Source organism: Pseudomonas sp. SJZ074, from assembly GCF_007828215.1.
Lineage (GTDB): Bacteria > Pseudomonadota > Gammaproteobacteria > Pseudomonadales > Pseudomonadaceae > Aquipseudomonas.
The window spans coordinates 1-115,343 of the sequence record NZ_VIUE01000016.1; the positions used below are offsets into that span (position 1 = coordinate 1).

Consider the following 115,343-nt stretch of genomic DNA (forward strand, 5'->3'; position numbering starts at 1 on the left):
ACTCTTGAATGACCTGGGCTTTGAAGGACTTGGAATAGGAACGGCGTGTTGGCTGCATGAAATACCCGCTTAAAAGGCTAGAACTGGTGTCCACTAATTTAAGTGCACACCATGTCTTGGCTTTGCGGGGCTTGGTAGGTGACTTGGCCGGACGGATACGCTGATGTCGCAGACTATCCGTGGTCGAGCTATCTAAGCCGGGCGGGTGATGAGCCTGATAGCTGCTGGTTAGATGCTGATCCATGCTTCGTTGCTTTGGGTGATACCGCGATGGAGCGGCGTCATCGGTACGAGGCGTTTGTACGCCAAGCCATTCCGACTGATCAGATTCGATTGATCCGCGATGCTTTGCAGCGAGGTCAACTGACGGGTACAAGCCGTTTCATCGATGAGGTAGAGCAGATCGTCGGGGTGCGGGTAGAACAGCGAGGGCAGGGCCGCCCAAGGGCAGCGTCGGGAAAATAAATCTGAGAATCATCTGGCCGGCCTCCCCACCTCACAGAGGTGGCGCAAAATTCAAGGTGCGAACTTAGACTTTTGCTGAGGAGGCCGTGATGAAATTCTGTGGCATAGATCTGCATTCGAACAACAGCGTTGTGGTGGTAACCGACGAAGCGGACAGAGTCCTGGTTAGCCGACGCTGTCCCAATGAGCTTAAGCCGATTCTCTCACTCCTCGAACCACACCGTGACGAGTTGGTTGGCGTGGTGGTTGAGTCAACGTACAACTGGTATTGGCTAGTTGACGGCCTTATGGTTGTGGGTTTGGACGTCAAATTGGCGAACCCGGTAGCAATGAAACGCTATGACGGTTTGAAGCATTCGGACGATAAAGATGATGCGGCATTCCTCGCGCATTTGCTGCGCCTAGGGATTCTGCCGACGGGCTATATTCATCCACCGCACGAACGAGCGCTACGAGATTTGGCGCGTAAGCGAATTCAGTTGGTACGTACAAGAACCCAGCACATCCTGGCCGTTGAAAACATTGCGGCGCGCCAGTTTGGGCATAGTTTTAGCTGTAATGAGGTCAAGGGCTTTTCGGCTACATCCGTTGACAGGCTGGGCCTGTCAACGGATGTAGCCTTGGCGATGAAGGCCAATGTTGCCGTTATCCAGGCGCTTGAGGTCCAGATCGCCAGCTTGGAGAGTCGATTGCTTCAACAGGTCAAATTACGACCTGAGTATTCCTTGCTGAAAACGATGCCGGGGGTAGGTGAAGTGCTCGCGACGGTGATCATGCTGGAAACGGGTGATATCGGACGCTTTGCGCAGGTAGGTAACTTTGCTTCCTATGCTCGGTGTGTGGAGAGTGCCCATTACTCCAACGGTAAAAAGAAAGGTGAAGGCAACGCTAAAAACGGCAACGCTTACCTGATTTGGAGCTTCATCGAAGCGGCCAATTTTGCCCGGCGATTCAGCGAAGATGCCAAACGATTTTTCGAGAAAAAGAAAGCCAAGACAAATGGTGTGGTGGCGACCAAAGCACTGGCTCACAAGCTGGCGCGTGCGAGTTACCACATCCTGAAGGAGAAACAGCCTTTCGACGCCAAACGCTGTTTCGCCTGAAGGCGAGTGGGGTGATGATCGGCCAACCAAAAAGGGACTGGGCATGAACCACGAAATCTGAGTGGCGTCCGATCATCACCGCCTGAGTGTGTTGTAACCGGGGCGTCTGCCAAGAGAGTCAACCGAGACTGGACGTGCGTATTGCGCACGAGCCACAGTTCTGTGACACGTTTTGGACACATTGGCGGCACCAACGTTTCTCTGGGGCAGTTTACTGCCAGGGCGGTGCAAGTTTTATCGCTACCGCTTGATCCATATGGGTGTCAGGCACGACTCGGTCGTAGCCATTGATGAGAAAACGGGTACGACGGGTTCAACCAGGCAGGTTGGGGCAAGGGGGAACCCAGCAGTTAAAAGCTGCAGGGCGAGTTGGCTTTTAGCCTTGACTTGAGACCGGCTAATGGGTGTCCCCTTTTTCTCCTCTTTTTCTCTTATTGAAGTGTCCAAAATCATTAGGCCAGTTCAGCCTGCCCGCGATAGCGGTGGGTCAGCTTGCATGTGCTCATGCTTTTTAGCAGGGGCCCTTTTCGTCTAGAAGGTTTCCAGGTCCACAGGGGAATTTTCGTACTTTTGTACAGGATACGTCTGATTTCAGGTAACCAGTTCCGACAATAGGATCGGGGAAAAGGGGTCCTGAGACTTGCTGCTTCCAGCATCTCCATTTTTTAGCTGGCAGCCGACGGTTATGACCGATTATCAAGGGCTGCACATTCATGCCGAGAAGGGTATTGTATGTACATAGGTAAATACAGGATGTCCCATGGGGTTTGAATGGGACGAAGCCAAGAACGAGGCCAACATCCGCAAGCACGGTATCGATTTCAACGATGTGCTGGATGTCTTCAACCACCCGATGCTGACCTTGCGCGATGACCGGGTGGGCTACGGCGAAGAACGCTGGATCAGCATTGGGTGGATCAAATCGTTGATTGGCGTGATCGTTTACACCGAGCAGCAGGGAGATGTGGTTCGCATCATCTCCGCCCGAAAAGCCACCAAAAAGGAGGCCAAATATTATGTCGAAAGCATCGAAGACTGACTGGGAACGCCTGGCCAAGATGGACGACCAGGACGTCGATACCAGCGATATTCCTGAGCTGAGTGAGGATTTCTTTCGCCGCGCCGAGTTGCGTGTGCCGGTCAAGAAGGCTGTGACTATCCGCCTCGATGCTGACGTATTGGAGTGGTTCAAGGGGCAGGGTGTGGGCTACCAGACGCGTATCAATCAGCTTTTGCGCCAATACATGCAGGCCCAGCAAAGTCATCGTAACTGAACAACTTAGCGCCATGAAGCGGGCGACTCCCTGAGTCGCCCGCTTTCATCATTCCGCCACTTGCGCCCGCAACCGCCTCCCAATCACATCCATCACATCACAACCATCGCGCAACGCAATCGTCAGCATTTTGCAAAAATCAGAAAGCACCACCGTATCCGAGCTGATTTCCGAGCGAAACGCAATATTCTCCAACACCTGGGTCACGCTACGAATACGGTAGTCGGCAGTTTCGAAGAGGACATCGAGCGGTGCTTCGGTGTCGATGAGCAGGGTTGCCGGCGTGCAGTCGACGCCGGTGATGGGCATGTATCTGGTCATATAAGAGCCTCAGTGAATGGATGACTCTCTGTAGTGCAGGTCGCCAAACCTGGCCGCACTTGGGCGACGAGAAAAATATAGACCTCCCCGCCAAAGCACTACAAGCCACCACTTTCCCACCTTCACGTAGGAATTTGGCCTGCTTGCCGGTGATGTTAGTTGATGTTGTGTAGGCCTCGGCAAAGCACACGACTGCTGCGCAGCCGAGCGGGAGCGAGCTAGCTCGCCACAGGGGGATCAGCGGTCTTGCATGGGTGTTGAATGTGCTGCCGCCATCGCGAGCAGGCTCGCTCCCACAGGGATTGGCGTCGTAGCCGATGCTGTGATCAGCCCGAGATCAGGGTGGGAGCGAGCCCCTGCTCGCGATAGCGGTATTCCAGCAGCTTCGGGCTCGCCCGCGCGGTTTGTGATCTATAGTTTCCAGCGAACCCATCGGCAATCTGCCGCGCACGGACGCCGCAAGCGGTTCCTGGCATCTCCTTGAGGCCAAAACCCGGCGGGGGTGCCCGCTAATCTGAAGTGCTGATACAACGCAGGGAGCACAGCATGCAGTTTCAACGGCCCCATGGATTGAGGTTGGTCACCGGTATCAACCCGTCGACGGACACCGCGTCGGGGGGCGTGGGGCGTGGGCTTCGACGGGGGCTGGCTCATGTCAAGGAAGCCTACGTCCTGTTTCCGTTACTCGCCGTCCTGCTATTGCTGGCGATCTGGATGACGACGTTCTACCTCATCAACAGTGAGTTGGCGCGTGCCCGGTACAACGCCGCCACGGTCAGCCAGGAAATCAGCGCGACCTACGAAGCGCAGATGTTGCGCGCGGTTCACGAAATCGACCAGACCCTCAAGCTCGTCAAATACACCTACGAGGCCGAGGGCAAGCGCAATCCATTGCCCCGCCTTAAGGAGCGGGCTTTGTTGCCGCCGGCCCTGTTGTTTGATGTGAGTGTGGTCAGTGCCGATGCAAAGCTTGTAGCCAGCACCCGGGCCAACGAAACGGGGGCGGTCAGCGACCCGGAGGAACTGCGAACGCTGCGCAACAACGATGCGCTGCTGATCAGCCCCCCCTGGAAAGACCCTTCGACGGATGAGTGGCGACTGCGTTTCAGTCGTCGTCTCGATGCGCCGGATGGATCGTTTTCGGGTGTTGCCAGGGTCGAGGTCGATGCGGCCTATTTCGCCAGCAGCTATGACACCTCGAAACTGGGGGAGCGGGGTGTGCTCGGGCTGCTGGGCACCGATGGGGTCTTCCGGGTATGGCGTACCGGGGAGTCGATCCAGGCCGGCGATGCGGTCGATTATGGGGCGCTGGTTCCGGACAGCGAGGACACCCAGGCGCAGCTGTTGACCAACAGTTGGGACGGGGTGCGGCGCTACACCAGTGTCCGCCAGCTCTATGACCTGCCCCTGGCGGTGATCGTCGGGTTATCCGAGGAGGAGCAACTGGCCGCCGTCACCGAGCTGGCCCACATCTATCAGTGGCGGGCCGCAGGAGGCAGCTTGTTGTTGGTGTTGCTGGTTGTTTTGTTGAGCCGAACGAGCTGGCAGCTGGCACAAAGCCGTTTGCGCACCGCCGAAGCCCAGACCCAATTGGTGGCTGTCGCCCGTCAGGCCGGCATGGCCGAGATCGCCACCAACGTCCTGCATAACGTGGGGAACGTGCTCAACAGCGTGAATGTTTCCGCCGAGGTCCTGACGCAGAAGCTACGCACCAGCAAAGCCTTGGGGCTAAGCAAAGCGATGCAGCTGATGAACCAGCATGCCGCGGACCTGGGCCAGTTTCTCTCTGAAGACGAGAAAGGCAAGTTGCTCCCGGGGTATCTGAATCAGGTGACGGAGGCGTTGGCTGCGGAACAGAAAAGTATGTCCGACGAGCTCGAACAGTTGGCCAAGAGCATCGATCATATCAAGGAGGTCGTCGCAGCCCAGCAGTCGTACTCAGGCGTGTCCAGTCTCTGTGAGAGCGTGCAGGTCGAGCACCTGCTGGAGGACGCGTTGCGCATGAACGCGGGCATTATCAAGGCCCGTCGGGTCACGGTGGCCAAGGAGTTTTCCGCAATGCCCCCCGTGCAGCTGGACAAGCATCGAGTGCTGATGATCATGGTCAACCTGATCAAGAATGCCAGCGGTGCGATGGTCGACATGTCGGATCGGCCGCCGCTGATTACCCTCCATGCCGAGCTGACGGCGGAGCAGAAGCTGATCATCCAGGTGATCGACAATGGCGAAGGGATCGCCGAGGAGAACCTGACGCGAATTTTTGCCCATGGTTTCACCACGCGTAAAGAGGGCCATGGTTTCGGTTTGCACAGCTGTGTCCTGGCAGCGATGGAAATGGGCGGTGTGCTAAGGGCCCAAAGCGACGGGCCGGGGCAGGGGGCTACGTTCACCCTGGAGCTGCCCATCAAGGGCTTGAGCCAGGCGGCCCTTGCATGATCCGGGCACGGGGATTTTTGTCGTCTACAATTCGCTCATGGTATTGAACCGACGTCATAAGGATTGGAACGAATGGTGGCAACTCCTTCAGGCAATCTCGAACAAGATCCCAGTACCACGGCCTGCCTGGATAGGTGGGTGCTCCTGTCGAGGCTGCACTGACTCCATGGCGCCTCGACTCAATCCGCTGGCCCTGGCCGTAGTGTCGCTTTATGCGTGCACGGCCAACGCCGTCGATGCCGACGGACCGACGTTTTCCGTGAGCAGCTTCGGCACGGTTGGTGTGGTTCATTCCAGCGAGAAGAAGGCCGACTTCACCTCCAGCATCTACAAGCCCAACGGCGCCGGACACGCGCGCAATTGGAGTGCCGATGTCGACAGCCTGATCGGTGCGCAAGTGACGGCACGTTTCACCCCGGAACTCTCGGCGGTGGTGCAGGTGATCTCTGAGCAGCGTTACGACAACAGCTACCGTCCCTACGTCGAATGGGCGAACTTCAAGTATCAGGTCACACCCGATTTCAGCCTGCGTATCGGCCGCACGGTGCAACCGGCCTTCCTGTTCTCCGATAGCCGCAAAGTCGGCTACACGCTTCCCTGGGTGCGCCCGCCGGGGGAGGTCTACAGCATGATTCCGGTCACGGCGACCGATGGCATGGACCTCAGCTACCGGCTGCACATGGGCGATATCATCAATACCGTGCAAGGCAACGTCGGGCAGAGCACGGTCCGGATGCCCAACGATACGGGCGAGACCCGGGCCAAGGGCTCATGGGGTGTTTCCAACCTGACCGAATACGGCGCCTTGACCACCCGCATTACCTATCAGCACACGCGCTTGACTTACGAGCCGTTCAATCCGCTCTTCGAGGGTTTCCGGCAGTTCGGCGAGGAAGGCAACGACATCGCCGACCGCTACGACACCAAGGGCAAGGACTTCAATTTCGTCGGCGTCGGGGCCATCTATGATCCCGGCGACTGGTTCGTCCTGGGCGAGTGGGGGCATTTCGACAGCCATGCGGTATTTGGTGAGGTGAGTGCCTGGTATGTCAGCGGTGGATACCGGATCGAGGCGTTCACGCCTTACATCACGTATGCGCGGTCAAAGACCCTGAGCGACACGTCCAGCGAAGGGTTGGACACCTCGACGTTGCCGCCGGGCCTGGCCGATGCCGCGGGGGAGCTCAACGGAACGCTCAATGCCATCCTGGGCGCCGGCAGCCGCCAGCAAACCCTGTCGCTGGGTGTCCGCTGGGATTTCACGAAAAACATGGACGCCAAATTGCAGTACGACCACACCCGGATGGATGGCATCACGACGGGGCCGTTGACCAACTTCCAGCCGGGTTTCGAGCCGGGTGGCTCGTTCAGCGTGCTCAGCCTCGCTGTCGATTTTGTTTTCTGATGAGGCCGATCATGCGGTTTCTCAAGGGCACGGGATGTACCGTGACGGTAATGGTCTTGTATGCGGCCAGCACGCTTGTAATGGCTGACGTGGTGGTGGTCGTCTCGACGGCCAGCCCGGTGAGAACGTTGGCGAGCAATCAGGTGGCGAATATTTTCCTGGGCAAGACCAGTCGTTTTCCCGAGGGCGGTCAGGCCATTCCAATCGACCAGCCTGAGGGCTCTGCTGCCCGCGATGAGTTCTACACCACATATACCGGCAAATCTGCCGCGCAACTCAAGACGCACTGGTCAAAAATCATATTTACCGGCCGGGGCCAGCCCCCGGAGACGGTTTCGAACAGCGCGGAAGTGAAGAAGCATGTCGCCGGCAATCCCGCTGCCATCGGCTATATCGATGCGCGCGAAGTGGATGACAGCGTCAGGGTAGTGCCGTCCGATCCGCAATGAGCGGCTATACGTCCGTGTTGGTACGCACCGTCTGCGCTTGCAGCAACAGCTTGAACTGATCGGCAGGTACCGGCTTGTTGAAGTAGAACCCCTGGAATTCGTCGCAGGCATTGTCCCGCAGGAACTCGGCTTGCTCTCTGGTTTCCACGCCCTGGGCAACCACGGTCAGGCTGAGGCTCCTGCCCATGGTGATGATGGCTTCGGTCAAGGCTCTGTCTTCTGCCTGGCTGGTGACGTCGCGGATGAACGAGCGGTCGATCTTGATCGAATCGAGTGGGAACTGCTTGAGTGCCGAGAGGGAGGAGTAACCAATACCGAAGTCATCGATGGCGATCCGGATATCCAACTCCTTGAGACCGGTCAGCACCTGCAGGGTCTTCCTGACGTCCTGCATGAGCAGGCTTTCGGTGATCTCCAGCTCCAACAGGCGGGCGTCCATGCCGGTGTCTGCCAGTATCGTCGCAAGGTCGCCCAAAAGATGTTCATCGACAAACTGACGGGCTGTCAGGTTCACGGCGATGCACAGGTGTGGCAGGCCCTGTTGTTGCCAGGCCACGTTTTGCTCGCAGACCGTCCTGAGCACCCACTTGCCAATAGGGACGATCAGGCCGGTTTCTTCGGCCACCGGAATGAACTGCATGGGGGCCACCAGCCCCAGGTCAGGATGCTCCCAGCGCAGGAGAGCTTCCATGCCGGTGATCTGGCCGCTGCGAATATCCCGCTTGGCTTGGTAATGCAATCGGAACTCGTTCCGTTCAAGCGCATGGCGCAGGCCGAGTTCCAGCGTCTGCCGTTCCAATGATTCCGCGTTCAATTTTTCAGAATAGAACTGGAAGGTGTTTTTTCCCTGTTGCTTGGCCTGGTACATCGCGATATCGGCGTTTTTCTTCAGGGTTTGTTCGTCCTGGCCATCCCGGGCAAAGAGACTGATCCCGATGCTGGCGGTGACCCGGAACTCTTTCCCTCGAAGATTGAAGGGCCGGGCAATGGCGGAAAGGATTTTCTGCGCGGTGGCCGCCGCATACTTTTCATCGGACAGTTGCGGCAGCAACACCACAAACTCGTCGCCGCCCAATCGGGCAACGATATCGCTTTCGCGCAGGCAACCCTTGAGGCGGTTCGCGACTTCTTGCAGCAACTGGTCGCCGGCATCGTGGCCGAGGGTGTCGTTGATTTGTTTGAAACGGTCCAGGTCGAGGAACAGCACGGCCATTTGTCGCTGATAACGATGGGCTTCGTGGATGTGCTGAATCAACAGCTTGCTGAACAGGCTACGATTGGGCAACGCCGTGAGGGCGTCGTGATAGGCAAGGTATTCGACGCGCTCGGCATAGGCCACCTTGGCTTCGGCGGCCTGCAGCCGGCTTTGCGCAAGCTGCCAGCTCATTCGACTCAACAGGCCGGCGAGCAGCACCAGCAACAGGCTGGCACCCGCTGCCCGCCGCAGATGGGTCTGGGCTTGTCGGTTCACGGCAACCAGCTGTTCTTCTTCGGATAAGCCGACGATCACCGCCAGGGGCAGGTCATAGAGTTGCCGGGCACTGGTGTAGCGCCGCACTCCGTCCCAGCTGTTGGTCAGCAACGATGTCTGGATGTCTTCGGTATCCGGCACCAACGCCTCATAATCGACCGTATCGCCGGCCCGGATCGATTCTCCGGTGCGCCATACCCGAAAGACGCTGTCGGTCCCCAGCAGCCCGAGCACACCTCGCTCACCGAGTTTCGCCGCGTCGTAACTGCTGGTGAAATACGCGGCATCCACGTCGACCCTGACGACACCCGAGAACACGCCATCCGGCGCATTGAGACGACGACTGAAGCGCAAGCGCCATTCCCCGGTCAGGGGATCCTTCCAGGGGCGGCTGATCAGCAGCGTATCGTTGTTACGCAATGTCCGCAGCTCATCCGGGTCGCTGGCAGGTCCCGTCTCGTTCGCCCGGGTGCTGGCGATCGGCTTGGCATCGGCGTTGACCACACTGACATCGAACAACAGGGCTGGCGGCAACAGCGCCCGCTCCTTGAGCCGCGGCAGCGGGTTGCGCTCGCCCTCGGCCTCGTAGGCGTATTTGACGAGCTTGAGGGTCTGGTCGATTTCACGCACCGCACGCAGTATCTGCGCTTCATACGTGGCGCCGATTTCCTGGCTGACCGTTGCTGCGTTGCGCTGGGCACGGGTCTGTTCGACCTTGATGAGGTAGAGGGTGGCGGACCAGAGGGTAAGCAAGAGCAGGGCGGACAGTAGCGGAAGCAGGATATAGGCTTCCCTGAGGTGGCCGAGCCGATCTCGGAAGACATGGCTCGGTGCCTTGGACGTGGAGTCTTCGGATGCCGTGATACCGGGAGCCAGTCTCAGTCCACTTGTCCGTTGGATCGACATGATGTGCTCCCTGAATGACACCTGCGCGTCCCTGCGAAAAATATCAGTTGCCTGAAGGGAAACTATAGACCAGATATTCTCCTTGCCCCGCACGAAACAGCGGGGCGGTGCGACGTTTCGCTAAATCCCCTCGCCACAATGAATCAAGCAAGCCTTAAGTGACAGCATTGCTCGCCAGGGGACTCAAGAGTTATCAATGCCGCCATGCCCCATCAACGCCGCCCAACCCGCGTACTCACATCCACCCACACCGCCAGCACCAGGATGCTGCCCTTGACGATCATCTGCCAGTAGCTGTCGACGTCGAGCATCGACATGCCGTTGTCCAGGCTGGTGATGACCAGCGCGCCGAGGAGGGCGCCGTAGACGGTGCCGGAGCCGCCGCGCATGGAGGTGCCACCGATGAAGCAGGCGGCGATGGCGTCGAGTTCGCCCATGTTGCCGGCCGAGGGTGAGCCGGCTGCCAGGCGTGCGGTGTTGACCAGGCCGGCGAGGGCGCACATCACGCCCATGATGCCGAAGATCCACAGTTTCACGGCCTGCACGTTGATGCCGGACAGCCGCGTGGCCTCCATGTTGCTGCCCACTGAATAGACACGGCGTCCGAACACGGTCTGACTGGTGACGTAGCTGAATACCCCCAACAGAATCAGCAGGAGCAGTACTGGAACCGGAATGCCGTCGTAGCTGTTGAGCGTATGGACGAACCCCGCCAGCACCGCGCCAATCGCCACCACGCGCAACACGTCACGCACCAGGGAATGTGCCGCCAGGCCATGGAGGGCGCGGTTGCGACGCTGTTTCCAGGTCAGGAAAACAGTAAGGGCGAACAGCAGTACGCCCAGCGCCACACCCACGGTTTGCGGCAAGTAACCCTGGCCAACGTAGACCAGCTCCGGTGAGACCGGGGCAATGGTGGTGCCGCCGGTAATGCCCAGCAGGATCCCGCGAAACGCCAGCATGCCGCCCAGCCCCACGATGAACGAAGGGATGCGCAGGTAGGCGGTCATGAAGCCATTGGCCAGGCCGATGACCAAGCCGCACAGGGCCACCAGGCTGAGGTTGGCCAGCAATGGTATGTGATAGACCACGTCGAGGATCGCCGCCAGACCGCCCAGCAATCCGAGCAATGAGCCCACCGACAGATCGATTTCCCCGCTGATGATCACCAGCACCATGCCGCAGGCGAGGATGCCGGTGATGGACATCTGCCGCAGCAGGTTGGACAGGTTGCGCGGGGTCAGGAAACCGCCGTCGGTCTGCCAGCTGAAGAACAGCCAGATGATCGCTACGGCGATCACCAGCGCGAGCATTTTGTAGCGGGTGAAGAGTTGTTTGACCTGATTCATCTACGCGGACTTCCGATCATTATTGTTATGGCCATCGGGGTGGCTGAGCGCGGCAGCGAGCACTTGTTCCTGGGTGAGTTCGTGGTTGATGAAGTTCCCGCGCAACTGACCTTCGCCGATCACCAGCACGCGGTCGGAAACCCCCAGCACTTCGGCGAGTTCCGAGGAAACCATGATGATCGACACGCCCTGGGCCGCCAGCGCGCCCATCAACTTGTAGATCTCGTACTTGGCGCCGACGTCCACGCCGCGGGTCGGTTCATCGAGAATCAGCACACGGGGCTGGGTCAGGAGCATCTTCGCCAGCACGGCTTTTTGCTGGTTGCCGCCGGAGAGGCTGGTGATCGGCAGGAATGGACTCGCCGTCTTGAGGTGCATGCGCGAGATTTCCCGGTCGATGCTGCCCAGTTCGGCTTCGGCGTCGATGCGGGTCAGCTTCGAGAAGTTCTCCAGCACCGCGAGGGTAATGTTCTGGCCCACCCCCAGGTCCGGAATGATCCCTTGGCGCTTGCGGTCCTCGGGGACCATGCACAGGCCGGCGCGGATCGATTTGAGGGGGGTACGGGTGTCGATCGCCTGGCCATCCAGCCACACCTCGCCTTCATGGCGTCCAGGGTAGGCACCGAACAGCGCCGACACCAGTTCCGTGCGACCGGCACCGACCAGCCCGGCGATGCCGAGGATTTCCCCGCGCTTGAGGCTGAACGAAATATCGTCGACCCGTTTGCGCCGGGGATTATCGACGTCGTAGCACGTGATGTGGCGCGCCTCGAAAATCACCTCACCGATGTCATGGGGTTCGGTGGGGTAAAGGTTGCTCATTTCCCGTCCGACCATCTGGGTGATGATCTGTGGGATGTCCATGTCGGCCATGGCGGTGGTCGCAATGTGTTTGCCGTCGCGGATCACCGAAATGGTGTCGCACACCGCCGCCACTTCATCGAGCTTGTGAGAGATGTAGACGCAGGCAACCCCCTTGGCCTTGAGGTCACGGATGATATCCAGCAGCACCTCGATTTCCGAGCGGGTCAGGGCCGATGAAGGTTCGTCGAGGATCAGCAGGCGCGCCTGTTTGTTCAGCGCCTTGGCGATCTCCACCAGTTGCTGGTAGCCACCGCCATACTGCGACACCGGGAGCGAGACGTTCATGTCCGGTACCTTGAGCTCACGCATCAGGGCTTCGGCGCGGTGGATCATCGCCGGGTAGTTCATGCGCCCGCCGGGCAGGGTCAGCTCATGACCCATGAAGATGTTCTCGGCCACCGAAAGATCGGGGACGAGGGTCAGCTCCTGGTGAATGATGACGATTCCGGCGGCTTCGGTTTCGCTGATGGACTGCGCCCTGAGCGGCTGGCCGTCCCAGAGGATTTCACCGTCCCAGGTACCATAGGGGTAGACCGCCGAAAGGACTTTCATCAAGGTGGATTTGCCGGCGCCGTTCTCGCCGCACAGGCCAACGCATTCCCCTGGCCGGACCTTGATGTCGATGCCATTCAGGGCTTTGACACCGTCGAAGGTTTTGACGATGCCGTTCATTTGCAGCAGGTAGTCGGACATGGCGAAGGCTCGAAGGAAAGGGCTTATAGCCGCAGAGTCAGTCTGGCGCAGTCCTGTGGGAGCGGGCTTGCTCGCGAAAGCGGTGTGTCTGCACCATCAATGCTGACTGTTTCACCGCCTTCGCGAGCAAGCCCGCTCCCACAGGTTAAATATCACTGCGTCCTGTCACTGCCCGGCGATCTGCGCCTTGGTGTAGAACCCATCCTTTTCCAGCAGGTCGATGTTGTCCTTGGTCAACGGGGTCGGGGTGAGCAGGATGGTGTCGACTTTCTTGCTGCCGTTGTCGTACTGCGAACTGAAGGACGGCTTCTCATTGCGCGCCAGTTGCACCGAGAGTTTGGCAGCTTCGGAGGCGATCAGCTTCAGAGGCTTGTAGACGGTCATGGTCTGGGTGCCGTCGATCACCCGCTTGACCGCTGCCAGGTCGGCGTCCTGGCCCGAGATCGGCACCTTGCCGGCCATTTTCTGCGCGGCCAGGGCCTGGATGGCGCCGCCTGCGGTAGCGTCGTTGGAGGCGACGATGCCGTCGATCTTGTTGTTGTTCCGCGTCAGGGCGTTTTCAACAATGCTCAAGGCTTCGGTGGGGTTCCATTCCTTCACCCACTGTTGGCCGACGATCTTGATATCGCCTTTGTCGATGGCCGGTTGCAGCACCTTCATCTGGCCTTCGCGCAGGACCTTGGCGTTGTTGTCGGTGGGAGCACCGCCGAGCAGGAAATAGTTGCCCTTGGGCGCGGCTTTCAGCACGCCGCTGGCCTGCATTTCGCCGACCTTTTCGTTATCGAAGGAAATGTAGGCGTCGATATCGGCGTTCAGAATCAGCCGGTCGTAGGACACCACCTTGATCCCGGCCTTCTTGGCTTCGGCGACGGCGTTGGTCAGCACGGTGGCGTTGAATGGAACGATGACGATCACATCGACGCCGCGGGAGATAAGGTTCTCGATCTGCGAAATCTGCTTCTGCTCGTTGGCATCGGCTGATTGCACGAAGACCTTGGCGTCCATTTTTTCCGCCGCCGCAACGAAGTAGTCGCGGTCCCGGGACCAGCGTTCCAGGCGCAGGTCGTCGATGGAGAAACCGATCTTCGGGTGCGCCGCATCGGCCATGACCGGAAGCGACAGCAGGGCCAGGGCGCTGGCGAGTAACGTGCGTTTTAGGTTTTTCATTGTGGTGCGTCCTTTTATTTTTGTTTGAAAGACACTGCCTGACGATGAGCGTGATGCCGGTAGAACTGTAGAGAGTCGCGTGGCGCTGCGGGCAGAGATTTGTCGTGAGAATGTAACAGCCTCGCTGCGCCAGCGATTTCTACGGGGTCAGGGATAGATGAACCGGTTGACGACGCTTTCGAGCATCTCCTGCCGGCCGCTGACTGCCTGAGGATTGAGCTCGTTGACGAAGGCATGCTCGGCCAGCGAGGCGAGGCTGAACTTGCCCGCCAGCACCGCCTGGCCGAACGGTTGTTGCCAGCCGGCGTAGCGTTGATCCTTGAAGTGCTGGAGCCGGTCGTTCTGCACCATGGCGGCTGCGCGCTCCAGGGCCAGTGCCAGGACGTCCATCGCCGCGACATGGCCGTGAAACAGGTCGAGCTCGTCCACGCTCTGGCGACGGACCTTGGCGTCGAAGTTGAACCCGCCATTCTTGAACCCGCCGGCCTTGAGGATCTCGTAGGTGGCGAGGGTCATCTCTTCGACGCTGTTGGGGAACTGGTCGGTATCCCAACCGTTCTGCGGATCGCCACGGTTGGCGTCGATGCTGCCGAAGATTCCCAGCGAGGTGGCGGTGGCGATTTCGTGATGGAAACTGTGCCCGGCCAGGGTCGCGTGGTTGGCCTCGATGTTGACCTTGATCTCGTTCTCCAGGCCGAATTGCTGCAGGAAGCCGAAGACCGTGGCACTGTCGTAATCGTATTGGTGTTTGGTTGGCTCCTGGGGCTTGGGCTCGATCAGCAGGTCGCCCTTGAAACCGATCTTGTGCTTGTGCTCGACCACCATGCCCATGAAGCGGCCCAGTTGCTCGCGCTCGCGTTTCAGGTCGGTATTGAGCAGGGTTTCGTAACCTTCACGACCACCCCACAAGACGTAGTTGGCGCCCTTGAGGCGCAGGGTGGCATTCATCGCGCTGAACACCTGGGCGGCGGCGCAAGCGAAGACTTCCGGGTCCGGGTTGGTGGCGGCGCCGGCGGCAAAGCGCGGGTTGCTGAAGCAGTTGGCGGTGCCCCACAGCAGCTTGATCCCGGTCCGTTCCTGGTGGCGCTCCAGGTGGTCGACCATCAGCGCGAAGTGGTTACGGTATTCCTTCAGCGAGCTGCCTTCCGGGGCGACATCGGTGTCGTGGAAGCAGTAGTAGTCGACGCCCAGTTTGGAGAAGAACTCGAAGGCGGCTTCGGCCTTGCCGATGGCCAGTTCCATCGGGTCCCCGGCGTGTTGCCACGGGCGCTGGAAGGTGCCGGCGCCGAACACGTCGGACCCCGGCCAGACGAACGTGTGCCAGTAGCACACCGCCATCCGCAGGTGCTCGCGCATGGGTTTGCCGAGGACGAGCTTGTCGGCGTCATAGTGACGGAAGGCGAGGGGCGAATCGCTGGTGGGGCCTTCGTAGCGAATCTTGTCGACACCGGGGAAGTACGGCATGGGCGATATCCTTTTTTATTCTTGGCGGTGTCTCGATACTAACGCTGGCCCTGGGGGTGATGATTATGAAAATCACCAAGGAGTCGTTCGATTTTGTATTGAGCTTGGAGCTTCGCACGCCTAGTCTGTGTTCACCGGCCCAGGGTGAAAAACCATGAAAACCGTCCCCCCCGTGCATCGTATTGCGCTGTTGTTCAACGGCAGCAAGATCTACGACCGTGGCATCATCAGCGGCATCGGCAACTACCTGAGCAGCACCCGTGCGTCCTGGGACCTCTTTCTCGAGGAGGATTTCCTGTGCCGGTTGAAGGGAATCGAACGCTGGCAGGGCGACGGAATCATCGCCGACTTCGACGACCCGCTGATCGGCGAGGCGTTGGCCGGAATCCGCTTGCCGGTGGTGGCGGTGGGCGGTTCCTACCAGGATGAGCGCGCCTATCCCAGAGGCATTCCCTATGTCGCCACCGATAATTTCGCGCTGATTAAGCTGGCCTACGAGCATTTGATCGAAGCCGGCCTCACACGTTTCGCCTGCTTCAGCCTGCCCGAAGCCCAGGCCAATCGCTGGGCTCAGGAGCGGGAGAAAGCCTTCCGTTCGCTGGTGCAACGCGATGGCCTGCCGGCCGAGGTCTATCGCGGTATGGGCACCAGCGCGCCGCTTTGGGACAGTGCCGTCGAACAGCAGATCGCCTGGCTGCAGAGCCTGCCCAAGCCCATCGGCATCATCGCCGTCAGCGATGCCCGCGCCCGCCAACTGCTGCAAGCCTGCCTGACCGCCGGCATTGCCGTGCCGGAGCAAGTCGCGCTGATCGGTATCGACAACGACCCTCTGACCCGCAGCCTGACCCGGGTGCCCCTGAGTTCAGTGATCCAGGGCACTGAAACCATGGGCCGCACCGCCGCGCGCCTGCTCCACCAGATGCTGCACGGTATGCCGTCCACGGGCACGCAGATATTGATACCACCGGACGCGATCAACGTGCAGGCCTCGAGCCTGCATCAACCGTTGGGTAACCCCTATGTCATGCAGGCGCTGCTGTTCATTCGCCAATACGCTTGCCAGGGCATCAAGACCGCGCAGGTGGCGGGGTACGTGGGGGTGTCGCGGTCATCGCTGGAAGCGCATTTTCGCAAGGAGCGAGGGTGCAGCGTGCATGACGAGATCTTGCGGTTCAGGTTGGCCGCGGCTGCCAGTGGGTTGGAGAGGACGGATTTGTCGATCGCTGACATTGCCCGCAATTGTGGGTTCAAGTCGGCGCAATATCTGCACACAGTATTTCGTCGGGAGTTTGGCTGCACACCCAGGCAGTATCAGCAGGAGGAGCGCGACCATTTTCCAGAGAGCGCTCCTTGACCTTCACCATTGCCGAAAAATTCCGGTTGTGAAAAAACACAACTGGAGTAGCATCCGACTCAAGGACAGGGAAGCCTATGGATATACTCAAGCCATCGCGTTTTGACGCCGCCGCCATTTTGTACCCGAACGACAAGGCCGGGCTCGATCGCTGCCGGCGCCTGTTGAAGATGGCCCGTCCGACAGCGTTCGCGGACCTGCAAAAACTGTTCGGTACCCACGGCATCGACCTGTTCAAACCGAGGGCCGCAGCGAATTGGGTCGTGATTGACGTAGGTGGCAACAATCTAAGGGTGATAGGGGGCGTCCACTACATCCGACAGAAATTCTACGTCAAACACATCTGCACACATGCCGATTACGACGTTGCCAACGTCTGGCATGCAAGAAACAAAGGAGTAAAACGATGAGCGCAGTCAGGAATGACTTTCAGACCGTGATCGCAACGCTTGGCGAGCTACACGCGGTGCTGGAGCGTCTGCGCGGCGAGTTCGTGCATGGCATCAGGACGCCCGCCGACTATGAGCGTGCGACCGATCTGCTTGACGAACTCACCGACGGGCGTGAGCTGAGCAAGGTCGAGGAGAAAATCCTCGTCGAGCTCGAAGACGAAATACTGGCCTACCAGCGCGACTCCGACCAGTTTCGCGAATCCACCGCCGCTTTTGAAGCGACATGCACCCCGGTGCAGTTGATCCGGGACCTCATGGAGACGCTCGGGCTCACGGGTTCGGACCTTCCCGAAATTGGCGACAAGACAGCGGTTTCCAAGGTGTTGAGTGGGGATCGGCCCATCAGTCACAAGATGGCGTATGCGTTGGCACAGCGGTTTGCGATGGAGCCGGGTGCTTTCCTGTCGGCAGCCCCGGCCAAGCCGACCCCTATTGAAACCGCTCGCCCTACGTCCAGGAAGCCGGCTAAATACAGCGTTCGCAACGAGCCGCTGGTCGCACACCTGGCAACAGAGGCCGGTACCGGTGAATACAAGGTGGCTGCTTCCAAAAAGCGTAAACCGACAGCCAGGGATCCCGCCAAAGAGTAGGGCAGTCTGTTCAGAGCCCGGATGCTGTGGCGATCACCCAGTCATCTGCGGGAGCTGATTGCAATGGCAGCGCGTGCAATACCGCAGGTCAAAAACCGCTTTCCCGAATCAGAATGGACAGCGCATCGGTAAGCAATCCGGCAACCGGACTTACGTGGGCGCCCTCGATCGAGACTTTTCCCAGACGCATCATCGTTTGAGCGGGCGGAGTGTCCAGGCTGATCCTGACCCGGTACAGCGCGTCACGTACCTGCAAGCTGCTGTCCGGTTTGCCAGAGACAGGAATCGGTCCGCCATAGGCGGTACTCAACATCAGATGAGGAACGTTCTGGGTGCGCGAATCGTCAATGCTGACAACCTGTCCTCCAAGCGCTGTGCCTGCGTCGCCTTCGGCATAGAAGCGTGCACGGGCGCCGATGCTCAGGCGTGAAAGGTCCTGTTGCCGGACGAAAGCTTCAACCGTCCAGCTGGCGGGATTGACCAGTACCCCCAATGGTTGATTCGGCTTGACCCAGACACCAGGCTGTATCGAGGGATCGATGTCCGTGAGTACCCCCGCCATCGGGGCGCGTAAAGACAGGCGTTGCAGTTCGGCTGATTGCGCCGCCGACTCGGCTTGCTGTCGGCTGAGTTGGCTGGCAATCGAGGCGTACTTTTGCGCACCATCCACCGCCCCGGCAAGGCCGTCCAGTTGCGCACGCAGCGCCAGGGCGGCCTTGTACGACCGTTCGGCTTTATCGCGTATCTGAGGAGAGTCGAGAACGGCCAGGACCGAATCGGCTTCGACTCTTTGTCCTGCTGCGGACATTTCCATCAACCTGGCAGGCAGCGGGCTATAGAGCGTGTATTGAACCTCCGCATGCAACCAGGCCGGTGCTTGCACATGGGTATTGAGCGGCAGGACAACCACCAGCCCCAGCAAACATGGCGCGAGCAACAGCACGCGACCACGGCGGGCTGGGATTTCCTTGCGACGGCGCCACCAGACCTTGAGTTCACGTTGGATAGGCATGATGACGAACCAGGAGATTTCAACCAGAAACAGGAAGATGCCCAACGCCTTGAAAAACAGGTAGTACACGGCGACGGCGATCCCGAGAAACACCACCAGGCGATAGATTCGGGTAATCAGGGCAAACGCGATGAGAAAACGACGCAGACGCGGCGCCACGACTTCGGGGTCTGGCTCGTTCCAGGCCAACAATCGGCGACGCATCCAGGCTTGCGCCAATGCCCCCGAACGTTCGTGCAGGTTCGGCAGGTCGAGCCAGTCGGACAGCAGGAAGTAACCATCAAAACGCATGAACGGGCTGGCGTTGAGTGCCAGCGAGATCATCCAACTGGTGGTTGCCAGAAAGAACAACGCACTTTTGAGCATCGGGTTCTCGCATAGCCCCCAACCCAGCGTGGCGATTCCCGCGATCATCAGTTCCACGAGGATGCCAGCGCCGGCGATATGGAAGCGTTGGCGCCGGTCGGCCAGTTTCCACGACTCGCTGGTGTCCGTGTAGAGCACCGGCCACAGCACCAGGAACGCCACACCCATATGTGCGACACGCACACCATAACGGGTAGCCGTGTAGGCATGTCCCAGTTCATGAAGGCATTTGGTCACGGCCAGTGCTATCAGGTAGCCGACCATCCCTTGCGGCGAGAGGCTTTGCTTGAAGCTGGCAACGAACTCGTCCCATTGTTGTTCAACGAAAAACAGGCCGAACAGAATGGCGACGGCAACACCTGTCAGCAAAGCTCGGCTGAACAGGGGCGCGACCCACGGCAGGGTTTTCTGCAGCAGGCGTTGCGGGCGCCAGAGCGGCACCCGCATGAACAAATAGTTGTGAAGCAGCCATCGCCAGCCAGTGTGTCCGCGCAGCCTGGCCATTTCCTCCAGGCTGCGGGTGCCATTGACATCGGTGATATGCAACAACTGGTGGCGACTCAGAAACAACAACAGGGCCGCCAGCTCCCCACGGCTGACCCGCAGCGGCGTTTCTGCCGCCAATGTATCGAGCAAGCGGGTCGGGCTGCCCAGGGGCCAGCGTGACAGCATCTCGAATTCGAGCCAGCCGATGTTGAAAAAGCGGTTGCCGACCGGATCCTGGATCATCCAGGCCGGCGATCCATCGCGCAGCGTCGCGCCCGGAATCAGACGCAGATCCTCGCGTATCGCTGGCAGCTTTTCCGGTAGCTCGATGTCCGAGTCCTGGGTCGTCAAGCCGGTGCAGGGGCTTGAAGGCACGGCCGCAAGATCCAGTTCACTCACAGGCCGCTCCATTCACGCAAGGCGGCCAAAGGGCGTCGCAAAACGTAATAGATCAACGGTACCGGTTCGCCATACAGCTTGGCGGTGCCTTTGAGACCGATGCGTGCCAACTGGCTGACATCGCCCTGGAACTGCCCGCGAATCCGGTAGGAAGGGACATTGTCCGGCGACAGGGTGGCCTGATAGCTGGTCTGGATCAGGTGGGCGGTCAGGGGCGACAGGGGGGCCACATGCAGGAACAGGCGAATCTGCGAGCCAGTATCGAGATTGATGGCATTGGCCACCGGCAGCCAGACCAACACGCCGGCATCTTGCGGGTCGGCCAGTTGGATGATCCGTTCGCCAGTGACCACTGGCTTGCCAATCCAGTCGTTACTGTCGCCGAAGATCGCGATGCCCTCGCGGGGGGCCCTGACCACGTTGCGTTCGAGCATTTCGTCGAGCCAGGCGACCTCGGCCTGCTTTTCCTGCACCTGCCCGTTGAGCGCGGCCAGTTCGCCTTTGCTCTGGGCATTGTCGAACGCCTTCTGGGCGGCGAGCAGGGCTTCGGAGCGGGCGACTTGCAGTGCCTGCAAGGCCACGGCCCGGCGATTGCGCAGGGTGGTGTCATCGAGGCTGAACAGCGGCTGGTCTTTTTGTACCAGCTGGTTGGGTTGCACCAGGAACTCATGCACCACCCCGTCCTGGGGGGCGGCGATTGCCATGGCGTTGTGCGCTTCGATTTCGGCTGGGGCCAAGGCACTCAGGCGGACCGGGAACAGAAACGCCAGGGCGACGGCACAAGCCAATCCGGCCATCCGCAACGGACGCCGCCGCCAGACTTGCCAGCGAGCGCCAAGCGTGGGGCGTTTGTTGGTCAGCGCGGCGAGGCAATAGGCATAGGTCTGGCTCAATCGGGCGAGCAGAGCCTGGGTGTGCTCGTCCGGCTCGGTGTCACAGGCCAGCAGCAACATGCCCCGGCGTGAATGGTCGCGACCGGGCAGTTGGATACACAGCAGGTGCGCCGGCATCCACTCGGCCCAGCCCTCGGCGAAGCTGTCGGGGAGCGACTGTGCTTGCCAAAGGCTTGGTACAGAAGCCACTGCCGGGTCGTCCGCCGCCATGGGCGCTGACCAGAGATGATGAGCCAGACCCTTGAGCCAAACGGTAAACGGTGACTCCTCCGCGAGCGTCGCCAGGCTTGAGACATTGCTCAGGGCGGGTTTGCCCAACACATCACTGACGAAGAAATACCCCTGGCGATACTGCAGAAGCTGCCAGGTTTCGTTGACGATCACAAAACCCAGCTGTTCGGTGCTGCGCGCCTCTTGGGCACGCTGCTCCAGATGCAGCAGCGCCGCGACCGGGTTCACTGGATGGGCCTGGGCATTCATGGCGTGGCTTCGAACAGCGCAGTACCACTCATGCCTGCCAGCAGATCCTTGGGTTGGCCTTCGATCACGCCCTCAAGCTCGATGGTCTGGCTGACGGCATCGACTTGGGCGTTGATGGCTTTGACCTTGGCCGGGTAGCGTTTGCCGGTTTCACCCAGGTCAACCTGGAAGGTCTGGTCGGGCTGGAGCCAGGCCAGCCATCTGGAGGGCACGTTGACGCGCATTTTCAGCGGGCCGTTGCTGATGATGTCGAGCAATGGCTGGCCCAGGTTGACACCCTGGAAGGCTTTGACCTGGACCTTGACTACACGCCCATCGAACGGCGCAAGGACCGTGCACTGCTGTTGCTGGGCGCGGTACTGAGCGACCTGGGCGGCGGCTTTTTCCGCCGCGCTGGCGGCCAGCGACACTTCCACTTCGCCGGCCGATTGCAGGCCTTGCAGACGCAGTTTGGCGTCGTGGGCCTCGCGCGCGGAACTCAGGTCGGCCTGGGCCATTTTCAGGCGGGCGGTCTGTTCGTCGCAGTCAAAGCTGACCAGTACGTCGCCCTTGCGGAACGACGAGCCCAGCGACGCATTGACCGCACGCACGCGCCCCACCAACTGGCTGGCCAACGTGGTTTCCTGATCGGCCACCAGCAGCACACGCACCCCGGCGTCGGTTTCATTCTGTGCCCAGGCCGATTGACCCGCCAGGGCCAGGCCAAGCAGCGGGCCAGTCAGCATGAGCAATGGACGACAACGCATGGGAAGACTCATTTGGAAGCGACCTGTACCGAGGCCGATTTCAACCATTCGCGCAGGTTCGGCAATTCAGCCACCGTGGCGGCTTCGCAGAAGGCGTTCAATGAGTCTTTATCCGGCTGGGCCCGCAACGTGCTCTGATAATGACTGGTGCCCGCCACGCTGCCGCCCGCACGGAGCAGGCTGACGCTCCACTGACCGCGACGAATGCCATCCTGGACGTCGGACACCTGTAGCCGCATGACCAGCGTAGGCACCCGTGGGTCGTTTTCGGCAAGGACGAACAGGTTACGCTCCAGCGCCTTGCGCGCTACGTTGAGCATTGCATTGGCCGCCTGGGCATCGCCCTGGTACTCGATACGAACCGCTATGGGTTGCTGCGAGGGGCGCTCACCGACCGCTGTGGTGAATGCCTGTCGTTCCGAGTTGCCGAGGCTTTTCTCCAGTTGCTGGGAGAGCTCTTGCAGATTGCTGGAGTCGTTGACGTTTTCGGGCAGTACGTCCAGGCCCAGGGAGTTGTAGATGCGTCCAAAAGCGGTCTGTGCCGTGGCATAGGCGGAGTAGCGCTGGAACTGAGCGAGCAGGGCGCGGGTCTCGGTGCGGATCACCTCCAGTTCGGAGTCGGTGCGTGAGGTCAGTGAGGCCCGGGCGAATTTTGCCATGCGCTGATCGACCTGGCTCGACTGGTCGGCCAGATCGTAATCGACCAGGGCCAGTTTGTAGCGTTCGACCGAAATGCGTACCTGGGTCAACACTGCCATCGACAATGCCAGACGGCGAGCGTTGTCGGTCTTTTCCTGGGAGTCGCTGGCTTTTTGCGTGGCCGGAATGGCGGCCAGCTTGAACAGATTGGCGCTGAGCTGCACGCCACTGTCGACCCAACTGTTGTTATAGAGGTATTTGTTGGAGTCGTACTGGCTGTTGATGTTGATGCCCAGGCTTGGCAGCAGGGCCAGCAACTGGCGGCGCGCTTCGTCGGCTGAAATGCGCTTGCGGTAATCCTCTTCGCGTAACTCGGGACGTGCCTGCAAGGCGATTTCTTCAAGCTTGGCAATATCTGCGGGAACGCCTGGCAACGACGGTTCGCTTTCTTCGGCCAAGGTGAACTGAGTACCCGGTGGAATGCTCATCAGCGCCGCCAGCTCGCGCTTGGCAAACTCCAGATCCTGCCGGCGGGCGTTGAGCAAGGTGGTCGCGTCCAGCAGGGCACTTTGGTAAGCCAAGGCCTGTGCTGGAGGCAGCAGCCCCTGTACTTCGGCTTCGCGGGACCTGCCCAGGGCGACGCGTACACGTTTGAGCAGATCGTCGGCCTGGCTTTCGAGGCGCTGGGCTCCCAGGGCACGCCAATAGGACGTGCGCAGGTCTTGCAGGACGGTCTGCATGACCCGTCGCCGGCGTTCTTCGGCAATCAGATACTGGTCGGCACTTTGCTTGGCCCGGTAATAGCTGACGCCAAAGTCCAGCAGGTTCCAGGAAAACTCGGCGCTGGCCAGGGTGCGGTCGCGCTCGACGGAGGAGGAGGGGATCAACGAAACGGTGTGGGTCTCGATACCTACGCTGGTACCGCCTGATTCGTTGTTGCGCGAGGCATAGCCGGCCGAGACCAGCATCTTGGGCAACATGTCGTAGCGGGAAACGTCATGCAGGCCGGCGGCGAGCGCCGACTCCATCAGCTTCAGGCGATAGTCGAGGTTGTATTTGAGCGAACGCGCCAGGGCATCGGCGAAGGTCAGCGGCCCTTTGATCGGTTCCTGGTCCGCATAAAGCTGGAGCTGGTCACCGGCCACGCGCTGGTGAACTTCATCATCTTTCAACGGCTGCGGGGCAACGGAGCAACCTGCCAGGCCCATGAACAGGGCGGTCAGGAACAATCCGGGGACCAACACTGAACGATTTTTTTCCATCAAGCGCATGTGGGTACCGTTTTTATTAGAACAGAAAAGTGGTTCAGCCTTTGCGTTGTGGCGCGGGCGGGCGGTTGTTTTCATTGAATAGATGGGGTTGGCGCTGCATCGCGGCCTGGTTCACCTGATCACTGAACGACACCGCAGCCTGGGGCCCGGAGGCAGGCTGAATGCCTGTCGCGGAAGCTTCGTCGACACGCGGTGCCCATGCGCTGAAGTCATCGAACAGACTGTCGCCACCGGTGAAGTACTCGCTGTCCTTGAACCTGAGCGATGGCTCCTGGTAGTCGACGGTTCTTTGTGATGCCTGGACGGCCTGAGTGACATGCAGGTCAGGGACGAAACCGAGCCCCAGACCAATCGACTCCGATTGTATTTGCCCGCCGACCGCCGTGTTATAGCTGGACAGGAGCGGATCGAGTCGGTCGCTGACCTGAGCCTGGGAGTCAATCACCGGAAGGGTGACGAACAGCCCGGGTACCATCGAACGCTGGACGCTCAACAGGTCCAGATGCCAGTCCGGATAAACGTGACGCTCGACGTCTCCCGGTCGTTGGGATTGATCTGCTGTCACCTCGGAGGCCGGCGGCGGTGGCAGCACCGAGGAATCGATGCGTAACCGCAATTGCGCGCTGGAGAAGCCGCCATGATCATCGGTTATCCGGTAGGTGATCGTCGGTACCGTGCCAGTGAAGTTGTTGTCCGGCACGAACTGGTAGGTGCCGTCGAGCGCCAGCGTGAACGTCCCCACGCCGGCAATCAGCACGCTGCTGCCTGTCGCATGGGTGCCGGCTACCCCATTGATGCTGAAGTCGACCACGTGAATCGCGTCGTGCTCCGGATCGCTGTCGTTGCCGAGTACGTTGCCGTTGACGGGATCACCTTGAAGCCCGGTCCGCACACCATCGTCGATCGCCACGGGAGGCTCGTTGATGTGAATGCGCACCTGGGCGGTGTCGCTGCCGCCGTGGTTGTCGGCGATCACGTAGGTAATGGCTACATCACCGGTGACTCCCGCTGTCGGCGTGAAATTCAGGGTGCCGTCAGGGTTGATCGAGACGCTGCCGTCCGCGCTTTCGGCGTGGGTGACGGTCAGCGGGTCACCATTCGGACTGCTGTCGTTGCCCAGCACGTTGATGGACTGGATCGGTGTGTCGCGGTCCGTGAGCAAGACGCCGTCGTCAGTGGCGGCCGGCGTAGAATTGACGCTGATTGTCAGGTCGGCGCTGTCGGAGCCGCCGACGCCGTCGCTGAGGGTGTAGGTCACGGTCGGTACGCTGCCGAAATAGCTGGCGAGCGGGGTGAACAGGTAGCTGCCATCGGCATTCATGGTCAGGGTACCGACACCGCTGATGGTCGCGGTGTCGCCAGGGTTGAAGCTGCCGGAAACCCCGGCCACGGTGAATCCGCTGACGCTGAGGGGGTTGCCTTCCGGGTCGGAGTCATTGGGCAGTACGTTGCCGCTGGCCGGATGACCTTGCTGGACCGTTTGCAGGCCGTCATCCACCGCAACGGGCGGCGCGTTGACGCGCAGGGTCAGGTCGGCGCTGTCACTGCCGCCCACGCCATCGCTGATGCTGTAGGTCAGCACCGGCACGTCGCCGTGATAGGTCGAGGTGGGCGTGAACAGGTAGCTGCCGTCGGCGTTGAGGGTCAAGGTGCCCACGCCCGCGATGGTCGCGGTATCGCCGGGATTGAAACTGCCGGAAACCCCGACGATGGTGAACCCGCTGACACTGAGGGCATTACCGTCCGGGTCGGTGTCGTTGGGCAGTACGTTGCCGCTGGCCGGATGGCCTTGCTGGACCGTTTGCAGGCCGTCATCCACCGCAACGGGGAGCGCGTTGACACGGATGGTCAGGTCGGCGCTGTCGCTGCCGCCTGTGCCATCGCTGATGCTGTAGGTCACCACCGGCACGTCGCCGTGATAGGTCGAGGTCGGGGTAAACAAATAGCTGCCGTCGGCATTCATGGTCAGCGTACCGATGCCGCCGATGGTCGCGGTGTCGCCAGGGTTGAAGCTGCCAGAGACGCCGGCGACGGTGAATCCGCTGACGCTGAGGGGATTGCCTTCCGGGTCGGTGTCGTTGGGCAGTACATTGCCACTGGCCGGATTGCCCTGCTGGACGGTTTGCAGGCCATCGTCCGTGGCGACCGGTGCGGTATTGAGGTGGATGGTGATCGACTGGGTCGCGGTTTTCTGCCCTTCGGCGCCCTGGTCCTGGCCAGTGCCGGCAGTGCCGCTGTCGGTGGTGTTCGGGTTCTGGTCATCCAGGACGAAGTCGACTTGCACATCGGCGCTGGAAGACGTCGAAGGATCGGTGTTGCTGTAGGTGACGGCGCCCATGACCCTGCCAATCACCGCGCTGTCGGCATTGCCATTGAAGGTGATCAGCAGACTGCCCGAGCCATTGCTGAGGGTGCCGACGGTCACGCCGTCGACGATCAGGTCGCTGCCGTTGGTCTGGACACCTGCCGCATCGTTGCTGATGTCACTGTCGAAAAGACCAAAGACATCGTTGGCGTTGCTGGCGCCGTGACGGGCGATGGTCAAGGTTGCGCCCATCCAATTGTCCGGGCTCAAGTCCAGCTCGGGATCATGCACCGTCACGATGCCATCGCTGTCCAGGCGGACAGGGCCGCCCCCTTTGGTCGCGGTCTGGACGGTGCTCAGTCCCGAGGTGTCCGGCGTGTCGTTGACAGGGGTCACTGTCACATTGATCGTACGGGTCGTGATCAGTTGGGCGCTGCTGGAATCCGCGTAGTCGTAGTCGCCCGGGTTCTGGCTGGCATCATTGGTATCGCCGCTCAAGACACCAGGACGCTGGCCGATGCTTCCACCGTCGTTGACCGTGACCGTCACAGTGAAATTGCCGGTGTAGTCGGCGCCCGCCGGAGCGCCCGCGGCGGTTGGATAAGTGATGGTCAAGGCTTGCAGGCGCGCATTGACCTGAGCTTCGGTGGCCCCGGTGATCGTGATCGTATCGCTGCCCAGGCCGCCAAGGGTACCGCCGCTGCCGCCCACGCCGGAAATGACGCCTTGGCTGACGTGGACGGTCGCAGAGAACGTATTGGCGCCGTTGGCATCCGGGTCGCTGATCGAAAACCCACCCACGGCGCCGGTCAGGTTCAGGGTCGCCGAGCCTTCCTTGACCGTGACGTCCCCCGCGGTGATGGCGGTCGGGTCGTTGATGCTGGAGACGAACAGGTTGCGCGTGTTGCTCGCCACATTGAGCGCCAGTGAGCCAGGCAGTGCTGCATAGGGATCGATGGCGGTGGTGGGCGCGCCGACGACCGAGGCTCCCGACGGATTCAGACCGCCGTTGGCCAGGCCGTCAGGGTCCAGCGTGCCGGTCGCCACGTCACGGACGCGATCGTCGGCGATCACCTGCACCTTGTAGCTGGTGTCGGTGTTGGCCAGGCTGCCACTGAGCGTGACTTGCAGCCCCGCGAGGTAGGCGTTCACATTGTCCCGGCTGCCACGAATGACCAGGGCATTGCCCGCACCGGATTGAGTGTCATCGATCTCGAAGGTCGTATGGTCTTCGGTCGGTGAGCTGGTTGAATCGATAACGATGTCGGCATACGTCGCCTGGCTCAATGGAACGCCACTGGCGTCGGTCAGGCGGACCGTGACCTGGATGAAGTCTTGTTCCGGTGAAGCCGTTTCACCCGCGGGCGCGGTGATACCGCCGCCATCGACATAATCCGGATCGGCCACCGAGAAGCCCGGCACTGCCACCGCTACGCCCCCTTGGCCGACGGCCAGGTTGCCGCTGCCTGCCGCCACGGTCGGCGCATCGTTGGTGGCCTGCAGGGTAATAGCGAGTTCACTGGTCTGAGACACAGGTGCAACGCTGCCGCTGCCCGTGTCACCACCAATGGCGGCGGCGCCTTCGTCAATCCGTACACTGAGCGTCACGTCGCCCGCCGCCACGCCGTTGGCGTCATGGTTGGCATTGCTCGCGCTGGTATAGGTCAAGCCGTTGGTTGGGTCGTTGAGCAGCGTCTGAATATCGTCGGCACGTCCGACCAGCGTCAGGCTGGCGCTGTCATCGGCGCTGATGGTGACGGTACGACCGGAGGCCAAGGTGATGGAGGTCTGCGTGCCGGTGCCGGCAATGCCCAGTATCCCTTGGCCCGCTGGAACGCTGACCGTGACGGAGACCGGGACACCAAGTGCGGTGGATTCGGTGTCTTGCACCGTAATGCCACTGATGGGGGTTTGCCGGTCTTCGTTGATCTGCTGGCTGGCCGGGATCGTTACGGCAGGCGCGTCATTGAGGGTCGAGACGCGAATCAGCACGCTGGCCTGGGCGAGGTTCAGATCAGTGTTGGCGACCGTATCGGTATAGCCATTGAACTCTACAGAAGAGATGGGCTGACCGCTGCCGCCCGGGGCTGCCGCCTGGTTCACGGTACCACCATTGGCACCGGTCGTCAGGTTGCCACCGGCGTCACGCAACCGGTCATCGACGATGACCTGGATGCGGTACTGATGATCTTCGTTGCTGGGATCATTGACACTGGCGGACAGGGTAGCCAATGCCGCATTGACTTCGGCCCGGGTCCCACGCAATACCAGATAGTCGCCATTGCCGTCTTTATCGGCATCGCGAGTCGCGCCGCCGCCGAGACCGACCGACAGCGTGACGCCGGTATAGTCGCCCGCCGTAAAGGCCGTGCCATCGGTCTGGGTCAGGCGCACGATGACCTGTACCGAATCAGGTGTGTCGGAGCTGCCGCCCAGATCATCGGTATCGGCCACCACGAAGCCACCGACTGGGTTGTTGCTGGCGGTCGTACTGTCGAGGTTGATGGCGCTACCCGGAGCGGTCACCGAGGGCTTGTCGTTGGTTGGCAGGATCTCGATGTTGTAGGTCGAGGCCGTGGCGGCGGTACCTTGGGCAAACGAGCCGTTGTCGTTTGCGCTGAAATCGCCGTCGCTGACGATATAGGAGAACGAGTCGTTACTGGTTTCGCTACCGTTGTGCTGATAAGTGACGCGACCGGCATCGAGGTCGGCCTGGGTAAAGACCGAGCCAAGCCCTAGCACGCCGCCATTGAGCATCAGATTGCCGTTCTGTGGAATTGCAGTGAGGCGGTACTGGCGCTGCAGGCTCGAGTTGTCGTCATCGCCATAGAGCAGATGCGCACCCGCCACCGGGCCGTTCACGGCCCCTGAGCCATCGGCGTTGGCATAGCCGGTGGCACCGCCGATAACGGCGGATTCACCTTCATGGATGGCGCCGGCTTCGCCCGCGATCAGTTGGGATTTGGAACTCAGCGCGGGGGCGTCGTTGACCGGTGAAATGGTGACCGGTACGACCAGTGCCGCGCCTGTGCTCGATTGATTGGTGCCGGCTCCGATGGCCACGCCTTGGTCGTCGACCGGGACGACAGTGAAACTGTCGGTGAAATGTTCGCTGCCGTCATGGACATATTTGAGATCTCCCGCGGCGAGTTGCGCCGCGGTGACGGTCTGGTTCAACGTCACAGTGACACCGTTCAGGGTCAGCTCGCCGAACTGCGGCAATGAGGTGACTTGCAACACCACATCGTTGGTCGTGGCGTATTGGGTGCCGCCGCTGGCATCGGCCTGTCTGTCGGTGTCCGCGACCACAATATTGCCATTGGTGATGGTGACGGTGCCGCCTTCGGCGGTGAAGACCCGGTCATCAGTGACGGCGGTAGGCGTGTCGTTCTTCGGAACGATGTTGAGGCTGAAGTTTTCGGTCGCGGTGGTCAGCGTGCCGTCGGAGACAGAGAACTGGAAACTGTCGACGAAATGTTCATTACCGCTGTGCCGGAACGTGACAAGGCCGTTGTCCACGTCCGCCTGAGTGAAGGTGCCGAAGGCGCCGATCGCGACACCATTGACCAGCAGTGTGCCGCTGCCTGGTGTGACAAGGACCCGGTAGGTCAGCCCGTCGGCCGCGGTAAAATCGTCGCTGGCGCTCAGATCGGCGGAGGTGAGGATGTAGGTAGCCGCCTCATCCAGCGTCGCGGTCTTGTCGCCGGCGACGACGGGTGCGGTATTGGACGGCGGATCGGCTGGGATCGCGCCAGGCAAACCGGCCGGTTCGGGCGGTACGTTGACGCTGAAGGTATTGACCGTCAGCGGACTATTGGCGGTGTCGGTGTCGTAGATGCCTCCATCCCGCGCGCTTGGATACAGGCGAACGCCACCATCCTTGACGGTGAAGCTGATGCTGTCGGTGCGCGCCGAACCGGTATAGACGCGGACGTGGTACACGACGTTGCCGGCGTTGACATCGGCTTGGGTGAATTTTGACCCGACCACCAGCAAACCACCGTTCAGGGTGAAATAGCCGACGTTCTTGTCGGGCACCGCCGTGAGCGTATAGGTCAGGCTGGAAGTGAAGGAATCGCTATCGGAGACCTGCAACATGCCGCTGGTGACGACGCGTGTCATTTCCCCCGGGTCCAGGGTCTGGGTAATGCTGTGATCGAGCACCGGATCGTCGTTGTTCGGCAGGATGGTCAGGTTGACGGTCAGCGTCGATGTCTTTGGAACAAGGGTGCCACCGCCGTCGTCGGTGACCTTGAGGTTGAAGCTGTCAGTCGTGCCCGTTGTGCTGGGCTCGCTGCCGTCGTGACTGTAGGTCAGCTTGCTCAGGTCGCTGATGACGAACGTGGTGTTGGTAATCGCCACGCCGTCATAGAAGAGCGTGCCATGGGTGGGCAAGGTGTCCAGGGTATAGCTGTAATCGACACCGGGGGCCTGGTCCGGGTCGTTGATCTGGATAGCGCCACGCGGAGTGCCGATCGGTGTGACCAGGTTGCCGTTGTCGGTCAGGCTGACGCTCTGCTCACCTTCGATGATGGTGATGGTGCCGCTTGATGTCGGTGCCTGATCGACCGGATTGATGTGAATCTGCACGATCTGATCGCGCAGCACGCCACCGGCACCGTCATCGATGGTCACGGTAAAGGCATCCGTGAGGCCGGCGGGGTCCGTGACCTGGTTGCCGTTATGGCGATAGCTCAGGTTGGCGATCTGGTCGATGGAAAAACTCGATCCGATCCCCAGCTCCTTGCCATTGAGCAGCAGGGTACCGTCGCTGGCCAATGCCGTGAGCTTGACGATGACCTGTTGCTGCACGTTATCGACCTCGTTCAGGCCCAGGTTGCTCTGGACGAACCCCTTGCCATCCGCGGTGTCGGTGGCCGCCGAGAAGTTCGCGGTGCCACCCTCGTCGACTTGCAGTGCCGGGCCGCTGCCGCTGATCACTGGCGTATCGTTGACGGGGGTTATGTTGATGCTGATGGTCTTGCTAGTGATGTTGCTGCCGTCGTCGCTGGTCAGGGTAAACGAGGCGCCACCATTGAAGTTCTGGTCGCCTGTGAACGACATGCCGTTCAAAGCCGCATTGATGTCCGCCAGGGAGCCGCTGAAGCTGACCGTCGCACCACCATTGCCGGTCAATCCGGTGAGACCGTTGGTGGTGGCCAGGCTCAATGTGCCGTGACTGGCATTCAGGGTGATGTGCTGAGTGGCAGTGTCGTCGCTGACACTGACCCCGCTGATCGCCAAGTGGCTATCCTCCGCACCGCTGCGTGGCACGATCGCGGTATCGGCGATGACGGCTGCCGCGCCGTCAAAAAGCATTCTCTGTTCGAGGGCGAACAGCCTGTTACGTGACACGGAAGACGCATCTGTACGGGATGGGATGCTTTTCATTGGTTCGTCCCTGGATTTTTGGTTTTATGGTTTACGCGGCGCGAACGGAGCCGCTGCTATGTCGGGCCGCAAGCAAGAACCTTGAGCCACGACAGCATTCTTTTTATCCATGGGGGAGCCGGGCTGAATCGGTGCCATCCCCTGCACCATCTGGCGATTAGAACGCCAGTACCTCGAGCCCGATGAGGGTTGTACCGTGATTGCATGAAGCTATCAATGGCGTTTTGAGCGATCGATCACCGTTTTGCTGAATCCTTTGTGCGCAGCCCCGTTGGCTCGCGAAGCGGCCCTGTAATCAGGCATGTCTGAGTTCGGGACTGCTTCGCAATCCAGCGGGGCGGTGCGCCGGTTAAGGGGGGGGTGACCGATTTATCGGCTCTCGCTTGACATCGCTGCTCGGCAATCCCTACCGCAACGGCACATAGATGTCCGTCTCCCACTGATCCTTTGGCGTTTCTGGGTATACGCTCAAGTAGTGAAAGAACAGCGGTTGGTCGCGAAGCTCTTCTGCGCTGTTTGGCAGCCAGTCGCGGTAGATCGGGTAGATGCTCTCGCTGATGAGATCTGTCGAGCCCACGTGTCGTACCACGGCGTAGCGACCGCCGGCGATGAGGGCGTCCCGTACACCGAAGGTGTTCGGCGTGACTGCCTGGTGTATCTCACCGCAAATGGCAAAGCGAAACGCCTCCGGCGGTGTGGTATCGGGGTTACTGAAGGGAATGCCGAAAGTACGACTCGATGCCACTGGCGATTGTCCGCTCTGCATGCGCCACTGGATGAAATGGCGCACGCTTTCATCGAGAAGCTGTGCCGGCCCGCGATGCTCGAGTGCGGCGACCCTGACTTCGGCAAAGTCCACGATATGTAGTTGCATGATGACGCTCCTGGAAAAGTGGGGAACTTCAAACGCCGCATTCCAGAGTTGCCAGCTCGGCCGCTGCCTGAAGGTACTCGGCGCCACGCCGAACGCTCGCCTGAAGGCTCTGCTGAACGCCTCGGGGCTTTCGAAACCGGCATCGAGGGCTGCCTCCAGCACTGCATAGTCCGCACGCGACGCCAGGCGATTGGCCGCCTGCCGCAGGCGCATCAATTGCACATACCGTGCGACAGGCAACCCCATGTATGCAGTGAACTGCCGATGAAAGTGAAACGTCGAGAAGTTCGCCACTTGGCTCAGCGTATTCACTGACAGGTCGCCCTCGAGATTGGCGTCGATGTAGGCGAGTACGGTGTTGAATCGCTTTATATAGGCAGCATCGGTCGATTTGGCTGGCACCGGGTACAGGCTCCTGGAAGGACGTTGGGCAACAGGATCGGTTATGCCGATAGGTGTTCGCCTAGCCGCATTTGCTCAAGGTCGCGAGCGTATTGGGCGCCAAACCCGGCAATCAATACTGCTTCGCTACCGCCATGTTGTACCGCGATTGCAACTCGTCGTAACCGGCCCGGGCGGCGGCCAGGTCCTGGTTCAGCTCTGCCGCATCGGCTGCGCTGGTCCAGTGTTGTTGCAGGCGGTTGAGGGTGGCCAGCCATTCCTCGCCCGACAGACTGATCTGGCTCCAGACGGGCGGGCCGTCATTGGCTGAACGCAGGCGCGGCCGTGCCTTTACGAAGGCATCGGCGTCTGACCAGCTGTTTGCCAGGGATTGCTGCAGGCTGGACAACTGCTGCGCAGTCAGTGACGCGCCATTGGCCATCGCGTCGAGGGCATTGATGGTCTGGCGGGCGCGAATCATGAAGCGCAGTGTGTGCCAATGCTGATCATGTCCAAGGCGTTCTTCGATGGATGCCAGTTGCTCCTCGCGGATGAGTAGCTGCGGCTGCTCCAGGGCTTGGCGCAGAGGTATCGCCTGGTCGCGTGCGTCCTGCAGCCGCAGGTTCAGGGCTCGCTCGATGGGTTCGAAGGGAGGCCGGTCTTGCACCCGAGTCGCAAGCCATCGTTCAGCGGCCTCGGCATTCGGTCGCAGGTTGTCATACGCCCCGAGGTAATTTTTGGCCAGGTTTTGCAGGCCACCGGGTTCGCCGCCGCCGAACCACCGATAGCAGGGTGATGGTTGTGCTCCCTGGGGGGGAATGACATCGCCCGAGCCCATGCCGAAACCGGCAAAACCCTTCCAGGGCCCATTTTTTTCGCGGGATTGAGCAACGAGGTTGCGGTAATCGCTGTAGCGCTGTTCCAGCAGGTCCGCGCCGTCCACCAGGCAGGTATTTATTTGCTGGACTGCCTCCCAGCGCAAACGGGTCCCGTAGTCGATATTTGCTGTGTCTATCTGTTTGACCAACCAGCTCAGGCCCAACGAGGCGAGCACGGCGGTAGCGAACGCTCGGCTGCTGATCATGGCTGGCCTGCCTTGGTCGCGTCGGGCACGTGCCACTGGTCGGCGGACAACCGGGACGGACAGGGGGAGGCCGTGAGCTGGCGGGCGGCGCAGGTTCGCTGCGGCCAGGCCTGCAGGCCTTCATTCGCGGCGAGGGATGCGTTACCGGCCAGAACGCTGCCCAGCAGGAGCAGGGGAACAAGGATGCCGAGAAGGAGCCCGATCAGGATGTCCCCAGGCACCCGCTTATGGACTCGGGACAGAAAGGACGCACGACGTTCGGAGAACGTTTTTCCACTCAGGACCGCCGATACGGCGAGACTGCTGAAGTACGCGACTGCGCCGAGCATGCCTGCGGCCAGGTAGATGACCCCACCCAGCAATCCGACCCAGAGGCTCTCACGGATCGGCAGCGGGGCGGGACGTCGCAGGCTCAGCCAGTGGCCGAGGCGCGCATGAAGCTGTTGGTCCAGGCGCCAGGCGATACGGCTCAGCGGTTTGCAGGCTGCGTTGAGTCCCCAGGCGACGACGCCGAGCAACATCGCGCGAAGGAGCATGTCGACCACACTGGTATAGAACGAGCCACCCAGGCGATATTCCAGGAACCAGCTCATACAGGCGGACGTGCTGAGGATCGCCAGCGGCACGGCCAGGACCGGTGGTCGCCGGCGCAGCGGTCGCCAGTTGTCCGGGGCCAGTTGCGGCATCTGATACAGCAACTGTGAATAGCGAAGCTCGACGGTGCGATATAACGCTTCGCAAGCCTTCCAATCGGCATCGCTGAAGGTCAGGCTCAAGCGCATCCGGGCGTCTTCGTCGGCGGCTCCAAACAGCATGCGCGCTGCTTGAGACTCGTTGCTGTCGAAGAGCCCAGTGAGACGCTCCTGTTGTTGGAGAAACGTGTGGCAATGGCTGCGAGCCAGCAGTTGACTCCACCACGGCTCGGGGCAGGGACTATGGTGGCCGGTCTGCTTCCAACCCTGCTGCGCACACATGGCGTCGAACAGTTGTTCCGACCAGACCGGTGCTTGCAAGAGCGCGATGGCCAGGCTCTGGTTCAACCACTGGCGCGCGTCCAGCCCTTGCAGCCACGGACTGGCTGCCAGTTCACGGGCCAGTTCGAGGAAGCGCCCGGTGTCGGCGCAAGCTGCATTCAGGCGGGCCTCGGCCCATTCCATGAGCTTGCCGCGCAGCTGTTCGAGCGCTGCACGGGGCAGGTCCGCGTGTTGCCAGGGTGTCAGCCAGTGCAGGTGTCCGATGGCGGTCTCGGCGAGAGCGTAGTGGTCCTCGTCGATCAGGCAATGCTGCAGCAGGCCGTGTTCGAATTCCCGTGCGCATCCGTAAAGGCGAGCCTGGGCCAGGCGGTCCGGGAGGTTGGTCGCCGTGATCGCTTCCAGGCATTGCGCAGCCAGGCGCCGGGCTGGGGAGGGGGCTTGTGATGCCTGCGGCTGGGACAGCGACTGCGCAAGGGGTAAGTCAATGGACGCGGACGGTAACTCGACGACCACTTCCTCCTCCTCCTGCCGCCATTCACTCCACTCCAACGCCTGTTCATAAGCCTCTCGCAGTCGCTGGAAACCCTCAGGGTCTTCGTCAGGCCGATGGCGTTTGAGCAGGCTGGCATACTGGCGCTTGACGCTGCGCTTGTCGGCATCCTCTGGCAGACCCAATATTTCCCAGCAGCTCATCGCCAGACATCCTGCTCCAAGGCTTCGAGCTGCTCGGAGATCTGCGTGCGCAGGGCACGGATATCGTGCAGTTCCTGGGTGTCGAGCATTTGCGCGAAACGCGTGGCCAGGTCGTCGACCCGATGACGCAGTTCACCGCGGCTTTCCTGGTAAAGGCGTTCAAGCCGGGCGATCAACAAGGTGTTCGGCTGTTCGTCGCGGGGATGGACCTTCAACGACTCCAGGGCCTTGAGGCGCTGGGCGATCTCTTCTTCACCGAGCACGCCGGCGTTGTTGGCGATCACCAGATTGCGCCGTTCCCCGGTCTGCACGGTCAGCGCATCGGCTTCCAGCAGGCCGTTGGTGTCATAAGTGAAGCGCACGTCGATGCTCACTTCGCCCGCCGGCATGGGCGGCACGGCAATTTCCAGTTCACCGAGGAGAATGTTTTCGCTGACCTGGCGGCTTTCGCCCTGATAGACCTTCAGCAGAACCACCTTCTGCTGGTCACGCAAGGTCACCACGCGCTTGACCTTGCTCACCGGCACCACGCAGTTGCGTTCGATGATCGGCAGGTAGTGGCCGGTTTCGAGTCTGTTGCCGTACTCGACGGAAATCTCGATCCCCATCGAATACGGGCAGACATCCGTGAGCACCACTTCTTCGAGTGCCGCATCGCGGCTTTTCAGCCCAGCCTGCACGGCGGCGCCCAACGCCACGGCTTCGTCGGGGTTGAGCTGGATCGAGGGGAAGCGTCCGAACAGGCTGGCCGTCAGCTTGCGAACCAGCGGCATGCGGGTGGTGCCTCCCACCAACAAGACTTCGTCCAGTTCGCTGGCGCGGATACGTGCATCGCGCAGCGCTGTCTCGATGGGGGATCGAAGTCGGGTCAGCAGCGGGGCGTAGAGTTCGGCCATTGCCGCCTGGGTGTATTCATGGCGCCATTCGCGTTCGCCCTGGCGCGCCGAGAACGTGGCGCTCGGCTCATGCCCCAGGACTTTGCGCACGCGTTCGGCTTCACGGCGCAGGCGGCCGAACAACTGCGCGTCGTCCAGAGGCACCGGGCCTGCGGCAGAGCCGGCCTGGGCGGCGACGAAAGCCTGGAGCAGCAACGTGTCGAAATCTTCCCCGCCGAGGTAGTTGTCGCCGGCACTGGCCCGCACCTCCATCACACCTTCGAACAGCTCCAGGATGGACACGTCGAAGGTACCGCCGCCGAGGTCGAACACCAGGAACGTGCTGGCGTTGTCGCGCTGGTGCAACCCATAGGCGAGGGCGGCGGCGGTGGGCTCGTTGATGAGTCGTTCGACCTTGAACCCGGCCAGCTCACCGGCGATGCGCGTGGCTTTGCGCTGGGCATCGTTGAAATAGGCCGGGACACTGATGACGGCTTCCTCGACCGGCTCGCCGAAATGCCGTTCGGCATCTTCGCGCAGACTGCGCAGGACCATCGCCGACAGCTCCTCGGCACGGAACTGGCGATTGCCGAGCGTGGTGAGGCGGGCACTGCCCATGTAGCGCTTGAACAGCGAGGTCGTGACTTGCGGGTGGGTTTGCAAGCGTTCCAGCGCCGCGCGGCCGACCATCATCCGACCTTCATCATCCAGGCCTACCACGCTGGGAGTCAGCCATTCGCCGAGCGCATTGGGTACCAGCTGTGCAGCGCCATCGCGCCATGCCGCGATCAGGCTATGGGTGGTGCCCAGGTCAATGCCCACAATCATGTCCGTCAACTCTCCTTAGTCGTTGTTATGCGATGGCGTTGCGTGCGAGCCGGCTAGCGTATCAGACCTGTGTTGGTAAAAAGATGGAAACCTTTGGGGGAGGCTTACCTCATGACAGTCAAGCCTGAAAACTGTGGGAGCGAGCCGGCTCCCTCCCACAGGGCTTGCGTCGCCTGGTGTTTAGCGCTCGTCCCGCATGATCCGCGCCACTTCCCCTGACGCTTCCAACTGCTCGAAAGCATGCTGCGCCCGGGCGATGATCTCATCCGGTGTGCTCAGGCTGAACGCCATGTAGACCCTGGCGGGCCGTTCATCGAAGGCGTAGACCTCCTCCAGGTCGGCGAACGCCACGTGCTCTTCGTCGCAGATGATCCGTGCCGCGTTCTCCGGCATCGGCAAGAGCTGGACCTGACGGTTAAGCAGTTTCCGGAAGTTATCGCGACGATCCGCCGATACCACCAGCCGGGTAAACCCCTGCTGTTGCATGAGCAACTGCTTGGAGTCGTTACGCACTACGCCTACTGTATAGCGCTTGGCATCCTCGAGGTTGGCCAGGGTGATGTCGTTGCGTTCGCGCAGCTTGTAGAGCTTGATGGTCACCCGTTCCAGTTCGCCCACCCACTTGAACAACGGCTCGCGCAGCACGGTGCGGTCCATGGGGTAGATCAGTACATTCGGCTCGTGCAGGGCCTTGTCGTAAGCCCGGGCCCAGGGATATAGCAGGATATGGTGGTCGGTCAGCCCGGCTTTATTCAGCGTCTCTTCGACGACACGGGTGCCCGGCCCGACGAGCTTGCCGTCGCGCAGGTACGCGTAGAGCGAGTCTTCGGTGACGACTTCGATCCCCTCGGCGTGACTGTGCAGGCTGGTCAAGGCCACGAACAAACATAAGCAGAGCGTCAGGCGATAGTGCATACAAGCCTCACTGGTTTAGAAAGCAACGCAATTACGTCCTTGATGTTTGGCCCGATACAACGCCTGGTCGGCACGTTGTAGTAACAGGTCGAAGTGATCCATGGTTTGCGGGTCCAGCTCGGCGACGCCGATGCTGAGGGTGACAAAGGGGGAAATCGCCGAGCCGCTATGGGGCAATTCGCGCTTGGCCAGGCTGGCACGGACCCGTTGGGCAGCGTCGTAGGCCTGCTTTGCGTCGATGTTGGGCAACATCACGACGAACTCCTCGCCACCTACCCGGGCGGTCAGCTCGCCGGAGCGGCCGAACACACCGCGAAGGGTTTCGGCGATCTGCTGCAGGCATTGGTCTCCCTGGATATGGCCATAGGTGTCGTTGTAGAGCTTGAAGAAATCGACGTCGCACATGAGCACCGACAGTGGGGTCTTGTGGCGAAGCGCACGGCGAAATTCGATTTCTTTCAGTTCATCGAAATAACGACGGTTGGGCAGCCCGGTCAACGGATCGTGACGTGACAGGGCTTCGAGTGCCTGGTTGGCTGCCTTGAGTTCCGCGGTACGCGCCTCGACCAGTTCGGCCAGTTGGTCGCGGCTGGCCTCCATGGCCAGTTCATCCAGGCGCTGGCGTTCCAGGTGAGTGTGGAGGTTGTCCTGGAGCTCGTTGAGCTGGGATTCGAGCAGGCTCAGTTCGTCCTGGCGCCGTACCGAACGCTGCAGCTTGAAGTAGTGCCTGAGGGTCTGTGGCGTGAGTTGGCCCAGGTGCCGGGCAATGTGGATGACATGCACGGTCACCAGGCGATTGAACACGGTCATGACCAGCCCGGCCAGCAGCAGCGATTGGATCACTTGGGCGATAACGATGCTGCGTGCCTCGCTCCAGAGTCGTTCCCACAGCAGGTTGTTATCGCCTTCGATGGTCAGCTCACCGACCTTTTCGTTGGCGCCTTCGTAGGGTTGCGCGACGAGTTCATGTTGCAGCACGGGCGCCGGGCCGGACATGACGACGGCGTATCGATTGAGTTCGATGATCTCGGGCGATTGACCGGGCCGCAGGATCTTGAGCACCACGCGGCCCACCGGCGCGGCCTTGGCAACGCTGGAGAGTTGCTTGCCCAGGGATTCACGGTCCAGCTCCCAGATGGCGTGGGACAAGGTGTTCTGGAACACCTGGTCGATCAGGACCAGTTCCGATTTCATTTCTGCCAGGTTGTTTTCCCAGGCAAGCCAGGTACGCAGCGTGACCATGGCCAGGGTAAAAAGAAGACAGAACAACAGTGTCGCGAGTACCAGGCGACGCCCCAGGGAGCTGAACGCCTTGACTTGTGGCTGGGTTGCGGGAGTTTCGGAGTTTCGCGCCATCTCACAGCCATTTGTGCAGGATGGCGTCATAGACGCCATTGCGGCGGATGGCTTCCAGGCCGGCGCGGAATTTCTCCACCGTTTCGACTGGTGTCCTGCGACTGAACGCCATGCTCAGCGCTTCATCGCTGCTCAGGTCGGAAATCGGCAGTGAACGCACCAGCACCTTGGCCGGATCTTCGCCGTTCTGGCGAACCAGGTACTGTGCGTTGAGCTCGTTGGAGATCCACATTTCCACATGGTCGACCTTGAGCTTGCGGTAGTTGTGCTCGTACTTGGTGCTCGACTGCAATTGTTCGCCTACGCGAAACCCCTTCGAGATCAGGTACTGCTCGCCCACGTCCTGGTTAACGGTAGCGATCTGGTAGGCGCGGGCTTCGTCCAGCGAGTTGAGTTTTACCGGCCGGTCAGCCAGCGAGTACAGATACCAGTGGGTGGGGGCAATGGCCCCCACCCACTGGAACAGCGATTCGCGCTCCGGAGTACGGGCGATGGAGTAGATCAGCACGTTGCTGTCATTGAGCGCCAATTCGTAGGCCCGTGCCCAAGGCATGGACCGGATCGACGCCTGTACCTTGATTTCCTTGAGCACGGCCTGGACTACCTCGGTGCTCATGCCGGTCATCCGTCCATCCTGGGTCATGTTATAGGGCGGCAGTTCCTCCGTAACAATGCGCAGGGCAGGCTCTGCCGCGGCATTCGGCGAGAATCCGCTTGCAGCCATGAGCATCAGAACGCCAAACACCAGCAAACGGTCAAGCGACAGGACCATCGACAATTACCCTATGAAACCGGCAGGACACGGTGGGGGCGAAAGAGCCCTCTTCTCGATAGTTATCGGCTGGATTGACTCAGGCTTGAGTGTCACCTGTCGTCGTTCGTCGCCGGCGCAGGGTTGAAGGCTCGTTTGACAGGTTTGGGCGAAACTCACCTGGGAAAGCTCCAGCCCGTGGCGGTCGAGCCGATATAGCCGATAGGCGCATTGGCGCTGGCCAGATGTTGGATCGGAGCGTAAGAGATGCTGCAAGAAGCCCCAGGATTCACATCCAACAAACGCTCACTCACTGCCCGTGCGTTGCGTCTGGCGGTCTTGCGGATCGGCCTGGTTTCGTTGTGTGCCGGTGCGATTTCCTATTATGTGAACCTGTCCTCGCTGGAAAAAGCGATTACCACGCAATTGTTGCTTTCCACCGAGCAGACGTTGCAACGCGAGTCCTTGCCGTTCAGCGAAATAAAGGACCTGCAGCGAAATTTTCTGAATGAGTTCAAAAGTGTCCTGGCCAATCCGGAAAGCGGAGCTGCGCTGGTGCGGGACTTCGACCAGATCTTCTACCGGCACGAGGACGGCTCCTACACCCAGCGACCGATGCTGTTCGAAGGCGAACCCCTGCCGGATGGTCGTCGATTTGCCGGAATGTCAGCCACCTACGCGCCTGACATTCCACTCAACGACGACATCAAGGCCCGCTTTGCGCTGTCATATATCCTCTCGTACAAATACGGCTCCAGTGTCCAGGGGCGGTTGTTCAATTTCTATGGCGTGGTGCCGGAGAAAGGCTTTCCCATCTACCAGCAGGCCGATATCGCCAAAATCTTTACCTATTCCGGGCCGGATGCCCTGAAGCTGGAAACCTATGAGTTCTATGCGCGTGGCTTTGCCAGCCCCAGCAGCGAAACGCTGTTCACCCGGATGTATTGGGACGCTTCCAACAACGCCTGGATGACCACCGTCGCCACGCCTGACGTGGCCGATGCTTCCGGCAAGCATCAGATCCTGGCTTGCGTCGATGTACTGCTCGATGAACTCATGAAGCGCACTGCCAAACCCTTCGTGGATGGCGCGTACAGCACGATGTTCATCGCCGATGGCGACGGCACGCTGATTTACTACCCAGGCAAGATGGATCAGGTCAAAACCAGCGAAGGCAAGGCTTCCATTCGTTCGCTCGGGCTGGATGGCGACTATCCGCTTCTTCAGGCCTTGCCCTCTCTGGCGCCCGGCCAGGCAGTGGTGGTGCAGACACGCGATGACATTGTCGCGATGGGCATCGTTCCCGGTACGCCTTGGGCACTCGCCGTGCATTTTCCCCGGGCGCAGATGGTGCCGGCGATTCTCGACAACTTGCTGATCGTGGTTGCCCTTGGGCTGCTGACCCTGTTGGTGGAAATCTTCATCCTGCGTTCCATTTTGCAAAAGCAGGTGGCCATTCCGCTGTTTCGCCTGATGCAGGCGACACGGTCGTTGGGTTTGTCCAAGGAGCGCCTTAACCGCGACAGGCTGCCGATCCGCTCCGCCGACGAAATTGGCGAACTGGCTCGGGACTTTGCCTCGATGGCGGACCGCATCCATGACGCCCAGGAGCAATTGGAACTCAAGGTCAAAGACCGGACTGCGGCGCTTGAGGAAGCCAATCGCCAATTGGTTGTGCTGAGCACCACTGACGGCTTGACGGGAATCGCCAACCGCCGGCATTTCGATGAGGTCCTGGTCAACGAATGGCGGCGTTCGGTACGCGCGGGAACCCTGTTGTCGTTGATGCTGATCGATGTCGACATGTTCAAGAGCTATAACGACCATTACGGGCATCAGGCTGGCGATGACTGCCTGCGAAGCATTGCCAATACGTTGAAAGAACATGCCCAACGGGCCGGTGACCTGGTGGCGCGTTATGGCGGTGAAGAGTTTGTCCTCATCACCACGACGCCCAATGTCGACAGTGCGTTCCAGCATGCCCAGGCCCTGGGCGATGCCGTGGAAACTATGGCGCTGCCCCACGCCAAGTTACCGTTCGGCTTCGTGACGGTGAGCATTGGCCTGGCGGTCACGGTGCTCATGGAAGAGGTGACGGCGCAAGACCTGCTCAAACAAGCCGATCAGGCGCTCTACATGGCCAAGGCCCGAGGTCGCAATCGGACCATGCTGGCGAATGCTTCGATCCTGTGATTTAAATGAACCCAGTGCCACTCCCTCCTGTCACTCGTTTGTCCAGGAACGACAACAGGGAGTCCACTGATGCGACCTTTGCATTTCACCAGCCTGTCCTTCGCCGTCGTGCTTTGCACGGCCTGTTCCAGTCAATCGCCGGCAACATGGAGTTACGCCGATGCCCAGGACCGGGCCAACTCGCCGCCTGACCAGGCCTACCCGGAGCTGTTCGAAGCCGTGCAGCGCGGCCAGCTATTTACCGACCAGAAACACTTCGTCGACGCGCTGCCCAACCGCGACCCGGCGCGGATCCGTGCCGATTACCTGGCCCGTCGCGACAGCGCCGGCTTCGATCTCAAGGCTTTCGTGAAGGACAATTTCACCGAATCCGGCCAAGCCGAAAGCCCGGCTCCCAAACCCGGCGCGCCGATCCGGGAGCACATCGACAATCTCTGGCCGGTGCTGAGCCGAACCTACAGGGAAGTGCCTCAGTACAGCAGCCTGTTGCCCTTGCCCCAACCCTATGTGGTGCCGGGCGGGCGTTTTCGCGAGATGTATTACTGGGACTCCTATTTCACCATGCTCGGCCTGGAGCAAAGCGGCGACAAGGCCCAGGTGCGGCAGATGGTCGACAACTTCGCCTACATAATCGACACCTACGGCCATATCCCCAATGGCAACCGCACGTACTACTTGAGCCGGTCGCAGCCGCCATTCTTTGCCTACATGGTGGAGTTGCAGGCGCACATCGAGGGTGACCAGGCCTACAGTCGATACCTGCCACAACTGCAAAAGGAATACGCCTACTGGATGGCCGGCGCGCAGACGCTCAAGCCCGGCGCGGCGACCCAGCATGTGGTCAAGCTGGCCGATGGTAGTGTGCTCAATCGCTACTGGGATGCCAGCCCGACGCCGCGGCAGGAGTCGTGGTTGCAAGACGTCAAGACCGCCGGGCAGATGGACAGGCCGAAGCAGGAGGTCTGGCGTGACCTGCGTGCCGGGGCAGAAAGTGGCTGGGATTTCAGCTCCCGCTGGCTGGGCGACAGTAAGGACCTGACGACAATACGTACCACCTCCGTCGTGCCGGTGGACCTTAACAGCCTGATGTATCACTTGGAACGTACCATCGCCAAAGGCTGCGAGACCGTCCAGAACCTGCCTTGCGTCCAGAACTATGGCCAGCGCGCCGACCAGCGTCAGCGTGCCATCGAACAACATATGTGGAAGGCCGATGGCGGTTACTACGTGGACTACGATTGGCAGCTGAATCAGCAACGCCCCAACCTGACCGCTGCGACATTGTTTCCGCTATACACCGGTTTGGCCTCGGCCGAGCGCGCAGGTCGTACTGCCGATGCGGTACGTTCAGGCTTGCTGCGTCCGGGAGGTATCGCGACCACTCAGGTCAGCAACGGTCAGCAGTGGGATGAGCCCAATGGCTGGGCGCCGCTGCAATGGGTGGCGGTGGAAGGCTTGAGCCGTTATGGGCAAGCCGCGCTGGCGGAGCAGATTGGTACACGCTTTTTGCAGCAGGTGCAGAACCTCTATCGCGACGAGGACAAACTGGTGGAGAAATACGATGTGTCCGGCGCGGGGCAGGGCGGCGGCGGGGGCGAGTATGAGTTGCAGGATGGCTTCGGCTGGACCAATGGTGTCACGCTGAAGTTGTTGGAGAAATATGGCGTAAGCGCCGAATCCGGCAGCCATTGACCGTGAAGTTTCGAGGGGCTTGGTCATGAACAATGTTTATACGATAGGTCATTCGACCAGGACCCTTGAACAGTTCGTGGACACCATCGCAAGCTTCGGTATCGACACTGTGGTCGACGTGCGAACGGTTCCGCGATCCCGGACGAATCCCCAGTACAACCTGGATAGCTTGCCTGGAGAATTGGCCCGGCTTGGGATCAACCATGAGCAGATCGTGGAGCTGGGCGGGCTGCGAAAGAAGTCGAGCACCGTCCCGGAAGAGGCCAACGCGTTCTGGACCAATCGCAGTTTCCACAATTATGCCGACTATGCGCTCTCAGAGGCGTTCGAGGCCGGTCTGAACCGGCTGCTGGCGCTCGGTGAAAAGCAGCGGTGCGTCATCATGTGTGCGGAAGCGGTCTGGTGGCGCTGCCATCGCAGGATCATCGCCGATTATCTGTTGCTTCGCGACGTCGAGGTCATCCACATCATGGACAAAGATAAATCGAGCAAGGCGATATTGAACTCCGCCGCCAAGGCGCACGGTCTCAAGCTGACTTACCCGGCGTCGGACCTGCAGGGTGGTGGGCCAAGTTCCACCACCCTTTAGCTTCAGCGAGTCGACAAGGGTGGCGTGCGCGCTGGTACCCGGCGCTTCGACCCGGTCGCTTCGAAGGCCGAAGCCAGGCGCAGCAGGTTCGAGTCGTCATAGGCGCGACCGGCAAACGTCAGCCCGACAGGCATGCCGATGTCCGCCATGACGCCCATCGGCACGGTGACGGTAGGCACGCCCAGGTGGCGGATGGCGAGGTTGCCGTTGGCGACCCAGACGCCGTTGCTCCAGGCGATATCCGCAGAGGCCGGGTTGACGTCGGCGTCCGCCGGCCCGACATCGGCGACGGTGGGGAAGATCACCGCATCGAGTCCAAGCCGTTTCATCCAGTCTTCCAGGTCGATCTGACGGGTCTTCTCCAACCCCCGCAGGCCGTCCGGCAACGTCGGGATCTGGTCCCAGGGCGTGATGCCGCGCTCGGCCATTTTCACGTATTCGTCCATGCCGGCGGCCAGATCGTCCTCGCGGTTGGGCAGGGTGCCTGGGTCGTGGGGGAAGATCAGCGGGCCGTTCACGTCGGCCAGGCGATTGAGTTTCGGATCGCCATTGGCCCGCAGGAAATCATCGAACGCCCAGGCCGACAGGTCCCACAGTTCGTGGTGGAGGAATTCCTTGGAAACCAGGCCACGGGTAAACACCGTCGGTGCGCCGGGGCGGTCGCCCTCGCAATTGGACACCAGCGGGAAATTCACTTCGATCACCTCGGCGCCGCAAGCTTCGAGAGCCTGGCGTGCTTCTTCCCAAAGAGCGATCACCGAAGGCCGGGTGATGATGCGTTGCCCGGTCGGGCCACCGATGCCCGGGGCTTCGGCTGTGCCGGCGTCGGGATCGGCATTGATGTACATGCGCGGAACCCCGAAGCGGATACCTGCCAACGCTTCGGAAGAGGCGGCGAGCGCGGGGTAGGAGGCAGGCCGCACGGCGTCGACGCTCGGAATGGGCACCCAGGGTTGCAAGCGCCACAGGTCGCCCCGGGCGTCCGGGTCCTGCGCGACCACCACATCCAGCACTTCCAGCAGATCGGCCATGGTCCGGGCGTATGGCACCACCACGTCCATCGTTGGCGTCAGCGGCCAGTTGCCGCGCACTGAAATCACGCCACGTGACGGTGTGTAGGCGCACAAGCCATTGTTCGAGGCCGGGCCGCGCCCGCTGGACCAGGTTTCCTCGGCCAGGCCGAATGCGGCGAAACTGGCCGCCGTTGCCGTGCCGGCGCCGTTGGAAGAGCCGGAGGCAAAGGGTGCGGTGAGATAGTCGCCGTTGTACGGGCTCTCGGCGCGGCCGTATACGCCGCGCTGCATGCCGCCGTTGGCCATGGGCGGCATGTTGGTCTTGCCCAGGCAAATCGCTCCGGCACCGCGCAGCCGCTCGATGGTGAAGGCATCGCGGTAGGCAATCAGATCCTTGAAGGCCGGGCTTCCCGAGGCGGCGGTGAGGCCTTTCACCAGGTAGCTGTCCTTGGCGGTGTAGGGGATGCCATCGAGCGGACCCAGTGTCTTGCCCTGGGCCCGGCGGGCATCGGATGCCCGCGCTTCGTTCAACGCCTCCGGGTTTCGCACCACCACCGCGTTCAGGGCGGTGGGCGTGTCCGGCCCATCGTAGGCTTCGATCCTGGCCAGGTAGGCCTGGACCAGCTCCACGGCTGTGGCCTGTCCGGACTCGAGCGCGGCGCGCAATTGGGCAATGGAAACTTCAGTGATTTCGATCATGCTTGTTATCGCTGCGGATGACGAGAGATGGAGGTTGGACACCCCGGGCCTCTCAAAGTGGGTTCACATTCGATTGCCGTGCACTTTACCACCGCCATCGCGAGCAGGCTCGCTCCAACATTGGACCGGCGGTGGATGCATTACTCTCGTGCGACACAGGGCCCTGTGGGAGCGAGCCTGTTACCGGCGCGGGGGCTTCCTATTACATACGGGAAAACATATATTCGCTTTTTCGCATATGAGTTCAGACAACATGACGATCAAAGTGGGCATCAATGGTTTTGGCCGGATCGGTCGTCTCGCGATGCGGGCTGCCTGGCATTGGCCCGAATTCGAGTTTGTACAGGTCAACGACCCGGCCGGTGATGCGGCCACCCATGCGCATCTGTTGAACTTCGACTCCGTGCACGGCCGCTGGAACCATCAGGCCGACGCAGACGGCGACGACATCGTCATCGAGGCCAAGCGGATCAAGGTGACGGCCAACAAGACCATTGTCGAAACCGACTGGTCCGCCTGCGATCTGGTGATCGAGGCCAGCGGCAAGATGAAGAGCGTCGCCGTGCTTCAGGCATACCTCGACCAAGGCGTGAAACGTGTGGTGGTGAGCGCGCCGGTAAAGGAAAAGGGCGCGCTGAACATCGTCATGGGGGTCAATCACCACCTGTTCAAACCCGCCGAGCACCCCATTGTCACCGCCGCGTCCTGCACCACCAACTGCCTGGCCCCGGTGGTCAAGGTCATCCACGAAAAACTCGGCGTCCGCCACGGCTCGATCACCACCATCCATGACCTGACCAACACCCAGAGCTTGCTCGATCAACCTCACAAGGATCTGCGCCGTGCCCGCGCTTGCGGTATGAGCCTGATCCCCACCAGCACCGGCTCGGCCACCGCCATCGCGGAAATCTTCCCCGAGTTGCGTGGGCGCCTGAACGGCCACGCCGTGCGGGTGCCGCTGGCCAATGCGTCGCTGACCGATTGTGTCTTCGAAGTCGAGCGAGCCACCACTGTCGAAGAAGTGAATCAATGGCTCAAGGACGCCGCCGAGAACGAATTGAAAGGCATCCTCGGTTTCGAAGAGCGCCCCCTGGTGTCCATCGACTACCGGACCGACCCAAGGTCATCCATCATCGATGCGTTGTCGACCCTGGTCGTCAACGGTACCCAGGTCAAGCTCTATGCCTGGTACGACAATGAGTGGGGCTATGCCAACCGCACCGTCGAGCTGGCGCGGATGGTCGGTCTGGCCGGGCATCCATGAGGACATTGGCGGCCCTTGCGCCAGAAGTGCGGCAATACCTGCTCGTCACGGGTAACTACTGGGCGTTCACCCTCACCGACGGTGCCTTGCGCATGTTGGTGGTGCTGCACTTTCACGCGTTGGGCTACAGCCCGCTGCAGATCGCCGCGTTGTTCCTGTTCTACGAACTGTTCGGCGTCATCACCAACCTGGTGGGTGGCTATCTGGGGGCCCGGCTCGGTTTGAACCGCACCATGAACATCGGCCTGGGGATGCAGGTCGTAGCCTTGCTCATGTTGACGGTGCCGGCCGTGTGGCTGAGCGTTCCCTGGGTCATGGCGGCCCAGGCCCTGTCCGGGATCGCCAAGGACCTGAACAAGATGAGTGCCAAAAGCACCCTCAAGCTTCTGGTCCCCGACGGTCAACAGGGCACGCTCTATCGGTGGGTGGCGATGCTCACCGGCTCGAAAAATGCCCTCAAGGGCTTAGGATTTTTCCTCGGCGGCGCCTTGTTGGCGACGCTGGGATTCAGGGGCGCGCTGCTGACAATGGCGAGTGCGTTGGGGCTGATCTGGATCGGCAGTCTGATCCTGCTGAAGAGGGACCTGGGCAAGGCGAAAGCCAAGCCCAGGTTCCGCGACTTGCTGTCCAAGAGTCGGGCGATCAACCTTCTGTCGGCGGCACGGCTGTTCCTGTTCGGCGCCCGTGACGTCTGGTTCGTGGTGGCCTTGCCGGTGTACCTGAGCAGCGCCTTCGGCTGGGACTTCTGGAAGGTCGGCGGTTTCCTCGCCGCCTGGGTGATCGGCTACGGCCTCGTGCAGTCATGCGCGCCCTACATCACCGGCAAAAAACGTGGGCATGTACCGGACGGCCGCGGCGCGTTCCTCTGGGCGCTGGCACTGGCGGGGCTGCCAATGGCTATTGCGCTGGGCCTGGGCACCGGGCTGTCGCACCAGATGGTGCTGCTCGGCGGACTGGCGGTGTTCGGTGGGTTGTTCGCGGTGAATTCGTCCTTGCACAGCTACCTGATCGTGTCCTATGCCAAGGAGGACGGTGTGTCGCTGGACGTGGGCTTTTACTACATGTCCAACGCCATGGGCCGGTTGATCGGCACGCTGCTTTCCGGTTGGGTCTATCAGGTTCAGGGGCTGGAAGCATGCCTATGGATTTCCAGCGGCTTTGTCTTGCTCGCCGCAGTGATCTCCAGGGCATTGCCCCGTCACGCGGGTCATTGATCAAAGGTGCGATCGGTTTTCCAGCACAGAAAACACCGCCATGCCCGCCAGCATGGCCAAGGTGAAGACAACGACCTGCCAATGTCCGGTCAGCAGGGTAGTCACGGCGGGGCCCGGGCAGATGCCCGCGATGCCCCAGCCGACGCCGAACACCAGGCTGCCGCCGATCAGGCGCCGGTCGAGTTCGCGCTTGACCGGTAACTGCATCATGGCTCCCAGCAGCGAGCGCGATTGCCGGCTCGCCCAGGCCAGCGGTCCGATGGCAACGCCAATCGCCCCGATCATCACCAAGGCCAGTGACGGGTCCCAGGCGCCGCTCAAATCGAGGAAAGCCAACACCTTGGTCGGGTTGGTCATGCCCGCCAGCAGCAAGCCGATGCCAAACAGCAGACCGGCCATGAACGCAGTCAGTTTGCGCATGTTCAAGCTCCCAACCCATGGCGCAGCACAAATACCGTCGCGAAGCCGCAGACCATGAAACACGCCGTGGCGACCATCGAGCGCGGCGAGAGCCGTGAAATGCCGCACACGCCGTGGCCACTGGTGCAACCCGAGCCGTAGCGGGTGCCGATACCGACCAGCAAACCTGCAACAACCAGCCCGATCCCGCTGGTCTGGAATTCAATCCGTGGCACGAAGGCGAACAAACCCCATACAAGCGGAGCAACGAGCAACCCCAGGAGAAACAGCACCTTCTCGCTTGCACCCTCGCGGCTGCGTTGCAACAGGCCGCCAATCAACCCGCTGACCCCGGCAATGCGCCCATTGGCGACCACGAACAGGCTGGCCGCCAGGCCGATTAATGCACCGCCTGCAAGGGATGACCAAGGTGTGAAATTCAGCCAGTCGATGCTCATCAAGCTTCTCCGCTCATGGATTCCAGGCAAGCGTAGTGTACGCGAGCCTTGCCATTCGTCAGTTCTCTAGTGAACCCATTCTTGACAACCTCCTGATCGGGACGAATACTCGGCGCATATTCATATATATGACTAGATAATAAGGTGAATAAAGTCGATGAAAGCCCTTCCCAGCGATGTTCGCTTGCCGCTTTATCAACGTCTGCGAGACCAGTTGGCCGAGCAGATCGCCAATAATCGCTGGCGTCCGGGAGAAGCGATTCCCACTGAAGCGGCACTTTCGGCGGAATACCAATTGTCTACCGGTACCGTGCGCAAGGCGGTCGATGCGTTGGTAAGCGAGGGCATCCTCGAACGTCAGCAAGGGCGCGGTACTTTCATTCGCCGGCCTCAGTTCCAGTCTTCGTTGTTCCGCTTCTTCCGGTTTCAAAGCGCGTCGGGAGAACGTCGGGTTCCAGAGAGTCGCATTTTGTCCATCGAGCCGGTGGCTGCGCCATCGGCGGTGGCGCAGGCGCTGGGATTACCCGTCGATGCGCCGGTGATCCGCATCGTTCGTGTGCGTCTGCTGGAGGTCGAGCCGGTGCTTGCCGAAGAGATCTGGTTGCCACGTGGTCGCTTTCAACCGTTGCTCGACATCGACCTGAGCCAGAAAGGGCCGCTGCTTTATCCCATCTACGAAGAAACCTGCGGCCAGGTGGTCGCCTATGCCGAAGAAACCCTCACTGCCGAATCGGTGAATGACGTTCACGCGCGGTTGCTGCAAGTGCCGGTCAACAGCCCGGTCGTGGTGATCGAGCGTCTGGCGCGGGACTACGCCGGCAACCCGCTGGAGTGGCGACGCTCTCGCGGGCATGCCGAGCATTTCCGCTACAGCGTGGAAATCCGTTGACCCTGCCGGATTAGCGGGGCACCCGGCGGCGCGTCGTTCGCCGCAGCTTTTACCGTTGTGTTTGCCATTACTGGCCCTGTAGCGGCGCGGTTCGCTCTCGGCTGCCTTTCGTTCTGCTTATAAGGATAAAAATCATGTTCAGCTGGTATCGCCAAGTCACTGCGCGGGAGCGCAAAACGTTCTGGGCCTGTTTCGGCGGATGGTCACTCGACGCACTGGAAGTGCAGATGTTCGGCCTGGCGATACCGGCGCTGATCGCTGCGTTTGCCTTGTCCAAGGGCGATGCGGGGTTGATCAGCGGCGTGACCCTGGTGACCTCGGCCCTCGGTGGCTGGGTCGGCGGCACGTTGTCGGACCGCTACGGTCGGGTGCGCACGCTGCAATGGATGATTCTCTGGTTCTCGTTTTTCACCTTTCTGTCCGCGTTCGTCACTGGGTTTCACCAACTGTTGGTCGTCAAGGCGTTGCAGGGCTTCGGCATTGGTGGCGAGTGGGCCGCTGGTGCGGTGCTGATGGCCGAAACCATCAATCCCAAGTACCGCGGTAAGGTCATGGGCACGGTACAAAGCGCCTGGGCGGTGGGTTGGGGGCTGGCGGTCGGGGTCTTCACGCTGATCTACTCGTTCGTGCCCCAGGATACGGCTTGGCGGGTGATGTTCATTGTCGGCCTGTTGCCGTCGTTCCTGATCATTTGGGTCCGACGCAATGTCGAGGAACCGGACAGTTTTCAGCGTCTGCAAAAAGAACAGGCCATCGCGCAGAGTTTCTTCAAGTCTCTGGCAGGCATCTTTCGCCCTGAACTGATCCGCGTGACGCTGCTCGGTGGGTTGCTGGGGCTGGGCGCCCATGGCGGTTATCACGCGGTGATGACCTGGCTGCCGACCTTCCTCAAGACCGAACGCAACCTGTCGGTACTCAACTCCGGCGGCTATCTGGCGGTCATCATCTTCGCCTTCTGGTGTGGCTGCGTGGTCAGCGGCTTGTTGATCGATCGCATTGGTCGTCGCAAGAACATCGTGCTGTTCGCGTTGTGTTGCGTCGTGACCGTACAGTGCTATGTGTTCCTGCCACTGACCAACACGCAGATGCTGTTCCTGGGGTTCCCGCTCGGCTTCTTTGCCGCCGGCATTCCTGCGAGCCTTGGCGCATTGTTCAACGAGTTGTACCCGGCGGATGTGCGCGGCGCCGGCGTGGGCTTCTGCTACAACTTCGGTCGGGTGCTTTCGGCGGTGTTTCCTTTCCTGGTCGGCCACATGAGCGATTCGATGTCCCTGGGATCAGCCATTGGCATTGACGCGGGGATTGCCTACGGCGTAGCAGTGCTCGCGGCACTGTGTCTTCCGGAAACCCGCGGGCGCAGCCTTGAAGCCGCCATGGCGCCGGCAAATGCCACGCTCGACGGTAACGAGCGTGCCCATGCCTGAGACGTTTTTTACGCCGATCACCGGCATCGACTCCCATGCCCATGTGTTCAGCCGTGGGCTGGAGTTGACCTCCGAGCGGCGCTATACACCTGACTATGATGCGACGCTCGACCAATACCTGCACCACTTGCAAGCCCATGGCCTGAGCCATGGCGTCCTGGTGCAGCCAAGCTTTCTCGGCACGGATAACAACTATTTGCTGGCAGCGCTCCAGCAGGCACCGCGGCAATTGCGTGGGGTCGTGGTACTGGAGCCAGACGCCAGCCGTACCGAGATGGATCGCATGGCTCGCCTGGGCGTGGTTGGCGTTCGTCTGAATCTGATGGGCAAGGACCTGCCTGATTTTCGCGACGCAGCCTGGCAGGGCTTCTTCGGCCACTTGGCTGAGCTGGACTGGCATGTCGAGTTGCACCGCAGCGTGGAGGATCTGCCAGGACTGATTCGCCACCTGCTGCCGTTTGGCATCAGGCTGGTGGTCGATCATTTCGGGCGCCCGGACTCCCGTTTGGGTATCGAGCAAGCGGGTTTTACCGAGTTGCTGGCGCTGGGCTCGAGCGGACAAGTATGGATGAAGGTGTCCGGTATTTACCGATTGGCAGGGACGGATCAGCAGAACCTCGAGTTCGCCCGAGCCTCGTTGGCCTTGCTGGAGCGCAGCTTCGGCCCGCGCCGGCTGGTATGGGGCAGTGATTGGCCGCATACGCAACATGAACCCACCATTGGGTTCGAGACGGTGATGGAGCAGTTGCAGGCATTGGACTGTTCGGCGTCGCTGAGGCGAGCACTGATGCTGCAAGCGCCTCAAGAACTGTTCGGTTTTTGAGCGCCAGGGGCTGGGGTATCCAGTCAATCTGAACTCGTACGACGAATAGGGATCTAGACTCCATTGTTCCTGTATGCAAGATACCCCACCTGACTTCAGAGTGCGTTATTCGAGCCGGCACCGCCGGCACGGGCATACGCATGGGGCGATGGACAGCAAGGGCGCTTAGCCAGGTGGATTGAGGATCGCTGATGTCAAACGTTGAAGAACTTCCCAGGGAAACGCTGGTGCCAAGCGAGTATGAAAGCCTGGTCTCGATGGGGGTAAATGCGCTCGAGGCCATTCCCGGCGCGGTGTACCTGTGCGACCGCGACGGTTGGCTCGTCAGGTACAACAGTGAGGCGGCTGAATTGTGGGGGCGCAAGCCGGAGCTCGGCGTGAACGGCGATCGCTTCTGTGGTTCCCATCGGTTGTTCTTGAGCGATGGTACGCCTTTGGCGTTTGAGGACTGCCCGACCGCCTCGGCGCTCAGCACGGGGGATGTGACGCGCAACCAGGAAATCGTCATCCAGCGCCCGGACGGGTCGCGGTTCGTGGCACTCATGAACATCCGGGCCTTGAGGGATCGGCGAGGTGTCATTCAAGGGGCGATCAATTGCTTCCAGGACATTTCTGCACAACACGCCATGGCCGAGGAGCTTCGGCGCAAGAGCGCCGACCTTGAAGATTTCTTCGAAAACAGCGCCGTGGGCCTGCATATCGTCAGTGGCGAGGGCGTCATCCTGCGCGCCAACAAGGCCGAACTGGCCCTGCTGGGTTACTCGGAAGAGGAATACATCGGTCGCCATATCACCGAGTTTCATGTCGATGAACCGGTCATTGGCGACATTCTCAATAAACTGGGCAGCGGTGATTGCCTGGAGAGCTATCCGGCGCGCTTACGAGCCAAGGACGGCTCCATCAAACATGTTTCGATTACTTCCAATGGGCGGTTCGAGGAGGGGAAACTCTTCAACACCCGCTGTTTCACCATCGACATGACTTGTGTTCATACCGCCGAGGCGGCGCGCCAGGAGAGCGACGACAGGCTTTCGGCCACCTACGAGGCGGCGACCATCGGCATTGCCGAGGCCGACGAGGACGGTCGCCTGCTGCGGGTAAACGATGCCCTTTGCCGTATGCTGGGCCGTACTCGCGAACAACTGCTGGCAATGACCTTCCTGGACTATACCCACCCGGACAGTGTCGGGCAGGACGCGGCCCTGTACGCACGGCAGGTTGCCGGCGAACTGGACCATTACGTGCTGCGCAAGCGCGCGTTCAAGCTCGATGGCGAGATCGTCTACCTCGACATCCACAGCTCGTCGGTACGCGATGCCGACGGCGAGTTCCGCTATGGCGTGCGGGTGTTGCAGGACGTCACCCTTGCGCAGCGCATGGAAAACCAGGTTCGCGAGAGCGAGCGGCAACTGCGCAATGTGCTCGAAGCAATGCCCGCTGCGGTCTACACCACTGATGCAGAAGGCCGCATCACCTTCTATAACCGTGCGGCTATCGAGCTGTCGGGACGCACGCCCGAATTGGGCGATATGTGGTGCGTGACCTGGAAGCTGTTCAACACCGACGGAAGTCCGCTTCCCCATGACCAATGCCCCATGGCGGTGGCGTTGAAGGAAAACCGGGCCATTCGAGGTGCCGAGGCTATTGCCGAACGGCCGGATGGAACCCGTGTGCCGTTCAATCCCTATCCCACGCCCCTGCATGACGCCGATGGCAACGTCGTGGGCGCGATCAACATGCTGGTGGACATTACCGAGCGCAAGCAGGCGGAAAACCGCCAGAAGACGTTGATCGACGAACTCAATCACCGGGTCAAGAACACCTTGGCCACGGTGCAATCCCTGGCGGCCCAGACTGCGCGCAACGCCGAGGATGCAAAAGATGGCTATCGGCGGTTCGAAGCCCGGTTGCTGGCGCTGTCGCGGGCCCATGACCTGTTGACGAAGCGGCACTGGGAAAATACACCCCTGGACGCCCTGGCCAAGGAAGTGCTGATGCCGGTCTTCGGGCTCGAGCCCGATCGCATCACGATCGAAGGCGCGACCATCGACGTCGGCACCCGGGTGGCGCTCAACCTCACGATGACCCTCAACGAACTGGCGATCAACGCGCTCAAGTATGGCTCGATGTCCGTCGAGACGGGCACGCTTTCGGTGACCTGGGAGCTGTTGCCCCAGCCAAACGGCACTTTGTTGACCCTGGATTGGCGGGAGCAGGGCGGACCGCCCGTCGCTCGACCGGAGCGGGAAGGGCTGGGGTCACGGTTGATGAAGCGCTGCATCGAGCGCGACCTGGGCGGCCAGTTCGACCTGACCTTCGCCCCGGAGGGTGTTTGCTGCCGCTTCTCGTTTCTGATCGGAGTCTAGGCATGCCTCCATTCGCTGGCGTCAGGGTGCTCGTCGTCGAAGACGAAGGCGCGATTGCCATGTTGATCGAGGAAATGCTGGAGGATTTCGGCTGCGAAGTAGTGGCTTCGGTGGCCCGGCTCGCAACGGCGCAGGATCAGGCAAGTACAGCACTCGTCGACCTGGCTATCCTGGACGTCAACCTGGCCGGCGAGCGGGTTTTTCCGGTGGCCGAGGTCCTGCGCAATCGTGGCATTGCGTTCTTGTTCAGCACCGGATACGGCGCCAGCGGAGTGCCCGGTGAGTTTGCCGGGTACCCGGTTCTGCACAAGCCGTTTTCGGAAAGCGAGTTGCTGCAGCGGATGACCCAGGCATTGAGGCATCGAGCGTCGACGTCGGCTTGATTCCCTTCCGTAAGCTGATCCACCGCTATCGCGAGCAGGGGATTGGTGGTGGACGCTGCTTCTGTGAACACCTCGGAAAACTGTGGGAGCGAGCCTGCTCGCGATAGCGGCGGCACATTCAATCAAGCCGCGACCGGGTAATGACAGGCTGATCAACCATGCTGTCGATGCGCTAATATCCGCGCTCACTTCCCGTACCTTGGACTTTCCCTCCATGAAATTGCACTTGCTTGCCGCCAGCTTGTTCCTCGCCTGTACCCTGACTCACGCCGCCGAGCCAAAGTCTCTTCCAAAGCCTCTGGAGGAACAGGTCGGGCATCTGGTCGCGCTCCTCAAGGACAGCTACGCCACCGGCTACCCCGAAGCGACGCTGGTGCAGACGCTGGGTACCGGGGAGGATAGCGAAGTAACGCTCGCAGTGTTCACCATCGAAGGTTTCGGCATGGGCAACAATTACAGCCAATACCTGGCGGCCTTTACCCCTGAAGAAAACGAAGAAGGCCAGCAGCACTACAGCTTGCTGGACGTGATTCGCATCGGTGGGGACAGCTGGCGTTCGATCGATAAACTGAATGCCAAACTGGTCAGCGATCCGGCGGGGGAGCAAACGTTGATCGATATTCCAGTCATGGAGAATACCGACGACGATGCGCCGAATTTTCCTAGCCGGGCGGCCACCATTCACCTGTCGCTGGACGGGTCGCAGTCGCTGCGGTTGGTGGAGTTGAAGTAGGGGCGGTGTTCATGGGCCAGGTTCGTGGGAACGGACGGCGTAGGCGCCATGGGTTCGCGGATGGCAGCTTGCAGCGGATTTGGCCGAAAATGTCACGCAGGTCGCCGACTGGTTGGAAAACACCACGAAAGATATGAGTGAGCCTGCTCGCGAAGATTATCCATTGAATATCGATGCAATCTAATCCGCCGCCATCGCGAACAGGCTCGCTCCTGCAGTATTGATGGCGGCTGAACATCCTTCCGCTTGTCCGCACTGTCATGTCTGACAGTAGAGTAGTCGTTGTGCTTGCTCTAGATTTTGAACAACGAATAAAGCGTGTCATGAGTGTTCAAGACTCATAGGGTTACATGACTTAAAAGAACTGGACGTCCGCTGTTGGTCTCGATAAGCATGGATCGGGTCGTTGGAGTGTGCACCGTTTTATGGGCCGCTTGATTTGCAAGGGAGTGAGGAAACTCACGATTGCGTAATTGACGAGGGCCGATTCATGAAAACTTTTTTCCAATTGTTTGGATTTGCGCTGTTTGCTGCCTGTTATCAGGCAAATGCCCAATGGGTCGCGGGTGATGCGGAAAACTCATTGGCCGAGGGCAGTGCGACACTGACGGCTATTCGTAATCAATATGCCAATGTGGCTGAGAATTGTGGCACAAATAACAGACCGGCATTTCTTTGCAGTGGCGTGACCTTAAGAGTGACAAAAAAATCCACCCAGTATAGGTCTTGGGACCCGAGCCCTTTGTCGCAACAGCGAGGAGGTGTTGCGTTTTCCTATTTGAGGGCGGATGCCAAATTCCAGACATTTGCCTGGGGTTTTAATAATGGTTATGTGCTTTATCCTAAATTCATGGCGCCTGCCAATAAACTTTCCCTCGGGGTTATTTGTTCATTTCCAATGGATTCGTGGGATTGGCATCGCGATGCCCTGTGTGGCCGAATCACATTGGAAGAAAACAAGCACTACGAAGCCAGCCGACCCTGTCAGTCACAAGGCATAGTCAATTCGGATCAGTGGGCCAGTCACTGGAATCAATCGGTCGCCAGTAATCCCCACATGGATGCGTGTGGGTTTGATGTGGCAAGCGGTACCGCCAACGGTGCTGTGTTCTTCTATGAATCACTCAAAGCCAAACAAAAGATCAATGGTTTCTATGAGTGGAATGAGATGCAGGTGACTACCTGGCCCCAGAGCAGTGCGGGCACGCTGCCGGTCCAGGCGTTCTTTTATTCTGATCCTGCCGGTCTGCCAGATGCGCGAACTAATCAGAAGGAGTTCTATACCGATAGCGGAGGCATCGTCGTTCCGATTATCAAAGTCAGTCTTCCAACTTCGGTGGACCAGGATGTTACCTTCGACTTCTCTACCCAAGATCAAGAAGTCATGGCGGGAGAAGGAACCGTCCCGTCTTCATCGGAGCAACCCTGGATTGTCAATCCGCAGGAGGGCGCTACCGTTGCGACACCCTTCAGGATTTCAGGTAAAAGTGCCGCGGGCGCAACTATTGATGTATGCCTGGAAGGCGGGGGGTATTGTTTTGGTTCGCCAGTGGTTGCCGATGGTAATGGATACTGGTTTATCGATGGCGCCCAATTAAGCTCGGGAACTTATAGATTTACGGCGAGGCAGAGATTGAATGGTCAAGTGTCGAGCTGGGCGGTTAATCGAACTATCACGGTTCCCTGAGTGCTTGGAGCAAAGACTGTAGATTCATCTCCAGTTGGCGAGGGTTCGCCAGTGTGAGCGTTAAACGGGCAGGCAGGAGAATGGTGATGAGACTTTACATGCTGGTTTTATTGTTTGTAATCCAGGTTTCTTATGGTGACGTGGAGGGGGGGCCATGTGAACAATATATTGCTTCCGCAACTTGGACCCTGCGTGACGATCCCGGGACCCATAAACAAGAATGGAGTTTATCTGTCATACCGACTGAATGTGGCAGAGGGGTAAACTCGAATTGGACTAATGCCGAATATGCTGAGCTTGTTCAGAAATATGGCAATGATTGGCAATGGAAAAATAATGATGGGGGAGGGATGCGTCGTCAGTTGGTATGTCATCTGTTCATCGCCCGAGGCAAGGTGCCGTGGAATCTGGAGCCCTACCGGCCCGATGTGTCACATGAAGAGTCGATTCAGAATGGTTGTAACAATGGTTTGCCAGCGTTCTCAGGACCCCCATTGATTTCAAGCCCGACGGAGGGCGACACTGTGGCGGTACCCTTCATCATTTCGGGGAAAAGCGCAGCGGGCGCGATGGTGGATGTATGCCTTGAGGGCGGAGGCTACTGTTTTGGCAATCCAACCGCGGATGGCAACGGAGACTGGCGTATAGAGGGCGCTCAGTTAGGCTCGGGTTCTTATAGGATGACAGCGCGACAAACCCTGGGAGGGCAGGTGTCGAAGTGGGCCGATTACCGGACGTTCACCGTCCCTTGAATGTCGGCAAAGGTTTCGCCCTCGAGTCGCTTTCAGAACGCGTTTTGTCGTCCATGTGCAATTGCCAGTTCCCGGGAGTGGCAAGCTGTAAAGATGCCCCGGATCAGGCGCGCCAAGACGCCTGACCGGAGAGCGAGGAGGGCGACCGGACAACCACGCTTCCGTGACGTGGCCGGACGCCGCAGCCAAGACTCCGGGCGACTGCCAACATTGCGCAGGGTCGTCCGAGATGCCGAGGTAAGTTTATGCCCGATGAGACGCTTCACCTGCCTCTGATTCAACGTGTATTGGAGCGCGAAAAGGACACCCCCGGTGCCTTGCTGCCGATTCTTCATGCCATCCAGGAGGGTTGCGGGTACGTTCCCGACGCCGCCGTCCCGGAGATCGCCCATGCCCTCAACCTCAGCCTGGCTGAAGTGCGCGGGGTGATCAGTTTCTACCACGATTTTCGTACCACGCCGCCCGCGCGCCATACCTTGCGTCTGTGCCGCGCGGAGTCGTGCCAAAGCATGGGGGCCGAACAGCTGGCTGCCCAATTGCGCGAACAGTTGTCGCTTGACGATCACGGCACCAGCGCCGATGGCAGCATCAGCCTGCGGCCGGTCTACTGCCTGGGCGCCTGTGTCTGCTCGCCGGCCCTGGAGCTGGATGGTCAGTTGCACGCACGGCTGACGCCTGAGCGCCTGCGTGAACTGGTCAATGGCTGCCTGGAGGGAGGCACATGCTGAAGCTCTGCATTCCCCGCGATTCGGTAGCCCGTGCCGTCGGCGCGGACACGGTGGCCGTTGCGCTGATGCGCGAGGCCGAGCGTCGGCAGTTGCCGCTGGAGGTGCAGCGCACCAGTTCCCGTGGCCTCTATTGGCTGGAACCGCTGCTGGAGCTGGAAACCACCAGCGGCCGGCTGGGCTTCGGCCCCGTCACACCGGCGGACGTGCCTGGGCTGCTCGACGCCCTGGCAGGCGACCCCGGCAACCATCCATTGGCCCTGGGGCTGGTGGAGGAAATCCCCTATCTCAAGAGCCAACAGCGCCTGCTGTTCGCTCGCGCCGGTATCACCCGGCCGCTGTCCCTGGATGACTACCGCGCTCATGGCGGCTTCCAGGGCCTGGCTCGCGCCATTCAACAGGATGGCGTGCAAGTGGTTGCCAGCGTGCTCGACTCGGGTCTGCGCGGCCGGGGCGGTGCGGCGTTCCCGGCGGGCATCAAATGGCGCACCGTGCGCGATGCACCGGGTACGCAAAAATATGTGGTATGCAACGCCGACGAAGGTGACTCGGGCACATTCGCCGACCGCATGCTGATGGAAGGCGATCCTTTCCTGCTGATCGAAGGCATGATCATTGCCGGTATCGCCGTCGGCGCCACCATGGGCTACATCTACGTGCGCTCGGAATACCCCGATGCTGTCGCGACGTTGAACGACGCCCTGGGCATCGCCCGCGAGGCCGGCTACCTGGGAGCCAACGTGGCGGGTAGCGGCTGCGCCTTCGAGCTGGAAGTCCGGGTGGGCGCCGGTGCCTACATCTGCGGCGAAGAAACCGCCTTGCTGGAATCCCTCGAAGGCAAGCGCGGCACAGTTCGCGCCAAGCCACCGTTGCCTGCGCTGCAAGGCCTGTTCGGGCTGCCGACCCTGGTCCACAACGTGCTGACCCTGACTTCGGTGCCGGTGATCCTGGAGAAGGGCGCCCAGTTCTACCGCGACTTCGGCATGGGTCGTTCCCTGGGCACGATGCCGTTCCAATTGGCCGGCAACATCCGTCATGGCGGCCTGGTGGAACGCGCCTTCGGCCTGACCCTGCGGGAGCTGGTGGAAGAATATGGTGGTGGTACCGCCAGCGGTCGGCCATTGAAGGCCGCCCAGGTGGGTGGCCCGCTGGGCGCCTGGGTGCCGCCTTCACAATTCGACACGCCGCTGGACTACGAGGCGTTCGCCGCCATGGGCGCGATGCTCGGCCACGGCGGCGTGGTGGTGGCCGATGACAGCCTGGACATGGCCCACATGGCCCGTTTCGCCCTGCAATTCTGCGCTGAAGAATCCTGCGGCAAATGCACGCCGTGCCGGATCGGCTCCACCCGTGGAGTGGAAGTGGTGGACCGACTGCTCGCCAGCACCGATGCCGGTGCCCGCCAGGAACAGGTCCTGTTGCTCCAGGATCTTTGCGACACCCTGCAATACGGTTCGCTCTGTGCCTTGGGTGGGATGACGTCCTATCCTGTCGCCAGCGCCCTCAAGCATTTCCCTGCCGACTTCGGTCTGGCGACCACGGAGGCCGACCAATGATCAATATTTTCGATCCCGCCAGCGATATCGACCTGGGCACCCCGGAACGCGAAAGCGAGGTGCAGGTCAGCCTGAGCATTGACGGCCGCGAAATCACCGTTCCCTCCGGGACTTCGGTGATGCGCGCCGCGGCATTGCTCGGCACCACCATCCCCAAACTCTGCGCCACCGACAGCCTGGAGCCGTTCGGCTCTTGCCGCATGTGCCTGGTGGAGATCGACGGCATGCGCGGCTATCCGGCCTCGTGCACCACGCCGGTCACCGAAGGCATGGTGGTACGCACCCAGACGTCGCGACTCGCCGGGCTGCGGCGGAACGTGATGGAACTGTACATCTCCGACCACCCGCTGGACTGCCTGACGTGCTCGGCCAACGGCAATTGCGAATTGCAGACGGTGGCGGGGCAGGTCGGCCTGCGTGAAGTGCGCTATGGCTACGAGGGTGACAACCACCTGGCCGAAACGAAGGACGTTTCCAACCCTTATTTCGACTATGACCCGAGCAAATGCATCGTCTGCAACCGCTGCGTGCGTGCCTGCGAGGAAACCCAGGGCACCTTCGCGCTGACCATCACCGGACGCGGCTTCGATTCGCGCGTGGCGGCCGCTGGCGGCGACAACTTCCTCGACTCCGAATGCGTGTCCTGCGGCGCTTGTGTGCAAGCCTGCCCGACGGCCACGCTGATGGAAAAAAGCGTGGTGGAAATCGGTCAGCCGGAGCGCAGCGTCATCACCACCTGCGCGTACTGTGGTGTCGGGTGCTCTTTCCGTGCGGAAATGAAAGGCGACCAGCTGGTGCGCATGGTCCCGGACAAGAACGGCCAGGCCAACCATGGCCATTCCTGCGTCAAGGGTCGTTTCGCCTGGGGCTACGCCACCCACCCGGATCGCATCACCAAGCCGATGATCCGCAAGCACATCAACGATCCGTGGCAGGAAGTCAGCTGGGACGAAGCCGTCAATTACGCGGCCAGTGAATTCCGCCGCATCCAGCTGAAGTACGGACGCGATTCTATCGGCGGCATCACCTCCAGCCGCTGCACCAACGAAGAAACCTACCTGGTGCAGAAGCTGGTGCGTGCCGCTTTCGGCAACAACAACGTCGACACCTGCGCGCGGGTCTGCCATTCGCCGACCGGTTATGGCCTCAAGCAGACACTCGGCGAGTCCGCCGGCACTCAGACCTTCGACTCGGTGATGCTGGCCGACGTGATCCTGGTGATGGGCGCCAACCCCACCGATGCCCACCCGGTATTCGGTTCCCAGCTCAAGCGTCGCCTGCGCCAGGGCGCACGGCTGATCGTCATCGACCCACGGCGCATCGACCTGGTGGATTCGCCCCATGCCCGTGCCGAGCTGCACCTGCAGCTTCGCCCAGGCACCAACGTGGCGATGCTCAATGCACTGGCTCACGTGATCGTCACCGAAGGACTGGTCAACCAGCCTTTCGTCGACGAGCGTTGTGAAGCGGCGGACTTTGCCCGCTGGCGTGACTTCGTCAGCCTGCCGGAGAACGCGCCCGAGGTCTTGGGCCCGGTCTGCGGCGTGCCTGCCGAGCAGATCCGCGCCGCCGCGCGGCTCTACGCCACGGGTGGCAACGCGGCCATCTACTATGGCCTCGGCGTGACCGAACACAGCCAGGGCAGTACCTCGGTGATGGGCATTGCCAACCTTGCGATGGCCACCGGCAACATCGGCCGCGAAGGTGTCGGCGTGAACCCGCTGCGTGGACAGAACAACGTGCAGGGTTCCTGCGACATGGGCTCGTTCCCCCACGAACTGCCCGGTTATCGCCACGTCTCCAACGAGGTGGTACGCGCCCAGTTCGAGCAGGCCTGGAACGTGACCCTGCAACCCGATCCGGGGCTGCGCATTCCGAACATGTTCGAGGCGGCGCTGGATGGCTCCTTCAAGGCACTTTATTGCCAAGGCGAGGACATCGCCCAGAGTGACCCGAACACCCAGCACGTGACTGCGGCCCTGAGCGCCCTGGAATGCGTGGTGGTCCAGGACATCTTCCTCAACGAGACGGCCAAGTTCGCCCACGTATTCCTGCCGGGCAGTTCGTTCCTCGAGAAGGACGGTACGTTCACCAACGCCGAGCGCCGCATTTCCCGGGTACGCAAGGTGATGGAGCCCCTGGCCGGCAAGGCCGACTGGGAAGCAACCATCGCCCTGTCCGAGGCCCTGGGTTACAAGATGGACTACAAGCATCCTTCCGAAATCATGGATGAGATTGCCCGCCTGACGCCGACCTTCACCCGGGTCAGCTACGCCGAACTGGATCGCCATGGCAGCCTGCAATGGCCGTGCAACGATGAGGCGCCGGACGGTACGCCGATCATGCACATCGAGCAATTCGTGCGCGGCAAGGGGCGCTTCATGCTCACCGGCTACGTGCCGACCGATGAGAAGGTCAACAGTCGCTATCCATTGCTGCTGACCACCGGGCGTATTCTCAGCCAATACAACGTAGGTGCTCAGACCCGACGCACGGAGAACGTTGCCTGGCACGAGGAAGACCGGTTGGAGATCCATCCGACCGACGCCGAGAACCGCGGTATCGTCGAGGGCGATTGGGTCGGCATCGGCAGCCGTGCCGGGCAGACGGTGCTGCGCGCCAAGGTCTCCGAGCGAGTGGCGCCGGGGGTGGTCTACACCACCTTCCACTTCCCGGAATCGGGTGCCAACGTGATCACCACCGACAACTCGGACTGGGCCACCAACTGCCCGGAATACAAGGTGACGGCGGTGGAAATCGTGCGGGTCAGCCAGCCTTCGGAATGGCAGAAACGCTACCAGGCCTTCAGCGATGAACAGGGGCGCCTGCTGCGCGAACGTCGTCATGCCGAGAAAGCCGAGGTGCGTCGATGAGTACCGAAAGCCTGATCAAGATGGCCAACCAGATTGGCCAGTACTTCTCCAGCGAGCCGGACAAGACATTGGCCGTGAATGGCGTGCGCCAGCATATCCAGAGTTTCTGGACGCCGGTCATGCGCAATCAGCTGATGAAGTGGCAGGTGGAGAACCCGGGCGATAGCCTGCACCCACTGGTGCAGGCGGCATTGAGGGAGTCGTAGCGGATGGTTCGGTGCACCGCCCCGGTGGGGTTGTGCACCGATCAGTTGCCGCTCAGTTGACGGTGATGAAGGGGTCCCAGCTGTACTCCTGACTGGATTTCAGGTTTTGGTCCAGCAGGACGAAGGTAATGGTGTAGGAGAGTTTGCCTTTGTTCACGGCCAGGGCCGGCCATAAAGTGTATTGCACTGGGGTTGAGGAGTAGCCGCCCTTGGCATTTGGATCTATGAAGGGCACCACGCCAGGGAGGGTGGCAGGAGGGTCGATGGTGATGCTACCCAAGTAATCACCGCCTACCTTGGAGGTTTGTTGCACCGCGGTAATCATTGCGATGCGGTCGAAGTTTCGTGACAGGGTCGTGGCACGCCAGCGAATGTTGTCGCCGGAGTTGACGTCGAACCATAGCTCGTCGCCACCGTTCAAGCCATCGCCGCTGGCGTGGCTGTCGATCAGATCGCGATTCACCAGCATGGAAACCGACTTCGCTACATCGTTGTGGGCCAGCAGGTAGTCGGCATCAATGGTGACAAGTACATCAACCGTTCGGGTCGCGCTAGACATCGAATTGCTCCTTTATCCATATCCATGTTGACGTCAACGACCGCGGGTGTCCGGGCACCCGGTCCCTGGGTGCGGTCCTGGGAGGAACGATAGGTGATGGCTCAATGGAGTCAAATTTTCGTTTTTTTGACAGTCGTTAAGCGAAGCGAAACGTGGCAGAGGTATTTTCTTGATTTGGCTCTGATCCGGGCACGGTTCTGACGTGTGTCGGGTGATTGTCCTGCGCTGTTAGTGGGAAAAAGCTGACAGCAATTATCGGCAGTATGGCAATAGAGGCTTGTTAGGTTCAGGATGTACACAGCTATTGCGTACCCACCGGGCCCTGTGGGAGCCGGGCTTGCCCGCGATGGCGGGGGTACATTCAGAATTGCTGCCAGCTGACCCACCGCCATCGTGAGCAGGCTCGCTCCCACACTGAATTGGGGGTGTACGCAGCTTTTGCATACCCACTAGACCCTGTGGGAGCGAGCCTGCTCGCGATGACGTCAGCACATTCAGAGTTACGGCCAACTGATCCACCGCTTTCGCGAGCAAGCTCGCTCCCACCAGAGCATCGTCACTCGCGCAACGCTCGAAAGAATGCCCGGATATCCGCCGCCAACAACGCCGGCTGTTCCAGCGCCGCGAAGTGACCACCCCGTGGCATCGTGGTCCAGCGTTCCACCGTACAGCACCGCTCCACCCAGCTTCTTGGCGGCATGGGCAGTTCCTTGGGAAACAGCGCAACCCCAACCGCAGGCTTCACCCGCTCCCCACTGTTGAACTGCAACGGTCGCTTGCTGCCTTCCACGTACTGACGAAACGACGAGCCGATACAGTTCGTCAGCCAGTAGAGCGTCACATTGGTCAGCAACCAGTCACGGTCGATGGCCGGATCGGTATCACACCAGGCCAGCAGTTTTTCCCCCATCCAGGCCAACAGTCCGGCCGGTGAGTCGTTCAAGCCCACGGCCAGGCTCTGGGGTTTGGTTCGTTGCAGGTGGGCGTAGGCGCCTTCGGTATCGCCAAATGCCGCGGCGCGCTGGAGGAAAAGCGTTTCATCCGCTGTCTGCGGTGGCTCGGTTTTGCCCAGGGGAGGGCGGTAGGAGCCCGGAATGTAATTGAGATGAATCCCTGTCACCTGCTCGGGAAACCGCACACCCAGCCAGGTCGAGACCCCCGCGCCAATGTCCCCGCCCTGGGCGCCAAAGCGCTCATAACCCAGCCCGCCCATCAGCTCCTGCCATAACCCGGCAATCGCATGGGGCCCCATGCCCGCTTGCATGAACGGCGCGGAAAAGGTGTAGCCCGGCAGCGACGGCACCACCACATGGAACGCGTCCGCCGGGTCGCCACCGTGACTGGCCGGGTCCGTCAGTAGCGCAATGATGCGCTGCATCTCGATGAACGAACCGGGCCAGCCATGGGTCAGGACGAGCGGCATCGGATCCGGCCCGACGCCACGTTGATGAACAAAGTGCACCCGCTGCCCGCCGATGTCGGCAACAAACTGCGGCAAGCGATTGAGCTCAGCCTCCCGCGCGCGCCAGTCGAACCCAGTCGACCAGTAAGCAAGCAGATCGCGCAGCACGTCCATGTCCATGCCTTCGCTCCAGCCTTGATCGAGCAACGGCTCGGGCAGCCGTGTATTGCGCAAGCGATGGCGCAGGTCTTCCAGGGCGCGCTCGGGGATGTCGAGGGAGAAGGGTTCGATGAGCATGGTCTGGGCCTGGTTACTTTGTATGGGCTGGTGACATCTTATGACGCAAGCCAACTACCAGGCGGGCTCAACGCAAACGCGATACCTGATCTCCCGATCAAACGAGTCCTCAGGGTTCTCATAAGCTTCAAGCGTTTCCAGAAACCCCATCTGCTCCAGACCCGCCAGGTCTTCGAGCGACCATCCAAACGGAAAGTCGCTGGAGACGTCTTCGCCCCGGCATTCGACCCAGTGGTAGACCCCGAATGGGATGTAGCCGAGCCACTCCGACTGATAGACGATTTCGTTGGATTTATGGGCCTTCACCACTGCTGTGATCAAGTCTTTGATGATTGCCTGACGGTCATTCATGGTGCCTGCTCATTTCGTTCACTGGCCTGCCGGTCGGCCAGGACCGGTTATAGGTGCGAACGCCGCTCTTGTCAAAAGACACGGTCCTGGTCGCGTACATTTGAAATGTACGGCGTTGCTCGCCAGAATCGCAGCCCGATCCGGCCAACGCTGTCGGACGTGTGGGGTGAGAGAGGGTGCGATTGAACGAACAGACATTGTCCATGCGCCTGGAGCGGGTGGCGGCGCAGGTGCCGGTGGGTGCGCGGCTGGCCGATATTGGCTCGGATCACGGTTATTTGCCGGTGGCACTGGTGCGCCGTGGCGTCATTGTCGCGGCGGTGGCCGGGGAGGTGGCGATGACGCCGTTTCGCTCGGCTGAACGGACGGTGCGGGAAAATGGCCTGGAGCCGTGGATCACCGTGCGTCTGGCTGACGGCCTGGCGGCCATCGAGCCGGGAGACGGGATCACCGCGGTCAGCTTCTGTGGCATGGGCGGCGAGACGATCCGCGACATCCTCGACCGCGACCAGTCACGCCTGAGCGGCCGGGAGCGCCTGATTCTGCAACCCAATGGCGGCGAGCAGCCGCTGCGCCTGTGGTTGATGGAGAACGGCTACCGCATTCTCGGCGAGGAAGTGCTGCGGGAAAACCGCTTCGACTACGAAATCATCGTCGCCGAGCGCTCCGGGCCGGTGCTGTACACCGCCGAGGAACTGTACTTCGGCCCGCTGCTGCTGGGCGTGCGCAGCTCCGCATTCCTGGGGAAATGGCAGCGCAGGTTGCGCCAGAAACAGAAGACCCTGGCGGGCTTCTGTCGGGCGCGGCAGGCCGTGCCGGAGGACATGGTGCAGGATCTTGTCCGGCAGATCCGGTGGATTGCCGAGCTGCTGGCTTGAGCTGGCATTGATAACCAGGCACCGGACCCTGTGGGTGCCTGCTCGCGATGAGGGCTGTGTGTTCGACATCGCCGTCACTGATCACCCACGAATACGAATGTGCGGCGTGACCGACATCCCCACCCGCAGTTTCGCCGTTGCCGGCTGGTCGGGTTCGATGCGGATGCGCACGGGCAGGCGTTGGACGATCTTCGTGAAATTGCCCGTAGCGTTGTGTGGGGCGATGGCGGAGTAGCTGACGCCGCTGGCGGGCCCCAGGCTTTGTACGGTGCCTGTCAGCGTTTCCCCCGGCAGCGCATCCACTTCGATGTCCACGGCCTGGCCGGTTTGTACCCGGGCCAGTTGTGTTTCCCGGAAGTTGGCGGTGATGTAGACCGCATCGAGCGGCACAATCGCGAGCAAGGGTTTGCCGGCATTGACGAACGCGCCGACGCGCACGGATTTTTCCCCGATCGTGCCATTGATCGGTGCGGTGATGCGGGTATAGGACAACTTCAGTTCGGCAATGGCCTGCGCGGCTTGGGCGTGGGCGAGGGTGGCCCTGGCCTGGTCCAGGTCGGCCTTGAGAATGTCCACCTGTTGCCGGGCCGCCTGCAGGGCTGCCTGGCTTTTTTCCAGGCCGGCCTGTTGCACGCTCAGTTGCGCTTCTGCCTGTTGCTGGGCCTGCACGGTGCCGGAGCCGTCGGCGGCCAGGTTGCGATAGCGGGTGTGGTTGACCTTGGCCAGCTTGAGCGCGGCGTCGTCCGCGGCGACTGCGGCCTGGGCCTGGCGAATGACGGTCTGCTGCTGGATCAGGCGTGCTTGCAGGTTGGCGATACCGGCCTGGGCGCTGGCGACCTGGGCCTTCGCTACATTCACGGAGGCGACGAAATCCCGGTCGTCGATGAGCGCCAGCAAATCCCCTTTCTTGACGGGCTGGTTGTCTTCGACGAACACCGTTTCGATCGTCCCCGATACCTGCGGCGCTACCGTAGTGAAGTCGGCGTGGACATAGGCATCGTCCGTCGATTGGGTCGAGGCGTTGGACTCGGAGCGATTGAGATAGAACACGCCGCCAATGGCCACGGTGAGCAGCAGCGTCGCACTGATCCGGGCTTTCTTCGGTAAGGCCATGATGAGTTACCCGTGTGAGAGAGAAGGAGGCGTCAAGGCAGGCGCTGGGATGTAGGTCAGCCGTAGCACCAGGGGAATCATCAGCAGCGCCAGCACGCCCAACACCCGATAGGCGTCAGTGATGGACAGCACCAGCGACTGTTGACTGACGATGCCCATCAGTGCTGGCGGTTCAGGTACGACCAGGGCGTTACCGGCCAGGGCCGCTTGATCCAGCAGCATTTCCCCATGGAAACGGCCGCGCACGGTCATGAGCTGGCCGATGACCGCCGCGCCAAACAGCGAACCAAAGGCTCGTAGCGTGTTGATGGTGCCGGACACGTAAGGACCTTCGGGGGGCTGCACCACGCTGGTGATCAGGAACAGCATCGACACCACCGCCATCGGTTGTCCCAAGGCCTGCAGCGTTTGCGCCAGGACGAACTGGTCGCGGTTCCAGTCGGCGGTCAGTTGTGCACCGCACAGGCACGCCAGGGCGATCAGCGACAAACCCGAGGCGAACACGATGCGTGCATCGACCCACTTGCGGTACAGCAATAGCGCCACAACAGGCCCCAGTACCAGTTGTGGCAACGCGACGATCAACCCAATCGAGGCCATCTGCAGCGGACGATAGTTCTGCAACGGGCCGAGATAACTGGCCGGTAGCAATGAGCTGGATAGCAGTACCACCAGCAATGACAGAAACAGAATGCAGCCCAGGCCCAGGTTGCGGCGCCCGAGGATCTGCAGCTTGATGAACGGCGAGGGGTGATACCACTCGGTCAACAAGTACACCGTCATCAGGGTCAGGCCCATCAGCAGGGATGCGGTGATCAACGGCGAGTGAAACCAGTCCAGTCGCATGCCCTGGTCCAGTGCGACGGTGATCAGGCCCAACGCCGGTACGCCGCAGGCCATGCCGGGCCAGTTGGCCTGGCGAAAGCGCGGGGTCTGGATGGGCTCCCGGGGCAGTCCCCAGGCGATCAAACCGGCGGCGATGAACGCCAGGGGGATGATCTGCCAATACACCCAGCGCCAGTCGTGCAGCCCATCCGTCCAGTTTCCCGCCAGCCAGATGGACAGGTTGGGCGCGAAGGTCGCGGTCATCGCATACAGCGCCAAACCATACAGTCGTATGGCCGGCGGCAGGAATTTCAGGGCTGCCATCATCAGCAAGGGGATCGTCGTGCCGCTGGCGATGCCCTGGGCAAAACGCAGGGCCAACAAAAGCTCCAGGTTGTGGATCAACGGCAAGAGCAAGGCGAGCAGAGTGCAAACAGAGAGCATCCACAATTCGAAGCGCCGCAGCGACAAGGTCAGGGCGAACCAGGCCGAAAAGGGCATGGCGATCAGTTCTCCGGCGCTGTAGGCCGTAGTCAGCCAGGAGCCGTCGTCGAAACCCAGGCCCAGAGCACCCCGGACATCCGCCAGCGCCAGGGCACCGACCCGGGTGTTCAACCCGGCCATCATGGCCGCGAGGAAAATGCCGACAAGGCCGACCAACGGCCGGAGGGAGGATTGGGGCCGGGGCGCTGCGTCAGCCGCTGCGCTGGCCGGCGACACGGCGGCGACGTTCATTGTTCGCCCTCCGGATCCCAGCCACCGCCCAAGGACTTGTAGAGATTGACCACGGTGAGCGTGGCGTCGGTGGTGCTGGCGTTGAGGCGGGTCTGACTGGCAAGCACGTTGAGTTGTGCGGTCAGCACGCTCAGATAGTCGGCGGCGCCTTGCTGATAGCCGCGCTCGGCTGCATGCAGGGCCTGCTGGTTCTGCTCGAAGGACGTCTGCAGTTCGTCGTGTTGGCGCTGTTGGGCGGCCCAGGCATCCAGGGCATTGTCCACTTCGTGCCAGGCCCGCAGCACCGTTTTGCGGTACGCAAGGGCGGCGCTTTTCTGCCGCGATTCATTCAACTCCAGGCGCTGGGTCAGTCGACCGCCCTGGAAAATCGGCAGGTAAACCGTCGGGCCGATGGAGAAGGTGTGTGAATCCCAGCTGCTGAGGTCGCCGCTGTTGAAGGCTTCCACGCCGAGGCGTCCCTTGAGACCGATCCGTGGATAGAAGTCGGCCTTGGCGACGCCGATGGCAGCGGTCGCGGCATGCAGCCGTGCTTCGGCGCGCAGGATGTCGGGGCGCCGGCGGGCCAGTTCGGAAGAAATTCCGACCGGTATGCGGCTGGGCAGCGTCGGCAAGGGCATCGCCGGGCCCAGTTGGGCGTCGAGCGTGCGAGGTTGCTCGCCCAGCAGCAACGCCAGTGCGTTCATCTGGGCATTGCGGCGCTGGCCCAGTTCCGGCAGCAGGGCCTTGATCGTCGCCAGTTGCGCGCGAGCGGTCGCGGTTTCGAAGTGGGTGGCGACGCCATTGCGCTCGCGGCTTTGCGCCAGGCCCAGGGTCCGCTCGGCGACGGAGAGGTTTTGTCGGGCGATGGCCAACTGCGCCTGGGTTCCACGCAGTTGCAGATAGGTTCGGGCCACTTCGGCGGACAACGCGACCCGGGCCGCTTCGCGGTCATACACGGTGGCTTCCAGGGTCGCCGCGGCGCCTTCACGAGCCCGTCGGGCCCGGCCCCATAGATCGATTTCCCAGCTGGCGTCAAAGCCAAGCTGCCAGAAATTGGTGGCGTCGGTAGGGGCACCCAAGGCAGCGAACTTGCCGTTTTCGCTGAGGGCCTCGCGGGTGTAGCTGGCGTAGGCACCCACATTGGGTTGCAACTGCGATGAGGTGATGCCCAATTGTGCCCGGCTCTGTTCGATGCGCTCGGAAGCCATTTGCAGATCGAGGTTGCCGACCTGGGCCCGTGATTGCAGCCGGGCCAGCGTTGCGTCGTTGAACAGCAGCCACCACTGAGATGGAACCGCAGCGCTGGAAACGCGGGGGACACCGGCATGCTCGGGCCGGGGCGTCAGTTGCACGGTGTCGAGGTCGTGCCCGGGTTTCGTGAAGTCGGGACCGACCATGCAGCCCGCCAGGGAAACGGCTCCCATGCCGATAAGGCCGATACTGAATCGTCTCAGGACGCGTTGGGGTGACTCGAAAAACGCCGACATAGCCAGTTACCCGGAAGGTTCACGGGCGAGCCGCCCGCCGTGAGTCCATGCTATTGAGGGCTGCTTGCGGACGCACTTCTACATCGGTTCAGAAAAACCATACGTCGGTGGCGACGGATTATACGAAGGTATGAGCAGGGGTGATCAGTGCCGCTGGCTGAGGGCGGTTTCGATACACTCCAGCAACTGGTCGGCTTCACAGGGTTTTGGCAGGCAGGCAATCAGACCAGGGGTGCCGACGCCCAGTTGCGAGACTTTTCCGGGGTAGGCGGTGATGAAAATGGTGGGTATCCTGAAACCCATCGCACCGAGTCGCTCGTGCAGCTCCACGCCACTCATGCCGGGCATCTGGATATCGGACACCAGGCAGTTCGTCCCGGCGGGGCCGGCGTTGTCGAGGAAGTCCAAGGCGCTGCAATAGGTGCGGACGGCATAGCCACTGGAGCGCAACAAGCTTTTGAGGGCGGCCCGAACGGATTCGTCATCATCGACGACTGCAATGGTTTGCGTGTTGCGTAGCTGGGTGTCTTCCATAAGGGTCGCTCGTGACAGCGCCTGTCGTGAAATACACGATACGCGGTCTCACAAGGCGCAGAAGTATACCTACGTATGACCGGTTAAGACCAAAGGGTCGTTTCGTTCTGCTCAATGCAAGCCGATGGAAAACAGCATGCAAATATTATGGGACGATGGTGAGCGTACCTTCTGTCGGCAACTGCGTTCGGGCGCGGAGGGCAAGTATTCTGTACTGGTTGCCCGACCCGCTGGCGAACAACCTCGCCCCGGCTGCCTGGGCCGCCTTGCTCATGAATTCGGCCTGAAGGACGAGCTGGAGAGCACCTGGGCGGTGCGACCGCTGGAGATGTTGCGCGAAGGTGCCCAGATGCATCTGGTGCTTGAGGACCCGGGCGGCGTACCGCTCATGCAACTGCTGATCGCGCCTATGGAAACCGCCACGTTCCTGCGCCTTGCCGTGGGTATCGCCGTGGCATTGGGCAAGCTGCATCGACAGGGTCTCGTCCATAAGGACATCAAACCCAGCCATATCCTGGTCAACTGCACCGACGGCCAGGCCCGGCTCACGGGTTTCGGCCTTGCCTCGCGCTTGCCCCGGGAGCGGCAGGCGCCCGAGACCCTGGCCGGCACGCTCGCCTACATGGCGCCCGAGCAGACCGGGCGGATGAACCGCTCGATCGATTCGCGCAGCGACCTCTATTCCTTCGGCGTCACCCTTTACCAGATGTTGACCGGCTCGCTGCCGTTCACCGCGTCCGATCCCATCGAGTGGGTGCACTGCCATATCGCAAGGAAGACCTTGCCGCCCAGCGAGCGGGTCGCCACCGTCCCCGAGATGCTGTCTCTCATAGTCATGAAGCTGCTCGCCAAGACCGCCGAGGAGCGTTACCAGACGGCTGCCAGTGTCGAGCATGACCTGCGGCGGTGCCTGGCGGACTGGCAACAACAGGGCCGCATCGCTGCCTTTACCCTGGGCGAACACGGCGCGTCGGATCGGCTGCTGATTCCGGAAAAACTCTATGGCCGTGAGCAAGAGGTCGACACCCTGGTCGCCGCGTTTTCCCGGATCGTTCAAAGCAGCTCACCGGAGCTGGTGCTGGTCACCGGTTACTCGGGCATCGGCAAGTCTTCGGTGGTCAATGAGTTGCACAAGGCGCTGGTGCCGCCGCGAGGCCTCTTCGCCAGCGGCAAGTTCGATCAGTACCGGCGCGATATTCCGTATTCGACTCTGGTGCAGGCATTCCAGAGCCTGGTGCGTACATTGCTGGGCAAGAGTGACGCAGAGCTGGCGACGTGGCGTGATGCCTTGCAGGAAGCGCTGGACGCCAACGCGCGGCTGATGACCGACCTGATTCCCGAACTCAAACTGATCATCGGCGAGCCGCCGCCGGTCACAAGTCTTGATCCACAACAGGAGCAACGTCGCTTCCTGCTGGTGTTCCGGCGCTTTATCGGAGTGTTCGCCCGTGAGGACCATCCGCTCGCGTTGTTTCTCGATGATTTGCAATGGCTCGACGCGGCGACCCTCGACCTGTTGGAGGACCTGCTCATCAGCTCCGATGTGCGACACCTGATGCTCGTCGGCGCCTACCGCAGCAACGAAGTGGATGTCCTGCACCCGCTGACCGCCAAGCTCCAGGCCATCCGCAGCGCCGGTGGCAAGGTCAGCGAGATCAGCTTGACGCCGCTGGCCAAGTCGCATGTCGAGCAGTTGATCACCGAGGCGCTGCAGGACGAGTCCTCACGTATCGAGCCCCTGGCGCAGATGGTGCTGGATAAAACCGCCGGCAATCCGTTCTTCGTGATCCAGTTCCTGCAGGCGCTCGCCGAGGAACATCTGCTGACCTACGACCATGAGGCGCGGCAATGGTGGTGGGACCCGGATCGTATCCACGCCAAGGGCTATACCGACAACATCGTGGACCTGATGGTCGGCAAACTGGTGCGCCTGCCGGAGGAAACGCAGCAGGCCCTGCAGCAACTGGCGTGCCTGGGTAACGTGGCTGACCTCAAGACGCTTTCGACTGCCCTGGACATTCCGCAGGAGCAGCTCAGGACCGTGCTCTGGGAGGCGATTCGCCAGGAGCTGGTGGAGCGATTGGACGGCGCCTATCGGTTCGTTCATGACCGCATCCACGAAGCGGCCTATTCGCTGATCCCCGAGGATTCACGTGCCGAGGCCCACCTGCGCATCGGACGCCTGCTTGCCGCGCAAACGTGCGAACAGGAACGGGACGAGGCGATTTTCGAAATAGTCGGCCAACTCAACCGTGGTGCTGCGTTGATCACCGACCTGGGCGAGCGCGAGCAACTGGCGCAATTCAACCTGATCGCCGGGCAGCGGGCCAAGGCCTCGACGGCCTATGCTTCGGCGCTGAGCTACTTCATTACCGGGATGCAGTTGCTGGATGAGGAGTGCTGGTCCCGTCGCCATGAACTGATGTTCGCATTGATGCTGAGTCGGGCCGAGTGCGAGATGCTGACCGGGCAACTGGAAGTGGCGGACGCGTGCCTGACCGCCCTGGCGGATCGCGCCACGACGGTGATCGAACGGGCCCGCGTTGCCTGCCTGCTGATGGATGTCTATTTGCTCCTGGACCGCAGTGACGGCGCAGTTGCGGTCTGCCTGGCCTATCTGCGGCATGTGGGCATCGAATGGTCGGCGCATCCGAACGACGCTCAGGTTCGCGAGGAGTATGAGCGCATCGGCTCGTTGCTCGGCGAGCGGGCTATCGAAGAGCTTATCGATCTGCCGCTCATGGACGATCCGACGTCCCTCATGACGCTCGACGCGTTGGGCAAACTCTTCGCGCCGGCCTTGCAAAGCGACGGCAATCTGGCGGATCTGTTGATCTGTAAAGCGGTCAACCTGAGCCTGGAGCGGGGCAACTGCGACGCATCTTGTGTGCTCTATGCCAATTTCTTCCGGGTCGCCGGCCGGCGCTTCGGTGACTACCAAATGGGGTTCCGGTTCGGCCAGCTCGGTTGTGCCCTTGTCGAGCAACGGGGCCTGACGCGCTTCGAGGCCAGCACCTACCTGTGCTTCTCGTGTTTTGCCGTGCGCTGGATGAGGCCGGTGGGGGAGTGTCGCGACCTGCTGCGCCGCTCCTTCGCAGCGGCGAACCGGATTGGCGATCTGCCCTACGGTGCCTATGCCGGCAACAACCTCGTCGCCGACCTGCTGTTCGCTGGCGAGTCGCTGCATGACGTACAAGGCGAGTCCGAACGGGGCCTGGCGTATGCAAGAAAGGTGGGATTCGGACTGGTCACCGATTTCATCGTCACGCAACTGACGCTGATCCGAATGCTCCGTGGCGAGACCCCCACCTTCGGTCGCCTGGACGACGGTGAGTTGAGCGAGTCTGTCAGCGAAGCCCACTTGTCCAGTAACCCGGACCTGGTGTTGGCCGAGTGTCTGTACTGGGTCCGCAAACTACAGGCGCGCTACCTGGCCGACGATGCCGAGGCCGCCGTCGAGGCGGCGGCCAAGGCCCACCGGCTGCTCTGGGTTTGCCAGGCGTTCTGCGAAGAAGCCGAGTATCACTTCTATGGTGCGTTGGCCAGGGCCGCCCGCTGCGACAGCGTCTCGCTGGACGAGCAGGCGCAGCACTTGATCGCCATGGCGGTCGACCACCAGTGGCTCGAGGCCTGGGCCCGGCAATGTCCGGAAAATTTCGCCAGCCGCGCCGCCCTGGTCGGTGCCGAGATCGCCCGGGTCGAGGGGCGGGTGATCGACGCCGAGCTGCTCTACGAGCAAGCCCTGGACGCCGCCCAGGCCAGCGGCTTTGTCCATGTCGAAGCGCTTGCCAATGAGCTGGCCTCGCGTTTCTATCGGGCGCGCGGCTTCGGCAAGATCGCCCGCGTCTACTTGCAGGATGCCTGTTACGACTACCTGCGTTGGGGCGCCGATGGCAAGGTGCGACAGCTTGAGGACACGTTCCCCGCACTCAGGACCGACGAGCCTGCGCCCGGTCCGACCACCACGATGGCGACACCGGTCGAACACCTTGACCTGGCCACGGTGCTCAAGGTCTCCCAGGCCGTGTCGGGCGAAATCGTCCTGGAAAAACTGGTCGACACAATCATGGGCACCGCGATCGAGCAGGCCGGTGCCGAACGTGGCTTGCTGATTCTGTTGCAGGACGGCGAACAGCGGATCGCTGCGCAGGTGACTGCCGGCGGCGCCACCACGCAGCTGCGACATGCGCCGGTGAGCGCAGCGTTATTGCCGGAGTCGGTTCTTTATCATGTTTTGCGCACCCGCGAGAGTGTGGTGCTGGACGATGCCCTGGTCGAAGCGCCGTTCGCCACGGATCCCTATATCCGTCAGCAGCACGTCCGTTCTGTCCTGTGCCTGCCGCTGACCAACCAGGCCAAGCTCGTCGGCGCGCTTTATCTGGAAAACAACCTGGCGCCCCAGGTCTTCAGTCCTGGCCGGATCGCCGTGTTGAAGCTGGTGGCCTCACAGGCCGCGGTTTCCCTGGAGAATGCGCGCCTGTACCGCGAGGTCGCCGAGCGCGAAGCGAAGATCCGCCGCCTGGTGGATGCCAACATCATCGGCATTCTCGTCTGGCACGCCGATGGACACATCATCGAGGCCAACGATGCGTTCCTGCGCATGTTGGGGTACCAGCGCGAAGACCTTGCCTGCGGCGGCCTGCGCTGGAGAGACCTGACCGTGCCGGAGTTTCGTGAACTCAGCGACCGCTCTTTGGCGCAGGCGTTGCTGACCGGACACGCCCGGCCCTACGAAAAGGAATATTTCCGGAAGGATGGCAGCCGCTTGCCGGTCATTGTCGGCCTGGCCCTGTTCGAAGCGGGTAGCAATGAGGGGGTTGCCTTCGTACTGGACCTGACCGAACGCAGGCAGGCGGAAGAAAAAATCCGTGAAAGCGAACGCCGCTATCGCGAGGTGCAAACCGAACTGGCCCATGCCAACCGTGTGGCGACCATGGGGCAATTGGTGGCTTCCATCGCTCACGAAGTCAATCAGCCGATCGCCGCCGCCATTCTCAACGCCAATGCGGCATTACGCTGGTTGAACGCCCAGCCACCGGACATCGACGAGGTCCGGCCGGTGCTGGAGCGCCTTATCCTCGACGCCAACCGAGCGGCGGATGTGTTGGGCCGGATTCGTGGGCATATCCGCAAGGCGCCGCCACAGAAGGGCCCGGTGGACATCAAAGCGGCCATCGAGGAGATGATCGAGTTTACCCGTGGCCAGATCATCAAGAGCGGCGCCTCGATACAGACACAACTCATGAACGGCTTGCCCTTGATTGAAGGCGACCGCGTAGAGCTGCAGCAGGTGCTGCTCAACCTGATCATGAATGCATTGGAAGCCATGGGCAGTGTCAGTGCCGGCGAGCGGCGGTTGGTGATCTGCGCGACGCTGGACGAGACGGACTGCGTGCTGGTCAGTGTGAGCGATACGGGCCCGGGGTTCGCCTCGCAAAGCACCGACCTGGTATTCACCTCGTTTTACACCACCAAGCCCACCGGCCTGGGGTTGGGGTTGTCGATCTGTCGCTCGATCGTCGAGGCCCATGGCGGTTGCCTGAGGGCGATCGCCAACCCGCCGCGCGGCGCCACCGTTCAATTCACGCTGCCCATCGCGCCCCTTTGAGGGCGTTGGCTTAGGCTCTGCATGAAAAGCCTAATACTTAGGTTTAAAGGCCATATATCAATCGGTCACCCAAACCAACCCACGTACAAATGAAACGCGATAACTCCCGGCGATATATTCCCCATCAAGGACTGCGGAGAATGTGTCGTGAACAACTTGACCGCCAGAGCAGCAGAGCAACTGTCATCTCTTCGTTCGATAGCGCTGATTTGCATGGCGCTCATCACGACGAGCGCTTTCTATCGCTTGAGCATGCCGATAGCCGAGCGTCACGGGTTCGCCGAGCCACGCCACTGTCACTCACGTCCGGCGCGCCTGGCGGAGGTTTCATTGCGGCCGGTCGATATCGAACAGCCTGCGGGTCACCTGCCGATAGGCGCACACCTGGTCAGCCCGCGTCGGTTCTACCTGCATCATGGGATCTATCTGGGCGGAGCAGACGTTGCCCACTATTCGGGATTCAGCGGTTCGCTCCGGCCGGGTCCCATCGAAGTGACGGATCTTGAGCATTTTGCCAACGGCAAGCCGGTCTGGATGCTTCAGGAACCCTGCAAATATTCCAGCGACGAAGTCGCTGATCGGGCGCGTTCGAGATTGGGTGAAAAGCAATACCGGGTCTTCTTCAATAACTGCGAGCATTTCTGCAGCTGGTGCACCAGGGGAGAAAGCTACAGTGCCCAGGTCGACGCCTGTTTCCATCGTCCCCATGCTCTGTTCGCGTTGATTTGCGCACTGGAACCCCACTGGGTGGCCTAGTGGCCTGTGCTAGAATTTTTTCCGTCCAGCCAAGAGGATCGTGCATGAACGGTAGTCCCTCGTCCCATGAGCCGGGCAGCAAGGATTCCATGGTGTTCGTGGTGGATGACGATGCCTCCATTCGCGATGCACTGAGCAATCTGCTGCGTTCGGTCGGGATTCGCGTCGAGACGTTTGCGTCCACTGCGGAGTTTCTCCAGCAACCGAAGACGGATTGTCCCAGTTGCCTGGTCCTCGATGTGCGACTGCAGGGCAGCAGTGGCCTGGACTTCCAGCGCCGGATGGCGGAGTCGGATTCGACTATTCCCATCATCTTCATCACCGGCCATGGCGACATCGAGATGTCGGTCAAGGCGATGAAAGCCGGCGCCGTGGATTTCCTGGCCAAACCCTTCCGCGAACAGGATCTGCTGGACGCGGTGACCGCCGCACTCCAGGCAGACACCAGGCGTCGCGAAATCCGGCAGCAGTCTGCCGACCTGCATGCCCACTATCAGACACTGACTGCCCGGGAAAAAGAGGTGATGGCTTTTGCGGTCAAGGGTCTGATGAACAAGCAGATCGCCGGGCAGATGAACCTGAGCGAAATCACCGTGAAGATCCACCGCGCCCACGCGATGAAGAAAATGCACGCCAAATCGTTCGCCGACCTGGTTCGAATGGCTGAGTCGCTGGGTATCGGGCCGAATCGCTGAACCTGTGGGCACCCGGTAATCTGCGTCTGACCACCCAATCCCTGTGGGAGCGAGCCTGCTCGCGATAGCGGAATGTCTGTCACGAAGATGTTGAACAGGCCGCCGCCATCGCGAGCAGGCTCGCTCCCACAGGGTTTGGCGTCATTCGCGGATGACTCTGGAATCCCATGAAGATAAAAATGAATTATCTGTAAAAAGTTTTATTGACTAAAAAATATTGTCGGGTAATTATTTCCCTGCATCTGCTGTCACGCAGAGTCATTTCCAGGGGCAACCCGATGAATCAGAACACCGCGCCTTCACTGGCCAGTCTTTATGTCGAGACGCATGAGTCGTCATCCGGCGCACGCTTTACCTCTTCGTTCATGCAAGGCTTTCCGGCCGAACCTCACCGTCGTGTCACCTGGCACAACTGGATGCGTGCGCCTTTCAATCAATGGGGCTTTCGCAATCTGGCGCGCCTGCGGCCTTCTATCGATGTGCAGGCCGGGGCAGGGCCGGCCAGCGTTCTGAGGCAGACGCCACGAGCGCTGGATGAACTGCACTTCAATAGCGAGTGCGGCTTGAGCATCAGCGTGATCGAGCATCTGGTGGCCAGCCAGACAGACGCATTCCTGGTCATGCAGGGCGACACCGTGCTGTTCGAGCGCTACTTCAACGGCCAGGTGCCCCAGGACCGACACGTCATGTTCTCGGTGACCAAATCGCTGATCGGCACCCTGGGCGAACAGTTGGTCAGCGACGGTGTGCTCGATCCAGCATTGCCCGCGGCCCATTACGTGCCGGAGTTCGAAGGCAGTGCCTACGCCGATGCAACCGTGCGCCAGTTGTTCGACATGGCCGTGGGCATCCACTACAGCGAGGTGTACGACGACCCGGATTCGGAGAGCTCCCAGTACGGTTATGCCTGCGGTTTCCAACCGGCGCCGGCGCAGTACGCCCAGTTCGAGTCGCTGTACCAATTCCTGCCGTCGCTGCGAAAGCAGGGCGATCACGGTGGTTTCTTTCACTACGTGACGGCCACCACCGAAGCCCTGGCCTGGGTCATGGAGCGCGCCAGCGGCAAGGCTTGTCATCACCTGCTGGAAGAGGTCTGGAGCCAGTTGGGGTGTGAGCGCGACGGCTACTTCATGGCCGACCCATGGGGTCGCAGCGTGGCCGGTGCCGGTTTCAACGCCACCTTGCGCGACATGGCGCGCTTCGGTCGCCTGCTGGCCAATGACGGCCGTTACGAAGGGCGCCAGCTGCTGTCGCCCGAGACGGTCGCGCGCATCGCCGCCGGCGCCGACCCGGCGATCTACGCCACATCCCCCGACTTCGAAGCCTGGACCCCCGGCGCCTCCTACCGCAGCCAGTGGTACGTCTTCAACGATCACAGCCAGGCGCTCATGGCCGGCGGCATCCATGGCCAGTACCTGTTCGTGGACAAGCCATCCGGCGTGGTGATCGTCAAGCAATCGTCCCTGAACGAAGCCGTCAGCCCGTTTGACGGGGACAGCGTGCGAATGCTGCGCGCCATCGCGGCGCACCTCGGCGACTGACCACGCTTCCCGATTACAAGATCGCGTTCCATTCACCTGGCCCTGCCAGGTGTTGGCGACGTTCTGCGCCGCCATTCACTGCCCTGTAACAACAATAAATCACACAGGAGCTTCACATGGTTTCCATGACGCGTTTATCTCGAACGTTCCTGGCGGTCGGGCTACCCCTGACCGCCCAGGCCACGCTGGCGGGCTATACCTTTGAGGACGGCAACCTCAAGGGGGAGGTCAACGTTACCGCCGGCGGCGCGGCCATCTTCACCCGCAACGTCAACTTCGGCGCTGGCCGTGTCGACATGCGCAGCCGCAAGAATGGCGGCAGCAAAATCGACTGGCAGGAGTTCTACGTCAAACCAGGCGTCAAGCTGGAGTACGCCTTGCAGCCGGACTTCAGCCTGCTGGCCGGCGGCTCGCTGGTCGGGGCGACGACCTTCGGCGATGGCGATGCCGGCGGCTTCACCCGCAGCTCCGATGGCGAGGTGGCCAGCGAAGAACTCTATGGTGGGTTCCGGGCCGGGGAGTGGACGTTCACCGCCGGCCGCCAGAACTACATGATCGGCACCGGCTTCATCGTCATGGACGGCAACCTGGATCAGCTCAAGGACGGCGCCTACTGGCTTGCACCGCGCAGTGCCTTCAAGGATTCGGCGGTGCTGGCCTGGGATCACGGCGCCTTGAAAACCCAGGCGTTCACCCTGCGCACCGACGATGACCTGGGTGACTTCCGGATGACCGGGGCCAACCTCGACTATAACCTCGACGATCAGGTGACGCTCGGCGCCATGGCCATGAAGGTCAATGCCCTAGGCCCCAGGGGCGCCACGCCGCTGCGTCGGGACGGCATGCAGGTGTACAACCTGCGGGCACTCAACGCCAAGGTCCCGGGGTTGCCGGCCCTGACCCTCAACGCCGAATATGCGTTGGAACGCGGCAACGGCGAAGGCGTCGAGTATGATGCCAAGGCCTGGTATGGCCAGGCGGACTATGCCTTCGACGCCTTGCCGTTGACGCCGGTCGTGGGTTACCGCTACGCGAGCTTTTCGGGTGATGACAACCTGGCGGACAACCGCCAGGAGTCCTGGGACCCGCTCAGCAAGGGCTATATCGATTGGGGCACCTGGCTGGTAGGGGATGTCGTCGGCAACTATCTGCTGTTCAACAGCAACGAAAATGTTCAGCAGTTCTCGATCAAGACCCACCTCAACGAAACCCTCAACCTGGGGGCCATCCACTATCAGTTCTGGCTGGACGAAAAGAACTACATGGGGACGGCGGTCAGTGACCGGCGTTTTGCCGATGAAAGCGTCGTGTTCCTGGATTGGGCGCCGTCGAAGGCGTTGGTTTCCTCGCTGTCCTATAACTGGGTCAAGCCGATGGCCGCGGCCAAGCAGGTGTTTGGCAACGACCGGAAATTCAGCGCGCTGGAATTATCGTTCACCTATCGCTATTGATGCCGCGAGCCTTCGCGGCCGCGCTGGAGTGTTTTGCCATGAACAAGTCTTTGCGTAACACGGTGTTGGGTGCTTTCGTTTCGTTGCTGGCCAGCGGTGCATGCGTGGCTGAAGAGCGGACGGTGCGAATCTATAACTGGATCGAGTACCTGCCGCCGGAAATCCTCAAGAGCTTTCAGGAAGAAACCGGGATCCGCCCGATCTATGACGTGTTCGACAGTGTCGAGACCCTGGAGTCCAAGCTGCTGACCGGCAACTCCGGGTATGACGTGGTGTACCCGGGCAGTTCCAATGTCAGTCACTTGATCGCCGCCGGCGCCGTCCAGCCCCTGGACCGCAGCCAACTGCCAAGCTGGCAGCAACTGGACCCGGAGTTCATGAAAGGCCTTGAAGCCGTGGGGGATCCGGGCAACCGCTATGCGGCGCCGTACCTGTGGGGCACGACGTTGATCGGCTATAACGTCGACAAGGTCCGGCAGGTGCTGGGGGCCGATGTGCCGATAAATAGCTGGGACATCATCTTCAAGGAAGAGAACCTGGCCAAACTGGCCAGTTGCGGGGTCGGTTTTCTCGATGCCGCCAACGAGATCGTGCCCATTGCCTTGCACTATAAGGGGCTGGACCCCAATAGCCAGAAACGTGAGGACTACCCGCAGGCACAGGCGGCGATGGCCAAGATCCGGCCGTTCATCTCCTACTTCAACTCATCACGCTACGGCATGGACCTGGCCAATGGCGACGTCTGCATCGCCGTAGGCTGGTCAGGCGGCGTGGCGCTCGCCAAGCGCCTGGCCGACGCTGCAGGCAAGGGCGTCAACGTGGCAATGGCACTGCCCAAGGAAGGTGCGCCGATGTGGTCTGACGTGATGATGATTCCCACCAACGCGCCCCATACCCAGGAGGCCCATGCGTTCATCAATTACATCATGCGGGCCGATGTCATCGCCCGTATCAGCAACAAGATCGGTTACCCCAACCCCAACAAGGAGGCCACCGCGCTGGTGAATTCCGAGGTCCGTGACAATCCTGCGATGTATATCCCGGATGACGCGCGCAAGACGCTGTTCGCCCTGGAGCCCATGCCGGCGGCAATCGAACGGATCCGTACACGGACCTGGACGGCGATCAAGACCAATCGCTGATCCGGGCTGTAAAAATTGTGGGAGCGGGCTTGCTCGCGAGGCGGTTTATCAGTCGACTCTGCAGTGGCTGACCCACCGCCATCGCGAGCAGGCTCGCTCCCACAGGGATCAGCGCCGGACGCAGAATACGTGTCCACTGAAGAGCCCGTGTGGGAGCGAGCCTGCTCGCGATGGCGCTCTGTCAGGTCTTCCTTCAGGCACGCATCCCTTGGAACAGCAGCTCGGTAATCCGCTTGACCTGGGCTGAATGCGCCTCGATGTCCGGTTGTTCCTGGTTGACCAGCCTGAACAGCTGCAGGTGTGAATAATCGTTCAACAGGAAGGCGGCCAGCTCGACGTCGAGGTCGGCGCGCAGCTTGCCGGCTTGCTGCAGTTCCTTGATCAGGCCACTGATCTCAGCCCTGAGCGCATCGTTCATGGCGCGATAGCCGTCCGGCAATCCGCCGTCGCCGCCAAACAGAATCAAGGGCAGTAATTCGCGCCACAGGCTGGGGTGCATGACCTCCAGGGCGTAGCCCGTCAGCAGCCGTTCCAGGTAACACAGCGCCTCGACCGGATCCTCGATTTCAGGGACCTGCAACCGGGTGTCCTTGAGCGCACGCTGGTCGGCCTCGTGGAGGATCTCCAGGATGATCTCCTGCTTGTTGCCGAAGTACTTGAACACGGTAGGGGCTGATACACCGGCCTGGCCGGCGATCTGTTCGATGGTGGTGTTCTGGAAGCCCTGGCGCTCGAACAGTTCGATCGCCGCCTTGCTGATGGCTTGGCGTCGTTCGGCTTTTTGACGTTCACGCAGTCCGCTCACGGGAGGTCCTTGTCACTGGAAAAGAGGGCATTACAGCCCCCGGGATCCATGCAAAATACTTAACTCGATAAAATATTTAAAGCGTTTATTTGGATGCTGGCAGTTTAGTGCGAACGCTCTGCAATGCACCTTGGATGAGGGGTATATGGCCAAATGCTAGGTAATTTATGACGAGATCAGGCACAAAAGGAGCGCTTACAGATAATTCAGCGAGCAAGTGAGACGGGTAACGTGGCGCACCGTTTCTGCGTAGCGTCTGTTCCTCGGTACGTTCAATGTCGATTAAAAAGAGAACAAGAAAATGACCAGCCCCAGTTTCAAGGATTCGAACGGCCATCTGGCACAGGGCTTCAAGCCTCGTCACGTCACCATGTTGTCCATTGCCGGAATCATCGGTGCAGGTTTGTTCGTGGGTTCGGGGCATGCCATTGCGGCAGCGGGGCCGGCGGTGTTGCTGGCCTACCTGTTCTCCGGCCTGCTGGTGGTATTGGTCATGCGCATGCTCGGTGAAATGGCGGTGGCCCGCCCGGACACCGGCTCGTTCTCCACCTATGCCGACCAGGCCATCGGGCGCTGGGCCGGCTTCACCATCGGTTGGCTGTACTGGTGGTTCTGGGTCCTGGTGATTCCCATCGAGGCGCTGGCCGCCGGGCATGTGTTGAACCAGTGGTTTCCGTCTGTCGATGCCTGGCTGTTCGCTTCGGTATCGATCGTGGCCCTGGCCGTGACGAACCTGTTCAGCGTTTCCAAGTATGGCGAGTTCGAGTTCTGGTTCGCGATGGCCAAAGTCGTGGCGATCATCGGTTTCATTTCCCTGGGGTTCGCTGTCCTGATGGGCTGGATTCCCGAGCGGGAGGCCAGCGGCCTGAGCCGCCTGATGGAAGAACATGGCGGCTTCGCGCCCAATGGTTTGTCGGCGGTGGTCGGGGCCTTCATCACTATCATGTTCAGCTTCATCGGGACCGAGGCGGTGACGATTGCGGCGGCCGAATCCGATAACCCTGCGCAGAACATTGCCAAGGCGACCCGTTCAGTGATCTGGCGCATCGGCGTGTTCTATCTGCTGTCGATCTTTGTGGTCATCTCCGTGGTGCCGTGGAACGATCCGCAGCTGGCTTCGGTGGGCTCTTACCAGCGGGCGCTGGAACTGATGAACATCCCCCATGCCAAGTTCCTGGTGGATGCCGTGGTATTGATCGCGGTGGCCAGTTGCATGAACTCCTCGATCTACATCGCCTCGCGTATGCTCTATTCGCTGGCGCGGCGCGGTGATGCGCCAAAGGCTCTGAAGGTGACGTCGGGAGACGGCGTCCCGCGTTCCGCGGTGATTGCCAGTACTGTGTTGGGGGCGGGTATCACGCTGTTCAGCTACTTCATGCCCGCCGGCCTGTTTCAATTCCTGCTCGCCAGTTCCGGCGCCATCGCGTTGCTGGTGTACCTGGCGATTGCCATCTCCCAACTGCGCATGCGCCGGCTGCTGCGCCGCCAGAACGTCGAGTTGACCTTCCGCATGTGGCTGTTTCCGTGGCTGACCTGGTTGGTCATCGTGTTCATCTGCGCGGCGCTGGGGGTGATGATGGTGACGCCGGAGCACCGTAGCGAAGTCAGCTCGACCCTCGGCCTGGCACTGATCATTTCCTTTATCGGGCTGGTCACGTCGCGGCAGCAGCCGCAGGTGGAGAGGGCGGCTTCCCTGGGATAGCCCAGGGAAAAGTCAGATGAAACACCTGTGGCGAGGGGATGAATCCCCTCGCCACAATGGAAGTCTTTTCCCCGATCTGTTTCACCTCTGAAACACCCTCCTGAAGTCCGCTCCTCCGCCCGTCACCCTGCCTGTAAACCCTCTCTGCCGATCTGGCACTAACCCGCGCGGGCGTTGTCAGTAATTGGCGCGCCGGAGTGGCGTCACGTCAGCTGTATCGATGGGCTTCTCAAACGCCTTTGGGCAAAAACTCGCGATGGATTGCGTCCTGGACCGACTATATTTTTGCGGGTTGCCATTCTATGGGGCTGCTTCTCGATCCTCGTCACGACATCGATGCTGCGTTATTGAGCTACCGCCGGGTGTTCTGGTCCCTGGCGCTGTTCAGCGGCGTTATCAATCTACTGGTGCTGGTACCGTCGCTCTACATGATGCAGGTGTACGACCGGGTCCTGACCAGTCGCAACGAAACCACCTTGTTCATGCTCACCTTGATCGCTCTGGGCCTGTTCATGTTCAGCGCCTTGATCGAGTGGGTACGCGGCGAGGTGATGATTCGCATGAGCGCGGGGCTGGACGACGCCCTGGGCGAACGGGTTTTCGATGCGGCTTTTGCCCGCAGCCTGCGCGAGCACAACGCCAACCCGGCGCAGGTGCTCAGCGACCTGGCGACGCTGCGGCAGTTGATTACCGGGCAGGGGCTGATCGCCTTGCTCGATGCGCCGTGGCTACCGATCTTCCTGTTGGTGGCGTTCATTTTTCATCATTGGTTCGGGGTGCTGACCCTGGTGCTCGCCCTCGTGCTGATCGGCCTGGCGCTGTGGGGCGAACTGGCAACCCGCACGCGCCTGGGCGAAGCCAACCGACTGGGCGTGCAGTCGGCCGCCTATGTCAATAGCACGCTGCACAATGCCGAAGTCATCCAGGCTTTGGGCATGCTCGGGCCGTTGCGTCAGCGCTGGAGCCTGTTGCAACAACGCATCATCGCCGCCCAGGCCCATGCCAGTGACCGCGGCGCCCGTATCACCGCGATGACCCGTTTCGTGCGCATCTCCGGCCAATCCCTGTCGCTGGGGCTGGGGGCATTGCTGGTGCTTGAAGGGCAACTGTCGGCAGGCATGATGATCGCCATGTCGCTCCTGCTGGGGCGGGCCCTGGCGCCCGTGGAAATCGCCATCGGTTCGTGGAAGCAGTTCAATGCCGGGCGCCAGAGTTATCAGCGGCTGAGCCTGCTCCTCGCCCAGCATCCCCGTGATCGCCTGCGCATGCCCTTGCCGCCACCCACCGGTGCGGTGCGTCTGGAGCAGTTGTACGTCGGCCCACCCGGCGCCGCGCAGCCGATTCTGCGGGGAATCAATTTCCATCTTGAAAAGGGGGAGGTGCTCGCCGTGGTGGGCCCAAGCGCCAGCGGCAAGTCCACCCTTGCCAGAGCACTGGTCGGCGTATGGCCGCCCCTGGGTGGATCGGTGCGCCTGGACGACGCCGAGATAAGCCAGTGGTCCCATGATGCCCTCGGGCCCCACCTTGGGTATCTACCCCAGGACATCGAGCTGTTCGACGGCAGCGTGGCCGACAACATCGCCCGTTTCGGCGAACAGGATGCCGACAAGATCATCGCCGCCAGCCGTCACGCCGGCATCCACGAGATGATCCTGAGGTTTCCCAAGGGCTATGACACGCCGCTGGGGCCCGGGGGGCTTGGCTTGTCCGGTGGACAGAAGCAACGCCTCGGCCTGGCCCGTGCGCTCTATGGGCGCCCGGCGCTGATCGTGCTCGACGAGCCGAATTCCAACCTCGATGAAGCCGGCGAGCTGGCCCTGGTGCAAGCCATCGCCGTGCTCAAGGCGGCGGGCAGTACGGTGGTGCTGATCACCCACCGGCCCAGTGTGCTGGCGATGGTCGACCACATCCTCGTGCTCAAGGACGGAATCCAACAGGCATTCGGCCCCCGCGACCGGGTGCTCAAGGCGCTGATGCCAGGGCCGCGACCGGCTGCGGTGAGGGAGGCTGGCGAAGATGCATGATCTGACTCCGAATCCACACGCGTATAGCGAGCAGGGGAGGAGCCTACGCAACGTCAGCGCCTTGCCCGGTGCCAGTACCGATGCCGGCGGTGCGGCGCGTTATGGCGTGGGTTTCCTGGTGCTGGCATTGGGCGGTGCGTTGCTCTGGGCCTGCCTGGCGCCGCTGGACCAGGGTGTCGTCGGCAGCGGCACCGTGGTGGTGGCGGGTGAGCGCAAGGCAGTGCAGTCGCTGGTGGGGGGCGTGGTGGAAAAGCTGCTGGTCAGCGATGGCGATCGCGTCAGCCAGGGGCAGTTGCTGGTGCAGCTCAATACCGTGCAGGCGCAAGCGCAGTTGGACGTGACCCTGGGCAAGTTGCTCAACGACCGCAGCATCGAGGCACGCCTGATTGCCGAGCGTCTGGGCAGCGCCGAGATCCAATGGCCCGAGGACCTGCTGGCCCGTGCCGATGAACCGCGGGTCAAGGCGGCCATGGCGTTGCAGAGCCAATTGTTCCTGAGCCGCCGCGCTGAGCTGGGCAGCCGCTTGCAGATCATCGAGCATGAAGTGGCGGCGCTGGAGCAACAACTGCTCGGCTACGAAGGGGTCAAGCGTAACTACGACGCGCAGATGCGCTTCCAGCGTCAGGAACTGGAGGGCCTGCGGGACCTGGCGCGCGAAGGCTATGTTCCGCGCAACAAACTCTTCGAGGCCGAGCGCAACGCCGCCCAATTGGCCGGTCAGATTGCTTCCGGGATCGGCGATGTCGGCAGGACCCGCCAATCGATCAACGAAAGTCGGCTCAAGGCTTTGCAGGCGCAGCAGGAGTTCCGCCGCGACGCCGAGACCCAGCTCAGCGAAGTGTCCGCCGAGGCGGCGGGTTACGCCGATCAGATCCGCGCCTTGCAATTCGAAGTCGACAACGGTGCGATTCGCGCGCCGGCGGCCGGGCAGGTCATGGACTTGAGCATTCACACGGTCGGTGGCGTCGTCCAGGCCAGCCAGACCCTGATGCAAGTGGTACCGCTGGATGCGCCGATGGCGATCACGGCGCGGTTCGAGCCGCTGATGGCCAACAAGCTGCGGCCGGGGCTGCCGGTGCATGTGCATTTTACAGCGCTGCAGCGGGTGGATACGCCGACGGTCACGGGCACGGTCAGTACGGTGTCGGCGGATCAGTTGATCAACGAACAGACGCACCAACCGTACTTCTCTGCCAAGGTCGAGATTCCCGCCGACACTGTCGCCTCGCTGCAGGCCGCCGGCCTGTGGGTGCGTCCCGGCATGTTGGCCGATGTCACGGTGGTGACCGGCGAACGGACCCTGATGAATTACCTGATGAAACCTTTGCGTGAACGCTTGCTCGCTGCCTTCAAGGAGGAATGAGCATGACTGGCCGGCGCTTTTATCGCTCCCGTGTGTTGTTGAGCCTGTATACCAGTTGGGTGGCGATCAGCCCCACATGGGCCGCCGAGGGTGGCCTCAGTCTGACCGCGGCGTACGATGCCTCTCGGCTGAATGACCCGACCCTGCAATCGGCCACCCATGCCTTCGATGCTTCGCGCAACGAAGAGGCCATCGGTCGCGGTGGCCTGTATCCGCAGGTATCCCTGACGTCACGCTATGGCTACGGCGGACGTACCGACGGTGGTGACGACAGGAGTTACGTCAACAGCAACGACTACCAGGCGAACAGCGTCACCCTGGCAGCGCAGCAACCGCTTTATGACAAGGGCCGCTGGGCGGCTTATCAAGAGGGCAAGGCTCGCGGGCAACTGGGTAGCCAGTTGTTCGATGTCGCCGGCCAGACTTTGTACGACCGGGTAGCCAAAGGGTATTTCGATGTGGCTCGGGCGGAGAATGAAATCAAGTTGATCGCCCAGCAGAAGGCGGCCATCAACGGATTGGTCATCCAGAGCAAAAAACTTTACGAGGGGGGCCAGGGTGCGATCACCGACATCGATGAGGCCCAGGCACGGCTCGATCTGGTCGAGGCCCAGGAGGCCGAGGCCCAGGCTCGTCGGGTGGCGGCGTTGCGGGCCTTGTCTGGCCGGGCCAGCGTGCCCATCGACGATATCCAGCCGATGCGCGAGGAACTGCCTCTTGGCAGCCCGATTCCGCCGGAACAGGATCTGCGCTACTGGACGGCCATCGCCCGTGACGCCAGTCCCGAACTGGCGGCCCGCCTGGCGGCGGTGAAAGTGGCCGAGGCCCAGGCCGACAGCCAGCGCGCGGGGCATTACCCGAGCCTGTCGCTGACCACTCAGTTGACTCGCCGGGAGACCCGTCAGTATCAGGAACTCGATCCGCGCCAGGACACTTATTACGTGGGAGTGCAATTGGATATTCCGCTGTATCGCGGCGGTTCGGTGCGTGCTTCGGTAGCCAAGGCCGAAGCGCAACTGGCCGGTGCCCAATCGGACTATGACGTGCAGCGTCAGCAATTGGCCGAGAACATCGAGACCGATTACCTCGGCGTGGTGGCCGGGTTCGCCAAGAGCAAGGCGATGCAGCGCGCGGTGGAGTCCAACCAGCGCGCATTGACGTCGACGGAGAAAGGCTTCCAGGGCGGCGTGCGGTCCACCGTGGACATTCTTGATGCCCAGCAGCGGGTGTTCCAGGCCCGTCGGGATCTGCTCAATACCAAGCTCGATATGCTGCAAAGCTATGTCAGCCTGCACACCCATACCGGCCAGATGAACCGCGCGGTGCTGGAGCAGGTGCAACGGTTGTTCTGAGGTTTCGGGTGGGCAGGTTCGTCGAGGGCGCCTGGGCCGCCGTCATCGCGAGCAGGCTCGCTCCCACATGGATCTATGGTGTACACGGACCCTGTGGGAGCGGGCTTGCTCGCGAAGGCGGTGGGTCAGCTTGCAATGATGTTGGCTGTGCCGCCGCCATCGCGGGCAAGCCCGGCTCCCACAGGGGATTGGTGGTGGACATGAGTCCCGCGGCCAACCCGGACATTGAGCTATCATGCTCACTTTCCCAGCGACCGACCGATTCCCATGACTGCCGTAACCGACACCCTGCTGCACGCGCTCGAAGCCTGCGACATGCTGATCATCGACGGGCTGCACGCCTTTGATTTTTCCCTCGACGAACAGGAACAGTTGCACGTCGAGTGCATGAACGGCCGCACACTCGCGCATTGGCGCTTTACGCCCGCGCAGATGCAGGCCGCGACGTTCGAACCGGCTTCGAAACACTGGATCATTTCCAGCGATTCGGGCGACCACCACCTGGAGTGCGTGGAAGCGATCAGGGGCCACAACGAGGAGGATGACGAACATGAAGATGCGTAACCTCTGGCCATTGTTGATGGCCGGCAGTGTGGGCACCATGGCCATGCAGGCCAGCGCCAATGAGTCCTATCAATTGCTGGTGGGCTCCTATACGGCGGGCCAGAGTCAGGGTGTCTACCGGCTGCAGTTCGATAGCCGCACCGGCCAACTCGATGCCAAGCCTTTGCAGGTGATCAAGACCGACAACCCTTCGTGGCTGACTCTGTCTGCGGACATGAGCCGCCTGTTCGTGGTCAACGAGAATGGGCCGGGGCAGAAGGATCCGGTGGGCAAGGTCAGCAGTTATGCCATCGACCCGACGACCCACGCACTGAGCCTGATCAACCAGGTGCAGACCCTGGGCAATGAGCCGACTCACTCCAGCCTCAGCGGCGATGGCCAGCATCTGCTGGTCAGCAACTATTCCGTGGTGGAGGATCCGGGCGGTACGCTTGCGGTGTTGCCCGTGGGGGCCGATGGCAAGCTGGCACCCGTCGTGCAGTTGAGCAGTCACCAGCCAAGCCGGGTCAACCCCGAACGGCAGATGTCGGCCCATGTGCATTCGGCCGTGTCGTCGCCCGACGGCAAGTACGTGTTCGCCAACGACTTGGGGGCGGACAAGGTGTTCGTCTATCGCTACGACCCCAAGGCCAATCCCGAGCTGCCGCTGACTGCTGCCGACCCGGCATTCGTGCAACTGCCGCCCGGCAGCGGACCGCGTCACCTGCTGTTCAGTGCCGACGGCAAGCACGCCTGGCTGACCCTGGAAATGACTGCGCAAGTGGCGGTGTTCGATTACCAGGACGGTCGCCTGGTCCAGCGCCAACTGGTTGACCTGGCGGCCGGCAAGCCCCAGCCGGCAAGGGCCGCTGCGGCCTTGCACGCTTCGAAGGATGGCAGGTTCCTGTATGTCAGCAACCGCGGCACCAGCAACGAAGTGCTGGTCTTCGCCATCGATCCGGTGGCCGGCACGCTGAAAGAACTGCAACGCCACTCCGTCGAGGGCGATCATCCGCGGGAGTTCAGCCTCGATCCGAGCGGGAAATTCCTGTTGGTCGCGAACCAGAAGAGCAATCAGATCGTGGTATTCGCACGCGATCCAAAGACCGGTCTGCTGGGTAAATCGGTGCAGAAACTGCCGATGGATGCGCCAAGCGATATGAAGTTCATCCAGCCTCGATAAGGGACAGGCCCCGTTGTTCGGGGCCTGCGCGGTTATATCAACGGGACTGATATTCGCTAGCATTGCAAAGCATTTCTAGACGAGGCGCCTCGGCGCGTAAGTTTGCTTCACGGCCCAACCGGGCAAGACAGCCAACTGAATCCGAGGAATACCGCCATGAACCTGAACCTCTTCTCCATCATCGCCGCATCCGCCATCTCTGCCACCGTGGCGCTGCCGGCCAATGCCAGCATCGAGATCAGCGACAAGAAGAATCGTACCCAGAGCTACACCGAGAAATACCTGCAACAGAGCGCCAACTTCTACGCTGCACTGGATCACAAGACCCAGCACTGAGCGCATAGTAACGATTGAAGCCTGCGATCTTTTCGTCTTCGCATTGAGAGAAAAGATCGCAGGCTTCGTCATGTTCCCCAATCGCTTCAGTCCGTTCTGAAGAATCCGCTGTAATATCACATAGCCATGTGTTTAAATTTGACGCTGAAAAATTGACTCCTTCTTCCATAAGGATCGACACCATGGCGATGCGTCTGGCAATGATGCTGCTGTTTCTCTATTCCGCCCCGATTGTTTCGGCTGCCCAGCCCGTGCCAGGCGAGCCGGAAGCGGCGCGTGAGCGATTACTGAGCTTGCTGCAAGACTGATTGAGTCGGTCAAGCCACAATCCTTGTGGGACAGAGCAGGCTCGCTCCCACAAGGTCCACAGGTGTTCAGCAGTCCTACTTGACCTCCACCGTACTCAACCCATTCCCCTGGCGATGCACCTGGATCTGCACGGGGATCCGTTCGTGCATTTCCTGCACATGGGAAATCACCGCGACCTTGCGGCCTTGAGCCTGCAAGCCGTCGAGGGCGTCCATCGCCAGTTGCAGCGACTCGGGGTCGAGGCTGCCGAAACCTTCGTCGATGAACAGCGACTCGATCCTCAGAGTGCTGGAAGCCATCGAGGCCAGGCCCAGCGCCAGGGCGAGGGAGACCAGGAAGGTTTCGCCCCCCGACAATGAATGCACCGAACGCAATTCATCGCCCATTTCCATATCCAGCACCAGGAGCCCGAGCATGCTGCCGCCGCGCTTGAGCCGGTAGCGACGCACCAGTTGCCGCAACTGGACGTTGGCGTGATGCACCAGCAAGTCGAGGTTGTAGGCCTGGGCCAGTTTACGGAAGCGGTCCCCGGTGGCCGAGCCGATCAGCGCATCCAGCCGGGCCCAGCGCTGATACTCGGCATAGGCCTGCTCGATCTGCAGGGCCAGTGCCTGGTTGGCGCTTTGGCGGCGCTGGTCTTCAGCCTGTTCGGCGCGCAGTTCGGCGCAACGTTGTTCGCTGGTGGAAAATTGCTGCTGCAGTTGGGTGAGGGTGTCGGCCAGCTGTTCAGGAGACAGGTTGCCGTTGTGCTGGGCCTGATGATTCTGCAGCCGCTGTTCCCGCTCGATCAACAGTACGCGGGCCTGTTCGATGGCCTTCTCACTGTTGAGCAAGCGCTGGCGCAGTTGGCCGACCTGTTGCTCATCGAAGGCGAGCAAGGCTTCGAGGGCTACATCGTCCAGTTCAGGATGGGACGCACGCCATTGAGCGATACCGGCCGCCAGCGCCTGATGTTCTGCGTCCAGGGACTGTGCCTGCTCCTGTCGGGCTTTGAGTTCGGCGGCCAGTTGCACCAGGCTGTTGCGTAATTCGTGCAAGTGCTGATTGGCCGCCGCCTCGGCGGTGCGCGCCTGTTCCAGCGCCTGGTCGAGTTGTAGCTGCCATTGTTCGGCGCTGCTGTGGTCACCGAGTAATTGTCTGAGTGCCTGCTGGCAGGTCTGTTGTTGTTCGGTCAGGCCCTTGAGTTGCTGTTGCGCCGATTCCAGTTGCTGGACGCGGGTCTGTTGGCGATCCTGCTCCTTTTCCAGGGTCTGCTGACGCTGAAGCTGTTCGCTGAGTTCGTCGCGCTGCTGTTCCAGCTGCTCCAGGCGTTGGGCTATTTGCCGGTCGAGCTGCATGAAGGTCGCGGCGGGCTCGGTGCGCAGGGCTTGCAAAGTGTCTGTCGGCAACAGGTTACTGAAATGGCTCAGTTCGTCGTCCAGGCGCTGGCGATCCCGGTCCAGTTCCTGCTGCTGATTGCTCAGGTGCTGTAATGCCTGTTGGCTCGCCGTTTCAGCATGGCGCAGATGCTGGGACAGACGGGCGGCGTCCTGTTGCAGAGTCAGCAGGACGGCTTGTCGTTGTTCGTCCTGGGTAATGCGTTGGTGCAGTTGGGCGTTCTGCTGGGCCAGCCAGGCGTCGCGCTTGACGGTGTCCTGGGCCAGCAGTTGCACGGACAGCGGGTGGGCTTCGAGGCTGGGGGCCAGATCCTGTTGCTGGGCCACCAGTTGTTCCTGCTGCTGTTTCAACTCCTTGAGTTGGGCCATGACCCCGCTGTATTGCGCACGTAGGTCGATGACTTTTTCATTGAGCTGGTCGACGGCTTTACGCGCGTTGGCTTCTTCGTTTTCATCGTGGCGACCGAGGCTTTGCAGCAGTGCTTCAGGCTGATGATAAGGATGCTCGACGCTGCCGCACACCGGGCAAGGCTGCTCGTCCTGCAGTTGCGCGCGCAACTGCTCGACGCTTTCGCTGCGGGCCAGTCGTTGGCGCTCCAGCAGTTCGCGAGTCACGCTCAGGGTCTGTTCGGCAACCGCCAACTCGGCCTTCGCTTCGCCGCCTTCGCGCACCAGTCGGTCGCGTTCCTGTAGCGCCTGTTGCTGGCGTTGTTCAAGCTCGGCGCCGCGTTTGTCCAGCTCTTGCAGGCTGGCCCATAACCGCGTGAGGTCCTCGAAGGCTCGTTGTTGTTTGCGATTGTCTTGCAGCAAATTGCCGAGCAATTGGATCTGTTCGGCGACGGCTTCGGGTTCGGCGCCGGCCTCCTTGTACAGCACTTCGAGCTCTTGCCGACGGGCCACCAGTTCCTCGGCTGCGCGGGTGGCGCTGGCTTGCAGCGCCGCGAGTTCAGCCTGGCCCTTGTTCAAGCGATTGCCGATCAGCATCAACTGTTGCAGGCGATCACGGTAGGCTTTCCAGGCGTCGCTCAGCGGCGCGAGATGGCTGCTTTGCTCAAGCTCGCTGGCGATGCGCTGCAGGCGCGCGGCTACTTGGTTTTGCTGTTCGAGCAAGGCCTCGACGGTACGTTGACCCTCCGTGCAGGCCAGTTGTGTCTGCGTCTGGCGCTCGGCGGCCTGATTGGTTTCCGTGATCAGCCGGGCGAGGGTGTTCTGTTGGTCAAAGGCCTGGCGCAGCAACGGCGCGTTGGCGGTGCTTTCTTGACGGGCGGCGACCAGTGCCTGTTGTGCTGCGGCCAGGCCTTTTTCCAGTTGCGCCTGTTGTTCATTCAAGTCGATCTGCTGCTGGTCGAGTTGCTGGATCTGGATCGTCAGCGGTGCCAGGAGCTGGCTCAGTTCCGCCTGGCGAATGAACTGATGACGCTGGGGAGCCAGTTGCTCCAGGCGGGTCAGCTTCAGGCACTCGTCCGCCAGGGCGTTCCAGTCGGCCTCGGCCTGTTGCAGTTGTTCGGCAGCGCTAGCGTGCTCATCCTGCAACTGGCGCAGGTCCTTGAGCCAGGTGTGTTGCAGCTCCAGCTGCTTGAGTTGTGCCTGTTGGGCCTTGAGCTGTTGCTGGGCTTCGTCGAAGCGCGCGTCCAACTCGGCCCGGGCCTCGGGGGGCAGCGGCGTGACGCCGGTGGCCCGGTCCTGCAACTGCTTGTGGCTTTCCTTGGCCTGCTTGGCTTTGTCGAATGCGCGGCGCCCGAGGCGGGTGTACAGGGCGGTGTCGGTGAGTTTTTCCAGCAGTTCGCTGCGGTCGTTGTCATCGGCCTTGAGGAATGCGCTGAACTCACTCTGGGCCAACAACACGGCGCGGGTGAACTGCTCGAAGTTCAAGCCCAGCGCCGCTTCGAGCTGAGCCTTGTACTCGCCTTTCTGACTTGCCAGCAGTTGGTCATTGTCCATGTCCCGCAGGCTTTGGCGACTGGCCTGCAACTTGCCGCCGGCCTTTTCCCGGGCACGATTGGCTTCCCAGCGGGCGCGATAACGGCGCCCGTCGATGCCGCGGAAATCCACCTCCGCGTAGCCTTCGCCAGTGCCACGGCGCAACAACGTGCGCGGGTCACCGGTGGCGATTTCACCGTCGGCGTCCGGCACCTTGGCATCGCGTCCGGTGTTGTTGAGGCGCGGCACGGTACCGAACAACGCCAGGCACAGAGCGTCGAGCAAGGTGCTTTTGCCGGCGCCGGTGGGGCCGGTAATGGCGAACAGACCGGTGCTGGCCAGGGGCTCGGCGGTGAAGTCGATGTCGAAAGGACCTGCCAGGGAGGCGAGGTTCTTGAGGCGGATCGCGAGGATTTTCATGGCTGCTCGTTCTCCATCTGGACGTCTTGCAGCAACACGGCAAAATCCTTGAGGGTCTGTTCATCCACTGCGTTACCATAGGCGTCCTGCCAGGCCCGGCTGAACAGTTCCTGTGGGCTCAGTTGATCCAGTTCGATCAAGGCTGTGTCGTCATCGGCACCCGTTGCATTGCCGCGGCCGGCGTATTCGGCGGCGATCAGCACCAGTCTCACAGCCTTGCCCTGCAGTGCGGTTTCCACCTGGTTGCGCAGGTCCGGCTGGGGCTCGTCGAGACGCACCCGCACTTCCAGCCAGGGTTGCCGCTGGACGTCGGCCAGCAGGTCGATGTCCGGCAGTTCCTTGAGTTGTCCGAGGATCTCGGCCAGCGGCGCCGGGCCCAGGCGCTGCAGGTTGACGGCCCGGGGAATCAGTCGTGGCTCGACCTTGACCAGGGTGTCGCCGTCCAGGGTGACGTCGAGGATCTGATGCCGATAACCGATTTCCGAGAACGACAGGGGAATCGGAGAGCCGCTGTAGCGAATGCGTTCTTCGCCGTTGACCTTTTGCGGCTTGTGCAGGTGGCCTAGGGCGACGTAACTGATGCTCGGACCGAAGAGACTGGCGGGCAGGGCTTCGGCATTGCCGATGATCAGGCTGCGCTCCGAGTCCTCGGATACCGAACCGCCGGCCATGTGCGCATGGCTGATGGCGATCAATGCCTGACCCTTCTTGCGCTTGCCGTTGGCGGCGGCGATCAGCCATTCGTGGACCTGGCCGATGCCCCGCAGGTAGTCATCGCCCAGTTGCGCGCCGGTTACTTCGGCGGGACGCAGGAACGGCAGGGCCAGGCACCAGGCCCTGGTCTTGCCCTTGGCGTCGGGCAACGGCAGCAGCAGGCGTTCGACGTCCAGTTGTCCGTCGTCCAGCCACAACACTCGGCCGAGGGCGTGGGTACGCAGCCGTCGCATCAGCGGCGCGGGCAACTCGATCCGCGAACCGGAGTCGTGGTTGCCGGCGATCATCACGATGGTCAGGTTGGGATGCTGTTCGTGGGCGCTGACGATGAAATCGTACAGCCGCTCCTGGGCTTTGACCGGTGGATTGACCGTGTCGAAGATATCACCGGCGATCAGCAGCGCATCGGGCTTCTCGCTGGTCAATTGGCGCAGCAGCCACTCGAGGAAGCACGCGTGCTCGAAATCGCGTTCCTGGCCGTGCAGGTTTTGCCCCAGGTGCCAGTCAGAGGTGTGGAACAGACGCAAGGCAAACTCCAGAAAACAGATGATGGCCGCGGGTGAAGAGGGCGGCTGGAAAAGTGCAGAGTTTACTGGGAAACCAGGCAGAGAACTTGTTCAACTTCCTGTGGCGAGGGCGCTTGCTCCCGCTGGGCTGCGCAGCAGCCCCAAGAACAGGGCCGCTGCGCGCTCCAGCGGGAGCAAGCTCCCTCGCCACAAAGGCCGGGGGTTATTTGGGGTAGAGCGGCGGTAGTCCACTGTCGCCCAACGGATCCTGGGAGCGTTCGGCGGCGGGAATGGCCCGAATGGCGCGCCACAGGTCTTCGCCTTGCCAGTGCTGGCCGGTTTCGCTGTAGAGCGCGCCGTTGAGACCATCCAGGGCGTCGGACAGCGGCACGAAGCGCGCCGCCATGTCGGCCAGGGTTTCCGGCTGCTGGCGGGCCCAGGCGTCGAGTGCCTGGCGGGTGGCGTGGGGGTCGTTGGCCAGGCAGGTACGCTTGAGGTCGTCCAGCAGGGTGCGGGGGCTCGGTCCGACCTGTGCCGCGCGCAGGATCGCCGGCTGCGAGCGGGCGCGCCACCACAGGCCGAAGCCGAGCAGTGTGGTGCAGGCCAGGAGGAACGAGCTCAATTGCCAGTACCACAGGGTTTCGTTGTCGACGGTGGTCACGATCTGCGGCGTGCCCGTTGGCGTATCCACCATCAGACTCGGGTTGTTCGCCACTTGCAGGGTTCGCGCCGGGAGGCTGGTGCGGTCCAGATGATTCTCCAGGGTGTTCCACCAGATCACTTCCACTGGCGGCAGCTCGATGGTGCCGCTGCGGTTCGGCACCAGCGCCTCGCGATCCTCACGGCTGCCCACCAGCCCGCGTTCGCTGCTGCGACTGCTCAGCACCGGCTGGTCGGGATAGCGCCGCAGGCCATTGATTTCCGTGGCCGGCAGGGGGGGCAGTTGGGCACTGGCGAGGCCTTCGGCTTCAAGGGTCAGGCTGCGGGTCAGGGAATCGCCGACCTGGCTGTGAGTCGGTTCCGGGCTCCAGCTCTCGCTCAAGGACAGGCTGCGTGCCGGTAGCCAGGGGACATCGGCCGGGTAGCTGGCCGGCTTGGGATCGACAGTCAGCAGTAGTTGTGTCGAGCTGACGTGCATCAACTGGCCGGGCTTTGGCCCCGACGGTGCCGCGTCCTGGGCGACTGGCTCGACCAGGGTGGCGCTGAATGTCTGGGCCGGGATCGTCAGTTCGCCGCTACGTTGCGGATAGATGCCGTAACGCAGTTCGATCACGCCGTGACGCACGTCATTGATGACTTTTTCATAGGTGCGGGATTCGCCCAACTGTTCGGTGCGCGCATCGGGAATATGCAGGGGCGTGAGGCTGCTGTCGTCGTACAGCGATACCGAATGGTAGATGCGCAGGGTCAGGATCGCCTGGGCCTGTACATACACATGGCTCTGGTCGAGGCTGGCCTCGATGAATATCGGTGCCAGGGCCCCGGCTGTATTGCGGGTTTCGCTCTCGATCACTTGCAGGGCAATCGGCTGGCTGGCCACTTCGCCCAGATGCACGGCGGGGATGACCACGGTGCCGCTCTGGCGTGGCAGCAGGGTGACAATCCAGCGTGTAGTGGCGCGGTTTTCGCCGTCCAGGGTGGTCAACTGGTTGACCTGGCGGGTGCCGCGCACATCGAACAGCGGCTGCAGCGGGCTCAGGTCAGGCTTGCCGAACAGCGTGGCATCGTTGGATTCCAGGGTCAGCTCCACTGTCTCCCCGGAGTTCAGGCGGCTGCGATCCACGCTGGCCGTCAACTGCGCAGCCTGGGCGGTGCCGATCCAGAACAGCAAGGCGAGGAGCTGGGCAGTGAAGCGGATCATTGGGTTTTTCCCTGGGCCTGATGGCTTTGCTGTTCATACCAGAATTTTCGCCTGAGCAATTCTCCCGGATTGTCCGGGATCTGGCGCAGCCATTGCTCCAGCGCCTGGTGCTGTTCTTCTTCGTTGCGCTGGCCGGCGGCGGGGCGCAACGGTGGGGTGGTGATCTGTTCGTCGGGCAACTCGCTGCCTGGTACGTCCTGGGCTCCCGTCGCAGGCTTCTGGGACGCCTGGTTTTCATCCTGCGCCGTGGTGGCCTCGGCAGGAGCCGATTCGGTCTGCGCAGCCTGGGGCGGGGTGCCGGCGTTTGGCGATTGCTCGGCGGGGCCAGGTGTCTCGTTTTCGGCTGGCTTGGGTTCATCCGGTGGCGCTGCCTGTTCCTTCAACAGGCTTTCCACCAGGGCCTTGTTGGTTTGTGCCGGGCGCAGGTCCGGTTGCAATTCCAGGGCCTGCTCATACGCATCCAATGCGGCCTCCAGTTCGCCACTCTTGGCCAACGCGTTGCCCCGATTGTAATGCGCACGGGCGTCGTTGCCTTCGGCAAAGCGTCGGGCGGCCTCGCCATAGGCGCCGGCCTCATACAAGGCGACCCCTTGCCATTGGCTGTCCTCAAAGTGCTCGGCCGCCTCGGCCGGGCGTTTCTGCTGGAGCAGGTGCAAGCCCTGCTGGTCGGGGCGCAACCACAGGTCCTCGAATTCAAAGGCATGGCCGGTCTGTGGCAAGGCGAACAGCAACGGCAGGCAGAACAACCAGCCGCGACGCCCGGCGCAGGCGGCCAGCAGCAACAGCGGCAGCAGCAACCAATAGCCCTGGTCGGCCCAGGTGTCCAGGCGCAGGGTCTGGCCGTCGCTGCGCAGGTGGCGCGGGCCAGCCAGCAGACCCAGGCCTTTCAGGTCGCTGTCGTCCAGGCGCGCCGGGCGATACCGACCGTCCAACTCATTGGCGAAGGATTTGAGGCTCGGGCTGTCCAGGCGCGGCAGCAGGATCGCACCCTGGTCATCCTTGAGGTAACTGCCGTCGTTCTGCGCCACAGGCGCGCCTTCCCGGGTGCCGATGCCCAGCATCAACAAACGCGTGGCGGAACCTCCAAGCACCTGGTGGATGCCTTGGCGTTCCTGCTCGTTCAACGATGAACCGATCCACAGGATCCGACCGTGACCCAGCCCGCCCTGATCCAGCAGGGCCATGGCCTTGTTGATCGCCAGATCGGCGCGATGGCCACTTTGCGGCATGATCGAGGGCGCCAGGGCTTCGAGCAGGTTGGCGCTGGTGGACAGGTCGTCGGACAGCGGCACCAGGGTATGGGCACTGCCGGCATAGACAATGATCGCCGTCTGCGCATCGCTGCGGTTATGCAACAGGTCCAGCAGCTTGCGCCGAGCCTGCTCCAGGCGCGTAGGCGGAACGTCGGTGGCGAGCATCTCCGGAGTCAGTTCCAGCACCACCACCAACGGGTCGGCGGGTTTCTGACTGGTCTGTTCGACCCGCGCCCAGCTTGGCCCCAGCAATGCCAGCACCATCAGCAACCAGCCCAGGCCCAGGGCGATCCAGGGCAGCCGGCTTTCCCGGCCGCTGCCGCCACTGAGCAGCACGGCGTGGAACGCCGGGGGCAGGATCATCTGCCAGCGGCCCACGCGTTTCTGCCGATGCCACAGTTGCCAGAGCAACCAGCCCAGCAGGGGCAGCAGCAACACGAACGCGGGGCGCAGCCAGTGCGGCCAGAGAGCGCTCATCGACGCCTCCGCAAACGCAGGCGCTTGAGACGTTGGCGCCATTCGGCGTGGTGGGCCGGTTGGAACAGCGGTTGGCTGAACAGCCGTTGCAACGGATTGTCCGGCCAGCGTTCCCGGGCCACCAGTAACATGCTCAACAACAGCGCAACGGCCAGCGGCCAATGATAGAGCGCCTGGGCGGGCCGGGCCTGGGTCGGTTGCTGGGTCACCGGTTCGAGCTGGTCGAGGGTGGTCTTGATCGCCAGCAATTGCTCGCCGTCCTGGGCGCGAAAGTAGCGGCCGCCCGTGGCCTGGGCGATATCCTTGAGTGTCGGCTCGTCAAGGTCCAGGCTCGGATTGACGCCGAGAAAACCCGCAGTGCCGCTTTGTTCCGGATCGGCACCGATGCCGATGGGGTAGATTTTCACGCCTTCGTCGGCAGCCAGCCGGGCGGCGGTCAGCGGATCGATCTCGCCACCGTTGTTGGCGCCGTCGGTAACCAGGATCAGCACGCGGCTGTGGGCCGGGCGCTGACGCAGGCGCTTGAGGGCCAGGCCGATAGCGTCGCCGATGGCGGTATTCTTGCCGGCGATGCCGATGCGCGCTTCGTCGAGCCAGCGCCGTACCGTGCGCCGGTCGAACGTCAGCGGCGCCTGCAGATAAGCCTGGCTACCGAACAGGATCAAGCCGACCCGGTCGCCTTCGCGGCTTTCGAGAAAGTCCCCGAGCATGTGCTGGACCAGCGCCAGGCGGCTGACTTCTTCGTCCTTCCACTGCATGTCGGGAAAGTCCATGGAGCCCGAGACATCCACCGCCACCAGCAGGTCACGGCCACTGGCGGCAATCGGCAGCGGCTCCCCCAGCCATTGCGGGCGGCCGGCGGCAATCAGCAACAGCAGCCAGAGCAGGATGAAGGGCGCCTGTTGCCGCCAGCTTGGCAGGTGGGTCCGGGCTCGACGCCCGACGAGGCCTTCCAGATCCTCCAGGAAACTGACCTTGAGCATCGACTCGCCGCTGTCGGCCGCCGGCAACACCAGGCGCATCAGCCAGGGCAGCGGCAACAAAGCAAAGATCCACGGCCAGGCGAACTCAAACATGCTTGCGAATCCAGATTTCAACGGCTTGGGTCAGGCCGGCGATGGCTTTGTCATCCAGCTTGCATTCGGGTTTGTAGGCACCTTCGACCAACACCATCCAGCGGGTCAGGCCGGCCGCCGGGCAGCGGTTATCCAGGAAGGCCAGCCACTTGCGCCCATTGAGGGTGTGGCTCTGGCTATAGGGATAGTGGTTGCGGCATAGGCGCTTGAGCAGCCCGTTGAGCTGCTGCAGCCAGGCACCCGCCGGCGCGCCGTCATAGGGTTTGGGCAGCAGCGCGAGTTCGGCCAGGGCGGCCAGGCGCACCGGGTCCAGGGGCTGCTCGGCGCGGGCGGCGGTGCGCTTGGCGGGAAGGAACCGGCGCAGGTGCCACATGCCCAGGCCCAAGAGCGGCAACAGCACCAGCAGCAGCCACCAGCCGGGCGCGGGGGGCCAGAAACCAACGGGAGGGGGCGCTATCAGTGGCTGCAACTGATCGAGACTGCTCATCGGCTTTTCCCCGCGCGGCCGGGATTCAGGTAATCGCGCAGTTGTTCCACCATGTCGCCCTGGGTGCTGAGGGGCAGCATCAGGATTCGCAGCTTCTGCGCCAGCCACTCCCAGCGCGCCTGGCGTGCCTCGGCCTGGGCCCGATAGGCCTGGCGCAGTTCGACGTTCAACGTGTCGAGCTCCAACTGCGCGCCGCGCTGGGAGAAGCGCAGCAATCCGGCAGCGGGGAGGGCGTGGTCCAGTGGGTCCGACAGCGGTAGCAGCAACAGGTCGCAATGCCGGGACAGCAGGCTCAACTGCTGCTCGGCGCTGTCGGACAGGGCACGCTCGTCGCAGATGACAATGACCAGGCTGCCGGGGCGCAGCACCTCGCGGCCCCGACGCAGGGCAACGCCGAATGAATCGCGGTCCGGATCGCTTTCGGTGTGCAGCGACTGATTGACCCGCACCAGGCGATTGAGCAATTGCAACAGGCTCTGCTTGCTGCGCCGTGGCTTGACCTCGTAATGGCTGTTGTTGCCGAACACCAGCCCGCCCACCCGGTCGTTATGCCCCAGCGCGGCCCAGCCGATGAGGCTGGCGGCCTGGGCGGCAAGCACCGACTTGAACACCTGCCCCGAGCCGAAGAACAGGCGATGGCTCTGCTCGATCATGATGAAGATCGGCCGTTCGCGTTCTTCATGGAACAGTTTGGTGTGGGGTTCCTGGGTCCGCGCGGTGACGCGCCAGTCGATGGTGCGCACATCGTCGCCGGCCTGGTAGACCCGCACCTGATCGAAGTCGACCCCGCGCCCGCGCAGCTTGGAGTGGTGCAGGCCGATCAGCGGGCTGCGCTGGCCCGGCGTCGAGAACAATTGCACTTCGCGCACGCGATGGCGCATCTCGATCAGCTCCGAAAGACTGACGCGGATGCCCGGTGTGGGCGCCAGTGGGTTATTCATGACTCATGCTCAAGCGACAGCGACGACGTCGAGGATCCGCTGCACGACCCGATCCTGATCGATGCCCGCGGCTTCCGCTTCGAACGACAGGATGATGCGATGGCGCAACACGTCGAACAGCACGGCCTGGATGTCCTCCGGACTGACGAAGTCCCGTCCGGCGAGCCAGGCGTGGGCGCGGGCGCAGCGGTCCAGGGCAATTGAACCCCGCGGGCTGGCGCCGTAGGCGATCCACTCGGCCAACTCCGGGTCGAACTTGGCCGGGGTGCGGGTCGCCATGACCAGTTGCACCAGGTATTCCTCCACGGCATCGGCCATGTACAAACCGAGAATTTCCTTGCGGGCGGAGAAGATCGCCTGCTGGCTCACCCGCCGCTCCGGCGTGGTTTCACCGTGCAGTGCTTCGCCCCGGGCCTGTTGCAGGATGCGGCGTTCCACCGCGGCATCCGGGAAGCCGATCTTGACGTGCATCAGGAACCGGTCGAGCTGGGCTTCGGGCAACGGATAGGTGCCTTCCTGCTCGATCGGGTTCTGCGTGGCCATGACCAGGAACAGCGGCGACAGCTCATAGGTACTACGTCCGACGCTGACCTGCCGCTCGGCCATCGCTTCGAGCAAGGCCGACTGGACCTTGGCCGGGGCACGGTTGATTTCGTCCGCCAACACCAGGTTGTGGAAGATCGGGCCCTGTTGGAACACGAAGCTGCCGGTTTCCGGGCGGTAGATTTCCGTGCCGGTGATGTCGGCGGGCAGCAGGTCAGGGGTGAACTGGATGCGGTGGAACTGCGCCTCGACGCCTTCGGCCAACTCTTTGATGGCCTTGGTTTTGGCCAGGCCCGGCGCGCCCTCCACCAACATATGGCCATCAGCGAGCAGGGCGATGAGCAGGCGCTCGATGAGTTTTTCCTGGCCGAGGATCTGCGTTGAAAGAAAGGTTCGCAGCGCAAGCAGCGCTTCACGATGTTCCATCGATGACGGTTCCTGGAAAGGGTGGCCCAGGGCATTCGGATAATGCCGGGGCTGGGGGCGTTACTTTAATGCATGGCGGGGGGTGGCGACTAACGGGATTTTGATTGGCCGTGTGAATTGTGATCGGCTTGGAAAGATTGTGGGGTGGGTTTGCTTGCCATGAATCCCACCCGGACAGGCGCACTTGCCCCGTGGCGAGGGAGCAAGCTCCCTCGCCACATGGAGCTAATAACAGCCTCAAATATTGGGCTCACCGCAAGTCCTGTGGGAGCGAGCCTGCTCGCGATGACAACGATGCTGGCAAAAGAACAACTCAGCCGTTCCACGCCCCCGAATTCACCAGATTCATCGGCCGCTCACCCGCCAATGCCGCCAGCAGGTTGTCCACTGCGCAGCGCGCCATGGCCTCTCGGGTCTCGTGGGTGGCCGAACCCATGTGCGGGGTTGCCACCACGTTGTCCATGTGCAGCAGCGGTGAGTCCGGGTTCAAGGGTTCGCGTTCGAACACGTCCAGCCCCGCGCCACGGATCTGGCCGTTGCGCAGGGCGTCGATCAGTGCCGCTTCGTCCACCACCTTGCCCCGGGAGATGTTGATGAACAGGGTCTCGGGGCGCATCTGCGCAAACGCTTGTGCATCGATCAGGCCTTGGGTTTCTGCCGTCAATGGCAGGGTCAGGCAGACGAAGTCGGCTTCGCGCAACAGTGTTTCCAGCGAGCAGTAGCGAGCATTGAAGCGCTGTTCGACCGCAGGTTTGGGCGAGTGGCTGTGGTAGATCACCGGCATGCCGAAGCCGAAGTGACCGCGCTGTGCCAAGGCTTCGCCAATGCGGCCCATGCCGATGATGCCCAGGGTCTTGCCGTGGACGTCGGTGCCGAAGTGCCGGGGGCCGATGCTTTGTTGCCAGCCGCCTGCGCGAACCAGGTTGGCCAGTTCCACCACGCGGCGGGCCGTCGCCAGGATCAGCGCGAACCCGGTGTCGGCTGTGGTCTCGGTCAGCACGTCCGGGGTGTTGCTCAGCAGGATCCGGCGTTCGGTCAGGTAGTCGATGTCGTAGTTATCGACCCCCACTGAGACGCTGGCGATGGCTTGCAGGTTCGGCGCCAGGTCCAGTAGCGAAGCGTCCAGCTTGAGGCTCGCCCCCAAGAGACCATGGGCGCCGGGCAGGGCTTGGCGCAGTTGCGCCAGGCCCTTGGCATCGAGGCGGTCGATGAGGGTGACGTCGGCCTGCGCTTGCAGACGGTCCATCAGAGGCGCCGACAGCGCCTTGTACAACACCACGTGCTTTTTCATGAGCGGGGTCTCGATTCAGGAATGGGCAGGCGCCGGGTGTGGCGTCGCGCAATGAGGGTTGGCGCGGTCGCTGGCGCCGGGCTTGAGGGCGAGAGTCAGCACCACCGACAGCAGCAGCGCGCCACTCATCAGCAGGAAGGACATGCCCGGGGAGCCGGTGGAGCCATTGAGGTAGCCCACCAGGTACGAGCCACCGAAGGAGCCCAGCGCGCCCATGCTGTTGATCAACGCCATGGCGCCGCCGGCGACGTTGGCCGGCAGGATTTCCGGAACGATGGCGAAGAACGGCCCGTAGGGCGCATACATGCAGGCTCCGGCGATCACCAGCAGGCTATAGGACCACCAGAAATGCTCAGGCCCCAGCAGGTACGAGGCGTAGAACGCGATGGACGCCACCAGCAGCGGCGGCCAGACGAAGCGCTTGCGCTTCTGTGCCTTGTCCGAAGCCCAGGACACGCCGAGCATGGCAACGACGGCCGCCAGGTACGGCAACGAGGAAAGCCAGCCGGCCTCGACCATGCTCATTTGCAGGCCGGCCTTGAGGATGGACGGCAGCCACAGCACGAACCCGTAGACGCCGATGCTCCAGCAGAAGAACTGCAACGCCAGGATGATGACCTTGGGCGAGCGGAAGGCCTCGGCGTAGTTCTTGACTGCCTTGATGCCGACTTGTTCGGCTGCCAGTACGCTTTCCAGGTCCCGTTTCTCCTGGGCGCTGAGCCACTTGGCCTGGGATGGACGGTCGTCCGCCAGGCGCCACCAGATGAAGGCCCAGAGTACTGCCGGCAGGCCTTCGATGATGAACATCCAACGCCAGTCGAATTGCTGCACCAGGTAACCCGACACTACCGACATCCACAGCATGGTCACCGGGTTGCCGAGGATCAGGAAGGTATTGGCGCGCGAGCGTTCGGCCCGGGTGAACCAGTGGCACAGGTACACCAGCATGGCCGGCATCACGGCGGCTTCGACCACACCGAGCATGAAGCGGATCACGATCAGCCAGTAGGCGTTGGACACCACGCCGGTCAACGTCGCCAGCGAGCCCCAGAGGATCAGGCTGACGAAGATCAGCTTTTTCACGCTGTGTTTCTGTGCGTAGATCGCCCCCGGCACCTGGAAGAAAAAGTAGCCGAGGAAAAACAGCGCGCCGAGCAGTGAAGACAGTCCCGGGGTGATCATCAGGTCCTTGGCCATGCCCGAGGCAGCGGCGAATCCATAGTTGGCCCGGTCCAGGTAGGCCAGGCTGTAGGTGATGAACACGATGGGCATGATGTACCACCAGCGGCGGGTGGCGAGGTTGAGCGTTTGCATGTCGTTGACTCCTGAGCTTGTTGTTTTTGTCGCAGCAGGTGTATTTGCGGTGTGCTTCAGGCCTTTATCGCGAGCCGGCTCGCTCCTACAGATTCAACGGCACCCATGTGGGCGCGAGCTTGCTCGCGATTGGCGTCGTTGAGTTCAGTCGATAACTCGGCTCGAGTCGGCAATCCCTCCATGTCCCCGCGGCTCTGTACCGCGCGACTACCAATCCAATTGGCGCGCTGCACGGCCTCGGTGATGTCCCGGCCTTCCAGCAGTGCACTGATCAGGCCGACGGCGAACCCGTCCCCGGCGCCTACCGTGTCCACCACCCGGGCCACCGGCACGCCAGCCACGAAGCCCTGGCCTTGCGGCGTGCGGAAATAGGCGCCTTGGGCGCCGAGCTTGATCACTACAACGTTGGCACCCTGGTCCAGATAGAAGGCGGCGATGTCGGCCGGGTCGTCGAAGCCGGTCAGCAACCGGCCTTCTTCGAGCCCGGGCAAGACCCAGTGGGCGAGGGCGGCGAGGCGATTGACTTCGCGGATCATCAATGGCTCGCTGGACCACAGGCTGGGTCGCAGATTGGGGTCGAAGGACAGGCTGCGGCCGGCCTCGCGCATGCGGGTCATCAACTCAAGGGACATCTCCCGGGCCGTGACCGACAGCGCGGGCACGATACCGGTGGCGTGCAGGTGCCGGGCGCCCAGCAGCGCCGGGGCGATGGCGTCGATCGACAGGTGGCTGGCCGCCGAGCCGCGACGGAAATACTCCACCTGCGGGTCGCTGCCATCGTCGCTACGGGATTTGAACTGAAATCCGGTGGGGTGCGCGGGGTCGACCGCCACGTGGCGACAATCCAGGCCTTCGCGCTCCAGCGTCTGCACGACAAAGCGTCCCAGGGAATCGGCGCCGACCCGGCTCAACCACGCCACATTGAAGCCCAGCCGCGCCAGGCCGATGGCGACGTTGCTGTCGGCCCCGGCGATACGTTTGCTGAAATGATTGACGCAGGCGAGGTCGCCGCAATGGTCGGCCACCAGCATCGCCATGGTTTCGCCGAACGACAAGACATCGAATTCAGGCATGAGCAGACTCCCGACGGGCTTGTCCGAGGCCGGCAAGGGTGATGACGTGTTCAGTGGTCAACTGCAGCAGGTCATCGCCTTGCAGCGGGTACTCGGCGGCGCGCATCACGCCGGAGGGCATCTGCTTGAACAGTTGTTCCCACAGATGCAGATCGGTCAACGCCGGCGGCACCGCAATCAACTTGCCGTCGTTGCGCCGCGCCACAGCCTTGCAATGCACATACCGCACATGGTGTCCGAGTTTGCGGGCTGCCGTGGCCGCCGATTGCTCCTGCCATTGCCAGTTACCAATGTCGAAAGTCATGCCGATGGGTAATCCTTGCCGCTCGGTGGCGGCGAAGAATCGTTGGAAGGGTTCGATCCGGCCGCCCTGCGTCGTCTGATCGTTCTCTACCAACAACTGCACCGGACTGGCGGCGAGGATGTCCGCCAGGCTGGCAAGGTCGTGGGCCTCGGTGAAATGCCCGAGCGAGACTTTCAGCCATTTCGAGCCAAACGCTTCGGCACGCTGCAAGGCCGGCAACAGCGTGGGATTGGGTTTGGCGCGGTCGGCCAGCCACAGCTCGAGGGGGGATGAAAAAATGCTTTGCAGACCTTGGGCCTGGGCGTCCGCGGCCAATCGGGCGGGTTGTTCATCGGTGAGCAGTTCCTCGCGCCATTCGATCCGCGAAGCGCCGGCGGCGGCCAGCAGCGTGGTGAAACTGCCTTGGCCTTGCTGGCGCACCAGGTCGGCGCCGTAGCTGGAAAGGCTGATGGAAACGGGCGGTTTGTTCATTGTTCTACACCTCTGAAACCGGTTTCAGTTTTGTTCAAAAAAAAGGTTCTGCTTGAGGGCCCCGGTCATTCGGAAAGCCCAAGCGTCGACCCACGCTCAATCAACCGCGCCGCAAAATCCAGGGTTTGCACCGGCCCGTTGTCGCCGCGCAGGCGCTTGAGCAGGCATTCGAAGGCACGGGCGCCGATCTCGGCGGTGGGTTGGGCCAGGGCGGTGATGCCGCTGCCCACCAACGGGTACCAGTCCAGGTCATCGAGGGCGATCAGTCCCACGTCGTCGAACAGATGACAGCCCAGTTCGCGCAACACTTGGGTGACGCCCAGGGCGGCAATGCCGTTGGCGCAGAACAGCGCCTTGAGGCCAGGGCCCGGCTGGGCGAGAAAGGTCTTGATCCGGGACGTCAGTTGATCGTGGATTTCCACCACGGCACCGGCCAGGGCCGGGCGCCGTTCGATCTCCGACTTGAAGCTGTCGACCCGCTCGATCCGAGAACTGGTGCCGTCGAACGGTTCGGTCACCAGCAGCAGGTCGCGGTAGCCGCGTTGTTCGAGATGATCGAGCGCCATCCTCACCGCCGCCGGATTGTCCAGGCCCACCAGGTCGCTGTCGAGCCGATCGACCTTGCGATCCACCAGCACCAGGGGCATTTCGCTGCGCAGCTCGAACAGTTCGTCACGGTGGTGACCCAAGGTGTTCACGATCAACCCTTCGATGTTGTAGGCGCGCAACAAGGCCAGGTGCTGGCGTTCCTGCTCGTCGTCGCGGTCGGTATTGCACACCACTAGGCTGTAGCCGTGGCGGCGGCAGGCGGTTTCCACGCCGTGCATCACTGCAATTGAATAGGGGTTGCGGATATCGGCCACCAGCATGCCGATGAGGCGGGTACGGCCGCGCTTGAGGCCGCGGGCCATCTGGTTGGGACGATAGCCCAGCTCGTTGATCGCCTGCTCGATGCGCCGGGCGATGGCCTCGGAGAGCAGGGCGCGGTCCTCGCCGATGAACCGCGAGACGCTGGCCTTCGAAACCCCGGCGCGTTCGGCGACGTCGAGCATGGTCACCCGGCTGCGTTGGGCGGCGGAGAAAGAATTCACGAATTGAAACCTGCCTGTTGGATTTATTAGTGGCGCTGAAACCGGTTTCAGGAAACCTCAGAACCCGGTAAGTCGTCAAGGTCGTTGTGCGGGAGGGGCGACCGACGGTGGGTGACGATCCAGAGCCGGGAGGCTGGGCAACCGCTATCGCGAGCAGGCTCGCTCCCACAGTGGGGTCGAGGTGTTCCCGGGAATAGTGGCTCCCACAAATTTTTTGTGGGAGCGGGCTTGCTCGCGAAAGCGGTGGATCAGTGGCGATGATGTCGGCTGACACGCCGAATTCGCGAGCAAGCCCGCTCCCACAGGGTTGTGAGGTGTCATCGGAAATAGCGGTCGCCACTAATCCCTTGTGGGAGCGAGCCTGCTCGCGATAGCGGCCGTGCAAACGCTGAAATCAATTCTGCCTGACGTAGGTCCCTACACCCCGGAGGATGTTCTGCAACGTCAGTTCCACCTCCGCCAGATCCGCTTCATCGGTGTCATGGCTGATTTCCAGCACGTCATCGCCATTGAGCGCATCGGCATCTGCCGCGGAGATTTCGATTTTCAGCAGGGTCGGGCCGAGGGTGACTTTCACCCCGTCCAGGGTCGACGGCTCGCCATCAAGGGCGATTTCCAATTCGTCTTCATCGGGGTAGCGGGTCATCAGGAACATTTCGCCCTGCAGGCTGTGGCAGCACAGCATGGCCATGTTGTCTTCTTCGTCGTCGCACGGGTTGGCGATCAGAAGGGTGGTGGTCATTTGCATCGGGACGGCTCCTGGCTCGATGAGCCTTGCGGGTGCGAGGAAGCGGATTTTGCCAGCCTGTGGGATTTACTGCGACCACATGCTTGATCCGTGCGCGATTTCACATCGTGAGGTGCCGATTGCTGCCCAGGCTGCTAGGGTTGTCGATGCAGAGCTAGCCGATGACCGAATATGTCGCAGCGCTGCAAGCAGGGGCCTTGTCGCACTCGTTAAGCTGCGCAACGGATGCGCACTTGCATGGGCGTTTCCTGCAGATGCCCATGATATGGGAATGGAATGTGACCTGCGGGTCTTGTCCAGCTTCACCCACCTGTCGTCCTGTTTCCTCTGCCCGAGAATCAGGAACAGGATGGCCGGCAGCCCGAAAGGGGCTGCACGACGCTTCCATCAATAACAAGCCCAAGCGGAGTACCACAGATGGCGTTCTTCACCGCAGCCAGCAAAGCCGACTTCCAGCATCAACTGCAAGCGGTACTGGCGCAGCACATCAGTGAACAGGCACTGCCACAAGTGGCGCTGTTTGCTGAACAATTCTTCGGCATCATTTCCCTCGACGAACTTACCCAGCGCCGGTTGTCCGACCTCGCCGGCTGCACCCTGTCCGCCTGGCGCCTGCTTGAGCGCTTCGACCACGCGCAATCGCAGGTTCGCGTCTACAACCCCGATTACGAACGCCACGGCTGGCAGTCGACCCACACCGCAGTGGAAGTGTTGCACCACGACCTGCCGTTCCTGGTGGATTCGGTACGTACCGAACTGAACCGCCGCGGCTACAGCATTCATACCCTGCAGACCACCGTGCTGAGCGTGCGTCGTGGCAGCAAGGGCGAGTTGCTGGAAATCCTGCCGAAGGGCACCCAGGGCGACGGCGTGCTGCAAGAGTCGCTGATGTACCTGGAAATCGATCGCTGCGCCAACGCCGCCGAACTCAACGTCCTGAGCAAGGAACTCGAGCAGGTACTGGGCGAAGTGCGCGTGGCCGTGGCCGACTTCGAGCCGATGAAGGACAAGGTCCAGGAGATCCTCACCAGTCTGGACAACAGCGCCTACGCCATCGATGCCGATGAAAAAAGCGAGATCAAGACCTTCCTGGAGTGGCTGGTGGGCAACCACTTCACGTTCCTGGGCTATGAAGAGTTCGTGGTCCGTGACGATGCCGATGGCGGCCATATCGAGTACGACCCCGAGTCGTTCCTCGGCCTGACCAAGCTGCTGCGCGCCGGCCTGACTGCCGATGACTTGCGCATTGAGGACTACGCCGTCAACTACCTGCGTGAACCGACGCCGTTGTCGTTCGCCAAGGCTGCACACCCGAGCCGTGTACACCGTCCGGCTTACCCGGATTACGTGTCGATCCGTGAAATCGACGCTGACGGCAAGGTCATCAAGGAATGCCGCTTCATGGGCCTGTACACCTCCTCGGTGTATGGCGAGAGTGTGCGCGTTATTCCGTACATCCGCCGCAAGGTTGCCGAGATCGAGCGTCGCTCGGGCTTCCAGGCCAAGGCGCACCTGGGCAAGGAGCTGGCCCAGGTGGTCGAGGTGTTGCCTCGCGATGATCTGTTCCAGACTCCGGTGGACGAGCTGTTCAGCACCGTGATGTCCATCGTGCAGATCCAGGAACGCAACAAGATCCGCGTGTTCCTGCGCAAAGACCCATACGGTCGTTTCTGCTACTGCCTGGCCTACGTGCCTCGTGATATCTACTCCACCGAAGTGCGCCAGAAGATCCAGCAAGTGCTGATGGACCGCCTGAAGGCCTCGGACTGCGAATTCTGGACGTTCTTCTCCGAATCGGTACTGGCCCGCGTGCAGTTGATTCTGCGGGTGGACCCGAAGAACCGCATCGACATCGACCCGCTGCTGCTGGAAAAAGAAGTTGTGCAGGCCTGCCGCAGCTGGCAGGACGACTACGCGAGCCTGGTCATCGAGAGCTTCGGCGAAGCCCAGGGCACCAACGTGCTCGCCGACTACCCGAAAGGCTTCCCGGCCGGCTACCGTGAGCGTTTCGCCGCGCATTCGGCGGTGGTGGACATGCAGCACCTGCTGAGCCTGAATGAAAAAAATCCGCTGGTCATGAGCTTCTACCAGCCGCTGGGCCAGGTGTCCGGCCAGCGCGAGCTGCACTGCAAGCTGTATCACGCCGATACGCCGCTGGCGCTGTCCGATGTCCTGCCGATCCTGGAGAACCTCGGCCTGCGCGTGCTGGGTGAGTTCCCATATCGCCTGCGCCACAGCAACGGCCGCGAGTTCTGGATCCACGACTTCGCCTTCACCGCCGCCGAAGGGGTGAACCTCGACATCCAGCAGCTCAACGACACCCTGCAGGACGCCTTCGTCCACATCGTCAGCGGCGATGCCGAGAACGATGCGTTCAACCGCCTGGTGCTGACCGCTGGCCTGCCGTGGCGCGACGTGGCGCTGCTGCGCGCCTACGCCCGCTATCTCAAGCAGATCCGCCTGGGCTTCGACCTGGGTTACATCGCCAGCACCCTGAACAACCACACCGACATCGCTCGCGAGCTGACCCGGTTGTTCAAGACCCGCTTCTACCTGGCCCGCAAGCTTTCCGGCGAGGACCTGGAAGACAAGCAACTGCGTCTGGAGCAGGCGATCCTCACGGCACTGGACGACGTCCAGGTGCTCAACGAAGACCGCATCCTGCGTCGCTACCTGGACCTGATCAAGGCCACCCTGCGGACCAACTTCTACCAAACCGACGCCCACGGCCAGAACAAGTCCTACTTCAGCTTCAAGTTCAACCCGCACCTGATTCCGGAACTGCCGAAGCCGGTGCCCAAGTTCGAGATCTTCGTCTACTCGCCACGGGTCGAAGGCGTGCACCTGCGCTTCGGCAACGTTGCCCGTGGCGGCTTGCGCTGGTCCGACCGTGAAGAAGACTACCGCACCGAAGTCCTGGGCCTGGTAAAAGCCCAGCAAGTGAAGAACTCGGTGATCGTACCAGTCGGTGCCAAGGGTGGTTTCCTGCCCCGTCGCCTGCCACTGGGCGGCAGCCGGGACGAGATCGCGGCCGAGGGCATCGCCTGCTACCGCATCTTCATCTCCGGCCTGCTGGACATCACCGACAACCTCAAGGATGGCGCCCTGGTGCCGCCGGCCAACGTCGTGCGGCATGACGACGATGACCCGTACCTGGTGGTGGCTGCCGACAAAGGCACCGCGACCTTCTCCGACATTGCCAACGGCATTGCCATCGACTACGGCTTCTGGCTGGGCGACGCCTTCGCCTCCGGCGGCTCGGCCGGCTATGACCACAAGAAAATGGGCATCACCGCCAAGGGCGCGTGGGTCGGCGTGCAGCGCCACTTCCGTGAGCGCGGCATCAATGTCCAGGAAGACAGCATCACCGTGGTCGGCGTGGGCGACATGGCCGGCGACGTGTTCGGCAACGGCTTGTTGATGTCCGACAAGCTGCAACTGGTCGCAGCGTTCAACCACCTGCACATCTTCATCGACCCGAACCCGGAACCTGCCAGCAGCTTCGCCGAGCGCAAGCGTCTGTTCGACCTGCCGCGTTCGGCCTGGACCGACTACGACACCAGCATCATGTCCGAAGGCGGCGGCATCTTCTCGCGCAGTGCGAAGAGCATCGCCATCACCCCACAGATGCAGGCGCGTTTCGACATCAAGGCCGACAAAC

At 61.7% G+C, this 115,343-nt stretch carries 85 protein-coding genes and 2 pseudogenes (1 of these 87 running past the window's edge); 43 read left to right on the forward strand and 44 right to left on the reverse strand.

Translation table 11 applies throughout. The features are described 5' to 3' along the window. A pseudogene (locus FBX99_RS29025) lies at positions 1-244 on the reverse strand (hypothetical protein); the annotation flags it as partial. On the opposite strand from FBX99_RS29025, the pseudogene FBX99_RS29195 reads away from it, so the two are divergent. The 4 genes and pseudogenes from FBX99_RS29195 to FBX99_RS17030 all read left to right on the forward strand — a co-directional run. Then, a pseudogene (locus FBX99_RS29195) lies at positions 160-465 on the forward strand (transposase); the annotation flags it as partial. The pseudogenes FBX99_RS29025 and FBX99_RS29195 overlap by 85 nt on opposite strands. Before the next feature lie 89 nt (positions 466-554). Then, complete coding sequence (locus tag FBX99_RS17020) at positions 555-1,568, forward strand: IS110 family transposase (protein ID WP_144929665.1); 1,014 nt, start codon at positions 555-557, stop codon at positions 1,566-1,568. 760 nt (positions 1,569-2,328) lie between these two features. Then, on the forward strand, positions 2,329-2,607 hold the full coding sequence (locus FBX99_RS17025) for a BrnT family toxin (RefSeq protein ID WP_145132241.1): 279 nt from the start codon (positions 2,329-2,331) through the stop codon (positions 2,605-2,607). Then, complete coding sequence (locus tag FBX99_RS17030) at positions 2,585-2,842, forward strand: BrnA antitoxin family protein (protein WP_145132243.1); 258 nt, start codon at positions 2,585-2,587, stop codon at positions 2,840-2,842. Before FBX99_RS17025 ends, FBX99_RS17030 begins: the two co-directional genes overlap by 23 nt. 48 nt (positions 2,843-2,890) lie before the next feature. Here the strand turns inward: FBX99_RS17030 and FBX99_RS17035 are convergent, their stop codons facing one another. Next, on the reverse strand, positions 2,891-3,163 hold the full coding sequence (locus FBX99_RS17035) for a hypothetical protein (RefSeq protein ID WP_145132245.1): 273 nt from the start codon (positions 3,161-3,163) through the stop codon (positions 2,891-2,893). Positions 3,164-3,709: 546 nt separating this feature from the next. Between FBX99_RS17035 and FBX99_RS17040 the strand changes: the two genes are divergently transcribed. The 3 genes from FBX99_RS17040 to FBX99_RS17050 all read left to right on the forward strand — a co-directional run bounded on the left by FBX99_RS17040 (position 3,710) and on the right by FBX99_RS17050 (position 7,453). After that, positions 3,710-5,599 carry an ATP-binding protein gene (locus FBX99_RS17040; protein WP_145132247.1) on the forward strand — a complete coding sequence of 630 codons (1,890 nt, stop codon included), beginning with the start codon at positions 3,710-3,712 and terminating at the stop codon, positions 5,597-5,599. A 166-nt stretch (positions 5,600-5,765) separates the two neighbouring features. Continuing rightward, positions 5,766-7,004, forward strand: a complete 1,239-nt coding sequence (locus tag FBX99_RS17045; RefSeq protein ID WP_145132249.1) for a porin — start codon at positions 5,766-5,768, stop codon at positions 7,002-7,004. 11 nt (positions 7,005-7,015) lie between these two features. Next, a complete protein-coding gene (locus FBX99_RS17050) occupies positions 7,016-7,453 on the forward strand; it encodes a phosphate ABC transporter substrate-binding protein (protein WP_178111973.1) in 438 nt (145 codons plus the stop codon). Positions 7,454-7,457: 4 nt separating this feature from the next. On the opposite strand, the gene FBX99_RS17055 is transcribed toward FBX99_RS17050, so the two are convergent. The 5 genes from FBX99_RS17055 to xylA form a co-directional block, all read right to left on the reverse strand. Beyond that, positions 7,458-9,830, reverse strand: coding sequence for a bifunctional diguanylate cyclase/phosphodiesterase (locus FBX99_RS17055; RefSeq protein WP_144929671.1), 2,373 nt, complete (start codon positions 9,828-9,830; stop codon positions 7,458-7,460). Between the two features lie 212 nt (positions 9,831-10,042). Then, complete coding sequence (locus FBX99_RS17060) at positions 10,043-11,179, reverse strand: sugar ABC transporter permease (RefSeq protein WP_041021525.1); 1,137 nt, start codon at positions 11,177-11,179, stop codon at positions 10,043-10,045. Next, complete coding sequence (gene xylG, locus FBX99_RS17065) at positions 11,180-12,736, reverse strand: D-xylose ABC transporter ATP-binding protein (RefSeq protein WP_144929672.1); 1,557 nt, start codon at positions 12,734-12,736, stop codon at positions 11,180-11,182. It abuts the gene before it with no gap. 165 nt (positions 12,737-12,901) lie between these two features. Further along, positions 12,902-13,903, reverse strand: coding sequence for a D-xylose ABC transporter substrate-binding protein (gene xylF, locus FBX99_RS17070; RefSeq protein ID WP_144929673.1), 1,002 nt, complete (start codon positions 13,901-13,903; stop codon positions 12,902-12,904). Positions 13,904-14,050: 147 nt separating this feature from the next. Next, complete coding sequence (xylA, locus tag FBX99_RS17075) at positions 14,051-15,367, reverse strand: xylose isomerase (protein WP_145132251.1); 1,317 nt, start codon at positions 15,365-15,367, stop codon at positions 14,051-14,053. A 154-nt stretch (positions 15,368-15,521) separates the two neighbouring features. Between xylA and FBX99_RS17080 the strand changes: the two genes are divergently transcribed. The 3 genes from FBX99_RS17080 to FBX99_RS17090 all read left to right on the forward strand — a co-directional run bounded on the left by FBX99_RS17080 (position 15,522) and on the right by FBX99_RS17090 (position 17,763). After that, the gene (locus FBX99_RS17080; protein ID WP_144929675.1) at positions 15,522-16,721 is read left to right on the forward strand and encodes a XylR family transcriptional regulator; all 1,200 of its coding nucleotides are present in this window, start codon (positions 15,522-15,524) and stop codon (positions 16,719-16,721) included. A 77-nt stretch (positions 16,722-16,798) separates the two neighbouring features. Next, on the forward strand, positions 16,799-17,131 hold the full coding sequence (locus FBX99_RS17085; RefSeq protein ID WP_145132253.1) for a type II toxin-antitoxin system HigB family toxin: 333 nt from the start codon (positions 16,799-16,801) through the stop codon (positions 17,129-17,131). Further along, positions 17,128-17,763, forward strand: coding sequence for a type II toxin-antitoxin system HigA family antitoxin (locus FBX99_RS17090; RefSeq protein ID WP_145132255.1), 636 nt, complete (start codon positions 17,128-17,130; stop codon positions 17,761-17,763). Before FBX99_RS17085 ends, FBX99_RS17090 begins: the two co-directional genes overlap by 4 nt. A gap of 88 nt (positions 17,764-17,851) precedes the next feature. On the opposite strand, the gene FBX99_RS17095 is transcribed toward FBX99_RS17090, so the two are convergent. From FBX99_RS17095 to FBX99_RS17150, 12 genes are all read right to left on the reverse strand, one after another. Further along, positions 17,852-20,026, reverse strand: coding sequence for an HlyD family efflux transporter periplasmic adaptor subunit (locus FBX99_RS17095; RefSeq protein WP_178111975.1), 2,175 nt, complete (start codon positions 20,024-20,026; stop codon positions 17,852-17,854). Continuing rightward, positions 20,023-21,399, reverse strand: a complete 1,377-nt coding sequence (locus tag FBX99_RS17100) for an efflux RND transporter periplasmic adaptor subunit (RefSeq protein ID WP_145132259.1) — start codon at positions 21,397-21,399, stop codon at positions 20,023-20,025. The genes FBX99_RS17095 and FBX99_RS17100 overlap by 4 nt, the downstream gene beginning before the upstream one ends. After that, positions 21,396-22,157 (reverse strand): efflux RND transporter periplasmic adaptor subunit, encoded by a 762-nt coding sequence (locus FBX99_RS17105; protein WP_178111977.1) that lies wholly within the window; start codon positions 22,155-22,157, stop codon positions 21,396-21,398. The genes FBX99_RS17100 and FBX99_RS17105 overlap by 4 nt, the downstream gene beginning before the upstream one ends. Beyond that, entirely contained in the window at positions 22,154-24,055 is a 1,902-nt protein-coding gene (locus FBX99_RS17110) for a TolC family protein (RefSeq protein ID WP_256662535.1), read from the reverse strand. Before FBX99_RS17110 ends, FBX99_RS17105 begins: the two co-directional genes overlap by 4 nt. Before the next feature lie 34 nt (positions 24,056-24,089). Continuing rightward, positions 24,090-31,679, reverse strand: a complete 7,590-nt coding sequence (locus FBX99_RS17115) for an Ig-like domain-containing protein (protein WP_178111979.1) — start codon at positions 31,677-31,679, stop codon at positions 24,090-24,092. Between the two features lie 478 nt (positions 31,680-32,157). Next, entirely contained in the window at positions 32,158-33,027 is an 870-nt protein-coding gene (locus tag FBX99_RS17120) for a GyrI-like domain-containing protein (protein WP_144929683.1), read from the reverse strand. A gap of 112 nt (positions 33,028-33,139) precedes the next feature. After that, positions 33,140-34,090: a DUF3829 domain-containing protein gene (locus FBX99_RS17125; protein ID WP_145132263.1), complete on the reverse strand. Its 951-nt coding sequence runs from the start codon at positions 34,088-34,090 to the stop codon at positions 33,140-33,142. Beyond that, positions 34,087-35,757, reverse strand: a complete 1,671-nt coding sequence (locus FBX99_RS17130; RefSeq protein WP_144929685.1) for a J domain-containing protein — start codon at positions 35,755-35,757, stop codon at positions 34,087-34,089. The genes FBX99_RS17125 and FBX99_RS17130 overlap by 4 nt, the downstream gene beginning before the upstream one ends. Beyond that, positions 35,754-37,460 carry a molecular chaperone HscC gene (locus FBX99_RS17135; RefSeq protein WP_144929686.1) on the reverse strand — a complete coding sequence of 569 codons (1,707 nt, stop codon included), beginning with the start codon at positions 37,458-37,460 and terminating at the stop codon, positions 35,754-35,756. Before FBX99_RS17135 ends, FBX99_RS17130 begins: the two co-directional genes overlap by 4 nt. A 180-nt stretch (positions 37,461-37,640) precedes the next feature. Then, positions 37,641-38,375: an ABC transporter substrate-binding protein gene (locus tag FBX99_RS17140; RefSeq protein WP_144929687.1), complete on the reverse strand. Its 735-nt coding sequence runs from the start codon at positions 38,373-38,375 to the stop codon at positions 37,641-37,643. A gap of 15 nt (positions 38,376-38,390) precedes the next feature. Further along, entirely contained in the window at positions 38,391-39,731 is a 1,341-nt protein-coding gene (locus FBX99_RS17145; RefSeq protein WP_144929688.1) for a GGDEF domain-containing protein, read from the reverse strand. 1 nt (position 39,732) lies between these two features. Further along, positions 39,733-40,503 (reverse strand): ABC transporter substrate-binding protein, encoded by a 771-nt coding sequence (locus tag FBX99_RS17150; RefSeq protein WP_145132265.1) that lies wholly within the window; start codon positions 40,501-40,503, stop codon positions 39,733-39,735. Positions 40,504-40,749: 246 nt separating this feature from the next. Here FBX99_RS17150 and FBX99_RS17155 point away from each other — a divergent pair, with 246 nt between their 5' ends. The 3 genes from FBX99_RS17155 (at position 40,750) to FBX99_RS17165 (ending at position 44,956) form a co-directional block, all read left to right on the forward strand. Further along, a complete protein-coding gene (locus tag FBX99_RS17155; protein WP_145132267.1) occupies positions 40,750-42,675 on the forward strand; it encodes a diguanylate cyclase in 1,926 nt (641 codons plus the stop codon). Between the two features lie 69 nt (positions 42,676-42,744). Further along, positions 42,745-44,367, forward strand: coding sequence for an alpha,alpha-trehalase TreA (gene treA, locus FBX99_RS17160; RefSeq protein ID WP_145132269.1), 1,623 nt, complete (start codon positions 42,745-42,747; stop codon positions 44,365-44,367). Between the two features lie 25 nt (positions 44,368-44,392). Further along, complete coding sequence (locus tag FBX99_RS17165; RefSeq protein ID WP_145132271.1) at positions 44,393-44,956, forward strand: DUF488 family protein; 564 nt, start codon at positions 44,393-44,395, stop codon at positions 44,954-44,956. A 2-nt stretch (positions 44,957-44,958) separates the two neighbouring features. On the opposite strand, the gene FBX99_RS17170 is transcribed toward FBX99_RS17165, so the two are convergent. Continuing rightward, the gene (locus FBX99_RS17170) at positions 44,959-46,668 is read right to left on the reverse strand and encodes an amidase (RefSeq protein WP_145132272.1); all 1,710 of its coding nucleotides are present in this window, start codon (positions 46,666-46,668) and stop codon (positions 44,959-44,961) included. 253 nt (positions 46,669-46,921) lie between these two features. On the opposite strand from FBX99_RS17170, the gene FBX99_RS17175 reads away from it, so the two are divergent. Then, the gene (locus tag FBX99_RS17175; RefSeq protein WP_144929693.1) at positions 46,922-47,932 is read left to right on the forward strand and encodes an ArsJ-associated glyceraldehyde-3-phosphate dehydrogenase; all 1,011 of its coding nucleotides are present in this window, start codon (positions 46,922-46,924) and stop codon (positions 47,930-47,932) included. Continuing rightward, positions 47,929-49,146: an organoarsenical effux MFS transporter ArsJ gene (arsJ, locus tag FBX99_RS17180; protein ID WP_144929694.1), complete on the forward strand. Its 1,218-nt coding sequence runs from the start codon at positions 47,929-47,931 to the stop codon at positions 49,144-49,146. Before FBX99_RS17175 ends, arsJ begins: the two co-directional genes overlap by 4 nt. Here arsJ and FBX99_RS17185 read toward each other — a convergent pair whose 3' ends face one another. Together FBX99_RS17185 and FBX99_RS17190 are read right to left on the reverse strand one after the other, a co-directional pair. Further along, positions 49,147-49,566, reverse strand: a complete 420-nt coding sequence (locus FBX99_RS17185; protein WP_144929695.1) for a DUF6691 family protein — start codon at positions 49,564-49,566, stop codon at positions 49,147-49,149. 2 nt (positions 49,567-49,568) lie between these two features. Then, positions 49,569-50,003 (reverse strand): YeeE/YedE family protein, encoded by a 435-nt coding sequence (locus tag FBX99_RS17190; RefSeq protein ID WP_144929696.1) that lies wholly within the window; start codon positions 50,001-50,003, stop codon positions 49,569-49,571. Positions 50,004-50,160: 157 nt separating this feature from the next. Between FBX99_RS17190 and FBX99_RS17195 the strand changes: the two genes are divergently transcribed. From FBX99_RS17195 to FBX99_RS17250, 12 genes are all read left to right on the forward strand, one after another. Beyond that, on the forward strand, positions 50,161-50,892 hold the full coding sequence (locus FBX99_RS17195; RefSeq protein ID WP_144929697.1) for a GntR family transcriptional regulator: 732 nt from the start codon (positions 50,161-50,163) through the stop codon (positions 50,890-50,892). 134 nt (positions 50,893-51,026) lie between these two features. Further along, positions 51,027-52,316, forward strand: a complete 1,290-nt coding sequence (locus FBX99_RS17200) for an MFS transporter (protein ID WP_144929698.1) — start codon at positions 51,027-51,029, stop codon at positions 52,314-52,316. Further along, positions 52,309-53,139 (forward strand): amidohydrolase, encoded by an 831-nt coding sequence (locus FBX99_RS17205; RefSeq protein WP_145132274.1) that lies wholly within the window; start codon positions 52,309-52,311, stop codon positions 53,137-53,139. The genes FBX99_RS17200 and FBX99_RS17205 overlap by 8 nt, the downstream gene beginning before the upstream one ends. Positions 53,140-53,330: 191 nt before the next feature. Further along, the gene (locus FBX99_RS17210; RefSeq protein WP_145132277.1) at positions 53,331-55,505 is read left to right on the forward strand and encodes a PAS domain S-box protein; all 2,175 of its coding nucleotides are present in this window, start codon (positions 53,331-53,333) and stop codon (positions 55,503-55,505) included. 2 nt (positions 55,506-55,507) lie between these two features. Beyond that, positions 55,508-55,888 carry a response regulator gene (locus FBX99_RS17215; protein WP_144929701.1) on the forward strand — a complete coding sequence of 127 codons (381 nt, stop codon included), beginning with the start codon at positions 55,508-55,510 and terminating at the stop codon, positions 55,886-55,888. Positions 55,889-56,102: 214 nt separating this feature from the next. Continuing rightward, positions 56,103-56,621 (forward strand): hypothetical protein, encoded by a 519-nt coding sequence (locus FBX99_RS17220; protein ID WP_145132279.1) that lies wholly within the window; start codon positions 56,103-56,105, stop codon positions 56,619-56,621. Positions 56,622-57,111: 490 nt separating this feature from the next. Beyond that, the gene (locus FBX99_RS17225; protein WP_145132281.1) at positions 57,112-58,308 is read left to right on the forward strand and encodes a halovibrin HvnC; all 1,197 of its coding nucleotides are present in this window, start codon (positions 57,112-57,114) and stop codon (positions 58,306-58,308) included. Positions 58,309-58,394: 86 nt separating this feature from the next. Next, a complete protein-coding gene (locus tag FBX99_RS17230; RefSeq protein WP_178111981.1) occupies positions 58,395-59,060 on the forward strand; it encodes a DUF2599 domain-containing protein in 666 nt (221 codons plus the stop codon). A gap of 245 nt (positions 59,061-59,305) precedes the next feature. Further along, positions 59,306-59,788, forward strand: a complete 483-nt coding sequence (locus FBX99_RS17235) for a formate dehydrogenase subunit gamma (RefSeq protein ID WP_144929705.1) — start codon at positions 59,306-59,308, stop codon at positions 59,786-59,788. Continuing rightward, positions 59,782-61,341: an NADH-quinone oxidoreductase subunit NuoF gene (locus FBX99_RS17240; protein ID WP_144929706.1), complete on the forward strand. Its 1,560-nt coding sequence runs from the start codon at positions 59,782-59,784 to the stop codon at positions 61,339-61,341. Before FBX99_RS17235 ends, FBX99_RS17240 begins: the two co-directional genes overlap by 7 nt. Next, the gene (gene fdhF, locus FBX99_RS17245) at positions 61,338-64,214 is read left to right on the forward strand and encodes a formate dehydrogenase subunit alpha (RefSeq protein ID WP_145132285.1); all 2,877 of its coding nucleotides are present in this window, start codon (positions 61,338-61,340) and stop codon (positions 64,212-64,214) included. The genes FBX99_RS17240 and fdhF overlap by 4 nt, the downstream gene beginning before the upstream one ends. After that, positions 64,211-64,420, forward strand: coding sequence for a formate dehydrogenase subunit delta (locus FBX99_RS17250; RefSeq protein ID WP_144929708.1), 210 nt, complete (start codon positions 64,211-64,213; stop codon positions 64,418-64,420). Before fdhF ends, FBX99_RS17250 begins: the two co-directional genes overlap by 4 nt. 52 nt (positions 64,421-64,472) lie before the next feature. Here the strand turns inward: FBX99_RS17250 and FBX99_RS17255 are convergent, their stop codons facing one another. From FBX99_RS17255 to FBX99_RS17270, 3 genes are all read right to left on the reverse strand, one after another. After that, complete coding sequence (locus tag FBX99_RS17255; RefSeq protein WP_144929709.1) at positions 64,473-64,979, reverse strand: AidA/PixA family protein; 507 nt, start codon at positions 64,977-64,979, stop codon at positions 64,473-64,475. A 556-nt stretch (positions 64,980-65,535) separates the two neighbouring features. Continuing rightward, positions 65,536-66,678, reverse strand: coding sequence for an epoxide hydrolase family protein (locus FBX99_RS17265; RefSeq protein WP_144929711.1), 1,143 nt, complete (start codon positions 66,676-66,678; stop codon positions 65,536-65,538). Positions 66,679-66,732: 54 nt separating this feature from the next. After that, positions 66,733-67,029, reverse strand: coding sequence for a hypothetical protein (locus FBX99_RS17270; protein ID WP_144929712.1), 297 nt, complete (start codon positions 67,027-67,029; stop codon positions 66,733-66,735). A 182-nt stretch (positions 67,030-67,211) separates the two neighbouring features. Here FBX99_RS17270 and FBX99_RS17275 point away from each other — a divergent pair, with 182 nt between their 5' ends. Continuing rightward, positions 67,212-67,907 (forward strand): tRNA (adenine(22)-N(1))-methyltransferase TrmK, encoded by a 696-nt coding sequence (locus FBX99_RS17275; protein ID WP_306085254.1) that lies wholly within the window; start codon positions 67,212-67,214, stop codon positions 67,905-67,907. 81 nt (positions 67,908-67,988) lie between these two features. Here the strand turns inward: FBX99_RS17275 and FBX99_RS17280 are convergent, their stop codons facing one another. The 4 genes from FBX99_RS17280 to FBX99_RS17295 all read right to left on the reverse strand — a co-directional run bounded on the left by FBX99_RS17280 (position 67,989) and on the right by FBX99_RS17295 (position 72,580). Continuing rightward, on the reverse strand, positions 67,989-69,020 hold the full coding sequence (locus FBX99_RS17280) for an HlyD family secretion protein (RefSeq protein WP_144929713.1): 1,032 nt from the start codon (positions 69,018-69,020) through the stop codon (positions 67,989-67,991). Between the two features lie 6 nt (positions 69,021-69,026). Further along, a complete protein-coding gene (locus FBX99_RS17285; RefSeq protein WP_144929714.1) occupies positions 69,027-70,580 on the reverse strand; it encodes an MFS transporter in 1,554 nt (517 codons plus the stop codon). After that, positions 70,577-72,046 carry an efflux transporter outer membrane subunit gene (locus tag FBX99_RS17290; protein ID WP_145132287.1) on the reverse strand — a complete coding sequence of 490 codons (1,470 nt, stop codon included), beginning with the start codon at positions 72,044-72,046 and terminating at the stop codon, positions 70,577-70,579. Before FBX99_RS17290 ends, FBX99_RS17285 begins: the two co-directional genes overlap by 4 nt. A 144-nt stretch (positions 72,047-72,190) precedes the next feature. Further along, on the reverse strand, positions 72,191-72,580 hold the full coding sequence (locus tag FBX99_RS17295) for a response regulator transcription factor (protein ID WP_144929716.1): 390 nt from the start codon (positions 72,578-72,580) through the stop codon (positions 72,191-72,193). A gap of 136 nt (positions 72,581-72,716) precedes the next feature. On the opposite strand from FBX99_RS17295, the gene FBX99_RS17300 reads away from it, so the two are divergent. From FBX99_RS17300 to FBX99_RS17325, 6 genes are all read left to right on the forward strand, one after another. Further along, positions 72,717-78,188, forward strand: coding sequence for an ATP-binding sensor histidine kinase (locus FBX99_RS17300; protein WP_145132289.1), 5,472 nt, complete (start codon positions 72,717-72,719; stop codon positions 78,186-78,188). 147 nt (positions 78,189-78,335) lie between these two features. Continuing rightward, complete coding sequence (locus FBX99_RS17305; protein WP_256664082.1) at positions 78,336-78,944, forward strand: lecithin retinol acyltransferase family protein; 609 nt, start codon at positions 78,336-78,338, stop codon at positions 78,942-78,944. A gap of 44 nt (positions 78,945-78,988) precedes the next feature. Further along, entirely contained in the window at positions 78,989-79,639 is a 651-nt protein-coding gene (locus tag FBX99_RS17310) for a response regulator transcription factor (RefSeq protein ID WP_144929718.1), read from the forward strand. A 278-nt stretch (positions 79,640-79,917) separates the two neighbouring features. Further along, positions 79,918-81,180, forward strand: a complete 1,263-nt coding sequence (locus FBX99_RS17315) for a serine hydrolase (RefSeq protein WP_145132291.1) — start codon at positions 79,918-79,920, stop codon at positions 81,178-81,180. Between the two features lie 116 nt (positions 81,181-81,296). Next, positions 81,297-82,631 carry an alginate export family protein gene (locus FBX99_RS17320; protein ID WP_145132293.1) on the forward strand — a complete coding sequence of 445 codons (1,335 nt, stop codon included), beginning with the start codon at positions 81,297-81,299 and terminating at the stop codon, positions 82,629-82,631. 38 nt (positions 82,632-82,669) lie between these two features. Continuing rightward, a complete protein-coding gene (locus FBX99_RS17325; protein ID WP_145132295.1) occupies positions 82,670-83,773 on the forward strand; it encodes a polyamine ABC transporter substrate-binding protein in 1,104 nt (367 codons plus the stop codon). A 193-nt stretch (positions 83,774-83,966) separates the two neighbouring features. Here FBX99_RS17325 and FBX99_RS17330 read toward each other — a convergent pair whose 3' ends face one another. Beyond that, on the reverse strand, positions 83,967-84,578 hold the full coding sequence (locus tag FBX99_RS17330; protein ID WP_144929722.1) for a TetR/AcrR family transcriptional regulator: 612 nt from the start codon (positions 84,576-84,578) through the stop codon (positions 83,967-83,969). Positions 84,579-84,879: 301 nt separating this feature from the next. Here FBX99_RS17330 and gabP point away from each other — a divergent pair, with 301 nt between their 5' ends. The 8 genes from gabP (at position 84,880) to FBX99_RS29200 (ending at position 93,389) form a co-directional block, all read left to right on the forward strand. Then, positions 84,880-86,280: a GABA permease gene (gene gabP, locus FBX99_RS17335; protein ID WP_047703284.1), complete on the forward strand. Its 1,401-nt coding sequence runs from the start codon at positions 84,880-84,882 to the stop codon at positions 86,278-86,280. 302 nt (positions 86,281-86,582) lie between these two features. Then, complete coding sequence (locus tag FBX99_RS17340) at positions 86,583-88,304, forward strand: type I secretion system permease/ATPase (RefSeq protein WP_144929723.1); 1,722 nt, start codon at positions 86,583-86,585, stop codon at positions 88,302-88,304. Then, positions 88,297-89,667, forward strand: coding sequence for an HlyD family type I secretion periplasmic adaptor subunit (locus FBX99_RS17345; protein ID WP_145132298.1), 1,371 nt, complete (start codon positions 88,297-88,299; stop codon positions 89,665-89,667). Before FBX99_RS17340 ends, FBX99_RS17345 begins: the two co-directional genes overlap by 8 nt. A gap of 2 nt (positions 89,668-89,669) precedes the next feature. After that, a complete protein-coding gene (locus tag FBX99_RS17350; RefSeq protein WP_144929725.1) occupies positions 89,670-91,019 on the forward strand; it encodes a TolC family outer membrane protein in 1,350 nt (449 codons plus the stop codon). A gap of 267 nt (positions 91,020-91,286) precedes the next feature. Beyond that, positions 91,287-91,583, forward strand: coding sequence for a DUF5629 family protein (locus tag FBX99_RS17355; protein ID WP_178111983.1), 297 nt, complete (start codon positions 91,287-91,289; stop codon positions 91,581-91,583). Then, positions 91,570-92,745 (forward strand): lactonase family protein, encoded by a 1,176-nt coding sequence (locus FBX99_RS17360; RefSeq protein ID WP_145132302.1) that lies wholly within the window; start codon positions 91,570-91,572, stop codon positions 92,743-92,745. Before FBX99_RS17355 ends, FBX99_RS17360 begins: the two co-directional genes overlap by 14 nt. 156 nt (positions 92,746-92,901) lie before the next feature. Beyond that, positions 92,902-93,081 carry a hypothetical protein gene (locus FBX99_RS17365; protein WP_024779691.1) on the forward strand — a complete coding sequence of 60 codons (180 nt, stop codon included), beginning with the start codon at positions 92,902-92,904 and terminating at the stop codon, positions 93,079-93,081. A gap of 182 nt (positions 93,082-93,263) precedes the next feature. After that, entirely contained in the window at positions 93,264-93,389 is a 126-nt protein-coding gene (locus FBX99_RS29200; RefSeq protein ID WP_256662564.1) for a hypothetical protein, read from the forward strand. 75 nt (positions 93,390-93,464) lie between these two features. Here the strand turns inward: FBX99_RS29200 and FBX99_RS17370 are convergent, their stop codons facing one another. The 14 genes from FBX99_RS17370 to FBX99_RS17435 all read right to left on the reverse strand — a co-directional run bounded on the left by FBX99_RS17370 (position 93,465) and on the right by FBX99_RS17435 (position 111,682). Then, the gene (locus FBX99_RS17370; RefSeq protein ID WP_145132304.1) at positions 93,465-97,106 is read right to left on the reverse strand and encodes an AAA family ATPase; all 3,642 of its coding nucleotides are present in this window, start codon (positions 97,104-97,106) and stop codon (positions 93,465-93,467) included. Continuing rightward, positions 97,103-98,347 carry an exonuclease SbcCD subunit D C-terminal domain-containing protein gene (locus tag FBX99_RS17375; RefSeq protein ID WP_145132306.1) on the reverse strand — a complete coding sequence of 415 codons (1,245 nt, stop codon included), beginning with the start codon at positions 98,345-98,347 and terminating at the stop codon, positions 97,103-97,105. The genes FBX99_RS17370 and FBX99_RS17375 overlap by 4 nt, the downstream gene beginning before the upstream one ends. 202 nt (positions 98,348-98,549) lie before the next feature. Next, positions 98,550-100,187, reverse strand: a complete 1,638-nt coding sequence (locus FBX99_RS17380) for a BatD family protein (RefSeq protein WP_145132308.1) — start codon at positions 100,185-100,187, stop codon at positions 98,550-98,552. Further along, complete coding sequence (locus tag FBX99_RS17385; protein WP_144931111.1) at positions 100,184-101,917, reverse strand: VWA domain-containing protein; 1,734 nt, start codon at positions 101,915-101,917, stop codon at positions 100,184-100,186. The genes FBX99_RS17380 and FBX99_RS17385 overlap by 4 nt, the downstream gene beginning before the upstream one ends. Further along, entirely contained in the window at positions 101,914-102,993 is a 1,080-nt protein-coding gene (locus FBX99_RS17390; protein ID WP_145132310.1) for a VWA domain-containing protein, read from the reverse strand. The genes FBX99_RS17385 and FBX99_RS17390 overlap by 4 nt, the downstream gene beginning before the upstream one ends. Beyond that, entirely contained in the window at positions 102,986-103,480 is a 495-nt protein-coding gene (locus FBX99_RS17395; protein ID WP_144931116.1) for a DUF4381 domain-containing protein, read from the reverse strand. Before FBX99_RS17395 ends, FBX99_RS17390 begins: the two co-directional genes overlap by 8 nt. Further along, a complete protein-coding gene (locus FBX99_RS17400; RefSeq protein ID WP_144931118.1) occupies positions 103,477-104,421 on the reverse strand; it encodes a DUF58 domain-containing protein in 945 nt (314 codons plus the stop codon). The genes FBX99_RS17395 and FBX99_RS17400 overlap by 4 nt, the downstream gene beginning before the upstream one ends. Before the next feature lie 9 nt (positions 104,422-104,430). Continuing rightward, positions 104,431-105,390 carry a MoxR family ATPase gene (locus tag FBX99_RS17405; protein WP_024779683.1) on the reverse strand — a complete coding sequence of 320 codons (960 nt, stop codon included), beginning with the start codon at positions 105,388-105,390 and terminating at the stop codon, positions 104,431-104,433. 313 nt (positions 105,391-105,703) lie between these two features. Continuing rightward, positions 105,704-106,681 carry a D-glycerate dehydrogenase gene (locus tag FBX99_RS17410; RefSeq protein ID WP_145132313.1) on the reverse strand — a complete coding sequence of 326 codons (978 nt, stop codon included), beginning with the start codon at positions 106,679-106,681 and terminating at the stop codon, positions 105,704-105,706. A 15-nt stretch (positions 106,682-106,696) separates the two neighbouring features. Then, positions 106,697-107,995 carry an MFS transporter gene (locus tag FBX99_RS17415; RefSeq protein WP_145132316.1) on the reverse strand — a complete coding sequence of 433 codons (1,299 nt, stop codon included), beginning with the start codon at positions 107,993-107,995 and terminating at the stop codon, positions 106,697-106,699. Positions 107,996-108,051: 56 nt separating this feature from the next. Beyond that, the gene (locus tag FBX99_RS17420) at positions 108,052-109,068 is read right to left on the reverse strand and encodes a sugar kinase (RefSeq protein ID WP_144931126.1); all 1,017 of its coding nucleotides are present in this window, start codon (positions 109,066-109,068) and stop codon (positions 108,052-108,054) included. Next, entirely contained in the window at positions 109,061-109,843 is a 783-nt protein-coding gene (locus FBX99_RS17425) for a sugar phosphate isomerase/epimerase (protein WP_144931128.1), read from the reverse strand. The genes FBX99_RS17420 and FBX99_RS17425 overlap by 8 nt, the downstream gene beginning before the upstream one ends. A gap of 65 nt (positions 109,844-109,908) precedes the next feature. Then, positions 109,909-110,934: a LacI family DNA-binding transcriptional regulator gene (locus FBX99_RS17430; RefSeq protein WP_144931130.1), complete on the reverse strand. Its 1,026-nt coding sequence runs from the start codon at positions 110,932-110,934 to the stop codon at positions 109,909-109,911. A 394-nt stretch (positions 110,935-111,328) separates the two neighbouring features. Next, on the reverse strand, positions 111,329-111,682 hold the full coding sequence (locus FBX99_RS17435) for a hypothetical protein (protein ID WP_144931132.1): 354 nt from the start codon (positions 111,680-111,682) through the stop codon (positions 111,329-111,331). A 417-nt stretch (positions 111,683-112,099) separates the two neighbouring features. Here FBX99_RS17435 and FBX99_RS17440 point away from each other — a divergent pair, with 417 nt between their 5' ends. Continuing rightward, positions 112,100-115,343: the 5' portion of an NAD-glutamate dehydrogenase gene (locus tag FBX99_RS17440; RefSeq protein WP_145132318.1), read on the forward strand. The gene runs 1,625 nt beyond the window's last position; 3,244 of the gene's 4,869 nt are visible here — the first part of the coding sequence; the start codon lies at positions 112,100-112,102; its stop codon lies beyond the right edge, outside the window.

Excerpts from the sequence above, each read along its gene's own strand:
- FBX99_RS17020 (WP_144929665.1), top strand. The coding sequence starts at position 555 with ATGAAATTCTGTGGCATAGATCTGCATTCGAACAACAGCGTTGTGGTG.
- FBX99_RS17025 (WP_145132241.1), top strand. The coding sequence starts at position 2,329 with ATGGGGTTTGAATGGGACGAAGCCAAGAACGAGGCCAACATCCGCAAG.
- FBX99_RS17030 (WP_145132243.1), top strand. The coding sequence starts at position 2,585 with ATGTCGAAAGCATCGAAGACTGACTGGGAACGCCTGGCCAAGATGGAC.
- FBX99_RS17035 (WP_145132245.1), bottom strand. The coding sequence starts at position 3,163 with ATGACCAGATACATGCCCATCACCGGCGTCGACTGCACGCCGGCAACC.
- FBX99_RS17040 (WP_145132247.1), top strand. The coding sequence starts at position 3,710 with ATGCAGTTTCAACGGCCCCATGGATTGAGGTTGGTCACCGGTATCAAC.
- FBX99_RS17045 (WP_145132249.1), top strand. The coding sequence starts at position 5,766 with ATGGCGCCTCGACTCAATCCGCTGGCCCTGGCCGTAGTGTCGCTTTAT.
- FBX99_RS17050 (WP_178111973.1), top strand. The coding sequence starts at position 7,016 with ATGCGGTTTCTCAAGGGCACGGGATGTACCGTGACGGTAATGGTCTTG.
- FBX99_RS17055 (WP_144929671.1), bottom strand. The coding sequence starts at position 9,830 with ATGTCGATCCAACGGACAAGTGGACTGAGACTGGCTCCCGGTATCACG.
- FBX99_RS17060 (WP_041021525.1), bottom strand. The coding sequence starts at position 11,179 with ATGAATCAGGTCAAACAACTCTTCACCCGCTACAAAATGCTCGCGCTG.
- xylG (WP_144929672.1), bottom strand. The coding sequence starts at position 12,736 with ATGTCCGACTACCTGCTGCAAATGAACGGCATCGTCAAAACCTTCGAC.
- xylF (WP_144929673.1), bottom strand. The coding sequence starts at position 13,903 with ATGAAAAACCTAAAACGCACGTTACTCGCCAGCGCCCTGGCCCTGCTG.
- xylA (WP_145132251.1), bottom strand. The coding sequence starts at position 15,367 with ATGCCGTACTTCCCCGGTGTCGACAAGATTCGCTACGAAGGCCCCACC.
- FBX99_RS17080 (WP_144929675.1), top strand. The coding sequence starts at position 15,522 with ATGAAAACCGTCCCCCCCGTGCATCGTATTGCGCTGTTGTTCAACGGC.
- FBX99_RS17085 (WP_145132253.1), top strand. The coding sequence starts at position 16,799 with ATGGATATACTCAAGCCATCGCGTTTTGACGCCGCCGCCATTTTGTAC.
- FBX99_RS17090 (WP_145132255.1), top strand. The coding sequence starts at position 17,128 with ATGAGCGCAGTCAGGAATGACTTTCAGACCGTGATCGCAACGCTTGGC.
- FBX99_RS17100 (WP_145132259.1), bottom strand. The coding sequence starts at position 21,399 with ATGAATGCCCAGGCCCATCCAGTGAACCCGGTCGCGGCGCTGCTGCAT.
- FBX99_RS17105 (WP_178111977.1), bottom strand. The coding sequence starts at position 22,157 with ATGAGTCTTCCCATGCGTTGTCGTCCATTGCTCATGCTGACTGGCCCG.
- FBX99_RS17110 (WP_256662535.1), bottom strand. The coding sequence starts at position 24,055 with ATGCGCTTGATGGAAAAAAATCGTTCAGTGTTGGTCCCCGGATTGTTC.
- FBX99_RS17115 (WP_178111979.1), bottom strand. The coding sequence starts at position 31,679 with ATGCTTTTTGACGGCGCGGCAGCCGTCATCGCCGATACCGCGATCGTG.
- FBX99_RS17125 (WP_145132263.1), bottom strand. The coding sequence starts at position 34,090 with ATGATCAGCAGCCGAGCGTTCGCTACCGCCGTGCTCGCCTCGTTGGGC.
- FBX99_RS17130 (WP_144929685.1), bottom strand. The coding sequence starts at position 35,757 with ATGAGCTGCTGGGAAATATTGGGTCTGCCAGAGGATGCCGACAAGCGC.
- FBX99_RS17135 (WP_144929686.1), bottom strand. The coding sequence starts at position 37,460 with ATGATTGTGGGCATTGACCTGGGCACCACCCATAGCCTGATCGCGGCA.
- FBX99_RS17140 (WP_144929687.1), bottom strand. The coding sequence starts at position 38,375 with ATGCACTATCGCCTGACGCTCTGCTTATGTTTGTTCGTGGCCTTGACC.
- FBX99_RS17145 (WP_144929688.1), bottom strand. The coding sequence starts at position 39,731 with ATGGCGCGAAACTCCGAAACTCCCGCAACCCAGCCACAAGTCAAGGCG.
- FBX99_RS17150 (WP_145132265.1), bottom strand. The coding sequence starts at position 40,503 with ATGGTCCTGTCGCTTGACCGTTTGCTGGTGTTTGGCGTTCTGATGCTC.
- FBX99_RS17155 (WP_145132267.1), top strand. The coding sequence starts at position 40,750 with ATGCTGCAAGAAGCCCCAGGATTCACATCCAACAAACGCTCACTCACT.
- treA (WP_145132269.1), top strand. The coding sequence starts at position 42,745 with ATGCGACCTTTGCATTTCACCAGCCTGTCCTTCGCCGTCGTGCTTTGC.
- FBX99_RS17165 (WP_145132271.1), top strand. The coding sequence starts at position 44,393 with ATGAACAATGTTTATACGATAGGTCATTCGACCAGGACCCTTGAACAG.
- FBX99_RS17170 (WP_145132272.1), bottom strand. The coding sequence starts at position 46,668 with ATGATCGAAATCACTGAAGTTTCCATTGCCCAATTGCGCGCCGCGCTC.
- FBX99_RS17175 (WP_144929693.1), top strand. The coding sequence starts at position 46,922 with ATGACGATCAAAGTGGGCATCAATGGTTTTGGCCGGATCGGTCGTCTC.
- arsJ (WP_144929694.1), top strand. The coding sequence starts at position 47,929 with ATGAGGACATTGGCGGCCCTTGCGCCAGAAGTGCGGCAATACCTGCTC.
- FBX99_RS17185 (WP_144929695.1), bottom strand. The coding sequence starts at position 49,566 with ATGCGCAAACTGACTGCGTTCATGGCCGGTCTGCTGTTTGGCATCGGC.
- FBX99_RS17190 (WP_144929696.1), bottom strand. The coding sequence starts at position 50,003 with ATGAGCATCGACTGGCTGAATTTCACACCTTGGTCATCCCTTGCAGGC.
- FBX99_RS17195 (WP_144929697.1), top strand. The coding sequence starts at position 50,161 with ATGAAAGCCCTTCCCAGCGATGTTCGCTTGCCGCTTTATCAACGTCTG.
- FBX99_RS17200 (WP_144929698.1), top strand. The coding sequence starts at position 51,027 with ATGTTCAGCTGGTATCGCCAAGTCACTGCGCGGGAGCGCAAAACGTTC.
- FBX99_RS17205 (WP_145132274.1), top strand. The coding sequence starts at position 52,309 with ATGCCTGAGACGTTTTTTACGCCGATCACCGGCATCGACTCCCATGCC.
- FBX99_RS17210 (WP_145132277.1), top strand. The coding sequence starts at position 53,331 with ATGTCAAACGTTGAAGAACTTCCCAGGGAAACGCTGGTGCCAAGCGAG.
- FBX99_RS17215 (WP_144929701.1), top strand. The coding sequence starts at position 55,508 with ATGCCTCCATTCGCTGGCGTCAGGGTGCTCGTCGTCGAAGACGAAGGC.
- FBX99_RS17220 (WP_145132279.1), top strand. The coding sequence starts at position 56,103 with ATGAAATTGCACTTGCTTGCCGCCAGCTTGTTCCTCGCCTGTACCCTG.
- FBX99_RS17225 (WP_145132281.1), top strand. The coding sequence starts at position 57,112 with ATGAAAACTTTTTTCCAATTGTTTGGATTTGCGCTGTTTGCTGCCTGT.
- FBX99_RS17230 (WP_178111981.1), top strand. The coding sequence starts at position 58,395 with ATGAGACTTTACATGCTGGTTTTATTGTTTGTAATCCAGGTTTCTTAT.
- FBX99_RS17235 (WP_144929705.1), top strand. The coding sequence starts at position 59,306 with ATGCCCGATGAGACGCTTCACCTGCCTCTGATTCAACGTGTATTGGAG.
- FBX99_RS17240 (WP_144929706.1), top strand. The coding sequence starts at position 59,782 with ATGCTGAAGCTCTGCATTCCCCGCGATTCGGTAGCCCGTGCCGTCGGC.
- fdhF (WP_145132285.1), top strand. The coding sequence starts at position 61,338 with ATGATCAATATTTTCGATCCCGCCAGCGATATCGACCTGGGCACCCCG.
- FBX99_RS17250 (WP_144929708.1), top strand. The coding sequence starts at position 64,211 with ATGAGTACCGAAAGCCTGATCAAGATGGCCAACCAGATTGGCCAGTAC.
- FBX99_RS17255 (WP_144929709.1), bottom strand. The coding sequence starts at position 64,979 with ATGTCTAGCGCGACCCGAACGGTTGATGTACTTGTCACCATTGATGCC.
- FBX99_RS17265 (WP_144929711.1), bottom strand. The coding sequence starts at position 66,678 with ATGCTCATCGAACCCTTCTCCCTCGACATCCCCGAGCGCGCCCTGGAA.
- FBX99_RS17270 (WP_144929712.1), bottom strand. The coding sequence starts at position 67,029 with ATGAATGACCGTCAGGCAATCATCAAAGACTTGATCACAGCAGTGGTG.
- FBX99_RS17280 (WP_144929713.1), bottom strand. The coding sequence starts at position 69,020 with ATGGCCTTACCGAAGAAAGCCCGGATCAGTGCGACGCTGCTGCTCACC.
- FBX99_RS17285 (WP_144929714.1), bottom strand. The coding sequence starts at position 70,580 with ATGAACGTCGCCGCCGTGTCGCCGGCCAGCGCAGCGGCTGACGCAGCG.
- FBX99_RS17290 (WP_145132287.1), bottom strand. The coding sequence starts at position 72,046 with ATGTCGGCGTTTTTCGAGTCACCCCAACGCGTCCTGAGACGATTCAGT.
- FBX99_RS17295 (WP_144929716.1), bottom strand. The coding sequence starts at position 72,580 with ATGGAAGACACCCAGCTACGCAACACGCAAACCATTGCAGTCGTCGAT.
- FBX99_RS17300 (WP_145132289.1), top strand. The coding sequence starts at position 72,717 with ATGCAAATATTATGGGACGATGGTGAGCGTACCTTCTGTCGGCAACTG.
- FBX99_RS17310 (WP_144929718.1), top strand. The coding sequence starts at position 78,989 with ATGAACGGTAGTCCCTCGTCCCATGAGCCGGGCAGCAAGGATTCCATG.
- FBX99_RS17315 (WP_145132291.1), top strand. The coding sequence starts at position 79,918 with ATGAATCAGAACACCGCGCCTTCACTGGCCAGTCTTTATGTCGAGACG.
- FBX99_RS17320 (WP_145132293.1), top strand. The coding sequence starts at position 81,297 with ATGGTTTCCATGACGCGTTTATCTCGAACGTTCCTGGCGGTCGGGCTA.
- FBX99_RS17325 (WP_145132295.1), top strand. The coding sequence starts at position 82,670 with ATGAACAAGTCTTTGCGTAACACGGTGTTGGGTGCTTTCGTTTCGTTG.
- gabP (WP_047703284.1), top strand. The coding sequence starts at position 84,880 with ATGACCAGCCCCAGTTTCAAGGATTCGAACGGCCATCTGGCACAGGGC.
- FBX99_RS17340 (WP_144929723.1), top strand. The coding sequence starts at position 86,583 with ATGGGGCTGCTTCTCGATCCTCGTCACGACATCGATGCTGCGTTATTG.
- FBX99_RS17345 (WP_145132298.1), top strand. The coding sequence starts at position 88,297 with ATGCATGATCTGACTCCGAATCCACACGCGTATAGCGAGCAGGGGAGG.
- FBX99_RS17350 (WP_144929725.1), top strand. The coding sequence starts at position 89,670 with ATGACTGGCCGGCGCTTTTATCGCTCCCGTGTGTTGTTGAGCCTGTAT.
- FBX99_RS17355 (WP_178111983.1), top strand. The coding sequence starts at position 91,287 with ATGACTGCCGTAACCGACACCCTGCTGCACGCGCTCGAAGCCTGCGAC.
- FBX99_RS17360 (WP_145132302.1), top strand. The coding sequence starts at position 91,570 with ATGAAGATGCGTAACCTCTGGCCATTGTTGATGGCCGGCAGTGTGGGC.
- FBX99_RS17365 (WP_024779691.1), top strand. The coding sequence starts at position 92,902 with ATGAACCTGAACCTCTTCTCCATCATCGCCGCATCCGCCATCTCTGCC.
- FBX99_RS29200 (WP_256662564.1), top strand. The coding sequence starts at position 93,264 with ATGGCGATGCGTCTGGCAATGATGCTGCTGTTTCTCTATTCCGCCCCG.
- FBX99_RS17370 (WP_145132304.1), bottom strand. The coding sequence starts at position 97,106 with ATGAAAATCCTCGCGATCCGCCTCAAGAACCTCGCCTCCCTGGCAGGT.
- FBX99_RS17380 (WP_145132308.1), bottom strand. The coding sequence starts at position 100,187 with ATGATCCGCTTCACTGCCCAGCTCCTCGCCTTGCTGTTCTGGATCGGC.
- FBX99_RS17385 (WP_144931111.1), bottom strand. The coding sequence starts at position 101,917 with ATGAGCGCTCTCTGGCCGCACTGGCTGCGCCCCGCGTTCGTGTTGCTG.
- FBX99_RS17390 (WP_145132310.1), bottom strand. The coding sequence starts at position 102,993 with ATGTTTGAGTTCGCCTGGCCGTGGATCTTTGCTTTGTTGCCGCTGCCC.
- FBX99_RS17395 (WP_144931116.1), bottom strand. The coding sequence starts at position 103,480 with ATGAGCAGTCTCGATCAGTTGCAGCCACTGATAGCGCCCCCTCCCGTT.
- FBX99_RS17400 (WP_144931118.1), bottom strand. The coding sequence starts at position 104,421 with ATGAATAACCCACTGGCGCCCACACCGGGCATCCGCGTCAGTCTTTCG.
- FBX99_RS17405 (WP_024779683.1), bottom strand. The coding sequence starts at position 105,390 with ATGGAACATCGTGAAGCGCTGCTTGCGCTGCGAACCTTTCTTTCAACG.
- FBX99_RS17410 (WP_145132313.1), bottom strand. The coding sequence starts at position 106,681 with ATGAAAAAGCACGTGGTGTTGTACAAGGCGCTGTCGGCGCCTCTGATG.
- FBX99_RS17415 (WP_145132316.1), bottom strand. The coding sequence starts at position 107,995 with ATGCAAACGCTCAACCTCGCCACCCGCCGCTGGTGGTACATCATGCCC.
- FBX99_RS17420 (WP_144931126.1), bottom strand. The coding sequence starts at position 109,068 with ATGCCTGAATTCGATGTCTTGTCGTTCGGCGAAACCATGGCGATGCTG.
- FBX99_RS17425 (WP_144931128.1), bottom strand. The coding sequence starts at position 109,843 with ATGAACAAACCGCCCGTTTCCATCAGCCTTTCCAGCTACGGCGCCGAC.
- FBX99_RS17435 (WP_144931132.1), bottom strand. The coding sequence starts at position 111,682 with ATGCAAATGACCACCACCCTTCTGATCGCCAACCCGTGCGACGACGAA.